Annotated in this window: 97 protein-coding genes, 2 tRNA genes and 6 pseudogenes (1 of these 105 only partly in view); 61 read left to right on the top strand and 44 right to left on the bottom strand. The window is 59.5% G+C overall.

Translation table 11 applies throughout. The features are described 5' to 3' along the window. The first annotated feature begins 19 nt into the window (after window positions 1–19). From ACFQ3C_RS03840 to ACFQ3C_RS03855, 4 genes are all read left to right on the top strand, one after another. Window positions 20–96, top strand: a tRNA-Met gene (locus tag ACFQ3C_RS03840). A gap of 397 nt (window positions 97–493) precedes the next feature. Further along, window positions 494–2,671 carry a hypothetical protein gene (locus ACFQ3C_RS03845; protein ID WP_380789120.1) on the top strand — a complete coding sequence of 726 codons (2,178 nt, stop codon included), beginning with the start codon at window positions 494–496 and terminating at the stop codon, window positions 2,669–2,671. Window positions 2,672–2,759: 88 nt separating this feature from the next. Further along, a complete protein-coding gene (locus ACFQ3C_RS03850; RefSeq protein ID WP_380789121.1) occupies window positions 2,760–4,214 on the top strand; it encodes a hypothetical protein in 1,455 nt (484 codons plus the stop codon). Beyond that, a complete protein-coding gene (locus ACFQ3C_RS03855; RefSeq protein WP_380789122.1) occupies window positions 4,207–9,597 on the top strand; it encodes an AAA family ATPase in 5,391 nt (1,796 codons plus the stop codon). Before ACFQ3C_RS03850 ends, ACFQ3C_RS03855 begins: the two co-directional genes overlap by 8 nt. Window positions 9,598–10,049: 452 nt before the next feature. On the opposite strand, the gene ACFQ3C_RS03860 is transcribed toward ACFQ3C_RS03855, so the two are convergent. Next, the gene (locus ACFQ3C_RS03860) at window positions 10,050–11,516 is read right to left on the bottom strand and encodes a DNA cytosine methyltransferase (RefSeq protein WP_380789123.1); all 1,467 of its coding nucleotides are present in this window, start codon (window positions 11,514–11,516) and stop codon (window positions 10,050–10,052) included. 414 nt (window positions 11,517–11,930) lie between these two features. Between ACFQ3C_RS03860 and ACFQ3C_RS03865 the strand changes: the two genes are divergently transcribed. Next, window positions 11,931–12,461, top strand: a complete 531-nt coding sequence (locus ACFQ3C_RS03865) for a hypothetical protein (RefSeq protein ID WP_380789124.1) — start codon at window positions 11,931–11,933, stop codon at window positions 12,459–12,461. An 81-nt stretch (window positions 12,462–12,542) separates the two neighbouring features. Here ACFQ3C_RS03865 and ACFQ3C_RS03870 read toward each other — a convergent pair whose 3' ends face one another. After that, the gene (locus ACFQ3C_RS03870; RefSeq protein ID WP_380789802.1) at window positions 12,543–13,382 is read right to left on the bottom strand and encodes a DUF3883 domain-containing protein; all 840 of its coding nucleotides are present in this window, start codon (window positions 13,380–13,382) and stop codon (window positions 12,543–12,545) included. A 19-nt stretch (window positions 13,383–13,401) separates the two neighbouring features. Then, window positions 13,402–13,899, bottom strand: a complete 498-nt coding sequence (locus ACFQ3C_RS03875; protein ID WP_380789125.1) for a hypothetical protein — start codon at window positions 13,897–13,899, stop codon at window positions 13,402–13,404. 162 nt (window positions 13,900–14,061) lie between these two features. Here ACFQ3C_RS03875 and ACFQ3C_RS03880 point away from each other — a divergent pair. Continuing rightward, window positions 14,062–14,184, top strand: a pseudogene (locus tag ACFQ3C_RS03880) (IS6 family transposase); the annotation flags it as partial. 20 nt (window positions 14,185–14,204) lie between these two features. Here the strand turns inward: ACFQ3C_RS03880 and ACFQ3C_RS03885 are convergent. The 10 genes from ACFQ3C_RS03885 to ACFQ3C_RS03930 all read right to left on the bottom strand — a co-directional run bounded on the left by ACFQ3C_RS03885 (window position 14,205) and on the right by ACFQ3C_RS03930 (window position 24,518). Then, window positions 14,205–14,720, bottom strand: coding sequence for a hypothetical protein (locus ACFQ3C_RS03885; protein WP_380789826.1), 516 nt, complete (start codon window positions 14,718–14,720; stop codon window positions 14,205–14,207). 186 nt (window positions 14,721–14,906) lie between these two features. Then, window positions 14,907–16,427 (bottom strand): AAA family ATPase, encoded by a 1,521-nt coding sequence (locus ACFQ3C_RS03890; RefSeq protein WP_380789126.1) that lies wholly within the window; start codon window positions 16,425–16,427, stop codon window positions 14,907–14,909. Next, a complete protein-coding gene (locus ACFQ3C_RS03895) occupies window positions 16,414–17,055 on the bottom strand; it encodes a hypothetical protein (protein WP_380789127.1) in 642 nt (213 codons plus the stop codon). The genes ACFQ3C_RS03890 and ACFQ3C_RS03895 overlap by 14 nt, the downstream gene beginning before the upstream one ends. 56 nt (window positions 17,056–17,111) lie before the next feature. Further along, entirely contained in the window at window positions 17,112–17,318 is a 207-nt protein-coding gene (locus ACFQ3C_RS03900) for a helix-turn-helix domain-containing protein (protein WP_380789128.1), read from the bottom strand. A 105-nt stretch (window positions 17,319–17,423) separates the two neighbouring features. Continuing rightward, window positions 17,424–18,572, bottom strand: coding sequence for a tyrosine-type recombinase/integrase (locus ACFQ3C_RS03905; RefSeq protein WP_380789129.1), 1,149 nt, complete (start codon window positions 18,570–18,572; stop codon window positions 17,424–17,426). A 142-nt stretch (window positions 18,573–18,714) separates the two neighbouring features. Then, window positions 18,715–20,355: a recombinase family protein gene (locus ACFQ3C_RS03910; RefSeq protein WP_380789130.1), complete on the bottom strand. Its 1,641-nt coding sequence runs from the start codon at window positions 20,353–20,355 to the stop codon at window positions 18,715–18,717. After that, window positions 20,352–21,395, bottom strand: a complete 1,044-nt coding sequence (locus tag ACFQ3C_RS03915; protein WP_380789132.1) for a tyrosine-type recombinase/integrase — start codon at window positions 21,393–21,395, stop codon at window positions 20,352–20,354. Before ACFQ3C_RS03915 ends, ACFQ3C_RS03910 begins: the two co-directional genes overlap by 4 nt. After that, complete coding sequence (locus ACFQ3C_RS03920; RefSeq protein WP_380789133.1) at window positions 21,392–23,098, bottom strand: site-specific integrase; 1,707 nt, start codon at window positions 23,096–23,098, stop codon at window positions 21,392–21,394. The genes ACFQ3C_RS03915 and ACFQ3C_RS03920 overlap by 4 nt, the downstream gene beginning before the upstream one ends. 165 nt (window positions 23,099–23,263) lie before the next feature. Beyond that, entirely contained in the window at window positions 23,264–23,473 is a 210-nt protein-coding gene (locus ACFQ3C_RS03925; RefSeq protein ID WP_380789134.1) for a helix-turn-helix domain-containing protein, read from the bottom strand. Between the two features lie 199 nt (window positions 23,474–23,672). Beyond that, window positions 23,673–24,518: a hypothetical protein gene (locus tag ACFQ3C_RS03930; RefSeq protein ID WP_380789135.1), complete on the bottom strand. Its 846-nt coding sequence runs from the start codon at window positions 24,516–24,518 to the stop codon at window positions 23,673–23,675. Between the two features lie 367 nt (window positions 24,519–24,885). On the opposite strand from ACFQ3C_RS03930, the gene ACFQ3C_RS03935 reads away from it, so the two are divergent. The 4 genes and pseudogenes from ACFQ3C_RS03935 to ACFQ3C_RS03950 form a co-directional block, all read left to right on the top strand. Then, entirely contained in the window at window positions 24,886–27,615 is a 2,730-nt protein-coding gene (locus ACFQ3C_RS03935; protein WP_380789136.1) for an MFS transporter, read from the top strand. Window positions 27,616–27,657: 42 nt separating this feature from the next. Then, window positions 27,658–28,659 (top strand): ABC transporter substrate-binding protein, encoded by a 1,002-nt coding sequence (locus tag ACFQ3C_RS03940; RefSeq protein ID WP_380789137.1) that lies wholly within the window; start codon window positions 27,658–27,660, stop codon window positions 28,657–28,659. A 312-nt stretch (window positions 28,660–28,971) separates the two neighbouring features. Next, window positions 28,972–30,147 carry an acyl-CoA dehydrogenase family protein gene (locus ACFQ3C_RS03945; RefSeq protein ID WP_380789138.1) on the top strand — a complete coding sequence of 392 codons (1,176 nt, stop codon included), beginning with the start codon at window positions 28,972–28,974 and terminating at the stop codon, window positions 30,145–30,147. A 117-nt stretch (window positions 30,148–30,264) separates the two neighbouring features. Continuing rightward, window positions 30,265–30,384: pseudogene (locus ACFQ3C_RS03950) on the top strand (IS6 family transposase); the annotation flags it as partial. 201 nt (window positions 30,385–30,585) lie between these two features. Here ACFQ3C_RS03950 and ACFQ3C_RS03955 read toward each other — a convergent pair. Both ACFQ3C_RS03955 and ACFQ3C_RS03960 read right to left on the bottom strand, forming a co-directional pair. Then, window positions 30,586–30,990, bottom strand: coding sequence for a response regulator (locus ACFQ3C_RS03955; protein WP_380789139.1), 405 nt, complete (start codon window positions 30,988–30,990; stop codon window positions 30,586–30,588). 61 nt (window positions 30,991–31,051) lie between these two features. Further along, entirely contained in the window at window positions 31,052–34,189 is a 3,138-nt protein-coding gene (locus ACFQ3C_RS03960; protein ID WP_380789140.1) for a PAS domain S-box protein, read from the bottom strand. A 287-nt stretch (window positions 34,190–34,476) separates the two neighbouring features. On the opposite strand from ACFQ3C_RS03960, the gene ACFQ3C_RS03965 reads away from it, so the two are divergent. Both ACFQ3C_RS03965 and ACFQ3C_RS03970 read left to right on the top strand, forming a co-directional pair. Then, entirely contained in the window at window positions 34,477–34,719 is a 243-nt protein-coding gene (locus ACFQ3C_RS03965; protein ID WP_380789141.1) for a hypothetical protein, read from the top strand. A 126-nt stretch (window positions 34,720–34,845) separates the two neighbouring features. Beyond that, a complete protein-coding gene (locus tag ACFQ3C_RS03970; protein ID WP_380789142.1) occupies window positions 34,846–35,316 on the top strand; it encodes a nucleoside deaminase in 471 nt (156 codons plus the stop codon). 149 nt (window positions 35,317–35,465) lie between these two features. On the opposite strand, the gene ACFQ3C_RS03975 is transcribed toward ACFQ3C_RS03970, so the two are convergent. Beyond that, window positions 35,466–36,392, bottom strand: a complete 927-nt coding sequence (locus tag ACFQ3C_RS03975; protein ID WP_380789143.1) for a LysR substrate-binding domain-containing protein — start codon at window positions 36,390–36,392, stop codon at window positions 35,466–35,468. Window positions 36,393–36,525: 133 nt separating this feature from the next. Between ACFQ3C_RS03975 and ACFQ3C_RS03980 the strand changes: the two genes are divergently transcribed. The 9 genes and pseudogenes from ACFQ3C_RS03980 to ACFQ3C_RS04020 all read left to right on the top strand — a co-directional run bounded on the left by ACFQ3C_RS03980 (window position 36,526) and on the right by ACFQ3C_RS04020 (window position 45,611). Further along, a complete protein-coding gene (locus ACFQ3C_RS03980) occupies window positions 36,526–37,293 on the top strand; it encodes an ABC transporter ATP-binding protein (protein WP_380789144.1) in 768 nt (255 codons plus the stop codon). Between the two features lies 1 nt (window position 37,294). Then, complete coding sequence (locus ACFQ3C_RS03985; RefSeq protein WP_380789145.1) at window positions 37,295–37,996, top strand: ABC transporter ATP-binding protein; 702 nt, start codon at window positions 37,295–37,297, stop codon at window positions 37,994–37,996. Between the two features lie 91 nt (window positions 37,997–38,087). Then, complete coding sequence (locus tag ACFQ3C_RS03990) at window positions 38,088–39,236, top strand: ABC transporter substrate-binding protein (RefSeq protein WP_380789146.1); 1,149 nt, start codon at window positions 38,088–38,090, stop codon at window positions 39,234–39,236. A gap of 94 nt (window positions 39,237–39,330) precedes the next feature. Further along, window positions 39,331–40,188, top strand: coding sequence for a branched-chain amino acid ABC transporter permease (locus tag ACFQ3C_RS03995; RefSeq protein ID WP_380789147.1), 858 nt, complete (start codon window positions 39,331–39,333; stop codon window positions 40,186–40,188). Further along, window positions 40,188–41,147 carry a branched-chain amino acid ABC transporter permease gene (locus tag ACFQ3C_RS04000; protein ID WP_380789148.1) on the top strand — a complete coding sequence of 320 codons (960 nt, stop codon included), beginning with the start codon at window positions 40,188–40,190 and terminating at the stop codon, window positions 41,145–41,147. The genes ACFQ3C_RS03995 and ACFQ3C_RS04000 overlap by 1 nt, the downstream gene beginning before the upstream one ends. Further along, the gene (locus tag ACFQ3C_RS04005) at window positions 41,144–42,283 is read left to right on the top strand and encodes an acyl-CoA dehydrogenase family protein (protein ID WP_380789149.1); all 1,140 of its coding nucleotides are present in this window, start codon (window positions 41,144–41,146) and stop codon (window positions 42,281–42,283) included. Before ACFQ3C_RS04000 ends, ACFQ3C_RS04005 begins: the two co-directional genes overlap by 4 nt. A 3-nt stretch (window positions 42,284–42,286) precedes the next feature. Then, window positions 42,287–43,303: a zinc-dependent alcohol dehydrogenase family protein gene (locus ACFQ3C_RS04010; RefSeq protein WP_380789150.1), complete on the top strand. Its 1,017-nt coding sequence runs from the start codon at window positions 42,287–42,289 to the stop codon at window positions 43,301–43,303. A 6-nt stretch (window positions 43,304–43,309) separates the two neighbouring features. Then, a complete protein-coding gene (locus ACFQ3C_RS04015; RefSeq protein ID WP_380789151.1) occupies window positions 43,310–44,848 on the top strand; it encodes an acyl-CoA synthetase in 1,539 nt (512 codons plus the stop codon). 58 nt (window positions 44,849–44,906) lie between these two features. Further along, window positions 44,907–45,611: pseudogene (locus tag ACFQ3C_RS04020) on the top strand (IS6 family transposase). Window positions 45,612–46,364: 753 nt separating this feature from the next. On the opposite strand, the gene ACFQ3C_RS04025 reads toward ACFQ3C_RS04020, so the two are convergent. Beyond that, window positions 46,365–48,041: an alpha/beta hydrolase gene (locus tag ACFQ3C_RS04025; RefSeq protein ID WP_380789152.1), complete on the bottom strand. Its 1,677-nt coding sequence runs from the start codon at window positions 48,039–48,041 to the stop codon at window positions 46,365–46,367. Between the two features lie 260 nt (window positions 48,042–48,301). Between ACFQ3C_RS04025 and ACFQ3C_RS04030 the strand changes: the two genes are divergently transcribed. After that, window positions 48,302–49,357 (top strand): alpha/beta hydrolase, encoded by a 1,056-nt coding sequence (locus ACFQ3C_RS04030; RefSeq protein ID WP_380789153.1) that lies wholly within the window; start codon window positions 48,302–48,304, stop codon window positions 49,355–49,357. A gap of 283 nt (window positions 49,358–49,640) precedes the next feature. On the opposite strand, the gene ACFQ3C_RS04035 is transcribed toward ACFQ3C_RS04030, so the two are convergent. Together ACFQ3C_RS04035 and ACFQ3C_RS04040 are read right to left on the bottom strand one after the other, a co-directional pair. Continuing rightward, complete coding sequence (locus tag ACFQ3C_RS04035) at window positions 49,641–50,612, bottom strand: helix-turn-helix domain-containing protein (RefSeq protein ID WP_380789155.1); 972 nt, start codon at window positions 50,610–50,612, stop codon at window positions 49,641–49,643. Window positions 50,613–50,887: 275 nt separating this feature from the next. Further along, a protein-coding gene (locus ACFQ3C_RS04040; protein WP_380789156.1) for an IS5 family transposase occupies window positions 50,888–51,645 on the bottom strand; the annotation gives its coding sequence in 2 pieces (ribosomal slippage) (window positions 50,888–51,327 and window positions 51,327–51,645; 759 coding nt in all). Between the two features lie 515 nt (window positions 51,646–52,160). Here ACFQ3C_RS04040 and bla point away from each other — a divergent pair. The 4 genes from bla (at window position 52,161) to ACFQ3C_RS04060 (ending at window position 55,575) form a co-directional block, all read left to right on the top strand. Next, on the top strand, window positions 52,161–53,156 hold the full coding sequence (bla, locus tag ACFQ3C_RS04045; RefSeq protein WP_380789157.1) for a class A beta-lactamase: 996 nt from the start codon (window positions 52,161–52,163) through the stop codon (window positions 53,154–53,156). A 130-nt stretch (window positions 53,157–53,286) separates the two neighbouring features. After that, window positions 53,287–54,774, top strand: coding sequence for a serine hydrolase domain-containing protein (locus ACFQ3C_RS04050; RefSeq protein WP_380789158.1), 1,488 nt, complete (start codon window positions 53,287–53,289; stop codon window positions 54,772–54,774). A 100-nt stretch (window positions 54,775–54,874) separates the two neighbouring features. Beyond that, on the top strand, window positions 54,875–55,102 hold the full coding sequence (locus ACFQ3C_RS04055) for a hypothetical protein (RefSeq protein WP_380789159.1): 228 nt from the start codon (window positions 54,875–54,877) through the stop codon (window positions 55,100–55,102). Continuing rightward, a complete protein-coding gene (locus ACFQ3C_RS04060; RefSeq protein ID WP_380789160.1) occupies window positions 55,099–55,575 on the top strand; it encodes a hypothetical protein in 477 nt (158 codons plus the stop codon). Before ACFQ3C_RS04055 ends, ACFQ3C_RS04060 begins: the two co-directional genes overlap by 4 nt. A gap of 156 nt (window positions 55,576–55,731) precedes the next feature. On the opposite strand, the gene ACFQ3C_RS04065 is transcribed toward ACFQ3C_RS04060, so the two are convergent. After that, on the bottom strand, window positions 55,732–56,769 hold the full coding sequence (locus ACFQ3C_RS04065) for an alpha/beta hydrolase (protein ID WP_380789161.1): 1,038 nt from the start codon (window positions 56,767–56,769) through the stop codon (window positions 55,732–55,734). A gap of 400 nt (window positions 56,770–57,169) precedes the next feature. Here ACFQ3C_RS04065 and ACFQ3C_RS04070 point away from each other — a divergent pair, with 400 nt between their 5' ends. From ACFQ3C_RS04070 to ACFQ3C_RS04080, 3 genes are all read left to right on the top strand, one after another. Continuing rightward, the gene (locus ACFQ3C_RS04070) at window positions 57,170–57,502 is read left to right on the top strand and encodes a hypothetical protein (protein WP_380789162.1); all 333 of its coding nucleotides are present in this window, start codon (window positions 57,170–57,172) and stop codon (window positions 57,500–57,502) included. A 32-nt stretch (window positions 57,503–57,534) separates the two neighbouring features. Beyond that, entirely contained in the window at window positions 57,535–57,846 is a 312-nt protein-coding gene (locus ACFQ3C_RS04075) for an HdeA/HdeB family chaperone (protein WP_380789163.1), read from the top strand. A 144-nt stretch (window positions 57,847–57,990) separates the two neighbouring features. Next, window positions 57,991–58,695, top strand: a complete 705-nt coding sequence (locus tag ACFQ3C_RS04080) for an IS6 family transposase (RefSeq protein ID WP_380789164.1) — start codon at window positions 57,991–57,993, stop codon at window positions 58,693–58,695. Window positions 58,696–58,928: 233 nt separating this feature from the next. Here ACFQ3C_RS04080 and ACFQ3C_RS04085 read toward each other — a convergent pair whose 3' ends face one another. Beyond that, window positions 58,929–59,303 (bottom strand): potassium channel family protein, encoded by a 375-nt coding sequence (locus ACFQ3C_RS04085; protein WP_380789165.1) that lies wholly within the window; start codon window positions 59,301–59,303, stop codon window positions 58,929–58,931. A gap of 141 nt (window positions 59,304–59,444) precedes the next feature. Here ACFQ3C_RS04085 and ACFQ3C_RS04090 point away from each other — a divergent pair. Continuing rightward, a pseudogene (locus ACFQ3C_RS04090) lies at window positions 59,445–60,147 on the top strand (IS6 family transposase). A 301-nt stretch (window positions 60,148–60,448) separates the two neighbouring features. Here ACFQ3C_RS04090 and ACFQ3C_RS04095 read toward each other — a convergent pair. Continuing rightward, complete coding sequence (locus tag ACFQ3C_RS04095) at window positions 60,449–60,877, bottom strand: phasin, PhaP (RefSeq protein ID WP_380789166.1); 429 nt, start codon at window positions 60,875–60,877, stop codon at window positions 60,449–60,451. Window positions 60,878–61,060: 183 nt separating this feature from the next. Here ACFQ3C_RS04095 and ACFQ3C_RS18895 point away from each other — a divergent pair. After that, window positions 61,061–61,200 (top strand): annotated as a pseudogene (locus tag ACFQ3C_RS18895) (IS6 family transposase); the annotation flags it as partial. A 160-nt stretch (window positions 61,201–61,360) separates the two neighbouring features. On the opposite strand, the gene ACFQ3C_RS04100 reads toward ACFQ3C_RS18895, so the two are convergent. Together ACFQ3C_RS04100 and ACFQ3C_RS04105 are read right to left on the bottom strand one after the other, a co-directional pair. Further along, window positions 61,361–62,833, bottom strand: coding sequence for a winged helix-turn-helix domain-containing tetratricopeptide repeat protein (locus ACFQ3C_RS04100; RefSeq protein WP_380789168.1), 1,473 nt, complete (start codon window positions 62,831–62,833; stop codon window positions 61,361–61,363). A gap of 194 nt (window positions 62,834–63,027) precedes the next feature. Next, window positions 63,028–63,384, bottom strand: coding sequence for a hypothetical protein (locus ACFQ3C_RS04105; RefSeq protein ID WP_380789169.1), 357 nt, complete (start codon window positions 63,382–63,384; stop codon window positions 63,028–63,030). A 163-nt stretch (window positions 63,385–63,547) separates the two neighbouring features. Between ACFQ3C_RS04105 and ACFQ3C_RS04110 the strand changes: the two are divergent. Both ACFQ3C_RS04110 and ACFQ3C_RS04115 read left to right on the top strand, forming a co-directional pair. After that, window positions 63,548–63,724, top strand: a pseudogene (locus tag ACFQ3C_RS04110) (IS6 family transposase); the annotation flags it as partial. A 235-nt stretch (window positions 63,725–63,959) separates the two neighbouring features. Next, window positions 63,960–65,156, top strand: a complete 1,197-nt coding sequence (locus tag ACFQ3C_RS04115; protein ID WP_380789170.1) for a M24 family metallopeptidase — start codon at window positions 63,960–63,962, stop codon at window positions 65,154–65,156. Window positions 65,157–65,860: 704 nt separating this feature from the next. Here the strand turns inward: ACFQ3C_RS04115 and ACFQ3C_RS04120 are convergent. The 4 genes from ACFQ3C_RS04120 to ACFQ3C_RS04135 all read right to left on the bottom strand — a co-directional run bounded on the left by ACFQ3C_RS04120 (window position 65,861) and on the right by ACFQ3C_RS04135 (window position 68,932). Further along, window positions 65,861–65,983, bottom strand: coding sequence for a transposase (locus ACFQ3C_RS04120; RefSeq protein WP_380789172.1), 123 nt, complete (start codon window positions 65,981–65,983; stop codon window positions 65,861–65,863). Window positions 65,984–66,072: 89 nt separating this feature from the next. Continuing rightward, on the bottom strand, window positions 66,073–66,822 hold the full coding sequence (locus ACFQ3C_RS04125; RefSeq protein ID WP_380789173.1) for an HpcH/HpaI aldolase family protein: 750 nt from the start codon (window positions 66,820–66,822) through the stop codon (window positions 66,073–66,075). A gap of 206 nt (window positions 66,823–67,028) precedes the next feature. After that, complete coding sequence (locus ACFQ3C_RS04130; RefSeq protein ID WP_380789174.1) at window positions 67,029–67,547, bottom strand: YybH family protein; 519 nt, start codon at window positions 67,545–67,547, stop codon at window positions 67,029–67,031. A gap of 29 nt (window positions 67,548–67,576) precedes the next feature. Then, window positions 67,577–68,932, bottom strand: a complete 1,356-nt coding sequence (locus ACFQ3C_RS04135) for a cyclic 2,3-diphosphoglycerate synthase (RefSeq protein WP_380789176.1) — start codon at window positions 68,930–68,932, stop codon at window positions 67,577–67,579. Window positions 68,933–69,237: 305 nt separating this feature from the next. Here ACFQ3C_RS04135 and ACFQ3C_RS04140 point away from each other — a divergent pair, with 305 nt between their 5' ends. From ACFQ3C_RS04140 to ACFQ3C_RS04150, 3 genes are all read left to right on the top strand, one after another. Next, entirely contained in the window at window positions 69,238–71,616 is a 2,379-nt protein-coding gene (locus tag ACFQ3C_RS04140) for an outer membrane beta-barrel protein (protein ID WP_380789178.1), read from the top strand. A 172-nt stretch (window positions 71,617–71,788) separates the two neighbouring features. Further along, window positions 71,789–72,979: a hypothetical protein gene (locus tag ACFQ3C_RS04145; protein WP_380789180.1), complete on the top strand. Its 1,191-nt coding sequence runs from the start codon at window positions 71,789–71,791 to the stop codon at window positions 72,977–72,979. 102 nt (window positions 72,980–73,081) lie between these two features. Then, window positions 73,082–73,447, top strand: coding sequence for a hypothetical protein (locus ACFQ3C_RS04150; protein WP_380789182.1), 366 nt, complete (start codon window positions 73,082–73,084; stop codon window positions 73,445–73,447). A 37-nt stretch (window positions 73,448–73,484) separates the two neighbouring features. Here ACFQ3C_RS04150 and ACFQ3C_RS04155 read toward each other — a convergent pair whose 3' ends face one another. Then, window positions 73,485–75,377, bottom strand: a complete 1,893-nt coding sequence (locus tag ACFQ3C_RS04155; RefSeq protein WP_380789185.1) for a BTAD domain-containing putative transcriptional regulator — start codon at window positions 75,375–75,377, stop codon at window positions 73,485–73,487. Between the two features lie 195 nt (window positions 75,378–75,572). Between ACFQ3C_RS04155 and ACFQ3C_RS04160 the strand changes: the two genes are divergently transcribed. Further along, entirely contained in the window at window positions 75,573–75,770 is a 198-nt protein-coding gene (locus ACFQ3C_RS04160) for a hypothetical protein (protein ID WP_380789187.1), read from the top strand. Between the two features lie 44 nt (window positions 75,771–75,814). Further along, window positions 75,815–76,534: a gamma-glutamylcyclotransferase gene (locus tag ACFQ3C_RS04165; RefSeq protein WP_380789189.1), complete on the top strand. Its 720-nt coding sequence runs from the start codon at window positions 75,815–75,817 to the stop codon at window positions 76,532–76,534. On the opposite strand, the gene ACFQ3C_RS04170 is transcribed toward ACFQ3C_RS04165, so the two are convergent. Further along, window positions 76,504–76,962 (bottom strand): hypothetical protein, encoded by a 459-nt coding sequence (locus ACFQ3C_RS04170; protein WP_380789191.1) that lies wholly within the window; start codon window positions 76,960–76,962, stop codon window positions 76,504–76,506. The genes ACFQ3C_RS04165 and ACFQ3C_RS04170 overlap by 31 nt on opposite strands. Before the next feature lie 3 nt (window positions 76,963–76,965). Between ACFQ3C_RS04170 and ACFQ3C_RS04175 the strand changes: the two genes are divergently transcribed. From ACFQ3C_RS04175 to ACFQ3C_RS04185, 3 genes are all read left to right on the top strand, one after another. After that, window positions 76,966–77,778 carry a class I SAM-dependent methyltransferase gene (locus ACFQ3C_RS04175; RefSeq protein ID WP_380789193.1) on the top strand — a complete coding sequence of 271 codons (813 nt, stop codon included), beginning with the start codon at window positions 76,966–76,968 and terminating at the stop codon, window positions 77,776–77,778. A gap of 215 nt (window positions 77,779–77,993) precedes the next feature. Next, window positions 77,994–78,578 carry a transglutaminase-like cysteine peptidase gene (locus ACFQ3C_RS04180; protein ID WP_380789195.1) on the top strand — a complete coding sequence of 195 codons (585 nt, stop codon included), beginning with the start codon at window positions 77,994–77,996 and terminating at the stop codon, window positions 78,576–78,578. 322 nt (window positions 78,579–78,900) lie between these two features. Continuing rightward, the gene (locus ACFQ3C_RS04185; RefSeq protein ID WP_380789197.1) at window positions 78,901–79,578 is read left to right on the top strand and encodes a nitroreductase; all 678 of its coding nucleotides are present in this window, start codon (window positions 78,901–78,903) and stop codon (window positions 79,576–79,578) included. A 144-nt stretch (window positions 79,579–79,722) separates the two neighbouring features. On the opposite strand, the gene ACFQ3C_RS04190 is transcribed toward ACFQ3C_RS04185, so the two are convergent. The 4 genes from ACFQ3C_RS04190 to ACFQ3C_RS04205 all read right to left on the bottom strand — a co-directional run bounded on the left by ACFQ3C_RS04190 (window position 79,723) and on the right by ACFQ3C_RS04205 (window position 83,337). Then, window positions 79,723–80,349, bottom strand: a complete 627-nt coding sequence (locus tag ACFQ3C_RS04190; protein WP_380789199.1) for a hypothetical protein — start codon at window positions 80,347–80,349, stop codon at window positions 79,723–79,725. A gap of 29 nt (window positions 80,350–80,378) precedes the next feature. After that, window positions 80,379–80,864 carry a hypothetical protein gene (locus ACFQ3C_RS04195; protein WP_380789202.1) on the bottom strand — a complete coding sequence of 162 codons (486 nt, stop codon included), beginning with the start codon at window positions 80,862–80,864 and terminating at the stop codon, window positions 80,379–80,381. A 60-nt stretch (window positions 80,865–80,924) separates the two neighbouring features. Further along, window positions 80,925–81,728 carry a class I SAM-dependent methyltransferase gene (locus tag ACFQ3C_RS04200; RefSeq protein WP_380789205.1) on the bottom strand — a complete coding sequence of 268 codons (804 nt, stop codon included), beginning with the start codon at window positions 81,726–81,728 and terminating at the stop codon, window positions 80,925–80,927. Window positions 81,729–81,861: 133 nt separating this feature from the next. Further along, complete coding sequence (locus ACFQ3C_RS04205) at window positions 81,862–83,337, bottom strand: winged helix-turn-helix domain-containing tetratricopeptide repeat protein (RefSeq protein ID WP_380789208.1); 1,476 nt, start codon at window positions 83,335–83,337, stop codon at window positions 81,862–81,864. 372 nt (window positions 83,338–83,709) lie between these two features. Here ACFQ3C_RS04205 and ACFQ3C_RS04210 point away from each other — a divergent pair, with 372 nt between their 5' ends. Beyond that, window positions 83,710–84,975: an MFS transporter gene (locus tag ACFQ3C_RS04210; RefSeq protein WP_380789209.1), complete on the top strand. Its 1,266-nt coding sequence runs from the start codon at window positions 83,710–83,712 to the stop codon at window positions 84,973–84,975. Window positions 84,976–85,053: 78 nt separating this feature from the next. Here ACFQ3C_RS04210 and ACFQ3C_RS04215 read toward each other — a convergent pair whose 3' ends face one another. Further along, on the bottom strand, window positions 85,054–85,299 hold the full coding sequence (locus ACFQ3C_RS04215) for a hypothetical protein (RefSeq protein WP_380789210.1): 246 nt from the start codon (window positions 85,297–85,299) through the stop codon (window positions 85,054–85,056). Window positions 85,300–85,521: 222 nt separating this feature from the next. After that, the gene (locus tag ACFQ3C_RS04220; protein WP_380789211.1) at window positions 85,522–85,728 is read right to left on the bottom strand and encodes a cold-shock protein; all 207 of its coding nucleotides are present in this window, start codon (window positions 85,726–85,728) and stop codon (window positions 85,522–85,524) included. Window positions 85,729–86,116: 388 nt separating this feature from the next. Between ACFQ3C_RS04220 and ACFQ3C_RS04225 the strand changes: the two genes are divergently transcribed. Further along, complete coding sequence (locus ACFQ3C_RS04225; protein WP_380789212.1) at window positions 86,117–88,024, top strand: heavy metal translocating P-type ATPase; 1,908 nt, start codon at window positions 86,117–86,119, stop codon at window positions 88,022–88,024. Continuing rightward, entirely contained in the window at window positions 88,021–88,722 is a 702-nt protein-coding gene (locus tag ACFQ3C_RS04230) for a VIT1/CCC1 transporter family protein (RefSeq protein ID WP_380789213.1), read from the top strand. The genes ACFQ3C_RS04225 and ACFQ3C_RS04230 overlap by 4 nt, the downstream gene beginning before the upstream one ends. Window positions 88,723–88,774: 52 nt before the next feature. On the opposite strand, the gene ACFQ3C_RS04235 is transcribed toward ACFQ3C_RS04230, so the two are convergent. After that, window positions 88,775–89,458 (bottom strand): GntR family transcriptional regulator, encoded by a 684-nt coding sequence (locus ACFQ3C_RS04235; RefSeq protein WP_380789214.1) that lies wholly within the window; start codon window positions 89,456–89,458, stop codon window positions 88,775–88,777. Window positions 89,459–89,471: 13 nt separating this feature from the next. Continuing rightward, complete coding sequence (locus ACFQ3C_RS04240; protein ID WP_380789215.1) at window positions 89,472–92,351, bottom strand: FAD-binding and (Fe-S)-binding domain-containing protein; 2,880 nt, start codon at window positions 92,349–92,351, stop codon at window positions 89,472–89,474. Window positions 92,352–92,526: 175 nt separating this feature from the next. Between ACFQ3C_RS04240 and ACFQ3C_RS04245 the strand changes: the two genes are divergently transcribed. The 12 genes from ACFQ3C_RS04245 to ACFQ3C_RS04300 all read left to right on the top strand — a co-directional run bounded on the left by ACFQ3C_RS04245 (window position 92,527) and on the right by ACFQ3C_RS04300 (window position 103,881). Continuing rightward, on the top strand, window positions 92,527–93,684 hold the full coding sequence (locus ACFQ3C_RS04245) for a pyridoxal-phosphate-dependent aminotransferase family protein (protein ID WP_380789216.1): 1,158 nt from the start codon (window positions 92,527–92,529) through the stop codon (window positions 93,682–93,684). A 62-nt stretch (window positions 93,685–93,746) separates the two neighbouring features. Further along, window positions 93,747–94,727, top strand: coding sequence for a TRAP transporter substrate-binding protein (locus ACFQ3C_RS04250; RefSeq protein ID WP_380789217.1), 981 nt, complete (start codon window positions 93,747–93,749; stop codon window positions 94,725–94,727). Between the two features lie 161 nt (window positions 94,728–94,888). Then, window positions 94,889–95,410 carry a TRAP transporter small permease gene (locus ACFQ3C_RS04255; RefSeq protein ID WP_380789218.1) on the top strand — a complete coding sequence of 174 codons (522 nt, stop codon included), beginning with the start codon at window positions 94,889–94,891 and terminating at the stop codon, window positions 95,408–95,410. Further along, entirely contained in the window at window positions 95,410–96,690 is a 1,281-nt protein-coding gene (locus ACFQ3C_RS04260) for a TRAP transporter large permease (RefSeq protein WP_380789219.1), read from the top strand. The genes ACFQ3C_RS04255 and ACFQ3C_RS04260 overlap by 1 nt, the downstream gene beginning before the upstream one ends. Further along, the gene (locus ACFQ3C_RS04265) at window positions 96,687–97,472 is read left to right on the top strand and encodes an enoyl-CoA hydratase/isomerase family protein (RefSeq protein WP_380789220.1); all 786 of its coding nucleotides are present in this window, start codon (window positions 96,687–96,689) and stop codon (window positions 97,470–97,472) included. Before ACFQ3C_RS04260 ends, ACFQ3C_RS04265 begins: the two co-directional genes overlap by 4 nt. Next, window positions 97,469–98,674, top strand: coding sequence for a CaiB/BaiF CoA transferase family protein (locus ACFQ3C_RS04270; protein ID WP_380789221.1), 1,206 nt, complete (start codon window positions 97,469–97,471; stop codon window positions 98,672–98,674). The genes ACFQ3C_RS04265 and ACFQ3C_RS04270 overlap by 4 nt, the downstream gene beginning before the upstream one ends. Before the next feature lie 189 nt (window positions 98,675–98,863). Continuing rightward, a tRNA-Gly gene (locus ACFQ3C_RS04275) sits at window positions 98,864–98,937 on the top strand. Between the two features lie 325 nt (window positions 98,938–99,262). Further along, window positions 99,263–100,318, top strand: a complete 1,056-nt coding sequence (locus ACFQ3C_RS04280; protein WP_380789222.1) for a C4-dicarboxylate TRAP transporter substrate-binding protein — start codon at window positions 99,263–99,265, stop codon at window positions 100,316–100,318. Window positions 100,319–100,325: 7 nt separating this feature from the next. Then, window positions 100,326–100,856 carry a TRAP transporter small permease subunit gene (locus ACFQ3C_RS04285; RefSeq protein ID WP_380789223.1) on the top strand — a complete coding sequence of 177 codons (531 nt, stop codon included), beginning with the start codon at window positions 100,326–100,328 and terminating at the stop codon, window positions 100,854–100,856. Continuing rightward, complete coding sequence (locus ACFQ3C_RS04290; protein WP_380789224.1) at window positions 100,853–102,163, top strand: TRAP transporter large permease; 1,311 nt, start codon at window positions 100,853–100,855, stop codon at window positions 102,161–102,163. Before ACFQ3C_RS04285 ends, ACFQ3C_RS04290 begins: the two co-directional genes overlap by 4 nt. Before the next feature lie 28 nt (window positions 102,164–102,191). Beyond that, the gene (locus tag ACFQ3C_RS04295) at window positions 102,192–102,968 is read left to right on the top strand and encodes a cyclase family protein (protein ID WP_380789225.1); all 777 of its coding nucleotides are present in this window, start codon (window positions 102,192–102,194) and stop codon (window positions 102,966–102,968) included. Window positions 102,969–102,975: 7 nt separating this feature from the next. Next, complete coding sequence (locus ACFQ3C_RS04300; protein ID WP_380789226.1) at window positions 102,976–103,881, top strand: fumarylacetoacetate hydrolase family protein; 906 nt, start codon at window positions 102,976–102,978, stop codon at window positions 103,879–103,881. 98 nt (window positions 103,882–103,979) lie between these two features. Here ACFQ3C_RS04300 and ACFQ3C_RS04305 read toward each other — a convergent pair whose 3' ends face one another. The 3 genes from ACFQ3C_RS04305 to ACFQ3C_RS04315 all read right to left on the bottom strand — a co-directional run bounded on the left by ACFQ3C_RS04305 (window position 103,980) and on the right by ACFQ3C_RS04315 (window position 106,650). After that, complete coding sequence (locus ACFQ3C_RS04305) at window positions 103,980–104,813, bottom strand: ABC transporter permease (protein WP_380789227.1); 834 nt, start codon at window positions 104,811–104,813, stop codon at window positions 103,980–103,982. Next, complete coding sequence (locus ACFQ3C_RS04310; protein WP_380789228.1) at window positions 104,806–105,573, bottom strand: ABC transporter ATP-binding protein; 768 nt, start codon at window positions 105,571–105,573, stop codon at window positions 104,806–104,808. The genes ACFQ3C_RS04305 and ACFQ3C_RS04310 overlap by 8 nt, the downstream gene beginning before the upstream one ends. Before the next feature lie 63 nt (window positions 105,574–105,636). After that, window positions 105,637–106,650, bottom strand: coding sequence for an ABC transporter substrate-binding protein (locus ACFQ3C_RS04315; protein WP_380789229.1), 1,014 nt, complete (start codon window positions 106,648–106,650; stop codon window positions 105,637–105,639). A gap of 217 nt (window positions 106,651–106,867) precedes the next feature. Between ACFQ3C_RS04315 and ACFQ3C_RS04320 the strand changes: the two genes are divergently transcribed. Both ACFQ3C_RS04320 and lysM read left to right on the top strand, forming a co-directional pair. Continuing rightward, a complete protein-coding gene (locus tag ACFQ3C_RS04320) occupies window positions 106,868–108,661 on the top strand; it encodes an ABC transporter transmembrane domain-containing protein (protein WP_380789230.1) in 1,794 nt (597 codons plus the stop codon). A gap of 96 nt (window positions 108,662–108,757) precedes the next feature. Beyond that, entirely contained in the window at window positions 108,758–109,186 is a 429-nt protein-coding gene (lysM, locus tag ACFQ3C_RS04325; protein ID WP_380789232.1) for a peptidoglycan-binding protein LysM, read from the top strand. 241 nt (window positions 109,187–109,427) lie between these two features. On the opposite strand, the gene ACFQ3C_RS04330 is transcribed toward lysM, so the two are convergent. Then, window positions 109,428–109,676 carry a TFIIB-type zinc ribbon-containing protein gene (locus tag ACFQ3C_RS04330; protein WP_380789233.1) on the bottom strand — a complete coding sequence of 83 codons (249 nt, stop codon included), beginning with the start codon at window positions 109,674–109,676 and terminating at the stop codon, window positions 109,428–109,430. A 275-nt stretch (window positions 109,677–109,951) separates the two neighbouring features. Here ACFQ3C_RS04330 and ACFQ3C_RS04335 point away from each other — a divergent pair, with 275 nt between their 5' ends. The 3 genes from ACFQ3C_RS04335 to yghU all read left to right on the top strand — a co-directional run bounded on the left by ACFQ3C_RS04335 (window position 109,952) and on the right by yghU (window position 113,298). After that, a complete protein-coding gene (locus ACFQ3C_RS04335; protein ID WP_380789234.1) occupies window positions 109,952–111,835 on the top strand; it encodes an acyl-CoA synthetase in 1,884 nt (627 codons plus the stop codon). Between the two features lie 40 nt (window positions 111,836–111,875). Further along, window positions 111,876–112,316 carry an ion channel gene (locus tag ACFQ3C_RS04340; RefSeq protein ID WP_380789235.1) on the top strand — a complete coding sequence of 147 codons (441 nt, stop codon included), beginning with the start codon at window positions 111,876–111,878 and terminating at the stop codon, window positions 112,314–112,316. A 115-nt stretch (window positions 112,317–112,431) separates the two neighbouring features. After that, window positions 112,432–113,298 carry a glutathione-dependent disulfide-bond oxidoreductase gene (gene yghU / locus ACFQ3C_RS04345; RefSeq protein WP_380789237.1) on the top strand — a complete coding sequence of 289 codons (867 nt, stop codon included), beginning with the start codon at window positions 112,432–112,434 and terminating at the stop codon, window positions 113,296–113,298. Between the two features lie 15 nt (window positions 113,299–113,313). Here yghU and ACFQ3C_RS04350 read toward each other — a convergent pair whose 3' ends face one another. Both ACFQ3C_RS04350 and ACFQ3C_RS04355 read right to left on the bottom strand, forming a co-directional pair. Beyond that, a complete protein-coding gene (locus ACFQ3C_RS04350; RefSeq protein ID WP_380789238.1) occupies window positions 113,314–113,928 on the bottom strand; it encodes a hypothetical protein in 615 nt (204 codons plus the stop codon). Between the two features lie 170 nt (window positions 113,929–114,098). Continuing rightward, window positions 114,099–114,645: the end of an ABC transporter substrate-binding protein gene (locus ACFQ3C_RS04355; protein WP_380789239.1), read on the bottom strand. 551 nt of this gene lie beyond the right edge of the window; the window shows 547 of its 1,098 coding nt (coding positions 552–1,098); the start codon falls outside the window, past its right edge — the gene reads right to left on this strand; it ends in the stop codon at window positions 114,099–114,101.

The raw sequence follows: 114,645 nt of genomic DNA on the forward strand, positions 1-114,645 counted from the left end.
AAACGATCACAATCAATACCGCGGGATGGAGCAGCCCGGTAGCTCGTCAGGCTCATAACCTGAAGGTCGTAGGTTCAAATCCTACTCCCGCAACCAATAAAATCAACGGCTTAGTGGCTTAACGCCCTATGCCGTTTTTTTTGTGTCCGACTGATGTCCGATATTCCCCTCAAATCCATACGCCCCCACCCACACTTTTTTGACCGCAAGAGCAACTCCCCAGCGGACACACTCAAAGATGCACCCAGGTCCGCGCGCAGAAAATCTAGGTGGTGCAAAATGGTGCATAGAAACATTCTCAAGGCGGCGAACCCAACCGCTCTTGAATGAAAAATAAGCGACATTGATAAATCCCTCCTAAAGGCAAAGGTACCCTAAAACCGTCACTCGGCACTGATCAGTTTTCGAGGGCAAGACCAATTTTAGGTTGAAAAGTTGAGTCGTGTTTCGGTAACTATGAAGAGCGAGAACGATTGCGGACGTGAAATCTGGCTTGGCCGTCTTGATTGAGGAAGTCAGCTGGTTTCGTACAAAACTTGTGAGGATCGTGTTGGCAGTACGGAACCCTTGGGTGCAGGCACTCCTAAAATGGCATGGCCATGACGTTGGAGGGGTCCGGGTCCCTTTTCAGGAAGATCAAGGCAACCCACTGAAGGGTCCTATCGAAACAAGCCTATTGGCTAAGTTGCGGAAAACGGCACAACAAATCGCGGTTGGCGAGGATGCCCCTCGCCTAATCTTCTTGGTGGGAGGCCCTGGTAATGGAAAATCTGAAGCGGTTCAGGTGTTCCTCGAAGAACTTGGGCAGGAACTGGACTGCAAACAGCAGCTGCTGTCCGAACTTACGAGAAAATTTCAACCCTGCCCTATTTCCCCGCCTTTAGTCGAACTTTCTCCAGACGATGAATATCCTGAATTGAATCGGTTTTTCTCCCGAGTGGGTAAATTGACGGTTATCCAAGATGCATCCGCGAGTGGACAACGTTCTGGCGACGCTTCAGTGGAACTTGTCGAAGCTTTAAAAGCGATTCTTTCTCACGATGCTCTTCAGGTAGCGCTTTGTTGCATTAACCGCGGCTTGCTCTACAGGGCTATCGAGGCGGCAGGTCAGGACGACGGAGCTAACAGCGTACGTGTTCTGCTCGAAGAAGTGGCGTCGAGAACAGGTCTTGGCCTGGATGCGCTTTCGGCATCTAGCAGGAAACCTTGCTGGCCGCTCGACGGCATGAGTGGGGTTGAGATCGCAGTCGGGGCTTGGCCGTTGGATCTCGAATCATTGCTCGAAGAGAACGGAAGCTCAAAGTCCCCGATCGAAGAAATCATCGTTCGCGCTAGCGCGAGCGACAAATGGATGGCGGGCTGTTCCCAATGCCCAGCCCAAGACAATTGTCCGTTTTACCAGAATGCAAGCTTGCTACGACAGTTTGAAAAACGCCAAGCGCTCCTAAAAATATTGCGACATGGGGAGTTAGCCACCGGTCAAAGGTGGAATTTCCGAGATGCTTTCTCGCTGGTTGCCGAGCTCATGGTTGGCGAACAGCAAGACTTTCAAAATGAACATGGACATGCGGTCCACCCATGCGATTGGGTAAATGAGCGCTCAGAGCAGATCGTAGAAGCCGCTGAAAATGAAGACACTGGCGCATGGGCTAAGCAGGTCCAGTCGGCACTAGAGTTGTCCACACGAATTTATCCACAAGCGCTGTTCCCCACGGGAATTCACACCGACGACATGAAAGAGCAGTCGTTTCTGAATAACGACAGCAACGGCAAGATAAAGACGTTGGCGCTTTGGGAAGCCGCGGAGCGCGTCGAGTCAGGAACTCACGGGTTTGCCCGTGACTACCTTCGGAACATGCTGGCACCCCTTCTAAAGCCAGAACTTAGGACTTCCGCGGGAAATGACGATAGCTTCCGAAACTTGGAAGATGCATTCTCGCAGGCCATCAAGATAGGTATCGACGCAGATTGGCGCAAAGAGATCGAGCTTTCGCGTGTGGAAGAGGTATTCTTGGACATGGTCATGCAGGCCGAGGCAGAGTGGGATCCGCTATCTCGCGAATCCGCCCAAGCCGATCAGGCGTGTCGGTACTTGCGACGGATCGCATCTGATTTTGCCAAGCGAGCACTGGGAACGCGGACGGGAAAGCATTCCAATGATAATGCGCTTGAAGAGTATCATGCATCATTGCGCAGCCAGAAAGCGTTAGGCGACATCGGCAATCTTCTAGAGAATTTGCTCGGCGGGCGTCGGTTCGAGGTGGATGCACTCGGCGGGATTGGGCAAATGGACCTTTCCCCTAGCGCCAGGATTCGGCTCGTGAGCCGAGATGTTCCCAGAGTAACAATCCATCCAGCTCCGAAATCCGATGATGGTGTACCGCCTCACGATATGCCATGCATCGTTATCGACCAAGCTCAACCGATACCCCTTACGTTCGAGCTATTCGAAGCTCTTCAACTGCACCGAAGAGGATGTAGGACGGGCAGTCTTCCGCCAGTATTGGCCACGTCGTTGGGTCGACTTCGCCAACTTCATGCCGCCCATTTGTGCCGGGACAAGGAGAGCTTCATGCGCCGAAGAGCGCACTACGAATTGGTCGGAATCGGGTCCGTGGTCCTAAGCGAAGAAGGCGAAGCGGTACCCGTGCTAGAAAGAAAAGATAGATGAATTGTCGTCACTAGCTGAATTCATAGCATCTGAACGGCCTTGGGCCCTCGAACAGCGAGGGTGGTATGGGTCATCCTTCCTGTCACCGGTGGCTCCTGAGCAGTCCACCGTTGAGGTGCTCATTGGCGGAGCTTACAGAAAGCTTGTGACCAGAAAGCAGGACTCGAAAGTTAACCTAGAAAATATACGCAATCTGCCAAGTGAGCTTGGTGAGACTAATGACGAAGAGGATGCTTGGCGTGCCCTCTTCAATTTCGGTGGGCTAGGTAGCCCATCCACCGAAAGCAGGGACCTTCCACAGGTTGTCCAGCTCGTACCGATGTTGGCAAACTATGGAGGCGTCCTAGGACGCGTGCGGAACCGCTGGAGTCCAGGTAACTTGCTGGTCAACGCGATCCAGTCAGGATCGAACCAACAGTCATGTTCGGACGAAATACTCGAGAACTTCGCTAGATCCTTGCTTGTAGACAAGGACGACGACTTCCTAGCGAAGTTCCTCGAAAACTCGTTGTACAAGCTTTCTGGCGATGAGTACCCGGAAATAGCGAAGGCATACGAACCCGTCTTCCCCGCATACCGCGAGCAGGTTTCGCGTTCTCGCTCTCCAGCGGAAAGGCTTGTTCTTGACCTTCCACATGTAATCCGCCTGAAGGCGCATCTTACTAGACGCCAATGGACCTTGCTCCTAGAAGCGCTCCTTCGCATCGGCCTATTCGCGCACTACGCCTGGCTGCTGTCTTTGAACGCGCAGACCTGGGAGGTATGCAGGGAAATTATCAACGGTGCTTCGCGACCGACACTGGATAAGATACGAGCCGATTTCTGGGAGCGGCATGCCAAGGACTACCCCATTCTTGAGTTGGGGCAGGACTCGGGGCCGGCAATAAAGAAATCCATTCGCAAGTACGCGCAGGCCCGGCTCGGTTTGAGTCTCGTATTGCGAGTTCTGCAGGAGGTTGGTTGCGAAGCAAACCCGCTTCAGCACAGGGGGGGCGTGGAGACGCCAGTTGTGCTTGAGGAGTTCTTTTCGCTCGTGGCTGAAAAGAGAGACGCCATCAAGACGGCATTTGAGCCCAATGAACATCTCGGATCATTCGAAGCAGCACTTGGCGCGGTTCTTGATCGGACGTCCGGGTTCCAATCAGCAACCACGGGACCGACAAGGAATCTACTTTTCTTCCTGCGGTATACGGCAGGGCGAATTAGCCCGCGGGTGGTCGAGCAGGTAAGCTACGATCAATCTTACCTACTCGAAAAAGCGGACAGGTCTCGAAGGAACTCACCCTGGCTTGTCGACTTTGGACCAGTTCTAATCGTTACGCTTGTGCATTGTTGTTGCCGACAAGAGCGGACAAGGTCAGTTAGCGTAAACAGGTTCGAGCGATACCTGGCTGATTGGGGGATAAGGGCGTCCCAAAGGGAGCTAACGACCGGGAAATTTGCTAAGCTTGTTGAGCAACTTGGAATTATGGTCGACAGTCCAGATGCCGGCGGAGGCCGGCTCCTGATGGATCCATTGATGCAGTCGTCAAAAGATGAATAAGTCAGCAACGCTAATTCGCCTCCTCGTCGAGCGATATATCTCGGAATATTGGGCTCAGGATGAAATATCCGTTGCTCGCCCGTTCATTCGTGGATTGCCTCTTGAGCTGGCACACGAACTGTTCAAGCAGTTGACCTGCGATGGAACGCGGGACTGGCGTGTAACGGCAGACCGGCAGCCCGTCCCCGTGGTCTTGATCACGGCGGGAGAATTGTCTGCGTTTGGGAACCCCGGCGTTCTTAGCGGCATTTCGAACTGGGACTACGCTATCACGATCCGCAATTCCGCGAGTTCCTACGTCTGTATAGTGACGCCAGACGCTGCGCTTACAGTTCAACACTCGATGTTGAATACTACAGACCCGCTGGATTTTGAACCTGACCCCGAGCGAGGTCCTCGCTTCGGATCAGAGCCATGGGCTGATATATTGGCCGACCTAGAGGACGACCTTGGCTTGATTGACGGTCAGCGTGGATTGCTGCGTTCCTTGCTAGAGAGAACATGGACATTGGCGACCGAGGAGGGTGTCGGAGATAGGCTTGCAGCAATCTGGCAGCTTATCGAGGAGTGGTCGAAAAGCGATCGCGGCGACCTAATGCAATTAATCAAGTTGGCCGGCTTTCCGTGCCCTGGAACTAAGGTATTTGGTATCCATGAGCTAGAACGATCTTTTTATATCTTGAACAATATAGGGGATGTGGCGACACGCAGGAAAAACTACGCTGCTTTCGAAGATGAACTCATCACCGGTCTCGGGAATTTCCCGGATGAAGAATCTGCGCCGATTGAACGCGCTATCCGTGAATTCGTTTCATCTTTAAAATCCAATATTTCCTCCGTTACTGTTGGTGCGTTCGTTGCGAACCTATGTCGATCGTATGCAGAGGGAGCAGGGAATAAAGGCTGGTGGCATGTCCTCTCGACGGACATTTGGGAGAGATTGCTTAAGCGAACTTCCAGCGGACCGTTAAGCGTGGCGATTAATGTTCGAAATTGTTTGAAAGACCCAATCGACGGTATTTCGCCGGCCATCGTGAGTGACGAAGTTGAGGTTTCTCTCGTGGTACGCGCGGACCAGCCCCACAACATCGTGCTGACCCGCTCTGAAGGGAGAAGAAATACGACGCCGCTGGAACTCTTTGACAATAAGTACACGGATGAGAACGTACCAGCGCATTCGGCTCCGCTGACCTATACCGCCAAGCTCCAGCATCCAGATGCAAGTAAACAGTCGAAAGTCGCGGTCATTTCTCTCGCCTCTTTTTCCCCGGGCATGTTTTGCTTGATACAAGGAGGGCAGGGTCACGAAGTCCGGAACGCGGGTAAAGAAACAACTACCGTGCTGGATGTGCAGCTACGGTCCCCGGGGTTAAAGGATGTCGAGGTTTTCGTTAGGGACGGCATTGTAGCAGTTGGTTTCGATACCATTGCCGCAGAGGAGTTTGAGCAACAAGGAAAGCATTGCTCCCCGGACCTCGAAGCGCTGAACTGGTTGCCTGTTACGGGGGGCAAGGCGCTTGTTCGCGGTCTCGACGTCGGTTCGGACGTCGTTTTGCGGTTAGTTGGCCGCCCAAGTGAGGGCTCTCCCGAAGTATTCCTCAATGCCGCTCTTTCGGTGTCACCGGAAGATATACCAACCAAAAGCTCCCCCTGTGTTACTTCCAGCCTCATCTCAATGCACCGGGGCGCCGCGTCACGGGAAGATGAATTTGAAATCGTTGCCCCGTCGCGCGCTCTTGAAGAGATCGAGGACGGCTACCTCAAAGGCTTGGTGCCGCTTCGCCCCATGCTCGCATGCTGGGGGAGCAAGAAAGAAGTTGGTGATCGGCAATCAATGGATCTCGAAGCAGGGCGCCTCGGACGTATCGCTCCCGGGCTTTTCAAGCCAGACGTCCAGCAAGCCCCAGAAGCATTCATCGACGCCAGATCAGCGCTTCTGAAAGCCTTGCAGGAGCAACGTCGGCCGTTGCGCGAGATTCACTTCGACGAGATTGCAGTAGTCGAGGCTTCTAAGAAATATCTCTTCGAGTACGTTAATTGGCTAGCAACCGATCTCGCGTCCGCGGCATGGGCTGAACTAGTAGCTTGTTACGGCGTGGTCCCAGGTCATGGTATGGATCGTCCGACTAGTAGTTCTGAGCCGCACATCGTGTTGATGGGGCCTCTTCATCCACTGAAGGTCGCATTTCACACAAACACGCACCTGCTGCTTCGAGATATACAGGGTACCGCAAGGTGCCCGCTGGCCGGCTTCCTCGATCCGCACTCCGCACCCTCGATAATGGAGCTCCGACTTTGCACTGACCAAGGAGACCAGACGACCTCCACTCAGTTTTTGAACGCGGGCTCGAGTGATCCGTTCTGGACCGTTTTCTGGGCAAGCCGTGCATTCGAGAAGCGCGAACAGGAAACAGTTTTGCTCCCTGCCCTAGGTGAGCTACGCCTCCTTCGCCCTGGCCTTAACGGCGGGTTTGACGCATCGCTCATTAGGCAGGCTCTTCAAGAGGTCGAGAGTCTTTCACCGACACGAACATCCTTTCAAATCGGGTTAAAGGGGGACCCGCAAGGTTCCAGTACTAGTGCCGAGGAGTTGCTGAACTGGTGCGCCAAGAGAGCAACGCCCGAGAGGAGATACCGCGTCTTTGACGAGAGAGAACTACCGGCTGTACCAAGCGACGAGAGCCTAGCGTACATCTCGATGGAGAAGCCTGATGCCGTTCAGTGGTTCCAGGTGGCTTCAAGCGAGAATGGTGGCCGTGACAAAGAGCCTTCTCTGGACGTCTTGGTGATAGATGATCTGGGAACACGCGAATGGTCAAAGATTGACCATCAATCCTTTGCATCAATCGCCGCGCCCAAAGGCTTGTTCAGGTCGCAAACGCGAGCAGATGTCACGGACGGCCAGATCGTACAAGTGGCTTTCGCGATCGATCCGAGCAAGAGCGCTTATAAGGCTAGTGATGAACTAAGAGCTACAGCGCTCCTCGAAGGTCCTTGCTTCACGGCAGGAAACTCCCATTACCGGTTCAGGCCTAACACCAGCTCGATCCTTCAACGTCTAGATAAAGCGGATTTCGTGGCTGTGACTTCTCAAGACGTGGATCCAGCGTGTTTTATTCACGGAGCTGGAGCGACTGGTGCGGTGCTTTGGGACTACGAACTTCCAAGCCTGTCAGGGCGTTCATCGAGTTCTTCGGGGTATTACTTGGTTGCCAAGCCGAGAAAATCGATGCGCACTGCGATCAAGTCCGCAGTGCAATTGCTCGAGCCAGAAGAGGCAGAAGCGGAGAGAATTACCAATAACCTCGAGAAAGAGGTGGCAATTCGAGGCATGCCAATTCTTCGGCGTTTGGGCCGAGGAGGCAGTACGGCGAGGGGGGAACTTGGCGTCCTGCTCGCACTGCGGGCTCTACAGGGCAAGATTGGTAATCACGATATTCCAAGTGTGCTTCCATTACATGATAACGGTCGTGTGAACCTATTGGTGGCTGTTGATCCCTACTGGGATGTATTCGAGGAGGTGCGAAAGAAAATTGAACTAGGCTCGACTTACGAGCGTCCTGACATCCTGGTTTTTTCTATCGATGTTAGAGGAGATCAGAGGCCAGCCAGCCTGCTGGTGACCCCCCTCGAAGTAAAGTTTCGATCGAGCCCGATGACTCCCGATGAGCTGGGGAAAGCGCTTGGGCAGGCGACCAACCTTGGAAGGCTACTTGCTAAGCTATGGGGCTTAGAAGCTCCGACTGAACTATGGAAGCTCGCTGGTTTGAACTTGCTCGCGAATTGCGTTGAGCACGGTTTCCGGGTCGGAGCTGCTCAAATGGCTCATGGCCTGCCGCCTGATCGCTGGGCCGCACTCCAAGAGCGGGTCATTCTGGACATACTCTCGGGCTCAGCCAAAGTGAGGGTTAATCAGGAGGGGCGATTGCTTGCGTTCGATAATCGGGAAAATACTAGATCGTGGAGACTTGGGCTGGGGGCAGAGCAGGACACGGTAACGGTCGGCCGCCAAGATGCGCTTTATCTACTGCATGACTCTGTCGACGGACGCGATGACCTTGTAACATGTATTAGGGAACTTCGCTTATCCTTAACTCCCGATGCTGGAATCGGGTATGGTTCGGACGAGCTTTGGAAAGAAGAGAAGGATCGCGGGGATACTGGCAAGAGCTCGGCGGAACTTTCGGCTAGTCTGGCGCTCCGCGACGAAGTCGCAGTTGATAGCAATAACGGACAATCGGAACCGGCTGGCGAAGATTACTCATTGTCACCTGAGCTGGAACAGTACGATCAGCCTTACTACGAGGATTCGGGCGAAGGTAGGGAAAACGAGCAAACCCATACCGCATCTATTGTTTCTCCCAAGGCGAGAAGAAAAGTCGATGCTGCTTTCGAAGGCTTCGTCGGGAATGAGGAAGCTGTCAAAACCCTCAAGCGTGGTTTGCTAGCGGCTAGCCTGCAGACTCCACCTCACTTAGCTAAGGCATACTTGCTTAGCGGTCCGCCCTCTACGGGGAAGACGGAGTTGTCACGTAGGGTCGCGAATGCGCTTGGACTTCCCTTTGTCGCGCTTGATGGAAAGGCCGTTGACTCGCGTGACAAGCTCTTTTCCTACATAAGAAGCAAGTTAGAAGAAGAGAACGCCGAGATCCGGGAAGTGAGGGTCGACGCAGGGCGATCGGTCCGCGAGTATCCACCGTTCGTTGTATTGATCGACGAAGTGCATCTAGTAAAGCGTGCCGTGCAAGAGGCAATGCTCACACTGCTCGAAGCAAGCGATCGACAGGTTTCACTAAAAGATGAAGTTGCCGTGGTTAGGAGTGCCACATTTATTTTTGCGACTACTCGTACGTCCGATCTAGACGCTGCGTTCAAAACGCGCTGCGCGGAAGTGAAATTGCAGCCATACAGTGTTGCAGAAGTTGCAGAAATGCTGACGCGCGTGGCCACGAAGAAGCCCATTTTCGAGTCTGCTCAAGCAGACATGGACACCTTTGTTCGAATTGCGAGCGTTGGACGCAGCGTACCAAGGGTTGCCCTCCAAGTTCTCGAAGAGCTGGAGCAAGAAATACTGGTTTCCAGCGACCCAGGGAAGCCTGTCCAGTACCATCTACAAGAAGTCATGAGGAGTCGCGGAGTCGACGAGCAAGGTATCGGCCGGATTGATCTCGACGTCTTGGAGGTGCTCGAGGCACAAACGGTGCCAATCGGTCAGGATTCACTGATTAGCTTGCTGCCAACAGTGGACAAGGAAGAAATTCGAACCGAGGTCGAGCCGTTTCTTCGGAAGCTAGGTTACATTGAACTGACGAAAAGCGGACGCATTATTACGGCCAAAGGGCGCAACTACATAATTGCGAGACGGATGGCTGAACAACAATAGCAGTCTGTTCAAGTTCGACAGAGCTTTAGGGGGGGAACAGCTTTCGTTTGTGCAAATTCAACGTTCCCAAGGTTGCTCTTTAAGTGGACGCGCCTGTGGACATCCGAGAGCTGATAAAGTGAAGTTTCCTTCCGTCTCTTAGTGTTTTTAGACACGAGGCTCTGACCGTAAACGGAGGCTCTGGCTCGACGCATTTTTTCTAAGCAGCTGCCGGACGATGCAGCCGTCGTCGTATTTAGATCGTTTGTGCCTTTTTCTTTTTTTGTTTTCTGATGATGTTTTCAACGCTGGCGAAGTCAGCTTAGCGGGTGTTAGGTTTCTGTTTCATCCTCAATCCTTGAGTGTTCCCATGCCCCGGGAATTCTCCGTTATTCAATCATCCCAGCCTGCCCCATGAGCGCCAACGCCAGACATGCTAAGCGTGTGGCGCTCTGACCTGCTAAGGAGGACTGTCAGGCGACGGCGGCATTGCTAGCCTTGCCATTCCCCTCGACGGAAGCAGCAGCGATTACGTCTGCCAAGTGCCTCCCTATCGCTTCCGCTACCTTCGGTGGAACCGCGTTCCCGACCTGCGTATACTGCGGTACCTCCGTGCGACGCTTCGTGCCGCCGGTTGTTTCCTTCGCCCTGAACTCGAAGGCGTCGGGGAAAGATTGGAAACGCGCCATTTCCCTGACGGTAAGGGTCCGCGGCACTGTCGGGTGCACGTAGTCGTCTGGTAAGCTCACGACCGTCGGCGATGGGCTGTTGAGCGAGAGCGCACGCTGGCTGTGCTTCTTCGTCGCGAGGCGGTTCACGAGGCGAACGAACTCTCTTTTGCTACCGGCCAAGATCGAGCCATTGTGCAATACCAAGGGGAACTCCAAACCGTCGATCGCACGGTGTATCAACTCCCGGCGTTCCTTGTCCGAGAGCCCATTTTTTTTCGGGATCGACAAAAGCTGAGTGTCGATCTTGAAATCGCGCAGGAACTGGTAGAACTCGAAGCGCCTCGTGACGAGGTCGGAATGCGACCGGAGTACGTGGTTGCGCGGTCTTGCCTCTTTGTCGAGACGACCATCAGCGCGCTTGAGAAGAGGCTCGAGGGAACGCATTTCCCTGGCGAATTCTGACAACGGCTGTTTGTCGAGGTAGCCGTCATCGCCGAGGTCGGAAATCGCCTCCCAAACCGAAAGGTGCTTTCGGGAACCGTCCCCGAAGTGGGTCCGTGCGGGTGCGAGCTCGGGTCGGCTTGGGACCTGAGGATCGTAAGGTGTGTCCCTGTCGGAGAACCAAGTGTCGGCCGTGACTTGCATCCCGACTGCATCTGCGAGGTCCCGACGGAGGCCGACGAGAAATACCCTCGGTCGATGCTGTGGAACCCCGAAATGCATCGCGTTCAGCGCCATCGGCTGTACGGCGTAGCCAGGGCCGGTACTCGAGAGTACAGCTCTCAGCTCGTCGAAAGGTGACTTCGCCCCGTACTTTCTGAAGTCCTGACGCATTCCCGCGACGTTCTCGATGATGACGGCCTTTGGCGCGATACGCTCCACGAAGTCGAGGAACTGCCAGGGCAAGGTGTTGCGCACGTCGTCCGGGTTGCGCCGTCCCGCGAGCGAGAAACCTTGGCAGGGCGGCCCTCCTGCAACGAGGTCGATGTCGGCCGCCTTTAGCCCCTCGAGAAGCTCGTCTGATGTCAGGACTTGCTCGAGTGTCGCTACGACTAGGCCTCGCCGTGCCTGTTCCACTGTCGAGCAGCGGAGGAAGTTCTCCCAATCCGCCTTGTTTCGGACTGGTTCGATGAAATTGTGGAAGTAGGTCTCTGCCGCCATCGGAGACTTTTCAACAGCAAGTTTGACCTCGAAGCCAGCCCTCTTGAGGCCAAGGGAAAGGCCACCGCACCCCGCGAATAGGTCTATGCATGCCAGAGACGAAGTCATGGTCCTATACTGCCTTCTCATTTACTCGATTGAAAGGTGCTCGAACGAGGTCGACCCGCTTTCATATTCGACCATGACGCCCCTCTCAACGCAAACGATTTCGCGAAGTTGTCCACAAGATAGAGTGGTTCATAGAAAAAAGGCTCCAATCTGTAGCGCGTTCCGTTTTATAAGCAGCCCACTCCGCATTCCGGTATTACAGGCTTTGTGAAGCAGCCCATTACAAGGTAAGGCCGTTAGGAATAGAGATTGTCCGGGATTACCATGTCACCAGACCGGCTAACGAGAGGCGAGAAGTCCAGAATCACAAGGCTGAGGCGTAGCCTCTTTAATTGGTACGCGCGTGAAGGCCGAAGTTTTCCCTGGAGGTCAGATAGCGCATCCAACTATGAGAGGATTTGTGTCGAGGTTCTCTTGCAGCGTACCCGCGCCGAGACGGTGGCCCGGATCTACCAGTCCTTCTTCGGGAAGTTTCCCAATTGGACGGCACTGGCCGAGGCAAGTACCGAGGAACTGGAGGACGTGCTTCGGCCCATCGGCCTGTGGCGGAGGCGCGCTGCCTCAATCAAGGCACTGGCGGCCTACGCCGCCGCGCATGACGACGTTTTCCCGGAAGACGAGGGGGAGCTTTCGGGTTTGCCAGCCGTGGGTCAGTACGTGGCAAACGCCATCCTTCTCTTTCAGCATGGCGAGGCAAGGCCGCTTGTGGACGTCAACATGGCGCGCCTCCTGGAGCGCTACCTTCGCCCGCGAATTCTGGCAGATATCCGCCATGACCCCTGGTTACAAGAAGCGTGCCACTGGCTCGTAGATTGCGATGATCCCGTCCGAGTGAACTGGGCTGCGTTGGATTACGCTGCAATGGTTTGTAGGGTGCGGCATCCAACTTGCGAAACCTGCGAGTTGCAGGGGCGCTGCAATTGGAGGGAAAAGCCGACTGGCTAGGAGTTTAGGTTCGCTCGTATGTCGACCTTGCGTCGCAGGCAATCGCGCTTGCTGCCGTCTCTTTGAGCTAGCGAGGCCGTGTTATCCGAAGCTTGCAAGATATGCTGTCGGGACCAATTGGACATGGTCTTCGAGGGGCGGCCGCAGCTCGAATGCCCTCGGCTCGCGGGAGAAATTCCAAACGCGGACCAAAACCCATGCGCTTGGGTTGTTCTGTGCGGTAGCCAGCTCGTTGCTAGATATGAAGAACGTCGTGCTCTTTCCCCCATTGGTCGTCTTGACCTCTAACAGCCTTTCCCGTCCATCAGGGTAGAAGCTCGCGATATCGTAGCCGGCGCCGTCCCCGTCCTCCGCCGATACATGCCGAACGCGTTCCGCGAGATCGGGTCGGCCAGCGTACGTTAGGCTATGCCTCTCAAACTCCAGCACCAGTTGCTCCCCTGCGAGGCCCAGATCGCGGTTCCGTTGGTCTTGTCCTGCGAAGTCGAATTTGCGAATGGTGTTCTTGATCCGCTCTTCCGCCTCGCGCGAAAGCTTGGCGTGCGCTTCGGGTGGGGACTCCAACCCGAAAAGTCGCCGCCTCTTGGTTTTTACGCCTGCATGGTCATGCCACAGCAGTTGCTCTTTCCAACCTGCATGTCGCCTTATCCATCTCTCGACCGCCTCGACCAGCGAGCCCTGAAAGTTGTGACGAGGCTTGTATCCCTTTAACCAAGGCAGCCCAAGACGGTGGAGCACGGCGCTAATGTTCTGATGCTTGAACTCGACGGAACCGTTGCTCTTGTTTTCGAGCTTCGGGAGCAAGGCGCGTCTGTGAGCGGCCTTGTTGTACGCCCGACCGGAGACCTCTTCGAGAAGCATCTCAAAGTAATCAGCCACGATCAGGTCGTTCTCCTGATCAGTCCATTCGGTGTTCCTAATCATTCGCCGACGAGCTCTCTCAGTTGTCTAGAACGATCTGCAGGCACACGTTCAAAGCATATTTTATTGCTGCCTCTGAACCATTTAGAGAGAAAACATGCAAATGATCACCATTTTCATCTGTCAACAACCCTACGGCGTCCCCGTCTATCAGATCACTCATCAAGACAAGTCGGTCCTGCATGGAAAGGGATTTGTGTGTTCCAATCCAAACAGATCCTCTGAACCCGTCTATTTCACCAAGCAAGCGCCAAGTCTTGTTGTTCACAAAGATCGGCACAAGAAAATCCCCTTCCGATGTATGGTTAGCTTCCAACTCAGTCGACAAAACAATGAGATTGAACCTGCCTTCCCCGAATACAATCTTCAGAGTATCCCCAGCTTCATTTCTGGTTTGGGCAATGCAGCTAACTCGTGTTCGTTCGACTTCGAAATTACCAAACTCGGCCATCCTCTCACCTGATTGAACGACAGCAGGAAATAAGGTCAAAATTGCTGCAAAGAGATAACGTCTCAAATCGTGGGATCCTTAAGTGGTTTTAGCATGTGCGCATTGGCAAACGGTTGCTATGCTCCAATGGCCATCCCTGCTACTTTAGGGTGTGGTTCGAAAAGATCCATAGGTCTTATCAGAGGAGCTTGGTTTGAGATCATCAGGGCGGTTAAGAGCCGTCCGCATATCACGAAACCCGACCCATTTCGGTATTTCAAAACCAGCCCTGAGATCATCCGCCTGGCGGTCATGCTGTACGTGCGGTTTCGCCTGCCACTTCGCAATGTCGAAGACCTACAGCATGAGCGCGACAACAACATCTGGGACTACTATAGACGCAAAGGAGCACAGCCTATTCGCTTCGGCTGCCGCTCGAAGAAAGCGTCGAGTGTGTGGATGTGTGCTGCCACGATGGAATTACCACCTGCGCCGCGCAGCACTCGCTCTCGGTCATCGAGATATTGTCGTTCGAACGTGCGAATGCGGCCTTCCAGCGAGCCTGAGCCTTGGTTCAGCACAGGAAAGACTTCGGTGAAAAAGTCGGTGCATTGGTCTTCGAAAGAATAGGCCATGCCGAGTGCGCTGGCGGCCCAGGAACGTAGTTCGCCGTATTGGTAGTATAGGGGCCGTCCTTGGGTTGGTTTCAGGTACATGGGCGGGTAGGAGTTGGGGCCATACCCTCGTATGCGCCAGCTGCTGAGCGTGGCTGGCTTGACATTGAGAAGGGCTGCGGCATCGGTGGAGGGCACGAGCCACCAGGGTGGGATGAGCGGCCATTCGGCGGGTTCCTTAAACAGCTTGGCGGCAGGAAGTAGGTTCATATTTTTCTCGGTTTTGTCATCCAAATAGTTGGCAAGCCGGCGTCAAAGCTGGCTGTTCACGATTTTGAGACTTTCAAAAGCAAAACCAAGTCTAGAATTTTCCGATTGTTTGCTTGGTTGAGCAGCAAGAAATCTCTCCGCCGCAGCCGCAAAACCCTATAGTAAACGACTGCGGCGGCGGCGCTTCGCGCCCGCCCGCCGCCCATCTGTTTACTTTGCGCTCTGCGGAAGTCTCCCCCACTCATGCTCGTCGTTTACTTGGTAGATTTCGACTTCCCGGGCATTTCTCGCGTCGTATATTTTCTCGCGCGTGATCGCTCCGCTACTTTCGAGCTCTGTCAGGATATTCCGCACTCTCAGTCGATCCAATTCCTGAGCGTGACTGCGATCATTCTTTTTGGCGCCCCCTATATCAAGGTTGAGTTTCCCCGCGATTGTGTAACCTGCCCAATCGTTTGAGGTTTCTTGGCGCCGCACGGGCTTTTCTAAGTCCTTGATTGCCGCGATTGCAGTTTCAAGCTCAATCACCGTAGCAGCTTTGATTGTCGGTGGGGTGAAAGCGTGTACGACACCGACGTACTCTCCGTTTTCCAAGCCATGACTTTTTACGATACGCCAGACTGAAGCTTCCGCTGGTGGTGACATGTTGGCTTTTCCGTTCTCTACTCGGAAAACCGATGGCGCAGTTTTCTCACAGATACCAAGTTTTGCTGCATCTTGTTGGGAAATTTTGTTGGCAACACGAGCCACACGAGCCGCGCCAATTAGTGAGCCAGCGCCGCGCACGCTATCGATACTTGAGTCTTGGCCATTGGCTTTTCGTGTGTGGTGAACAAGGCCTATGGCACAGTTTGTTGCATCGGCGACTTGGCGAAAAACATCCACGACGGCGTTAATCGCCATATTGTCGTTCTCATTCACCGCATGGCTGCCCACAAATGGGTCGATGAAAACTGCACCAATCTTGTGTGTTGTGATCCTTTCGATCATCGCTCTCTTGAGTTCTTCATTGATGCTGAAGCCATTTTGGCTCTGCGTGGCGACCTGAAGACGGAAATCGCGACCAGCATCCACAAAGAGTCGCCCCTCGATCTCGCCCTGCCGTACGTTGTGTGATTGCATTGCCGCTACAATACGAAGCTGCATTTCCTCCATCGGGTCTTCCAGATTCATCAACCAAACATTTGTCTGTTCGCAAACTTTCTCGCCCAGAAGGTCGCGACCGCTGGCAATTGCCAGCGCTTCAGCGACCTGAAGCGACGTCTTTCCAATGCCGCCCGCTGATGCAAGGACAGATACGTAGCCGCGGATATAATGGCGACCATAGATCCACTTTCGCTTCGGTAGAGCCTTACCGTCAAAGTTGATGTAAGGCGTTGGCCATTGATTGACAGGCATTGTGGCAAGCTGATCTGTTGGTCCGGGAGCAAAACCTTTCTTGCGGGCGCCATTGATTGCGGTTTGGACCTCTTTTAAAGTGTCATCGGCTGTGTAGCCATCGAGCGTCCAGGCTTGAGCCAAGCCCATGATCATAGTGTCGCTGTTTCCTTGCTGGACCATAGCTCCAACAACACGGACCATGTTGTCGTGCCAATTTGTGCCAGCCTGCATCTCTTTGATGGCCCGCTCGATGTTGAGCCTTTCCTTGTGCGGTTTTTTCAACAGGATGTTTGGTCTAGGCGCCTCTTGATTTGGAGTAAAAGCGTCAATCAGGTCATTAATGCTGTACACTTGGTAACTCCACCTTCTGAAAGCGGACAATTTCCGGCTGGTACCCTTTTTCAATCTTCTTAGTCGAAGGATAGGAAACGGTCCCAGCCATCCGCATGATGCGGCTTGGATTCACGATGGTGGGGTCTGTGCCCAGATTTGATGCAATGCTCTCCTGAGCATGCCGCCAGAGGTTTAGATCAATGCATGGTGAGTCCAGTTCCCAATATGCATGGCAACGGATCCAGGGAGTCGAACCAGTAACTATAACAAAGCTTGGCTGCGGGTCCGCCACGGCAATCGCCGCGCTGCCTTCTGGAGTATCAGCATCTGCAAAGCAGAGAAAGCTGGCTAGGATGTCAGCGTCCTTAGCGGCTCCAACTGTTCTTGAGGAAACTGGATTGATACAGGCGTAGAGGTTCCAACCAGCTTCGTTCAGACAGTGAGCATAAGCGGCAGAGCTCTTGATGTCCCGATAGTTGAAGCGTTGAACGTCTGTGGTATTACCCTCCTTGAGCGCGCGGATTTCTAATTGTGGCTGTGCCTCTAGCGCATCCCAGCGATTGGTAATCGTGGAGAGGAACTGTTCGATTGCATCGATTTCTGGCTTCGGCAAATTAAAGCCTTCTGAGTGTTTCTGTTTGCCCATTTTCTAGACGGTCCTTTGCAAGTGCGTTCCGGCGCCTTGCGTTGTTAATGTCGATTTCAGACGTTAGAGAACTTGCGGGTCGGATTGATTTCATTCTCACGCAACCAGTGTTCCACGGCTTCCTGCCGATAGAGAACGGTGCGGCCGACCTTGCAGCGCGGTGGTCCGAGGCGCTGGGCATGCCAGCGGCTGAGCGTGCGCGGAGAGACGCCCAAAAGGCGGCCGACGTCTACGGGTGTGAGGTGTTTGGTGTATGGTGCCATGCACAGTCTCCTATTTGTGTTGAATGGAGATGAGATAGCATTTTCCAGAGTCTCCGTCACCGTCGATTTCCGGAAATAGTATTAGTATCAGATGCTTAGTGACCTCTATTTCCGGAAATTGGACTGAGCAACAGCTTGAGAAAACGCGTCGGCAGCTCGCCGAAGAGGGTCGTCCATCAGGTGAGCATAGCGCAGCGTGGTCTGATGCTGCGAATGTCCGAGCAGCTTTCCGATAGTCTCTAGCGTCTCCCCGCCGGAGATCAGGACAGAGGCAAACGAGTGCCGCAGATCATGGATACGAAGTTCCCTCAAGGCCGTCTCCTTGCGGAGCCAAGCCCACGGCTTGTTGAGGTCTGGTAGGTGTGAGCCTGTCGACGTTGGGAAAAGGTATGCGCTGTCTGCCACCTCTTGCATACTGCGCAACAGAAGGAGCGCTTCGTTAGAGAGCGGTATTCGTTTCGCCTTCCGATCCTTGCTCTTGTGTGGCGGGCGATTCCATATTCCCCGCTCGAGATCGAGGTCAGTCCATTCGAGAGACAGCACCTCGCCCCTGCGAGCACCTGTCAGAATAAGCAGCCGAATGGCGTTGGCTGCACGCTGATTGGGCATGCGCTCGAGGGCGGAAAAAACGCGCTCGTATTCTTCAGCCGTCATGTAACGTTCGCGTTGATGCTCCGGATTCCTCCGGAAACCATCAGCGGGGTTCTTCTCAATCCAGCCCCATCGGATCGCAAGATTTAGTGCTTTTCTCAGTACCTCGAGAACCCGATTGGCGCGTGTTCCACCAACACCGCTTATCTTCGCATGTAGGCTGTCGACGTGTCGGCTGCTGATTTCTCTGACTTGGACCGATTTGAGATCGGGAAGGATATACTTCTGCCACATGCTGCGTTGGTCCATCCGACTGCGCTGGGAGAGTGTGGGAAGATGTATGCGCTCGTACTCCTCCCACAGATCTCTGACGGTGGGGGCGGACTTGCGCTGGTTTCTTTCTTCGAGCGGATCCTGGCCCTGATCGATCAAGCGCCTTATGCGTTTTGCTTCTTCGCGGGCAGCGGCCGCACTCCAAGCTGGATAGCCGCCAATTGTCATGCGGCGTTCGCGCCGATTGATCGTGTAATTGAGCACGAAGGCTTTGCTGCCCGCCTTTGTAACCCGAAGACCGAAGCCGGGCAGGCCTTCATCATAATGGATCTTGCTGCCCTGGTCTGGGGTCTCGGCTTTTCTGGCGAAGGTCTCAGAGATCTTTGGCATTGCGTATCCGTTTTGTGTCCGGCAAGTTGCGGATGCAAGTGGCTCGACAGGACTCTTTATGTCAACGCATGACCTTTTAATTTCCGGAAATTCAAAGGGAAATCCGGATTTCTTGAGGAAAATGAGCCGATGACATTCTGGCTCATAACCTGAAGGTCGTAGGTTCAAATCCTACTCCCGCAACCAGTTTTACCGAACCAACACGAAAAATGGCATCAGCCCCAGGCTGGGCCAGCCCCACAAGGGCCGTGATCGCACCCTCAAGGTCGATCCGAACGCCGTCTGCAGTCTCGTGCACTGTCACGGACTTGATCAGACCGCGCATGGTCTCCAGCGCCATCGGCCGGATCTCAGGATCGGCCAAAGTCTCGGACAATTCCCCCACCTTCCGACGGTAGATCTCGCTCAACTGCGGATGAAACCGCACCGATGACGGTGCAGGTGCCGCAAGCTTGGCGTCGATCTCCACTAGCCGTGCCTCCATCTCTTCCAGCTTGCTCTTCAGGCCCGCTGTACGCAGCCCGTCTGCAATGGCCTCGTAAAGCCCGTCCAGACGGCGGGTGACCTGTGCGCGTTCAGTCTCAAGACGGGCCCGTGCAGCGCTTTCCTCGGCCCGTCCGGCATTCATCTCCCGGCTGACAGATGTGATGAAGGCTGCAACCGCGTCGGGGCGCATCAGGCGTTCGCGCAGAAGGGTCAGCACCACCTCTTCCAGATCGCGGCGCTTGAACGAGCGCTTCTGGCCGCAGGTACCGAGCTTGCGGGCCGCAGAACAGGCCAGGTAGTCCTTGCCGACAGCAGCGAAGCCACCACCACAGCAGCCGCAGCGCAACAGGCCCGTCAGCAGATGGATCGCCCGTGTCTTCTCCCAAAACCGGTTCTCTCTGATCGCTTGTACGCGCGGCGTGGCGTCGATCTCCCCCTGGCGCTGTTTGACGCGGTCCCAGAGTGCATCATCGACGACCCGCATCTCGGGCACGTCGGTGATGATCCATTTGTCGGGGCTGTTGAGGCGGGACACGCGCTTCCCCGTCTCGGGATCCTTGATGTAGCGTAGCCGGTTCCAGACAAGCCGCCCGATATAGAGCTCGTTGTTCAGCAGTCCCGTGCCGCGGATGCGGTGCCCGCGAATAGCCGTGTCACGCCATGCCTTGCCGCTGGGGCCGGGAATATGTTCGGCATTCAGCTTCCGGGCGATGGCCTTGGGCGACAGCCCGTCGCTGAACTCAGTGAAGATACGGCGGATCAGGGCAGCCTCGTCTTCATTGATGGTACGTTCCCCAGTGACCGGCAGTCCATCCTCACCCAGTCGGCGCACCACGTCATAGCCATAGCTGTTGCCGCCACCGGAGCGCCCTTGCTCGACGCGCCCGCGCAGGCCACGATGGGTCTTGGCGGCAAGGTCCTTCAGGAAGAGTTGGTTCATTGTGCCCTTGAGGCCGACATGCAGCTCGCTGATCTCGCCCTCCGACAGGGTCACGATCCGCACCCCGTGAAAACTCAACCGCTTGAACAGCGTCGCCACATCCGCCTGGTCCCGGCTGAGCCGGTCCAGCGCTTCGGCGACGATGATGTCGAACTGGCCGCGGCTGGCCTCATCCATCAGGCGTTGGACACCGGGGCGCTGCATGCTGGCGCCCGAGATCGCCATGTCCGTGAAGATCTCCGTGACCGTCCAGCCCTCGCGTTCCGCCCGTTCGCGGCAGATGCGAAGCTGGTCGTCGATCGAGGCTTCGCTTTGCAACGCAGACGAAAACCGTGCGTAGATGGCAACTCTGGTCATGGTCGTCCTTTCTTGAGGCGCTGGACCACGGACGCGTAGTCGCGTCCGGCCTCGATCGTCTGGGCGTGGATGTAATGCCGTTCCGCAGTCCGGGATCCTGAATGTGCCAGAACCGGCCGGATCAGTCGCGCGCTTTCTGGAGAAAGACGCGACAAGGTCGTCGCAGCAGCGTCGCGGAAAAGGTGGGGCGGGATGCGTTTGCCGGTCAGCTTGAGGGTGACATCACCGATCCGGCTGCCGATGTAGTTCTGCCCCATGACCTCGCCGTGAGTGCCGGCCCAGAGAATATCATGCTGTCGGTTACCGCGTGCCAGCAAGGCCGGGCGCACCTCCGCGATATAGCGGCGCAGTGGCCCGGCGACTTGATTAGGCACAGCAGCTTCCCACGGCACGCCGGTCTTAGTCATCTCCTCCGACAAAGAGACCAGGATCTCCTCATCGGTCACATGCACAGACTGGCCGAGGGACAGCTCGCAAAACGCGCGGCGGCGGATCGGTAGAAGCGCCAGCAGGGCGATCATTATGCCGTCTCGCTGACGGGTCATGCGCTTAAGGGGACTGCGCACTGTGGAAGGGTCAGCTGCGGCATAGCTCAGTCCAGCCCGAAGCAGAATCGCGCTCGACAGAATACAGCCCTGCTTCCTTGCCGGATCGCCACGACCTGCGGATCGCTTCAAACCCAGAAGCAGGCGGCGATGCTGTAACCAGTCATGGTCGGGTTCTAGCGCGCGCAGGATACGCAGGACGCTGTCAACGAACATGTGGCGCGTTGTGTCCGAAGTGTTGGCCAGGCTATTCAACCAGCCCTGGATCATGGGCAGGCTGGCGCGTGAGACCGGCGCATCGTGCAAAGCATTGGGCGCGGCCGATGCAACCCAACCGAGCCAGCGCCCATAGTGCGTCGCCAGCATCGTTTGCGTGCTGACACGCAAGTGGGAGAGCGCCCCCTGGTCGTCCAGAGGACCGCCTTCAGTGATGAGAACTGACCACATGGTACGATCGGCTTCTGGCCATTGCTCGATGGGAAGGACGAGGCTCACGCGCGCCATCCCTTCTTCTTATCTCCAACCAGATCGGCATAGGCCTTGATGGCACTCTTCACTTCCAGGCCGGCATACATGTTGATGGTATGGCTGACGTCGGAATGCCCCAAGAGGCGGCGGGCAAGTTCGTAGCTGCCGGGGCGTGCATCCAGCAGATGCGCCACTGCGAAATGCCGGAAGAGGTGTGCATTCATCTCCAAGCCTGTTTCTTTGCGGATGCGCCGCTTGAGCCGCCGGGCCAGGTGGTTCGGGTCCATGGGGCCGCGCCCGTCGCGGCGGGGAAACAGCCATGGCGTACCGGCCGGGCACAGCTCAAGAGAACGGGTCTTGAGGTGGGCGTTGATCATCTTGATCACATCCTGCGTCAGTTCGAACTCCAGAGGTCGCGCATTCTTGACCTCCTCTTCGGTCAGTACCAGGAACACCCGCCCGTCACCTGGACGTTGCAAATGCTGTTCGAGATGGATCCCGGCCAGGTTCTTGATGCGCACCGGGCAATAGAGAAGGATCGCCATCGCGAGCGCGTCCTCCCGGGCGAGCGCTTGTGTGAACGCATTGGCCTTCCCTTGAGGCGGCCGCTGGAACAGGCGATCCGGCATGGTGAAGATTTTGAAGCTGTTCTCTTCGGTCAGCAGCACGCGTAGGCGATCGCGGTTCTTGCGGGTCATGCCCTGCTTCGACGGCAGCTTCAGCTTGCCGGCCAATCGCTCAAGCTGCGCCTGTGTCTTGGGATCTTGCTGCGTTGCCCTGCCAAGAAAGCGCAGCAGTTCCGCGGTCCGGCAGGTCAGATTGTTGGGTTTGTTGTTGGTGCGCGAAAGCATCTGGCGCAACCCGCGTTGCGCCATCTGTGGCTCAAGAATATTGCCGATGCTCAACAACTCTTCGGCAGGTACCCCGGAATGCACGATCTCGGAGGCAAAGCGCAGGATCTGGCGGCGATAGAGATAAATCGTGGCTGGCCGCCGTGCCTTTGAAATGGTGGCGTCGTCGAGAATGTCCGGAGTAGCAAGGCGCGCCATCAGGCTGTCGAGATCGGCGATGAAGCTCGGGGGCAGGGCGCTCTCCGGCAGTTTGATGACCGTGGTCAGTGCCGGTAAGTCCAACTTGGTGTCCGGCCACTCCGAGATCCGCTTCCCCGCCAGGTTCCAACCGAAAACCGCGCTGCGGTAGACGCGCAGTGGCGACTTGCTGATCTCGTTGCGGATCAAGGCGAGATGAAAGGCTTGCGCGTGATCGTCGCTGACCTCCTGTGGGGCAACACCGGCATCATTCAGAAAGTAGATGAAACGGCTGAGCGTCGGGCGCAGGGTGCGATCGTTGCTAGCCAAGATAAGATCCCAGAGTCGGCGCCAGTCCTCGTTCAGGTGAGTCTTCCGGTGCGGACGCTGATCGACGATCTGGGCATGTACCATCGCCGAGCGCGCATTGCTGATCGCATTCTGCCAGGTCTTGAGGCTGATCTTAAGCGCTCCTGGTGCAACCTTTGCCAATCGTGGCTGCAGCCAATGCGGGGAGCAGGGGATGTCCTGAAGCGGACGCCCGATCGCCATGGCGATCCGGGTCAGTCCCGAGATCATGTCACGGCGCCGGATGGGATTTACGCTCTGATCGTCTTCCAGGATCAGAACGAGGTCCGAGAACATGGGCGTGTCCTTTGGCAGCAGGGCCATGTCGAGGTCGATCTTGGTCGCATAGGTCATCGGGGAAAGCTCCTTGGGTCAGGTGTGGACTCGGGTAGACAAGGCAGGACAGGATGCCCGATTCGGGAAAACTCTAGCACATGAAGTGTCCCCTTTACGGTGACCCCCTCTTCCCGAGGAGTGCGTAAGATATTGACATAAATAGACATTGTTGGACTCTGGCGCCTACCAACGATGCGCCTGGCGGTACGCCGCATGCGCCGCCGGATCAATGCGCAGCAGGCGCCCGCCAGGCCCCACGCGGACCGCTTCCAGCAGACCCACCGCAATGGCACGGCGCACAGTCTTCTCAGAGCAATGGTCAAGTTCAGCCACCTCCTTCACCGTCAAAAGGTGGCGGGGCTGGTCAGTCTTCTTGGGGGTACTCTTCAGCATCGGACGTCTCCATCAGGTGAACGTCCGCAGCCAGTTCCCGCGCTACCTGCCGCGCAAACAGATCAACAAGCCGCAGAATAGCAGCGTCAATCTGCGCTTCGGCAGACTCAGAGGAAGAGGAAAGGGTGCGGACGCGGGGCATGAAGGAACCATGCGCACGGACCGTCAAATTTGAAAAAGTGTCCTAATTACTCTCTGGCTAGGAGCTATTAATACACTTATCAGGGGGCGTCGTTAGCTCGTCAGGTTTGGCCATCGACTTCTTGAAGCGATCAATGTCTTTCCTGATTGTCTCTACCCGAAGTTCCTTTGGTGGATCAGTCACTTTGGCGACAATCGCTTGTATGAAATCCACAAGTGGACCTTCTCGCTTCTTGCCCTTCGGAGCCGCGTCATTTGATGTATAGGTTATCGACCTTCTGACCTCAGACCATGTATGGCAGCAGGTCTTGATGACGTACTCACGCCGCTTGTCCCAAACATGGACCTTGTTGAAAGGTCTCATGACGGCTGCTGAGCCGGAGGTTCTGCGGATCGCATCGATGGCGTCGATCGTCGCGGTAATCGTTGAGCAAAGCTCTTGAGCCTTCGCTCTTGCTGCTGGCAAAATAGCTGCGTCTTCTTTGCTATTTGCGAACTGGGTGGACAAGGGCTCGAGGAGCGCCGCTAACTTCTTGGCAGCCGCCTCCATAGTCTCGGTCAGCTTGAGCGCCTTCTCAATATCTGAACCTGTGCGTTCTATTGCTTTTGAACGCTTAACCTCGACCAGATTTACCTCAGACTCCACATCGAGACAGAACCCAAGTTGCTGGGACAGAGTCCGTAAAAGGCCAGTAGGTAGGTCGAACTGTTTGGCGAGCTCCAACAGGTCAGAGTCCGAAAGCGCACCACCATTCCCATACGAGCCAAGCCGCCACGGCACTGAAGGAGCTATGCCGTCCATCGACAACCAAATCGAGTAATCGTCCGGCGGGTCAGGGGCACAACGCTTTGAAGTCTTCGAGAGGTTAGGCTCGAGCTTTGCTCTGGACTTCTGCTCCGTCATTACGCCCCTCGTTCCGCTCTATCCACTGAGATTTCTAGCTTAGCCTAGCTGCAACTCCTGCCGAACGACACTGGTTTGGGACCTTTTGCAGAAGCGCGGTCACTGAATAGATCAAACCGATCGCGAAGTTGTTGAATGCAAGGGCACGGAAAACAACCAACCCTCACCGGAGGTTCGAAGCCAGAGCAGCCCTACAAATTTGTTGCGACTTGAAGAGGCTTTGGCGCAAGTTGCATAGCTGTGGCTACCTGCGCAGCAGACCAAGCCAGATCCGTCATAGGGAAGAATGGCATCGATGCGACTTAGAAGCTGGATCGTAACGACAATAGTCATCGCGATTACGCAAGCTGTCCTCGCAATCCTAATGATGCTTCAGCATGACGCCATCTATTCACAGCTGCTTCGTCAACGGGTAGCCGTGATAGCGCAGACGACAGCAGAGACGTTTCGTCCAATCGTTGACCTCGGTCTGCCGGTTTCGATGCTGCGTGACGGCGACAAGATCCTGGCGCGCGGCATCGATATCGATCCGAGCATTTTGGCCATCCATGTGGTAAACCCCTCAGGCATCATCGTTCATACGACGGGCTCGAAACCTGCGGTCTTGGCTGAGGACGTTCTGGCGGCCATGCGGCTCGCGGACAGAGATGTCTGGGGACACGAAACCAGCAGCATGATCTATAGCGGGTTTTCGATCCGCAAGGCGGCAGGCGGTCCTTCCTCGGGCGCGGTGGTCGTGGAATATCCGCATGAACAGCTGGACACTGCGTCCCAAAATATCGCCTGGATCACGCTGCGTAGCGCTCTGTTTATTCTGTTGGCGACTTCTGCTTTGGCTTTCGGCCTGATCTACTTCGCTCTGGAACGTCCGCGCCGTAGGCTGGCTGAGCTCCGTAAGATCTTCGAAAACACCCGATCAAGGCGGGACCCGCCGGTCCGTGCCAGATCGGAAAAGACGGGCAGTCTCGATGACGAACTGTTCCGGCTCGGGCAGAGCTTGCAGGCTGCGGATACCGTTCATCGGCAAGCGCAGCAGGCCATCGCCGGGCCTGTCGAAGCCGGTTTGCCACCAGCGGACAGGTCGGCTGACGATGACACAGATGCGGCGGCTGCGAACGCGGGTAGGCTCAAGGCAGTGATCCTCGCGCGCCTGCTTCCCATCACTGTGGTGCTCATGGTCGTCTCAGCTATCGCACTGGGCAGCGTCGTCACCCGCGCCGTGACAAAATCGATCGAACCGGAGCTTGCCGCGCGCACCGATCTGATTGGCACTGTGGTTAGCGAGAACGTCCAGCGCGTCCTCGACAGTGGCGTTGCTCTGCACGAAATCGTCGGGGCCGACCAGTTCTTTGGAGACATGCTAAAGCGGCTGCCAGAAGTCGCATATATCGCAATCGCCACGGGCCGCATCGTGATCGAAGCTGGAACCAGGATCGACCCTTATCTTGCGCCTCCACGCGAACGGCGGGATGTGCGTAGCCATCCGATCCTTCATGACGGGCAGGAGGTGGCCTATGTGGTGATCGACATCGATCCACGTCTAATCGCTAAGCAGTTCCGCGGAGCCTTCCTCGATGCAGCTGTGATCCTGCTGGCAACCGTTCTATTGGCCAGCGAGGCAATGCTGCTGCTCACGGGACGCGCCCTAGCTGAGGGTCTGGAGCGCGTCCAGAGGCTGAGCGCCATGCAGGCAGCAGGAGACTTTTCGCGCCGTTCGATCGTTCGGGGTCAAAGTACCATAGAAGTCATTTTGGGGACGTTGTCCGGCCGAGCTGTCGAGCTGCATGCGGCTTACGTTGGCGCGCTCAGCGCCGCTTCCGAGTCCCGTCAGGCTGCGCTGCGGCGCATCGGCGAACGCTTGGGATTTGCCCCGGGCGCGCCGCGACCCCTCGAAACGTCGTCTTTTGCGGACATCCGGCTGGCCCTGTTTCTATTTGCGGCGGCGGATGAACTGCCGCTGGCCTTTCTGCCAATCTACACTCGTTCAGCCGACAACCTCTGGCCCTGGATCAACCAGTCGGTCCTGATCGCACTGCCGCTAGCCGGATATCTGCTCGCCATCGTGTTGATGTCGCCCTACGCGCGGGTGCTTGTCGAACGGTTTGGCGTAAGGTGCCTGTTTCTCGCGGCGTCGATTCCCACAGTGGTCGCCCATCTTGGTCTGTTTGCGGCGTCGACCGCTCAAGAGGTAATCTTGTGGCGAACCGTTACCGGATTCGGCTACGCTCTCGTGACACTTGCGGCGCAGGACTATGTTCTGAGCATCGCATCGAAGTCGAACCGTGACAGCATGCTCGGGATCTTTACACTTGTCCTGTTCGGTGGCGTGTTCACCGGCGTTGCCCTTGGCGGCGTGCTCGCCGACCGTCTGGGCCCGGCCAATGTTTTCCTCGTCAGTGCCGGTCTTATCGCGATGTCAGCCCTGCTCAGCACATGGCTGATTGCTCAGGATGTCGGCAAGCGCCATAACCCCGTCGCAACACAGAGGGGCAAGACAAGGTGGGCCGCGCTCCGGGACCCGCATTTGCTCACCTTGATCCTTGGGATTGCAATTCCTAATGCCGTAGTCCTGCAGGCTTTCGTTTCTTATGTGGCTGCCCTCACGCTTGACGCGCAGGGGGCGTCCGCCGCCGAAATTGGCCGGATACTGATGCTGTTCTTCCTCACCCTGATGGCGGTCGGCCCGCTGGCAGGACGGTTCTCGGAGCGCCTGAAGGGGTCTCACGCGATCCTTTGTTTTGGTGCCGCGGGTCTTTGCGGACTAGCGATGCTTCCGGCAGGGCTCCATCCGTCCCAAGCGACTATGGCACTCGCCATGATTGCCACGGGTGCCGGAGGCGCTGTGATACGCGGCGCGCAGGTGTCCATCGCGCTGACCCTGGCCGAGACCGACTTCGCCGGGATCGGACCCGCCGCGGTTCTGGGCGCTCTGCGCACCGGCGAACGACTGGGAAGCATCGTCGGTCTGGTCCTAATCGCGGCGCTTGCAGGTTCCGTAGGCTACAAGGCGGCGATCCTTGCAGCCGCTGCTTGGACGATTGCCGGTGGCGCAGTATTCGCAGCATTGAATTTCAGGCGCTCATTGACAAGTTCGTGATCCAGAAGGTTAGGTGTAATTATCACTGACAGGAGCAATTCCATGAAGCGCATCTGGTCATGCATTGCCTGCGTCACTCTATTCATGTCGGCAACGGTCCCGGCCAGTGCTGAAACCAAGACGATCCTTGGTGTTTGGTACGAACCCTGCGAATATCTTTGCGAAGGCTTGAAGGATGCGATCGTCGAAAGCGGCTTTGACGCGACGGTTGAGATTGTCAGCGTCAACCAAGACAAGAGCCTTTTCCCCGGGCTCGTGGAAGCCGCCCGGAAAGGCAAGGTTGATCTCGTCGTGACGCAGGGCACAAGCGCGACGCTCGGCATCATCGGCACGATGGACGATATCGGGAACCCCCGTTTTCTCGATGATATCCCTGTAGTCTTCACTGTCGTGGCCGATCCGTTCGGCACTCGTATTGCCGAAAGCTTCGAACGCAGCGGCCGGAATAATGTTGCCGGAACGTTCAACCGCGTTCCAGAGGCCGTGAACGTTCAGATCATTCGACAATACGATCCCAGTTTCGAAACGCTTGGTCTGCTCTATCACTCCAATGAGCGTAATTCCCTGATCAAGAAAGAGGAACTCGAGGCTTTGCTGCCTGAATTGGGCATCGAGTTTGTCGCACTGGAACTTGATCCCGGCAATCCCGGCGTCCCCGATCCTGCACTAATCCCGGTCCGTATGGCCGAATTCCGCGAGCGTGGGGTGCGCTGGATGTATCTTGGATCGAGTACGTTCTTGCGCGTTCACGGCGATCTCTACACCAGATCGGCCGTCGAAAACGGCATCGCGATTGTCAGCCCCTATGAGAGCCTTGTCCGCGACAACCGTGCCCTTCTGTCGATTGCGGCACGATATTACGACGTCGGCAAACTCGCCGCTGATCAGGCTCTTTCTATCCTGCGCGACGGTGCCACGCCGGGTGACCTGCCCATCTTGCAAGCATCCGATTTCGCTTACGTCGTGAACATGGATGTCGCGAGGGAGCTCGAAAAGATTCCTCCCTTCGCATTCTTGCAGGTCGCCGAAGCCGTTTCGAACTGACCAATCCAAGGTCGGGCAGTGACGTCAGCTTTGGACTGAGAGCGGCACTGTCAGATTCAACCGGCTTGAGCGGGGCAGGGCGGTTGGCTGGCCGTCGTCGGAAAAAAAACAAGGGGCGACGCTGGAGCAAGACGATTTCATGAACTTGAACCGTGCCGCGCGCTGGGCTGAAGTAAACGCGCAGCTGACCGGCCAAGACGCTTGTGTGAATCGAATGTGTCGCGCAAGCTAGCGTGATATGGATGCATGATCGAAAGCTGCTCGGCGCGCGCTCTGATCAAAGACCCGAAACGTCAGCCAGAGGAGCGTGTCATGACCCTTGCTCATAGCAACACGTTTAAGCAGCCCCGTTGCTTGCCTGTCGGGGACATTCGGGATGCACTTCAGCGGCTCTCCGGCACCGTGGCCGAACAGCGCGCCGGCTTTGACGCAGCCGGGCAATTGCCGGATGGGCTGTTCGACAGTCTCGCCGATCTGGGCCTCTTTCGTCTTTTGTTGCCCGCAAGACTCGGCGGACACGAGCTCTCTGCGCTCGATTTCATGGACGTCGTCGAGGACGCCGCCGCACTCGACGGCTCCATCGGCTGGTTGGTGGGCAATGGCGGGGGTATGGGGCGCGTCGGCGGTTTCCTGTCCGAGGCATCTGCCCGTGAAATTTTCGACGACCCTAAGGCTTTCATCGTGGCCGGCACAGGGGGGCTTGGCCAGGTCGTCGCCACGGATGGCGGCGTCCAGGTAAGCGGCCGGTGGGCCTTCGGTAGTGGGGCACCCCATGGGACGTGGTTCTCGCCCGTGTGCGAGGTCTACGAAAACGGTGTGGCATCGGGCCGCAAGGTCTTGGTTTACGCGCCGCGCAAGGACGTCTTTCTTCACGACAACTGGCGGGTCTCTGGCCTCTGCGCTACCGGCAGCGTCGATTTCGAGTTCCGCGACGTTCTGGTGCCGGATCGCTTTGTGCACGACTTCCAGCCCGAGCCCAACCATCCGGGCACCCTCTACCGGCTGCCGACCTTGTCGATCTTTCCCTGGACAGTTGCGACCGTGCCGTTGGGCCTTGCCCGCGGGGCACGTGACGCGTTCCTGCGCATCGCAAGCCAGAGAAAACGGCGCGGCGACAGCCTTGCGCTTGCCGAGCGCGAGTTGGTCCAGTCTGAGCTCGGCCGGATTGATGCTCAGCTCGCGGCTGCCCGGGTATATCTGCGCCAAGTGATGTTGGACCTGCTGGAGGGCGTCGAAGCCGGCGCCGATCTTCTGCCCCTGCGCGTGCGGTTTCGCATGGGCTGTACATTCGCTAGCGAGACGGCGCTCTGTGCCATTAATCGAATTACTGAGATCGCAGGTGCGGTCTCGATCCTTCAAAACTCCCCACTAGAGCGTTACGAGCGCGATGCCCGTGCGGCTGCCAAGCACATTGCAATGAGTTCAGTGGCTTACATCAACGGCGGCAAGCTGGCGCTGGGACAGGAACTGCTACCATCGGGTTATTGATCCGAAGGGCACTGTGAAAGAAACTGGCTTGAGACGGGCAGGGCGGTTTCGTAGCCTCCCCCGGGGCCAAAACGCTCCCATTTCCGCTACTTCAAAACTGGCCCAGTTATCATCCGCATGGCGATGATGATGTAAGTGCAGTTCCCGCTGCCATTTCGCAGTGTCGGGGATCTTCTGGATGAGCGGGGGATAGAGGTCAGCCATGAGACCCTGCGGTTCTGGTGGAGCAGATGCGATACTTGTAAAAAAATTCGCTGCCATCCACTCTTCGGTCCACAACCACTTAAACCAGCAACGCCACCTTTGCTCACGCAACGAATTCAAGCTGAACCGCGCCGCTGCTCTGGCCGAGTGGCCTAGCCTCTGTGCGGCATAAGGACAGTGTCACTGTCCAAGCAGAGACTGGTTCGAATTAGTCTGCCAGCTCCATCAAGACCTCTAGCCTTGGGGAGTAATACCTTGCAGATGTTGCGCCCAAGCCGCGAGTAGTTTGTCTGGTAAAGTCATTGGATCAAAGGGTTTCTCGATTACCGCAACCGCCCCTAGTGCAAAGAGTTGGTTTTTTTCTGCGGTACTGACCTTAGCGGTGAGGAAGACAATAGGCGTATTTGATAATCCATCCAACAACCGCAGCCGTTTGAAAGTGGTCGGTCCGTCCATTTCAGGCATCATGACGTCGAGCAAGACAAGCTGCGGATTTATTTCGCGGGCTTTTTCCAGGGCATCCGTGCCCTTCGTGAACCCATGAACGTCGTAGCCACCAACATTAGTTAGAGAAATATTCAGTAGCTGAACTACGTCAATGTCATCTTCGACAAACAGGATTCTCTTCAGTTCTTCCATAACGCTTTCAGTCTTCCACGGTAATTAGTTGAAGCGCATACCCTTTCCGTCGAGGCTGCTTTCAGTCACCGTTTTCCGGCGATGCTGTGATTATGGGAAACTCCACCCAGAATTCGGATCCATGGCCCGGCTCAGAGGCAAGTCCGACTTGCCCATGCATGCGAATGGCCAGTTCACGCGCAATGGCCAGCCCCAATCCCATTCCGCCATGCTTGCGAGAATCGCTGGTGTCAACTTGAGCAAATTTCTGAAAAATCAATTCTTGCTTATCCTCGGGAATACCTGGGCCATTGTCGATAACGCTGATCCGGGCCATTTTTCCATCGCTGTCTGTTCTTATCCGAACAGTATCGCCTTCCTTTGAAAACTTGATCGCATTCGAGATCAAATTGGTCAGTATCTGAATTGTACGCGCTGCATCCACCTTGACTGTGGCAGTCTGTGGTGCATGCGATTCCAATTCAAGCGATATGCGATATTTCTGGGCAAAACCCAGATTGAGTGAAGCGGCCGTTGCCGCCAGCTCATCAAGCTGCTCGCTACCCACCTGGATATCCATTTCCCCCTGAGTCAGCTTCTCAAGGTCAAGCATTTCCTCGATCATGGTGCCCAGACGCTCGGCGTTTTTCAGCGCTGCATCCAGGACAGATACCCCTTTGGGGTGAAGCTGCCCCAGAACACCGCCGCTGATCAGCGACAAGGTGCCACGGATCGATGTCAGCGGCGTCCGGAGTTCGTGGCTTACAGTCGCGAGGAACTCAGACTGCATACGTTCGATTTTCTTACGTTCACTGATGTCCCGTACGATTCCGATAAAGAAGCGCCCCTTGCTATCCTCGATCTCGGAAACAGCCAGTTCGATGGGAAATATTTCGCCGTTTGCACGGATGGCTTCGAATTCGCTGAGCCGGCCCATCACGCGCGGGAGCGCGCCCTCAAGGTAGCGCCGGATATAACGATCATGTTGGACGCCGTGGTGGTGGGGCATCAGGATGCTGACGTCACGACCTATTACTTGGGCTGCAGAATAACCAAAAATCTGTTCGGCAGCCCTATTGTAGGCAGTGATCAAACCTTCTGCATCAATCGCGATGATGGCATCGACGACATTTTCAAGAATCGTTTCGGTGTGCTTCGCGGCTTGCTCTAACATTTCTGCGGCGCGTCGCTCCTCAGTGACGTCAAGCGTCACTCCGATCACTTCAACCACGTTGGGACCATCTCTTTCAACACGGGCGACAGAAGACAGAATCCGTTCGCCACGTTCGGGATGGTTCAGACGAAATTCGAACTTGTGTCTGTTTTCGCTGACGTCGGCAAATGTCGCGAACAACGCTGTTATAGCCTCAACATCGTCTTGGTGAACCCGTTCGGTCCAGGCGCTGCTGAGCTTTTCGATCTTTTCCGGAACCAGCCCGTGCAGACGAAAGTTTTCAGCATTCCATTCAATCTCGCCGGTTTGAAGATTGAAGGCCCATACCCCCATTTCGGCAACTTCTGTCGCAAGGTTCAATCTATCCAGCGATCCTTTGAGAACACGCTGGATTTCCTTGCTCTCGGTTACGTCGTTTTCGATCGCGATAAAGCCCGTGTGTTCGCCTTCGGAATTCCACATCGGGTTGCAGCGGATCTCAACCCAGTAGGGTTCTCCCGATTTTGTATGATTCAGCAGATCGACATGAAAGTTTTGGCGCCTGGCGATGCTTGTGCGCATGTTGTCCAGCACATCGTCAGGCGGCCGGACCTTTTGTAGTATCGCTCCCGGTACTTTGCCCTGCAACTCTTCAAGATCATATCCTGTCAACCGGGTGAATGACTCATTCACCCATGTCACACGGCCTTCGGGGTCGGTGATGATGACACCGTTGGTCGTCTGCCGCGCCACTTGGGACATCAGTTCAAGTTGCGTGGTGCGCTCCGTAACGCGGCTTTCCAGAGATTGTGTCAGGTCTTCAAGAGAACGGAACGCCCGGCTCAGCTTGTCGGACATGGAGGTCATTGCCTTGGCCACCATGTCGTATTCAAGGATGGTGCTTTCGCCCAACCCTAGCTTCGGAGGACGGCCTGCGACGACCGAAGTTGGTAAATGTTGACTGAACCGGGCCAGCCAGGACACAGGCGCCACAAGCCAGCGTATCAATATGAACGAGACCGCTAACACGAAAGCCACCACGATGGAGAGAATGAGCAGATTCTGGCGGCCAGCCTGCTCAAGGATGTCGATCATCGGCGCTGCAGAAAACTCGATACGGATTTCTTGTAGGTCATCCATGCCGGAAACAGGCGTACGCATCAGGTATCGGCCTTCTCGGGCGCGCAGCATCTCGGCTAGATCCTGTGCCGGTTCCCATTGCTCCAACTCTGATTCATCCTTGAAAATGGTGCCGTTTGTCCCGAAGCTGCGTGTCGTACCGAAAAGATCCTGATGCGCACCGTCGGCATAAACTTTCGCTATTGCGATACTTTGCGAGTAAAGCGGCGCGTCACTGGAATCGGATTTGAAATCCTGCAATTGCCTGTCGAAGACGTCACTAAAACGCGCGATTGGTATCGTGTTTTCCAGGGCCATGACCGTGAAAAGTCCCGCTGTCGACATGGCTGATGCAAGGCGATCCACGGTTCTTTGATAGTCCGACCTGCTTTCCTGAACCACGAGCGCGGAAGACGACGTGATGGAGACAAAGGCTGCGATCTGAAACAGAAGGGTCTGCAACGAAATCTTGGGTAGCTTTGCTCTGACTGAGGTGAAGGCAACTGGCAATATTGCGATGATCAACCCTGCGAAAACCGCATTGAACACCCCGTTCACCGCTTGCTTCAGCCCGATAAATGCCGCCGATCCGAACGACATCTGCAGCGCTCCGCCATAAGCCAGAATGACAAGCGGGAAGCCGATGAAAAGCCAGTACGCCACATCTATGAGAACTATGTTTTCATATCGACGGGAAAACAATCCAACGATGAGTATCTCGAGCGTGAAGATAAGCATCGCGTAAGGGTGACCCCAGGCGAAAAAGGTATAGCTGGCTCCAACTGCCAAGACAGCCACGCCGCACCAAAGGCCGACAAGGCGCAGCGCCACAAGCGCGGCTATCGACCCAAAGACGAATGAGATAGAGTTAAAAAGCTGCAGGTTGAAAATGAAGCCAGCAAGTGACAACGCTGCGAAAATCCCGGCGATGGCATATTTTTCAAGCATGGTGTCCGCGTTGATATCTCGTGCACAACGCATACTGGCAAAAGATAAGCTTCAAGACGAAAAGATTGCTGATCCCCGTCAGGCATCTAAGAATGCTTCAAGTTGTGTTTATAAGATCACTACACGATGCATTTTTTTGCGTCCGGGCATGAGCTGAAGTTAAACCGGACAGAAAAAGTTGCAGGCAAGCCGGCAAAACTCCCAGGATGATACAAGGAGAGTAATGGATTGCCAAAGCTAGCTGCATTGTCAGATCAGACCAGCCTGAGCGGGACAAGGGGGGCTGAATGGCTTTCATATTGAAAGAACCTGACCCCTTCCACGGCTTCAAGACCTATTCGGAAATTATCTGCCCGGCTCTGAAGTGGTACGTGCGTTTCCCGCTGTCAGAGCTGAATGTCGAGGAACGTCTGCTTGAGCGGGATGGGCACAACGGTGCTGCATGCGTCGAGGTGGGCTGGAGCAGGAGGTCTGCCCCAATCGCCCTGGATAACATCGGGGCGGACTTTTCTGACCCACCGGGAGCCTGATCTTTCAAGTGACTGGATGATGTGTTTTATGTTATTCAATACCTCGAGTTTACGCGAATTTCGGTTAGAGTTTCGCGGTTCACAGGCTCGCTTTTGACAGACCCCCTTCATGGTTGGCTGCTCGACATGACCCGCGATCAAATGATCACCCACCTTCTGGAAGCGAATGCAGTTGCGCTGATCGCCGCTTTGCACGGTCATCATCCCTTCGGCGCGGTGTTGGTTGGCCCTGATGGCAAGATCCTCATGCGTCAAGGCAACATCGATACGGTACATCATGCCGAGACCGAACTTGCGCGCCGCGCCGCAGTCGCTTACGCGCCGGAATATCTCTGGACTTGCACGCTCGTCTCGACTGGAGAGCCATGCGCAATGTGCAGTGGCACGCTCTACTGGGCGAATATCGGCCGCTTGGTTTATGGTTTCGAGGAAGGGGCATTACTTGAAATGACTGCTGACCACCCCGAGAATCCGACCATGAGCCTATCGTCGCGCCAAGTGCTGCAGTCTGGGCAGAAGAAGATTGAAGTTCACGGCCCATTCCACGAAGTCGAGGACGAACTTCTTGCCCCGCACCGTGACTTCTGGCGGCGCTAGGATGAAGTGATGCCAAGGCATGGCCGGGGGCAGCTGCAGCCCGTTCACACTGGCTGATTTATCTGCACTGCCCCCATCAAGTATACTGAATTGATGGCTGGTGCATCATCGCGAGGTTATTGCCTATGGCCAGCGGACGCTGTACCTCTTCATGTCAGGCGAACTCTTTCTGCGCTCTGATCGCATATCCAGCCATTAAATCGCTGCATAGCGGCAGATAGCTCCACGGCCTTCGGAACCACGACATGATAGGCAAAGCTTGTGTCGAACACCCGACCGAACGGGTTGACCAGTGTCCCCTTCTCAAGCTCATCCTGAACCAACCATGACGCAAAAAGCGATACTCCAAGGCCGTTGATTGTCGAGCTTAGCTGGAAATGCCGGTCCTCCAGCATCATCTGCGGCTGCGCCGCGTCCAGGGCAAGCGCATTACCTGACAGCCATTCCTCCCACATGCGGGTATCGTCCACATGCAGCAAAGTGCAGCGCAACAGGTCTTTCGGTTGCCGGATGGAATGCGCCTTTAGATAATCAGGGCTGCACACCGGAGCCAGCGTTTCGGGCCAGAGTCGGGTGACATGGAAACCGTCCCAGTTGCCTCGCCCCCACTGAATGCCAAGATCGGCAAAACGTTCAGGATTGGGCATGCGGACAAAGCTGTTATTGTGGTTCTGGATCGACAGGTTCATCTCTGGGTGAGCCTCGAGAAGATGGCCCAGCCGTGAAGAAAGCCACCGGCTTGCGAACATCGGCAATAGCGCCACTCGCACCGTGCCCGGCCTCTGCGCGATCCGCTCAAGCCCCGTGCGGATGGCAGTCAATCCACGTGAGACATGCTGGGCCAGTAGGCTGCCCTGCTCGGTCGGCTGCAAACCGCTGGCTGTGCGCCGGAACAACAGAACGGACAGATCGTCTTCCAATTTTTTGATGTGATAGCTAACCGAGCTTTGGCTGATATTAAGCTCTTGAGCAGCTCGGGTCACGTTTCCGACCTCAAAGCAAACCATAAATACTTGAATAGAATTTATATTTCGAACAATTTCCACCATCGAAACCAGATCCTCCGCTGCGATCAACACTGCATCATACTATCGAATAATTCGATGTCCGCACAGAATCTTTGAATTTTTCCGCAGGGCGTCCTGTGGATAGCGTGAGTGCATCCGTTCGGTGTCTGCCGGAGACAGCGCCAGCGGAAGGGAGGATCTGATGACCGACACTGTTCTCGAGGTGGACAACCTCTGCAAGTCGTTTGGCGGCGTGCAGGCCATTCGCGATTTATCTTTCGCTGTGTCCCCAGGCGAAGTTCTAGGCCTGATAGGGCCGAACGGATCGGGCAAATCGACGACTGTCAACGCGCTGGCCGGGGTCTTTCCGGCAACGTCCGGCCGGATCATGCTGTGCGGCACGCAAGTGCAGGGCATGACTGAACATGCCCGCGTTGCGATGGGTCTGGCGCGCACATTCCAAACAGCCAGCATCTTTCCCGAATTCACTGTCCGCGAACAGATCACACTGGGTGGCACCGTCACGCTGACCTTGCATCCCCTGGCATCCGTTTTTGGCCTTGGCCGTCATGCCAGCGAGGACGAAGCTCTGCACGAACGGGTGCAGGAGATTCTTGACCTGACCGGGCTCGCTCCGGTTGCCGAACAGACAGTGGGAACGATTTCATCGGCCCAACAGCGTTTTCTGATGATTGCAACCGCACTGGCGGCTGAGCCCCGGATCATCCTGCTGGATGAACCGGCGGCGGGTCTTGTCTCGCATGAACGCAAAATGCTCTCGGAAACGATCAAGGCGATCCGCGACCGCGGCACAGCAGTGCTGGTGATCGAACATCACATGGCCCTGATCATGGAGGTCTGCGACCGTATCGTCGTTCTCAACTTTGGCTCCAAGATCGCCGAAGGCACGCCTGCCGAAATCCGCAACAACCGCGCTGTGATCGACGCCTATCTGGGCGAGGCGGTCTGACATGCTCCAGATCAACAATCTCAAGGTCGCCTACGGCTCTATCGAGGTGATCCACGGCATCAGCCTCGAGGTACGGCCCGGCGAATGCGTTGCGCTGATCGGCGCCAATGGCGCTGGTAAATCCTCAACCCTCAAGGCGATCTGCGGATTGGTCCCGGTGAAAAGCGGCAATGTCACCTTCGAGGGGCGCGACATCACCAACCTCAGCGGTCATGGGGTCGTGCAGGCGGGTATCACCATGTGCCCCGAAGGTCGGCAGGTGTTTCCGCAGATGAGTACGATAAAGAATCTGCGGATGGGCGCCTACATGCGCCGCGACGCGGAACAGGACTCCGATTTGGAACGCATGATGGACATGTTCCCCATCCTGCGTGACCGCGCCCATCAGGCGGCGGGCACCCTGTCGGGCGGCGAGCAGGAGATGCTGGCCATTGCCCGCGCGCTGATGGCGCGCCCGAAACTTTGCATATTCGACGAGCCCTCGCTGGGCCTTGCGCCCAAGATCGTGGCGGAAGTGGCCGCGACCATCGCGCGGATCAAGGCGATGGGAAAGACTATCCTGCTTGTCGAACAGAATTCGCTCATGGCGCTCAGACTGGCTGACCGGGCCTATCTGTTCGAGGCGGGCGAGATCGTGTTGAGCGGCACCGGGGAGGAGCTGCAATCACACCCGGAGGTGGTGAAAGCCTATCTGGGACACTGACCGGAACGACAAAATGGGAGGAATGACAATGACGAAACACCTGAAGTTCACAACACTCACGGCCATACTAGCTTTGACCGGCGGCGTAGTTATGGCAGAGGAAAAAACCCTCGACATCGGCGTTTCCGACGCGCTGACCGGCGGGGCGGCAGTCTACGGCCTGCCACAGGCGAATGCAGTTCAGATGGCGGCGGAAGAGATCAACGCCGCAGGCGGCATCAAGGTGGGCGAGGACACCTACATGCTCAATGTCATCGCCTATGACGACAAGGCCAACCCGACCGAGGCGACCAATGCGGTACGCAAGCTGATCGACCGGGACGGCGTCAAGTTCATTCTCGGCTTCTGCTGCTCGGGCGCGACCGGAGCCGTCGCCTCCTTCATAGCCGACGAGGATGCGGTAATGCTGGTGGGCAATGCTGCCGAACGCTCGATCACCACGCGCGAGATTTCCAATCTCGTCCGCACCCGCCCGCCTGCGGATTACACAGGCGCGGCTGCCGGCACTTTCGTCGCCCAGAAGGGCCACAAGAAAGTGGCCGTGCTCGGCGCGCTCGATGTGGGTTTCTACGCCAGCTATGTCGATGCCTTCGAGGCCGAACTGAACAAGGCGGGCGGCGAGATCATCACGCGCGAATCCTTTGGCCTCAAGGATCGGGACATGTCCCCGCAGTTGACCAAGATCCGCGAACTGCAACCCGACGCGATCCTAGTTGTCGGCTACGTGGAGCCTGCTGCCTTCATCTACCGTCAAGCCATCGAACTTGGCATCGACGTGCCGCGCTACGGCTTCACCAGTGGCAGCGAGGAACAGTTCCTGCGCGTCGCTTCCTCCGAGCAGATGGAAGGTGTCTGGGACCTGCGCCCGACCGAGCTGACGCTGCTGTCGGCCAGCGACAACGGCATCGCCTATCACGCCAACTACACCGAGAAATTCGGAATCGCGCCCTCGCCCAGCTCGCCCTATGCCTATGACCAGACCTATGCGCTCAAGCACGCGCTAGAAGCGGCTGGCACGGTCGAGGATACCGACGCCGTGGCCGCCGCCCTGCGCGAGATGCCGATCCCGGCAGAAGTGGTCATGCAGTACCTGCCGGTAGACGGGAAGATGTTCGATGTAAACGGTCAGGCATACACCTCGAACGGCGCGTTCCAGTGGCAGAGCGGCAACTGGGTCTTCGTGCAGGACCTGCCCTCGGATGCTGCGGCTTATTCCGCCTTCCTGAGCACAATCGACTGAGTTCCTCCCGGCGGCGCGGGGCTCTCGGGCTCTGCGCCGCCAAATTTCGCGATCACGCCGCAAGCCTGTGGCTCTGACCTTGAAAGACCGCAACATGATCGAGATCCTTCAACAGATCGTCAATGGCGTGGCGATTGGTGGCGTCTATGTGCTGATTGCGCTTGGCCTGACCACCGTTTTCGGCATCCTGGGAATTGCCCATTTCGCCCATGGATCCGTGTCCATGTTCGGCGGCTACTTGACCTTCTTCATGGTCACCACTTGGGGCTTTCCGCTGCTGCTGGCGATCCTTATCGCGCTGATCGTAGGTTTCGTGCTGGGGATGCTGATTGAGTTGCTGGCCTATCGTCCGGTCAGGAATGCCAACCATATCAACGCCTTCATCGTGGCGCTTGGCCTAACCATGATGGTCGAGGGACTGAACCTCCAATTCTTCGGCCATGAACAGGTGGTCATTCCCACCAACCTGACTCGCGTCTTCGACATCGGCGGGGTCACGATCCCCGAACTGCGGCTTTACGTGATCATCGCCGCGGCCCTGCTGATTATCGCCATGACCCTGTTCGTCGAAAAGACCAAGACTGGGCAGGCGATCCGCGCCGTGGCCGAAAACCGCGATGCCGCCATCCTGATGGGTGTCAACGTCAAGACGATACCGCTGGTGGTCTTTGCCATCTCGACCGCGCTGGGGGTTTGCGCGGGCGTCATGGTCGGCTCGCTCTTCGCCATCGCCCCCGGCATTGGGGAATGGCTGGTGGTCAAGGGCTTCGCCGTGCTGATCCTTGGCGGTCTGGGCTCGATCCCCGGCGCCATCGTCGGCGGGCTGGTCCTTGGCGTGACCGAGGCGCTGGCCGCGGGCTTCATATCATCCGCCTACAAGGACGTGATCGCCTTCGTCGTGATGATCGCCGTCCTGTTGCTGCGCCCGCAGGGCCTGATGGGGAAAGCATGATGAAATTCGGCGCGACACATCTCCTTTATGCGGCGGCGCTTGTGGGCTTTGTCCTGCTGCCGCAGCTAATCACCGTGAAATACTACCTGCACCTGAGCGTGCTGGCGCTGGTCTGGGTGATCGCGGCACAGGGCCAAAACCTGATCCAGGGGTATACTGGCTATGTCTCGATCGTGCAGGCAGGCTTCATGGGCATCGGCGCCTACAGCACCACGCTCATGGGTATCCATTTCGGTCTGCCGGTCTGGCTTACCATCCTGCTGGCACCGTTCGTCACCGCCTTGTTCGCGCTGGCGGCGGGCTATCCCAGCCTGCGGGTCAAGGGGCACTACTTTGCCATCGTCACGCTGGCCTTCAACCTTGTGATCTTCATCGTGCTGATGCATGCGACCGACCTCACGCAGGGCGAGGCCGGGATCAGCGGCATCCCAAAACCGGGACGCGAGGGTGGCTGGTTCGATTTCACCAACCGGCAGGTTTATTACTACTTCGTGCTGATCATCGCCGTCTCCATGACGGGTCTGGCCGCGCTGATCGTGCGCTCGCGCATCGGGCAGACCTTGATCGCGATCCGCCAGAACGAGACGTTGGTGGGCGCCATCGGCATCGCCGCCTGGAAATACAAGCTGTTCGCCTTCGTTGCCGCGGCCATGTACGCGGGGCTGGCAGGCGCGCTCTATGCCCATTACCAAAGCTTCATTAACCCCGAGATCTTTGGCCTGGCCCAATCACTCGATGCGATCCTCGCGGTGATCATCGGCGGCTCGGGCACGATCCTCGGTCCGGTGATCGGCGCCTTCGTGGTGGTGTTCCTACCCGAATACCTGCGCTTTGCGGACAGTTTCCGCCTGATCCTTTACGGTTTGCTGCTGGTGCTGGCGACGATCTTCATGCCGCGCGGCATCGTGGGCGTCGCGGGCCAACTCTGGGCGCGTATCACCGGAAAGGCTGCGTCATGACTCGGCAGGCCGATCATCTGGCACAGGTGCGGGCCTTTGCTGCGACCACGCTTGCCCCTGCGGCGGCGCGCTGGACGAAGGGTGACGCGCCCGATCCCGACCTCTTCCGCGCAGCCGCCGCTCTGGGACTTTTCGGGATCGAACTGCCGGTGGAGGCGGGCGGCCTGAGCTTCGATTTCGCGCATAAGGCCGCCGTCTGCGCGACCCTGGCGGCCGTTGATTTCGGCTTTGCCATGTCCGTCGTCAATACCCACAACGCAGCACTGCGCCTGCACCTGAGTGCACCTACCCTGGCCGCACGCCACCTGCCCGGCCTCCTGTCCGGGCAGGTCCTGGCCTGCACCGCCCTGACTGAACCGGGGGCGGGCACCGATGTTGCGGCCTTGCAGACCCGGGCGACGCAAACGGCGGACGGATGGATGATAAGCGGACATAAGGACTGGATCATCAACGCCCGTCACGCGGGCCTGTCCATTGTCTTTGCCAAATGCGGGGCGGGCGACGACGGCCCCGCCATCGGGGCCTTTCTGGTTGACCTGACTGCCCCCGGCGCAACACGCCACGCAACCGAGGCTGGTTTTGCCCAGGACAGCATGGGCACCGGCGGCTTCATCCTTGATGGGGTTGCTCTGCCGTCCGAAGCGTTGATCCTGCCCCCCGGCACCGCCTTTCGGGCCATTCTGTCCGAGATCAACGGCGCGCGCGCCTATGTTGCCGCGATGTGCTGCGCCATGCTGGGTGCGGCCATCGACACGGCTGCAAGGTATGGCCAGAGCCGCCACAGCTTTAGCATGCCGCTGATGGATCACCAGGCATGGCGGCTGGCCCTTGCGCAGGCGCAAACAGATCTGGCGGCCACCCACGCCCTGACCGATCGCGCCATCGCCGCCATCCCGGACGATCCCGCAGCACAACTGCTGGCCGCACAGGCCAAGGTTCATGCCGTGCAGACCTGCCAGCAACATTTGCCCGCCCTTTTGCACGCCATGGGCGCCGAAGGCCTGCGCCCCACCCATTGCCTGACCCGCCACCTTGCCGCGGTGCAAAGTGCTGCCCTGACCGACGGGGCCATCGCCCCGCTGCTGGAACGGGTGGCGCGCCTGTCATGGCCCGCCACGCCCCCAATGAAGGATTGATCCATGCGCGTATTCCAGATCGAGGGCGACTGGGGCATGGCCAACTTGCGCCTGTCTGACCGTCCCAAGCCCGTGCCCGGCCCAGGCCAGATCCTGATCAAGATGCATATGGCCGCCCTCAACGCCCGTGACCTGATCGTGCCCGAACGCGGCTATGGCCGTGCTACCGGAGAATTGCCCCTGATCCCCTTGTCGGACGGTGTGGGTGAGGTGGTCGAGACCGGTCCTGGCGTTACCTGCGTGGCCGTGGGCGACCGTGTCTGCCCCACCTATTTCCAGAACTGGATCGCGGGCGATCCAAGCCCCGCCGCCTTTGCTTCGGCGCTTGGCGGACCGCTGGACGGGGTGATGGCCGACTATGTCTGCCTGTCGCAGGAGGGCGTCGTGAAGGTTCCCGCCTATCTGACCGATGCCGAGGCCGCGACGCTTCCCTGCGCAGCGCTGACCGCATGGAGCGCGATTGTCACCCATGGCCAGACCCGCGCAGGGCACAGGATACTGGTGCAGGGCACCGGCAGCGTTGCCCTTTTCGCGCTGGCCTTCGCCAAGCTGCACGGCGCCCATGTCACGGTGATTTCATCCAGCGATGACAAGCTGGATCGCGCCCGCGCCATGGGGGCCGATGCTACGATCAACTATACCACCACCCCCGACTGGGCGCGCGCCAGCCGCGACATCACCGCCGCTAGGGGTGGCTATGATCTGATCATCGAACTGGGCGGGGCGCAGACCTTGCCGCTGTCGCTGCGCGCGGTGCGGCCCGGCGGCACACTGGCGATGATCGGCGTGCTTTCGGGCTTGACCATCGAGGCCTCGCTTGGCCCCATCGTCGCGCGCCAGGTCCGCCTGCAAGGGGTCACTGTCGGCCACCGTGCCGGGTTCGAGGCGATGTTGGCCGCGATGGAGCAGCACCAGATCCGCCCGGTCATCGGCACCACATTCGCCTTCGAGGACCTTCATAGCGCGCTGCAACAACAGCGCGACGGCGGTCATTTCGGCAAGACACTCATTCTGTTCTGAGGCCCGATGCACGACACACACCCCTACCAGCCCCGCACATATGCGCGGAAAGACCCTGATGCCATTGCCTATGTGATGTGCGCCACGGGCGAGCGTGTCAGCTTTGCCCAGCTTGAGGCGCGGGCCAATCAGGGGGCGCATCTGCTGCGCGGCGCGGGCCTGGGACGTGGCGATCACATCGCCATTCTGATGGAGAACTGCCGCGAATTCCTTGAAATCTGCTTCGCCGCGGACCGTTCGGGCGTCTATTACACGACCATCAGCACCCATCTTACGCCTGACGAAGTCGCCTATATCCTGCAGGATTGTGGTGCGCGTGTCCTGATCACCTCGGGCCGGATACTGGACAGCCTTGGGCACACCTTGCCACGCATAGACAGATCGGTGCAGGTCTACGTGGTGGGCGACACGCCCGAGGGCCTGCACGACTGGAAAGCCAAAACCGCCATGCAGCCCGAAACCCCGATCCCGGATGAGGCGCAGGGTCTGGACATGCTTTATTCATCGGGGACCACCGGACGGCCCAAGGGGATCAAGTGGCCGCTACCCGACGATCGCCCCGGCGGGCGCAGCATGCTGGTCGATCTGCTGTCCACGCTCTTCGGCTATGATGCCCAGACCCGCTATCTCAGCCCCGCGCCGCTTTATCACGCGGCACCCTTGCGCCATTCCATGGTCACGATCCGTATGGGCGGCACCGCCTTCATCATGGACCGGTTCGACCCTTTGCGAGCACTTGATCTGATCCAGCGTCACAGCATCACCCACAGCCAATGGGTGCCCACGATGTTCGTGCGCCTGCTGAAACTCCCGCCTGAGGATCGCGCGCGTTTCGATCTGTCCTCGATGAAAATGGCCGTCCACGCCGCCGCTCCGTGTCCGATGGACATTAAGCGCCAGATGATCGACTGGTGGGGCGAGATCATCCACGAATATTACGCGGGCACGGAAAACAACGGCTTCACCGCCATCACCACACCAGAATGGCAGGCGCATCCCGGATCGGTCGGGCGCGCGAAACTGGGCGTGATCCATATCTGCGACGAAGCGGGCCGCGAACTGCCAGTCGGCCAGGAGGGCGAGGTTTATTTCGAGAACGGCCACCAGTTTCTCTACCACAACGACCCGGACAAGACCGCCGCCTCGACCAATGCCAGCGGCTGGACCACCCTGGGCGACATCGGCAGGCTGGACGACGAAGGTTACCTCTACCTCACCGACCGGAAATCCTTCGTCATCATCTCGGGCGGTGTGAACATCTACCCTCAGGAGGCCGAGGATATCCTGCTGGGCCATCCCGCCGTGCTCGATGCCGCCGTGTTCGGCGTGCCCAATGAAGATTTCGGTGAAGAGGTGAAGGCCGTAGTTCAACTGCTGCCCGGAAAGGCGGCAAGTCCCGCATTGGCCGAGGAACTGATCGCCTGCTGCCGCGCGCGTCTCTCATCCATCAAATGCCCGCGCAGCGTGGACTTCCGCGCGACACTGCCAAGGTCTGCGACAGGCAAGCTCTACAAGCGCAGGCTCAAGGCCGAATATTGGCCCTGAAGGTCTTGTCAGAAAGATTTGCGTTCAGCCAAGCAGGGCTGTTTCGCCGCTTCCGTGAATGACAAAACGCTCCCCATTCCGCTACTTCAAAACGAGCCCAGAGGTCATCCGCCTTGCGGTGATGTTGTACATCCGTTTTCCGCTTTCATTGCGAAACGTCGAAGATCTGCTGCACGAACGGGGCATCGACGTGAGCCACGAGACCGTCCGGTGCTGGTGGCACCGGTTCGGCCCAATGTTCGCCGCAGAGATCAAAAAGAGGCGCATCGAGGGGTTGAAATCCAGCTGCTGGCGGTGGCATCTGGGCGAGGTTTTTTTGAAGATTAATGGTGAGCGGCACTACCTGTGCCGGGCCGTGGATCACGAAGGCGAGGTCCTAGAAAGCTTTGTGACGAAGACGCGTGATAAGACATCAGCGTTGAAATTCCTAAAGAAAGCAATGCGTAAAAACGGCCGGCCAGAGGTGGTTGTGACAGACCGACTTCGCTCCTATGGCGCAGCTTCGAAGCAAATCGGTGTTTCTGATCGGCAGGAAACAGGCCGCTGATCAAACAATAGAGCAGAGAACTCGCACCTTCCGTTCCGACGAAGGGAGCATGCGATGTTGCGGTTCCGGCGCATGCGAAGTTCGCAGAAATTCGCTGCCGTTCACGCTTCTGTCTGCAATCACTTTAATCAGGAACGCCGCCTCTCAACTCGCACGAATTTCAAACTCAACTGTGCCGCCGCTCTTGCTGGCTGGCGCGGTCTTTGCGCGGCATAAGGACAGTGTCACTGTCCAAGCAGAGACCGGTTTGAATTCGTCTGGCAGTCCCTGTCTGACGTCAGACAGAGGGACGGTCACGGTCTGCCCGGCTACCGGCCACCAATGACGGGAATAAGATCCGGGGACTACCCCCACCCCGCGCCGACGCGGCTCCTTCTGGCACGGCGCAGAAACATGACGATGATACCCACCGACCGGTGAAATCGAGCATGAGGCGCGATGTGACGGATCGGGGACAGCCGCTGCCACATCGGCCAAGGCGGGGCAGGTGAGAAGCCTGCGGGGAAGCGGCTGGCCTCCGATAAAAGGCATCGTGTGGATACGGATCTGAAAACGAAGGGCCTTTCCTTGCATGTCGGGGGAAGGAGCGGGGGCCGGGTAATTGCCTGCAATAGCTGCTTGGGCTGTCTCTCTTTCCAAACACGTCTGGCCCTCCTGAAACGGGATCATATTATCCCAGTTGGTTGACCACTTCAGTTGGGGCACTCCACGGCTGGTCTGCCCCGATCGCGTGGTCCGGTTTGACTGTTGGTGCGTGGTTGGGCCTTTCGCAACGCCCGCTAATGGAAAACCTCGGTTCCGCAATATACCTAAACTGTCCCATGGGCGCTGATTTCAGACATACGGTGCCGGGCTGTTCATGGCGGATGCGGACGGGCGCGCCGTGTTGCATTTCGTCGAAGCCCCAGAGTGACTGGGCCAGCCATTCAGATATGACTAAGCCAGCGCGGAGCACTGTTACAGGTTTAGTCAGCGCTGGCCGTTGGCGCAGCCCAATTGATAGCCCACGTCGCAATGCGCTTTTAGTCGATCTGTGTCCTCCGGCGACCACCCCGCGGGCGCTGTAACCTGCACCCACGGCGCTATATAGTCTTGTGAGTAGTAGGCATGCCCGTAGCCGGGCGGCGCACCGAAGGACATCGCTAAATCGAGCGCTAACTGGAATTGCGTCACGATCGGCATGAAGATGAGGTCGTCCGAGACGTCCCCGGCCGGCGGATCGTTCATCCACGGCGGTGCGCGCCAAAGGGAATAAGGGTCATAGAAGACGACCGGATCGCTGGAATACTGCAAAAACATAATCCGCATTTGACCCCAGTTTGCGGCCCCCTCCGAACCATCAGTCGTGTGGGAGGCATAGCGGATCAGCGACCCGTCCCCGATCGTTGGTAGAACCCAGGGCGTGCCTGGGTTGCGCTGGTTTTGAACGTAGTTCCAGAAGTTTGATGAGAAAGGCGGCCCGGCCCAGTACGCGCCGTCGATGGGATCGTCGAGCAATCTGAACATGTTCGTGGCGTGCATCGAAGACCAGGCCCCGAGGCTCAGCCCGTTGACGTAAAATCGCGGACGTGCATCCTTGGGCAGCGTTTTCCAGTAGCCATGAACCATGTCCTGAAGCGCGATCGCCTGTTCCAGCCCGGTACTGGTCTCAAGTATGAGGGCCAAGGGCGATTGTAGGTAGGAATATTGGGCCACGACCGTGGCAATGTCCCCGTCATGCATGTACTCGACTGGGTCCTGCAAGCCGGGATCGATCCAGCCTGTGCCCGTGGGGCTTGCCACTATCAGCACCTCGCGCTCGAACGCCCCCTGTCGGATCAGTTCAGCCAGTGCGAGTTCCGCCCGTTTCTGCGGCGTGTCTCCATTGGCGCGCCCGACATAGACGCGGATCGGATCCAGCGCGGGTCGGCCGGTGAAGGCGGAGATGTCCTCCCCATCGGGGACTGAGATAACAAATTCTCTACCGTATTTTCCCATGGCCGCCCAGTCGATCAGGGAAGCGGTGCTCCCGGTAATTCGGGGATCGGACGGAGGGGGCGGCGCGTCCTGAAACAACTCTTGCGCGGCCTCATAGCTTTCGTCGAGGCCAGCCACTACGCGGTCGAAGACGCCGTCGCGGGTAACGACAAGGAGGATCAGCACCACAGCGACGAAACCGAAAACATTTGCGCGTCGCGGGGGCATGATGCGATAGAACCATGCTCGGATAAGGCGGAACAGGGAGACGACAAGTCGGCCCAATGCAAAGGCAATGGCGAATGTCGAGGCGGCGAGTAGCAGGATCGTCGCGAGGTGGAGGGCGTCTGCGGGCTCCATGCCCATTTTCTGCCGGATGTCGTTCTGCCAGGTCAGGCTCGACCCGAAAACCCAGAGAAAGAACGCAACAAGCGGGGTCGATATAAGAGCGATCAGAATCTTTGCGGATCGCCCCGAAAGAAGCGGAAGATCTGCCGCCCGCCAGATCAGCGCGACGATCTGGCCGATCAGGTAGCCAATCGCCGTGACCAGCCCGCCCAGTATGCCTTGGACGGCTGGCCCGCGGGGGAGGAGCGATGGGGTCAGCGACGCCGCGAAGAACAACAGGCCCAGCAGAATGCACGGAACGGAGACCGGTCCTATGATTTTTTCCAAAAGCCGATTGCTCATTATCCCCCCAATTTGCTTAGTCACTCTGTCTCGGTCACGACCTCGTAACTATACTCATGGGTACGCCAGGGATTTCCATTGTGAGGCTTGAACCCCGTCCCGACCTGCACGCATCGCGGCACGTGAACCGCAGTTTTCGCCAGGTTCGCCCTAGGCGCAACAAATTTCACTACCCCCTTCGCAAGTACATGGTGCAAGCTTGATTGACGTATCTTGTCCAATCGCGCTTCGCGTAAAGGTCTGGGAAAGAAGCCCTGGTGATGAAAACTACCCCGTTTGCCTTTGCCCGTCCCATAGGCATGACCATTATCCTGTGCGCTTCAGTGTGCGTACTCCCCTTGCCGTCCGAAGCCCAGACGGAGATCCAGACCTTGGAGTTTCCTTATTTCACCCTGCGCAACAGAACGGAGTCGCCGGAACCCGGTGAAGCCTATGGCGATGAAAGAAGCGATCTGAAAGCCGGGCATTGCCGGGTCGGAGAGCTTGACCTCGGCGTTCTTTCGCCCTTTGCCAAGGCGGCACCGGCTTTCATGCGCGAAGAATTGTTGCGCGTGCAGGACATCCGGGAAATGGACCCCGCCGCGGTTCTCGACGGGCTCGAGACGACCACTGGCGCGCGTGGCCCGGCGATCTATGTTCACGGCTACTACATCAGCTTTGAGAAGGGCTGCCGCCGCGCGGCACTATTGCAGCAAAACGCTGGTCTGGAAGGGAGGTTCCTATGGTTTAGCTGGCCCTCGGACGGCTCGGTGGCTTACTATACCCATGACGAGGCCGACCTCTACTGGAGCGTGCCCGATCTTGCCGACACGATTATCGAACTGGAGCAGCGCTTCAGTGCCAAGACCGTTGATGTGATCGCGCACAGTCTTGGAGCGCGGGGCGTAGTTCTGGCACTTTACGAAGTGGCCAACAGGCAGCCTGACATCCGGTTGGGGCGTGTCGCGCTTTTGGCACCGGATATGGATTTCGAGATCTTCGCACGAATGCTTCCCCGTATCGAACCCATCGTGGACAGCATTACTGTCTATGCAGCGTCTGGCGATAAACCACTAGCCTTGTCCAAACAGTTTCATGGCTATCCCCGGCTTGGCGAGTCGGGCAACGACGTTTCCAAGATCGGAAGCGTAGAGGTGATCGACCTAAGCGACTTGCCCAGTGAAAGCCCAACTGGGCACCTTTACCATATCTATAGTCCTGCTGTTGGCGAAGATCTGCGGCAGCTTCTAAACGAACGAAAGCCGGCCTCCGAGCGCAGCGGGCTTGCATCTGAAGGCAACAATCTGTGGCAACTAAAGTCAGCAGAGGGGGATTGAGCTTCCGAAATGAGTGGATGAAGTAAATCACGACCGACAGGGGCAACCCGATCCCGCCAACGGTCTTGTCAGATTGACTTGGCTTGAGGCCGGCAGGAGGCTTTCAATCACTTCAATTCGGAGCGTGTTCTCACCAGCCGACAGAATTTGAAGTTTAATCGCGCTGCCACTCTTGTTGAGTGGCGCCAACTTGGCGCGGAATAAAGGACAGCTTCTCCGCACTTCTAGAGACCGATTTGAATCTGTCCGACAGCACCAGGCAAAAACTGGGCATCCGGAGAGTTCATCGCTTGTTGAGAGTCTCTGACGGGTACTCCCCGAAAAAGTTGCGATATCGTTCGGCAAAGCGACCGCTATGGGTGAAGCCAAGCGACAGGGCGACGTCTTTGACCGAACGTGGGACCCTTTCCGCTGACAGGATTAGAGAACGAGCTTGGGTAATCCTTTTTGCGTGCAAGTACGCTATTGGCGACGCGCCGTAGACTTCATTGAAGCACAAATGCAATGTGGTTGCTCCGACGTTAGCCGCCTTGCAAAGGTCAGCTATGCTTGGTGGATTGGTCGTGCGGTCTTCAAACAGTTCTTCCGCGCGCCTGACAACTCGAACGGGGTCAAGATTGAGATTTGAGAATGCATTCTCATCGATTGCCTGTGCCATGATAAGGCTGGCAATCTCGGAGAAAAGATCATTCTCGATGACAGCATCCAGTACGAACCTACCGGTTCCCACAGGCTTGTCCAGCGACGCTGCTATGGTCTCCAGAAGCCGCCTGTGAAATCTTGTGCCCAAGGCTGAACCAAGGGATATCCGCTGATCTTGGAGGTCGATATCCTCGACATGGCAACCACTCAATTTCGCGCATGCATCCCTCAGTTTAGATTTTCGCACACCCAATGCTAAGTTATGCCGCCTTTCGCCAGTGGCGGAATATCCGTCAGGACCGCCTGAAACAAAAACATCGAACGGTCTTGCTGTTTGACCGTTGAAAACATAGGCACCGACCCAATCGACCGGTGCCATCAAGACCATCCAATCCGGGTGCGGCACGATGGTACTGGCCATTTTTGGCGCGACCTTGCTTCGAAAGATAATCAGATCCCGTCCAGTGACTTGCAGCATTTTGTACTCAAGACGTCCCGGCCCGAGTTGCGCCGCTTCGGCTTGAAGGGTGGGCAAGCCGCGCCAAAACTCTTGATGCGTAAGGTCGGTCTTGGCGGGAAAGCGCGATAACTGCTTCGGTTCCTCAAGATTCATGAAACCTCTCCCTAACGGCGAACTTACTTTATGGTGCGCTTAAAAAACCTTAACGCTGTCAACGTCTAAATGAACTCGTAGCCGCCGAAAACGTAGGATTTAATCCTCGATTTCGGGCCCATCTTACCACCAACGTAGGATTTGACCCTCACTTTCAAGCTCGACTCGATCCCAGAATGCTACCCTTGTCAACGCTGTGTAGTAACGGAATGGGTGTTATCTTTGCGGTTTTCGCGTGTATCTCCTGCCGCTCTAGGCTCCAGACTCATTGATGGTCAAAGCCAGAACAAGACGGTTGCGGCGAGGGCGATGGCTGAGAGGAAGACCTTCGGGCATCTGTCGTAGCGAGTGGCAACCCGGCGCCAATCCTTCAGGCGACCAAACATAATTTCGATCCTGTTACGGCGTTTGTATCGACGCTTGTCGTATTTGACGGGCTTTGTTCGCGACTTCCGGCCAGGGATGCACGGCTTTATGCCCTTGCTTTGCAAGCCTTCACGGAACCAGTCGGCATCATAACCTCTGTCGGCCAGAAGCCATTGCGCAGGTGGAAGGCTGTTCAGCAATGCTGCTGCACCAGTATAATCGCTGGTCTCGCCTGCGCTCATGAAGAAGCTGATCGGGCGGCCGTTTTCATCTGTGACGGCATGCAATTTGGTGTTCATGCCGCCCTTGGTTCGGCCAATCAGACGACCGCGCCCCCCTTTTTCAACCCAAGGCTTGAAGCTGTGCGGTGTGCTTTGAGATAGGTCGCGTCGATCATCACAGTCTTTGGAACTGTCGCCTCAGCGGCCAACCCTTCCATCATCCTCGCGAAGACGCCCATGTCGCCCCACCGCTTCCAGCGGTTGTAGAGGGTCTTCGCCGGCCCGTATTCCTTCGGCGCGTCGGACCACCGCAAGCCATTGCGATTGATGAATATTATTCCACTCAGAACGCGCCTGTCATCCACGCGCGGCTTGCCATGGCTCTTTGGAAAGAACGGCCGAAGCCGCGCCATTTGTTCGTCCGTCAGCCAGTAAAGATTGCTCATAATGCCCCCAGAATTTGGGAGTTTGAATCATGCAAGCTTGACAGCCTCAAGCGGATTAATGGGTCTGGAGCCTAGCGGCGCCGCAACGGGTTGCGCTGCGTCAGCAGTACCGCGTTATCAGCCATGTTTTCCAGGCTGACTTCAGCAGGAATCTCCCAATGAATGAAGGTATCATATTTGATGATGCCGCCTAGCTCCCGCGTCACCCTGACCGCCAGACACTCCACGCTGAACGCGTGAGGTTACGTGTCAATGAGTCTCGAACTCAATTCGCATGGGCGGTGACAGGCGTAGGATTTGTACCTCGATTCCGCACCATAATTTTTCCCACCAAAGTAAGATGCTGTGAACTGGAGCTGCGCGGTCGACGGCTGGAAGCGGGACGTCTTTCTTGCGATTTTTTCTTCTAACACTTCCGCTTCTCAGCAGGTTTGCCGCGAATATTGCTTTTCGTCACGCTTGATCAGCATCGAGAGGGATATTTCCGTCGCTCTCTCATGGAAGGATAGATCAAAATGAAATATCGTAACGTCATCATGGCCCTAGCTGTTTCGGCGGCGGCCACCTTCGGTCCGACATACGCCCAGACAGAAGGACAGTCCGTTGGGGCGGCGATCGAGAAGGTCGCGACGAAGCTTGCCGGGCGCATCGGCTTCGCGGCGCAGGAAATCGGGGGCGGCGACGTCATCGCGTTCAATGGCGATGAGACCTTCGTCATGGCCAGCACCTACAAGGTTGCGATCGCTGCTGCCGTGCTGGACCGCGTGGACCGTGGGGAACTGCGGCTCGACCAGATGGTCGATGTCACACTCGACATGATGATGATCGGGGACGCTGCGCTGAACGGCACATTCGTTCACCCTGGGCTCCAGTTGTCGATCGCGAACGTGATCGAGGTGATGATCACGGAGAGCGATAACACGGCGACCGACATCTCGATGGGACTGGCTGGAGGACCCGCGGCGGTGACCCAATATCTGCGCAGGATCGGGATCAGCGATATCAGAGTCGATCGGCCCACCGGCGAGATCATCGGGGAGTTCTATGGTTTGCCGGGACCGGCCACGCATAAACTCGCCACAGAGGTCTTCAAGGCCCGGCCGGAACTCTTGAAGATCCAGGCTGACCGTAATCTCGACTTCGAGGCGGATCCCCGCGACCAAGCAACGCCGCTTGCGATGCTGCAACTCCTGCTTTCCATCGACAGTGGCGCGGCGACAAGCGCCGAGAGCCGCGACTTCCTGATTGACGTCATGTCACGCACGCGCACCGGCGCTGGCCGGCTCAAGGGGCTGATGCCCAGGGGAACGCCCGTGGCGAACAAGACCGGAACCATCGGCGGAGTTGCCAATGACGTCGGCTATATCACGCTTCCCGACGGTCGCCGGTTTGCCGTCGCCGTGTTCACGAGCAGCAGCGAGACATCCGAGGCGGACAGGGATCGGGCAATTGCCGAGGTCGCCCGGTCGCTGTTCGACTACTTCAATGTTGGGCAGATGGCGAAGCAGTAAACGGTGAAACTTCGCCTTGCAGGCTCTGCGAGTACGATCCTGCCCGGCGAAGACAGAACCCTCCGGGAAAAGCCATCGTTATCCCGCCAGGAAAAATCCAGTGAAGAATCTAATGAAAAGGAAAACTCGAGTGAAGACCCTGATGAAACCATTATTCACCCTTCTTGTTACGTCATCACTCGCCATTCAGCCGGCGATTGCACAGCAGGCCATGACACAGGAAGAGGGCCAGGCGACTTTTGATGCGGTCCTCGCCGAAACTGCTGAACTGATCAAGGAAATGAACATCCCGGGGCTTGGTGTCGGGGTCATCCATGGGCCCAACACCTACAGCGCCGGCCTCGGCATCACGAAGGTAGGCACCGACGAGGCCGTTACCCCTGATACGCAATTTCAAATTGGCTCTGTGACCAAAACCTTCCTGTCGACAGTGGCCCTGCAGCTGTCCGAACGGGGCGAGCTGGATTTGAACGCGCGTGTCGTCGACCTCCTGCCGTGGTGGAGGGTTGCGGATGCGGAAGCGACGTCGAAAGCCCGGGTCGTTGACCTGTTCCACCATCGCGCTGGCTGGTATGGCGACCATGGGTTCCTTCGTGTTCCCCCGGGCGGGTCGATCAGCGAGAAGGTCATGCTCCAGGCGGCTTACGTCGAGCAGCTCTATCCGTTCGATCAAACTTGGATGTACAACAACACCAGCATCACCTTTGCGACCCATGTGGTGTCGCATGCCGGCGGAAAGCCGATCGAGGACCTGATCGAAGAAAACCTGTTGACGCCGCTCGGCATGGAGTCGTCATCCTTCAACTACGACCCCACCCCGCCGGCTGAAGGCTACGCATGGGGTCATCCGCCGATCTACGGCGAAGGCGACATCAACGATCTCAAGCCGTACTACATTCCGTTGATCAGAGAGTCCGCAGCCTCCGGCGCGCTCCGGTCGACGATTAACGACATGCTGAAATACGCCCGCTTTCAGCTGGACGGCAAGGACGCCGCCGGGAACCAGATGCTGTCCGAAGAAGCGCTGGACTATGCCCACGCTCCGGCAGTCGAGGCCGAGGCCGGCGACTTTACCGGGTTGACATGGTTCATCCACGATTACGACGGAGTCACCAGCCCCAGCCACGGCGGGAATTGGCCCGGCACGCGGTCCTTCCTGCAGCTGATCCCGGATCGCGACTTTGCCGTAGTGGTTTTGGTCCACAGCGATCGCGGATCCGAGGCCTACAAGAAAGTTGCGAATGCAATGGTCAAAGCATTCACGGGAATCGAGGCGAACTCTCCGGTCGCAGCGGGTGTTGATCCGTCTATCCTCGACCCGTTCGTCGGCGTCTTCAAGGGGAATTCCCAAAACATCGAGATCCGCAAAGATGGCGACAAATATGTGTTTGTGCAGTTCTCCGCATTGACTAGCGGATCGGATCCCGCGCCGGCCAATGTGGCCAACACGGCTGATGGCTATTTCATCATCACAGAAGGCCCGAACGAGGGAGCCCTTGGCGAATTGCTCGAAGATCCGTCTGGCGAACTCAACTACGTGCGATTCAACCACCGGATCTTCATTCGGGGCGACGGGGCGGTCGATGAATTCGACCTCTCCGGGACTGTCTTCGAATAACCGGGGCGACAAGAGCTACGGATCAGGTGGAGGTTCGATCCTGCACAGCGCAGATCGAACTCTCCACCGAACTCGCTGAAGCGAAAGCAGGAGAAGCCCAATGAAGAAGCCCAACCTGAAGACCTTGACGGCGGCGCTGTCCGTTGCCGTCAGCGTTGCCCTTCCGGCGGCCGCTCAGGACAACTCCGGGCCGATCTTGTTTACAAACGTCAACGTCTTTGACGGCGTGAACGAAGCCCTGATCGAAAACGCCAATGTCGTGGTGACGGAGAACCTGATCACTGCCGTTTCGACCGGACCCTTAAATTTCAGGAGGATCCAGTCATGACACAACCGAAAGCCCTGATCCTGTGTATGGCGTTTCTATCGATGCTTGCCACGACTGCGTGCAACGCGCAGAACCAGTCGGATCAAGCCCAGAGCGAGCGGGAAATATCTTCTTCGACGCAAACCGATAATTGCCCTGTCATCGAAAGTAGCAACTGGGTCGCAAAACTCTCCCGGGCTTCGCCCGCTGGGGCATTCCCCCTCCTTTTTGTAAGTGGCGATCTCACGCTGCCCACCCCAGGATATTCTGTCGACCTGAAAATCGGAAAGGTAGATCGTTCTGCAGTGCCAACAGTCTTCGTGGTGATTTCCACGACACCACCGGACGGAATGGTTGCACAGGTGTTGGATACTCAGACAGTTTCAATGACGGCAGATGCACCAGCCTCCCGCTTGCGCTCCGTCATCGTGATCTGTGGCAACATGCGCTTGTTCGAAATCAGCTACGCCATGATGGTGAAAGATGGGGATTGAAATCGCTCTGTTATTTTGGTCGCATGATCCGTGATGATGTCCAATGGCTTGACCGGCGAGAGTTCAAACGCCTTCATTAGAACATTCTTTACCGCAACAATTGCATTGCGAGATTTAACGCGTAGTGCTCTCGTTCATACTCGGACGATGCAAAGGTCATTGGGACAATGTCGCTGCAGTGACTTTAATTGGAAGCATAAGTACCGACGAGAGTAATGAACCAGAATCGTTCTTGTTTCCCAAACCATCGACGCTCAGTCGCTTGCCAATCAACTGCACTACCTCGGGTGAGTCTGAAAACTTTGAGTGGTTCGAACCATTCACGTCGATCTCGGACAAATCTAAGATTGTCACGCCAAGCCCTGCCAGATCCTCAACGTCATCGTTGCCGACCCGCGGCACTCCTCGCGCGAGAAACCGGGAAAAACTCAAAGCATTGTCATCGCGCGAAATTAAAATGTAAAACTGCCGCTCATTATCGGCAAACGGTGCCAACTGCTGCCTGAACAGATCGGCATCGATGTCAGGTGCAGCCATTATGATATGGCGAAGTCGACCGGTGCGGTTGAAAGTGCCGTCAAGTTTTGCCTGTCGCATTGCTTCAACCGTGAGCAGATTTCCCATTGAATGCGATAAGAGATCAACGGCTTTTGCGTTGGTTTTGGAGATGAGATAGGCACCGCGCAAGAGGTTGTCCCGCGCGATCAGGACGCTGTTCATGTCATAGACATAGTCCAACAACCGGCCACTGGAGGCCCAGCTGAACAAAACTGGTACACCTTCATATCCGGAATCCTCAACGAACTGACCCATTCGAAGCACTGCTTCTGTCAAGGTTGTGTTGTAGCCATGCACAAAGACCAAAACGTTTCGGTTGTGGGCAGGGCGCTGGTTCAATTCTGCTTGTAGGGCGGAGATGAAATTACCTTCGGACCCGAAGACGGCTGGATCGGTTGCGGTGAAATGCTTCGCGGGACTAGGGATGCCTGACCGGGGAAACTCTATCTCACCCGGTTTGTGGTTCGGAGGCACACTGACCGATAGTTTTGCCAGCCCAATTTCAGACGATCGTTTTCCTGAGAACAAAATTGTTGGATCACTGTCTGGAGCACGCGAGGTTATCACGAAAATTTCGTGTTTTTTGAGAATGCTCTCCGCATCATCATTCTGAGGCTCGGCTGCCAGGCCGATCATCCCGCGTTCCGTCGGAGCGCAGCCCGCAATTGCAAGACTTGTGACAAGCAAGAGAACACAAGCCTTGAACCTCACATCACTCACGTCAAAAAACATCGGTAGAGTTCTCCCCAGCCTGTAAGTTGAGCGTTAACACGCTACACCGCAGCCAACTTTGAAATACGATATAACCAGATCATCGGCTCTAAAGCACGAAAGCACAGCAGCGAAGGATTTGGACCTCGTATTTCTTTGCCGCCTGTTTGCGGCGCTTCTATGATTCAGACAATCAGAGCGACCTTCATACGATGAGATCGATCGTTCTTCAGGCGAAGGACAATGGCAGAGCACATCGTTCGAAAGGCCCATGTAGGTCATCATGCATCCGATTGCTGAACTGCATCCCATTTGGAGAGTTTTCATGAAGATACCCGTGTGTGCATTCGCAGCATTGGCCTTGTCATTTTCATTCACCTTGATGCTTGGTGAGCCAGCCCATGCAGCAAGCCCTGCTTACTGCCAGAGCGTCGCTCATGAATACGCCAGACGAAACGCCTCCGGTGGCGCAATCAACGGTGCTGTACGCGGCAGTGTTCGCGGTGCCGTGACCGGACTGATCCTTGGCGGAAAAGATGGTGGCGAAAAGGGCCGTGATGTTGGCCGCACTCTTGGTGCACTAAATGGCGCTAGCCAGCGAGCGCGGAGCTATGACTACCTTTACCAGCAAGCATATGCCAATTGCATGCGCAACTGACCCCCCCAAACCTGTGTGAATGAGAGAGATCAATGATCGATACATCTAAAGGCAGAAGAGCCACGCTCTCCACTATCGCTGCTGTATTCCTTGCGGTGCCGGTCTGGGCGCAGGACGCTGATATTATCAACTTCGGTGAAATGACCTGTCGGACATACCTGATGCTTGGTGGCGATGAACGTGATATGACCACCCTTTTCATTCACGGCTATTTCGCTGGTCAAGCCGATGCGAAAAGCGTGATCATCTCCGATCTGGCGGCTGCATCAGAACAGGTGCTGGCAGATTGCATCGACGGCCCAGAACAAGTTCTTTTGGAGGCTTTTGCTAGGGTGCTGAAATAGCTGGTGTCAAACAGATTTGAACCAGTCCGATGGTGTGGATGGCTCCACCCCGACGGCATCGCATTGTGCCATGTAGTCTTGTCAGAGGGTACTGTAAGGTTAAACCAGCTTGAGGTGGGCATGGCTGTTTCGTCGCTTCCGTGAATGACAAAACGCTCCCCATTCCGCTACTTCAAAACGAGCCCAGAGGTCATCCGCCTTGCGGTGATGTTGTACATCTGTTTTCCGCTTTCATTGCGAAACGTCGAAGATCTGCTGCACGAACGGGTCATCGACGTGAGCCACGAGACCGTCCGGTGCTGGTGGCTCCGGTTCGGCCCAATGTTCGCCGCAGAGATCAAAAAGAGGCGTATCGAGGGGATGAAATCCAGCCGCTGGCGGTGGCATCTGGACGAGGTTTTTGTGAAGATCAACGGTGAGCGGTACTACCTGTGGCGGGCCGTGGATCACGAAGGCGAGGTCTTGGAAAGCTTCGTGACGAAGACTCGTGATGGGACAGCGGCGTTGAAATTCCTGAAGAAAGCAATGCGTAAGCATGGTCGCCCAGTGGTTATCGTCACGGACCGGTTGCGATCGTATGGCGCGGCGCTGAAGCAGATCGGTGCCGCAGATCGCCAGGAAACTGGCCGGTGGGCGAACAACAGGGCTGAAAACTCACACCTGCCATTCCGACCGGGGGAAAGGGCCATGCTTCGCTTCAGGCGCATGCGAAGTTTGCAGAAATTCGCCGCTGTTCACGCTTCCGTCTACAATCACTTCAACCAGGATCGCAGCCTCTCAACTCGATCCAAATTCAAACTCAACCGTGCCGCCGCTCTCGCCGAGTGGCATGGTCTTTGCGCGGCGTAAGGACAGCGTCACTGTCCAAGCTGAGACTGGTTCGAATTAGTCTGCCAGCTCCCTCAGAGACCCTCAACAAGCGATGAATTTGCCGGAATCTCAGATTTGCCTTCGTTAAGGCTTAACCTTAAAGAGGGCGAATTTGAACGCCACCGCCCTGGTGTATGCCGGCCGGTCGCATCAGCATCCTTCAGGAAGCAAGCGCCGGGGATATTCTTCGTTTCGGAAATGGTTTTGGATTTTCACGCATCATCAGACTTAGTCAGTTGCTTTTGGGAGGGAGGCTCTTTGTTATCATCATCCACCTTCAACAAAGCGCGCGCGAATTGAGCGAACAGCGCGACAAAAACGCCAACGCCAACGAAGATGTAGATGATCGTGAAGAGCTTGCCTAAATCGGTATGCGGCGACAAATCACCAAGACCAACAGTCGAAATTGTCGTTACGCTGAAATACATTGCGTCGATCCACGACCATCCTTCCACAGAGTGGTAGAACAGAGTTGCAGAAAGCAGGATAAGTACGGCCAGCGCGAAATTGGCCCGAAACATCGGAACACTCCAAGAGTGCACGATCGCTTTGAGAAGTCTTACGAAGGTGATGGCGAAAGACAGCATAGAAGACACTCCACAATAACGCGGCTTGGGTTGGCTGGCCTGCCCCTATCGGGGGGTCCGGTTTCAATCTTAGTGCAGTATGGGGGTCTTGTCAGAGGAAACCGGCTTGAGACGGGCATGGCGGTTGCATAGCCTCGCCGGATGACAAAACGCAGCCCATTTCGGTATTTCAAAACCAGCCCCGAGTATCCGCCTGGCGGTCATGCTGTACGTGCAGTTCCCGCTTTCGCTTCGGAACGTCGAAGACTTGCTCCATGAGCGTGGCGTCGACGTAAGCCACGAGACCGTCCGTTTCTGGTGGCACAGGTTCGGCCCAATGTTCGCCTCGGAGATCAAAAAGAGGCGGATTGAGGGGATGAAATCCAGCTGCTGGCGGTGGCATCTGGACGAGGTTTTTGTGAAGATCAACGGTGAGCGGCAATCCCTGTGGCGGGCCGTGGATCACGGAGGGGATGTCCTGGAAATCTTCGCCACCAAACGCCGGGATCGCCAGTCGGCATTGAAATTCCTCAAGAAAGCAATGCGTAAAAACAGCCGGCCAGAGGTGGGTGTGACGGACCGACTTCGCTCCTATGGCGCTGCTTCGAAGCAAATCGGTGTTTCTGATCGGCAGGAAACTGGCCGCTGATCAAACAATAGAGCAGAGAACTCGCACCTCCCGTTCCGACGAAGGGAGCATGCGATGTTGCGGTTCCGGCGCATGCGAAGTTTGCAGAAATTCGCTGCCGTTTACGCTTCTGTCTGCAATCACTTTAATCAGGAACGCAGCCTCTCAACTCGCACGAATTTCAAACTCAACCGTGCCGCCGCTCTTGCTGGGTGGCGCGGTCTTTGCGCGGCATAAGGACAGTGTCACTGTCCAAGCAGAGACCGGTTCGAATTCGTCTGGCAGTCCCAACAAGGGAGATGCTATTAGATGAGGGTCGGCCGCGAGGCTCGCGTCGCCAGCACTGCTGCGTCTCAAAAGAGATTAGTCGGGGCCGTTCATTGGCCGTCGGCGGGAAGTGGGATCGTGTGTCCGCACCTCAAACCCCGAGGGGCATTTTCCCTGTCAGAACAGAATATTGGATGGTTGAAACGATAACAGGCAGACCTTTCGGACTGCCTTTTATCGTCGTTTATGTGGCAAGATGCCGGCGGGCGGACTACTTGGTGGCCGCTTCGGCTTTCTTGGTGGCCGTGTTGACGGCGGCGGTGGCCTCGGCGGTGAAGCCTTTGCCCGCGTCGGTCATCAGGGCCATCGAGTCCGCTTGTGCGGTCTTTGCGATCTCGGTGAAGGCCGCCATATGGGCACTTGCGAGCTTCGAATAGCCAGCCGCGAAATCGCTCATGGCCTGCATGTAATCGGCGGGGCTCTCCTTGGCTTTGGACGCCTCGGTCATCAGCTTGACGGTGTCATGCGCCCAGGTGCTGGAGACATCGGCGGATTTGCCAAAGGCGTCCAAGGTTACGGTGCTGAGTTTTTCGTTCAGCGCAGCGGTGGATTTGAACGCACCTTCAGCGGCGGAGCCATCAATCGGGAAAGCGGCCATGGCGTCTTTGAACATGGCGGCGACATCGGGTTGGTTGGTCATGGTGAAATCCTCTTGATCGGGGGAGGCGGCATTGCCTCATCATCTCTGACTATCATGTGGATGCTGCGGTGCGGCATTTCAAGGGGGAATGCTGCATTGCAGCAAATGACTTTGATATGTGACGCCGGTCTTGTCAGACAAAACCATCTTGAGTCGTTTCGAGTGCGGACTTAGCCTAGGGCGATGCCAAAACGTTCGCCCCTCCGCTATTTCAAAAGGAGCCGCGAGCTTATCCACCTAGCAGTGATGTTTTATATCCGATTTCCTTGTGAAACGTCAAAGATGTGCTGCACGAACGGGGCATCGACGTGAGCCGGAAATCCTCCGTTCCGCAATATGCCTAAACTGTCCCATGGGCGCTGACGTCAGACAAACCGCGCCGTTGCTCTCGCCGAGTGGCGTGGCCTCTGTGCTACATAAGGGCAGTGTTGCTGTCTACTCGGAGACTGGTTCGAATTCGTCTGCCTGTACCACGCTATTTCGTTATTCTTTGACGCCTGCAGCACGGAGTCCGGCCTCCAGCGCTTCAACATCCTTCATTTCTGAAAAGGGCAATGATCTGAAGTGTCCGAAAGGCAACTCCAGTTGCTCAATCATATCCTGGAATTTTGCGGCTTTGGTGATAGCTGGATCACGGCAAGCCGAAACGGCATAGACCATCGCATGCCATGAGGAACTCGGCGATCTTTCATGCGCCTCTTGGGCAACCTCGGTTGCGGCACCGTCATTGCCGGCCAAAAACCAGGCCAAACCGATCAACGACTGAAAATACGGGTACTGCCGGTCAATCGTAGTCAGGCAAACATAAGAATTGATGCGCTCTATTCCAGCCATGTATGATCCCGTCAAAATATCACTTGTTGCCAGCGTCAAATGCGCCAGATAGAAATTTGGGTTGATTGCGAGGGCGCGAAGGCAATCGGCGCGGCAGCCTTTGTGATCCCCAAGCAGCCAGAGCCGCAAGTTAGCCCGCGTGCGAAACGCAAACGCGGAAGATTGGCCAACAGCAACCGCCTTATCTGCCAGTGCCATCGCCCAGTCAGTTTCGTTTTTACTGGTTTCGCTTGGGATGAGCGGATGCATCTGCGTTACCGAATGAGCAAGAAGAGCAAGCGCTTTGGGATCGGTGGGCGATATTTTCACGGCGGCTTGCATCGTATCGCGGCCCATCAACGTGTCCTGGACTGTGATACGGCTGTAGAAGTAATGCGACTTGGCCAATAATTGTTGGAAATCAAGCCGTTCATTCGGAATATCGACATATCTCTTGCCATCATAGCTAATAACATTGATGCGCAGGACGCTTGCAGTTTTTCGGGCGACATCCTCCGCCAGTTGATCAAAACCGGGCAATTTGCCACTGAAGGATTCTGCATAAAAGTGTCCGTGCGATCTTGCGTCCGATAATGAGATGAAGAGTTTGACTTGGTCGCCAACGATACTGACGCGGCCCTTTACGACATAATCTGCAGACAATGGGTCACCATAATTCGAAAAAACCCGAACGCCTGAGCGTGGGGCCATGACCAAAATCAATTTTTCGCGCAAGTCTTCAGCGAAATCTTGAGAGGCCTGCGAGTTGCCTGAGCAGTCGATTTTTTCGATCAGGATGCTTGGCTTCGGACTGGTGGCAGAGGCGGGTTGACCAACATGCAGGCTATAGCCAGTTCCCACGACAGTCTGCAAAACTTCGCGGTCGGTATCACGTATCGCTTTTCTGATGTCCTTGATGCATTGTACGAGGCTGTCGTCAGTAACCGCTTTGCCATGCCAGACCGCTTCGATCAACGCATCCCGCGAAACGACCTCTCCGCGCCTTCGCGCAAGCTCTGCGAGAACGCGCATCGATTGCGACCTCAGGAGAAGCGTCGCGCCTTTGGCATCGCGCAGCGTCATGCTTTGCGGATCAAAGGTGCAGATCCCCATAAGAAGCGGGTCTTGGTTCGCGTCTTCCATCTCGTCGCCTCGCAAGAGTACACGGGACCCGAAGCAGGTTCACGGCGGGCCCGGGCAGATGCTCTGCAACCTCAGATCGGTCGTTGCGCGGGGAATCCTTAAGCAGACAGGTTCCCGGCATCAGGTGGAGGCACTTTAACATAGATCCCATCCCACTGGCCGGTATTGTTGGAGCGCCTGGGTACGTCCTTGCTTCAGTGCGCGCAGAACTCGCAGTTGATGGGCGTGACGAACAACATGCGCCGGTCTAATGGCAGGCCGTCGAAGCCTGCTCCCTCCCAATCGGCGCCGATGGCAGAGACTGTTTTAGGTGTGTGGCCGTTTGCGTGGAAATAGGCCGCAAGATACCCTTCGGTAGGCGCTCCAATTACAATGTAGCTTTTGCCGTCATGGGTGAAGGTTTCGATTTCGTTGATCTTCAGGGTTTTCCGCAGGCCTTCGCTCGTCTCGGCGAAAGGACCGCCGAGCTGCACCACATACTGTTCGCCTATAGTTGCCTGACCTGCGAGTCCGGTGACAAGGGCGGTAACGGCGAGAAGTGGCTTGTACATGGTCATTCTCCTTATGATGACGTGGACGTATCAGACGGTCGTGCACACAACATCGCTCATGCTTGCCCCGCCGGCAGGAAAACCACATGAAAACCGAACGAAATCTGCCGAAATTTTCCCTGATGGTTCAGTTTCTTGAAAGGGATATGGTCACTCAAACGGCAATGCCGAAGACCTCCTGCATGAGCGCGGCAACGAGATTAGCCATGAAACGGTTCGGTTCTGATGGAACAGATTTGGTCCGATGTTCGCTGCTGAGACCCAGTTGAACCGTGTCAGTCACATGCGCGCCCACTCTAACTGGCAATGGCAGCTGGACGAGGTTGAGATTGGTTCGAACGAGTCTGCCAATACCTCGAAAACTGGAGAAAACACTACAACACCTTTCGGCGTTCAAAGCGCCATCGGATACCGGCCGCCCGCGCCGGAAAACATCGTTCAGATGGACCAGAGGCCGGTCATGCAATAACAATCAAGACGGAACACTCAATTGGGGCAGTCCAGGGTCGATACTGGCCGCTCTGGGGGGCAGGATGCACGTCTGCTCGCCGCTGCGCAGATGATGGAGGGCAACCTTGCCGCAGATTGACCTGCCTTTGCCGCTGCGTCAGAGGGCGCCTGACCTGCACGCCCGCCGCCGCGCCGCACTGCTGGCAGCAACGGGCGGGGCACGGCTAGTGATCTTTGGCATGGGCAGCGCGCTGGGGGCTGGGACGCGCTCGCACGGGCGCTTGCGGTTCCTGACCGGTTGGGACAGCCACGAGAGCGCTTCGCTTTTTCTGTTGGCACCGGACGGCTGCCGGCTGCTGCTGGCAAGCCCCTTCATGGCGCCCGCCGCCAGTGAGTTGGTGCCAGACCTCAACCCCGAACACCTGCCCACCGGCCTTTGGTCGCAGGCGGTGACGGCGTTCCTCGGCTCCGAGTCCTGTGCAGTGGTGGGGCTGGATGAAATGCCTTTGGGTATTTACCGCTCTTTGGCCGCGCTACTGGACCCGGCCACCGACGTGACCCCAGCGATCGACGCGCTGCGGCAGGTGAAAGAGCCTGCGGCAATGACCCTGCACCGGGACGGCGCAGCGATCTGCGACCGGGTGTTTGCTGCCTTGGCCGATGAAATCGCGCCCGGGCGTAGTGGCCGCGACAGCCAGAGAGTGCTAGAGGGGATCGCGCTGCAACACGGTGCCGAGTATTGCCGCAGCTGGCTTACGATCCGGCCCGCTGCCGATCATCCGCGCTATTGGCCTGAGGAGACCGCGCGAGAAGCGCAGACAGGTGATCAAATTCTGTTCGGTATAGCCCTGATGGTTGACGGCCATTGGGCTCATGGCCTGCGAATGGGTCATCTGGGGCCAGTACCGCATGCACTGCGCTCGCTGCATGCCGGTGTCAACCAAGCACTGAACGCGGGGCTGGCTGCGCTAGTCCCGGGTTGTCCAGTCACCGAGGCAAAGCAAGCGATGACTGCGCATATTGATGCCCTTGCCCTTGAGTTTCCCGACTACAATGCTCACACTTTCCGCAGCGGTCATGCACTGGGGCTGACTTATGAGGAACCAGGCCTAACCCAAGCCTTTCCCCAGACTTTTGGCCAGCACCCAGAGCCGCCGCTACCCGGACCTGGTCCTATCCTGAGGCCTGGAATGGTGTTGGAACTGCACCCGAACCTCTTTCTGTCGGGACTAGGCGGCGCTGCGCTTGGGCAGATGATTGAGATCACTGCGCAGGGCGCGGCTGTAATGCTGGACACGCCGTGTTCTCTGCTGGAGCTTTGAGTCCAGCTTGGAATCGCTTCTTGTCCGCCGTCCTCTGTGCGGCGACTGCGGGTCTGAGAGGGCCATAGAAGGCGCAGCCCGAGATGCCTGCTCAAATTCTTTCAGACTCCGATCCGTTCTTGTGATCCTGTTAGATGAGCTTGGACCCTTTATTCACTTCCGAGAGATTTATCGCGGTTCGGTCGAGGTCGATGCGTCCTCCCGCAACCAAAAATACAACAAATACAATGTATTACGCCCCGCTTTCCGCGGGGCTTTTTGCTATCAAAATTCCAGATCTGCAATAGGCCAATAAGACACTCCAAACTGCGTTCGACTTCAGTGCCTTGGTAGTCAAACCCGCAGTTGACGGTTCTGATATGGGCCTGTTCGGCCATGTTCTGCTGCTGACGGTTGCAGGCAGGCCGTTCCTGCGAGGCGAAGAAGCCGCTCTGGCTGACCCCGCGGACGAAGGCACATCCGGCTGATCGGAAAGCTGGCCTTCTCCGCTTTGATGAAGCCGGAGGTCATCGACGTCCCTCTTTCGCGAAGACGGCGTTGCAATTCCCTCTTGCACCAATGGCGCGAAAATGGCGGCCCATTTTCTGAATATCGCGCTCCTTGGTGAGGTGGGCCTGTTCCTTCGTCATCCGACGTAGCGCGATGGCCAAATCGGCCTCCGCCTCTCAACCCCTGGCATGCTTCGCAAACTGGGCCTTCCATGTCTACAGCGACTTGGTGCTCATCCCAAGCCGCTCGGCTACGTCGCTGACCGCATCGCCCAGATCAACAACCTGCGCCACAGCGTCCCTTGTGAGCGCGTCCGTAAATCGTCTTTGCGATGACATCTACGCTTCTGTTTGGTTCCGAAATCACCAGGCAATGCGTTTGACCAGATCGCCGCGTTCCTGGGTTTCCGTTCGACGGCGCTCACGCCTTATCCGCACCAACCCCGCAGAGTCGTCACGCCTGCTTTCAACATGAGCACATCAAACCCGCCCAGCAACCGATATCCGCGTGCAAACATCTTATCCGCCTGTTCCTGTGAAAACGCATTCCCGCCCATCGGAATACCCGCAGCCAGCGCTGCCGCTTCGATTTTTGCCAATGCTTCCAGAAATGTGGGCGCTTCGAACTGCCCCGGAATCCCAAGCGATGTGCTCAGGTCGAACGCGGCCGGGATGATGATATCAATGCCGGGCACCGCACAAATGTCTTGGATGTTTTCAACACCCTTCACGGTTTCAACCAACAAACAACACGTGAGCGTGTCATCGACATGATCGGCATAGGCCGCAAGCGGCACGCCTTCGTGCGAATGGGCAATAAACGGGCCAAAGGTGCGGCGGCCATGCGGTGGGTATCGCAGTGAACTGACGGCCCACGCAGCCTGTTCCGCAGTTTCAATCAAGGGAAATACTATACCTTCGGCACCCAAATCCAAGGCGCGCTTGACCTGCGCGTCTGTATTCTCTGCAATTCGCACAAGCGGCGCACATTCAAATCCGCGTGTCGCGGCAATCATGGAATGTGCACTGCCGTAATCCACAGCGCCGTGTTCAATATCAATAATCAAACTATCCGCGCCTGCCGAGGCAAGGGCCTGTGTCACAACTGCGCTGGGAATCGTGACAATGAAATTCGCCAGTTTGTCCTGTGTTTCGGACAGTCGTTTCTTCAATCTCATTTGTAATATCCCTTGACCGATATTCCCCAATCAGCAGAGTCTCATATCGTTGCTCCAACAACTTACGGCATAGTGTTCCTGTCTACACAGGATTCATTTTGACGGATCGCAGCGCCCGGGACGTTTCAGCGCATAGCGACGGGCGTATCTATCAGTTTCAGTGTCCGCCTTGGGCGGGACATGACATCTTTCACCAATCGCAGCCGTCAATCCTCGATCGTGAGGTTCAAACTGCAGTGCGTGATCAGCCATGCCCCATCCGGCTGACGCTCAAGGATATTCAGTGATGTGCCGCTTCCGGTAGAGCCTTCACTGAAGTGGGCGAGGCACCACGCCACATCCCCCGAGCCTCCTGCGTCCACTACACGGATTTCCTTGTTATCGGCGCCTTCTTCGACCCAGTCCCGATGTGTCGCCTCGATGGCATGGCGTCCGATCGCAGGTGGCCCGAATGGCGAGAAGAGTTTTCCGTCTGGCGCATAGACTGACGCGCAGGCGGCAGCGTCCTTTGCACGATAACTGCTGACATATGCATCTAGAAGTTCCTGGAAGACGATCTTGAACATCACGGCGCACCTCTTTTCTGGCGAGTGAACAGTATCGTGGTCATTGCCCGACAAAGCCAGCGCGGCTTCATCAGGAAGGTCCGTATCGGCTGGCTGCATTTCGGCAAAGGCCGTTGCGGAGGAGTTTGCAGATATGCTGAGCACCCGGGTGCCTGCCACGGCGCGCAGGGAAAAGGCGGGTTTTCTTGTCAGTCACGCAAATCAAGTCGAGGGTCGCCCTGCAGGAACTTTTCGATCAATGCGCGCAATCCAGGGCCATCAGCTTCCGCATATTCATAGCGCGCGCGAAGAATAGGTGTCCGCACATCAACCAGGCGGGCAAGATCGCAGGGCGTGCCTGAAATGATGATATCCACCTGGGCAGAGTTTATCGTGTCACGAAGCTGTTCAAGCTGTGCGGGGTGATACCCCAAAGCGGGAAGAACCGGCCCGATATGGGGATATTTGTCGAAAGTGTCGGCGATACTCCCACTGGCAAAAGCACGAGGATCGACCAATTCCGCCGCACCCGCTGCCTGTGCCGCGAGATATCCGGCCCCCCATGGCATGCCTCCATGGGTCACGGTCGGCCCGTCTTCTATGACAAGTACGCGCTTGCCTGCGACAAGTTCCGCAGTCTCAAGGTCGATCTGTGAAAACGCGCGAAGGACCGTCGCGCCGGGATTGGCTGCCTGGGCGTTTGCCGTGACCTGCCGGATATCGTCCTCTGCGGCGGTGTTTGCCTTGGCCACCAGGATGATATGCGCCATCCGCAGGGCCGTCTCTCCTGGATGATAGGTGGTTTCGTGCCCGACGCGAAAAGGATCGACCATCGTTATCATCAGATCGGGCCTTAGAAACGGAAAATCGTTGTTTCCACCGTCCCACAGGATGATGTCAGCCTCTGCTTCCGCCTGCTTGAGGATCTGGGCATAATCCACCCCGGCAAATACGACGTTGCCAAAGGTTATGTGCGGCTCGTATTCCTCTCGCTCCTCGATCGTGCAGTCGGCGCTATCCAGATCCTCGACTTTCGCGAAACGCTGAACACGCTGACGGATCAGATCGCCGTATGGCATCGGATGACGGATGACCGCCGCCTTCAATCCCGCCTCGGCAAGCAGCCTTGAAATCCAGCGCGCGGTCTGGGATTTTCCGCATCCTGTGCGAACGGCGCAAATGGCGATAACCGGACGGGCAGAGGTCAGCATGGTGCGTTCCGGGCCCAGCAGCACGAAATCCGCGCCCGTCGCCAGTGCGATCGAGGCGCGATGCATGACATCGTCGTGGCGCACGTCGCTATATGCAAAGACCACCTGGTTCACCGCCTCTGTCTTGCACAGCGTGACCAGTTCCGTCTCCTCGACGATGGGGATGCCATCGGGGTAGAGTGGACCGGCCAAGGGCGCAGGGTAGCGGCGCCCTGCGATCTGCGGGATTTGCGTGGCGGTGAATGCCACGACCTTGCTGTGCGGATCATCGCGATAGACCATGTTGAAATTGTGGAAATCGCGCCCTGCAGCGCCCATGATCACAACCCGTGTCCGTGCGTTGTCACCCGACATCTGCTGCTCCTTCCGGCTTTATGTGCGGCGCGCTGCCTGATTTGGCTGAATACGCGATGCGGTGAACCCTGCGTGCGATCATCGCCCGCGCCCTGTCGAACAACCTTTGGAATATCATTTTTACAACATGGAATTGATTTTGCACACATCTCAAAATCCGAAGGTTTCCAGAATTGGAATGTTATTCTAGGTTGGGAGCCGATTGATTTCTGCCCACGAGGGAGCCTGCGATGGCTATTTCAAAATCACATCTGTTTCTTGGCCTTGCGACTTCGATTGCAGCTTTTTCCTGGGCGCAGCCAGGGATGACACAGCAGGACAGCGCCGAAGGTGCTGCGCCAGACGCCTCGCCTTATACATTCGATGCTGGGATCGCGGTGACCGGACGTGTGACGGACAATGTCTTTCTGACCGCGAATGACCGCCGTTCCGATGTCGTGACGGTCCTGTCGCCGTGGATGACCCTGTCATACCGCGCCGAGGATTTCCGGCTGAACCTTGAGGCCAGCAGCGAGATCGGGCGCTTCGTTGATTATTCGCAGGAGAATTACGAAGATTACTTCCTTGGGGCCCAAGCACAGTACCGGATCAACGACAATCTCTTTGCCTTCGGTGGTCTGGATTACGAACTGGTGCATGAAGGGCGCGAGTCGCCTGACGATGTAAGCGGCCTGCGTCCCACCGAATTGCGCGAGGCAAGCGGATACCTGGGGATAGGCGGCACACTGGCTGAGCGGTCTTTCCGGTTGGGCCTCAATCTGCGCGACCTGGATTACGAAGACACGCCCGCCGCCCTGGGTACGGTGGTGGACAATGACGATCGTGATCGCCGTCAGGTCGAATTCGGCGGGCGCATGGGTGTCGCGGACCTTGGTGATGGCGAAGTGTTCCTGCAAGGCATCTACGACAAGCGCGAATATGATCAGCCCGTGGACAACCTTGGCCTTGGGGTCCAGCGGGGATCGGAAGGATACCAGGCCGCGATCGGCTATACCGGCAGCATCGGGCCGCTGCGTGGCGAAGTGCTGCTTGGCATGATCTCGCAGTCCTATGACGACCCGCGCTTCGGCACGACCGAGGCGCTTGATCTGGGCATGGATCTGACGATGGAACTGGATGGCGCCACATCGCTGGATGTCGTCGTCGACCGCACCCTGGAAGAGACAACGATCAGCGGGTCCTCTGGCTATATCTCGACATCGGCGGGTGTGCGCCTGCGGCACAGTGTGGCCCCTGACATGTCGCTTGCGGCCTATGCCTTTCTGACGCGGAACGATTATCAGTCCATCGCGCGGACGGATCATCTGGCGGAAGCGGGTGTTTCCTTGCGCTACTACCTCAATCCGCGGCTCTATCTTGATACCGAGTATGACTTCCGCCAGCGCCAATCCGACATCGCCGGCGCGGATTACGATGAGCACAGGGTATCGCTGACCTTCGGCGCATCGCTCGAACCGCGCGTGCAGGCAGATCTAGGCAGCCTGGCGCAGGCGGGCAATGGCGGCTTCTATGCCGGTCTTGCGGTCGGCGATACGGCGCTGCACAGCAAGGTTGACGGGGCGCGCGGGTCTGGCGGCAGCCTGACCGCCGATTTCGGAGAGCACGCAGCCGCCGCGAGCGTATTTGCCGGGTATCGTCTACACTACGGGGCGCTTGTCCTGGGGGCCGAGGCCGATTTCGAGGCCAGCAGCGCATCCTGGAGCCATGCCGGAAACCGCAATTTCGGGGTAGAGCGCGGAAATGCCTTTTCGGCCAGCGCAGTCACCGGCTTGCAGACACAGGACGGTCATCTTTTCTACGGCCGCTTCGGCGTCGTGTCCGCATCCTTTGACAGCACGTACCAACGCGGGGGCGGCGCGGCCGTGCGGGACTCAGCGCGTGAGACCGGCCTGCTGGTCGGTGTCGGGGCCGAGGTGCCGCTGGGCAAGGGCATGTCAGGCCGCATGGAATACCAACTGCGCGCCTATGATGACTACCCGCTTGGATCCCCCGCGGGCACGGCAAGCCCCGACAATTTCGCCAATGTGGAAAGTGCGATCCGGTTCGGTCTTGTCTATGATTTCGCGCCAGCAGCACAGGCGGCCGAACCTGCCGTGACCAGGGATTTCGCAGGTCTTTACGCCGGTGCACAACTTGGGCATGGCACGCTGCAAAGCACCAACACAGGGTTTCGGCCCGATGATGATGCGCCTGCCTTCACCCTTGTGGCGACGCGCGCCGGCCAGGGTTTCACAGGCGGCGCCTATGTCGGCTACGGGTTTACGGCCAACCGCTTCTACCTGGGCGGCGAGGCAGAGGCCGAACTGTCATCGGTCAATTGGAACGTCGAACGCAGCCCTGTCGGACGGATCTATTCCGCCGAAAAGACAGCGACGGCAGGGCTTGGCCTGCGGCTTGGCTATGTCGTGAATGACAATGTGCTGATCTACGCGCGCGCTGGTGTCGTGCGGTCCGATTTCGACTTCGACTACAGTTTCCGCGGGGCAGCAGTCAGCCAGAGCGAAAGCCTGGACGGTGTGCGGATCGGCGGCGGCATCGAGTTCGCGGTCGGTGAAAAAACGAATCTCCGCCTGGATTACACCCAGACCGAATACGACGCGAACACGGTAAACTACGGAGCAGGCGTAGATAGCTTCGACACGACCGAGCGGCTGTTTCGGATCGGCCTGACCCGTCAGTTCTAGGTGTGGCGGCCCACACGTAAGAGTTGTTGTTTCTGCCCGAGATACATTTTCCGAAACTTGACACATGTCAATTTCGGAATGTGGCAAATGTGTTCTGATGCCTGTGTGTTTGCAAATGAAGACGCAATTGCGTGTCCGTTGCGAACTTCGAATAAGCATAGGAGGGCATGAAATGCTGCAACGCGCTTTCAAAAAACAATCTGTAAAGGTTTGGCTGGCCGCCAGTTGTGCCGTTATGGCGCTGTCGACACTGTCTGTTGTACCGGACATGGGTTTTGCACAGCAGCAACGCGGCGCAACTGCCGGGCAGGGGCAGGGCGGACAATCCGGAAGCGGTGGACAGCGCGGCGCCGGAGGCGGGAGCAGCCAGGGACTCGGAGGAATATTCCGGGATCTCTCCGATGGCAGCACCAATATTGAGACCCGCATCACGCGTGGAAAAGGCGAGCGCGTGATTATCATCATCGAAGGGGATGACGACAGCGATCGCCCGGCCTGGGCAGGGGGATCCAAAGAGTTGAACCCCAACCGCGGCGAAGGGAATCCGAGCCCCGGCACGACCAAGGGCGATCTCTACGGTGACTTGGTTTACCTGCTCCGCAATCCGGTTACGGGGCTTCCAGTATTGGATGATGACGGAAACGAACAGGCCTGCACCAACATCGAATGCACGGAGTATGCGTCAATCATCGACGGCGAAGTCCCGGCAGGCGCGATCGAGGTGGACTTTGGTCGTACCAACATCATGCGGGCACCCGCGTCGGTCACGGAGCATTCGCTCGACGAAGTCGTGAGCAAGGTGTTCCCGGTCGATGCTGACGGCAACCCATTGCCCGTAGAAATCACGACAGATGAATCCGGGCGGCTTGTTGTTGACGGGGCGACCATCGACTCCCCGCTCGAAAACTATGCGCTCTATGTCGCCTTGCTGAGTGGGGACATCAGTATTCCCGGCTTTGACCCCGTACTTCTTGCCACCAGTGCCTTGGCGGGCGCTGCGGACAAGACCGGGGATATCACCCTGGATTTCGTGATCAACGTGAATGAGATTTCCGAGCTTAGCACCGGAGACCTGGACTATTACGATTATACCGGCTTCAGCTACAGTCGGGATTACGATGACGATGCCGACGGTGACGGCACAATCGATCCGTATACTTACTACTACTTCGATACGGACGGTACGACCGTTCTGAGCGCAGAGCTCTGGATTGATGACTACCTTGCCTTGACGAATGGCGATCTTCCAACCGCCACCGATTTCGCGGCGCTCTTTGCACAGGCTGCGGATGATGCACTGGAAGTCATCGAACTCGTTCACACGCAGATCCATGACGAGAAACTGCCGGGGACGATCGAATAGTAGGCACCGACAGGTGCAAGCGAAACATTGCCATGCGGGGGCGGTACAAGACCGCCCCCGAAACAGGCGATGCAAAGGATAAGGGATATGCCAAACGACACATTGGATCGACGTTTGTTTGTTGCGGGCGTTCTTGCCCTGGCCCTGACGCGGTCCGCGCAAGCGCAGCATACCGAGGGGACGGATACAGCCCATGCATCCGGAGAGGGCGGTCGTGGGGGCGGTGGCGGTCACTCCTCTGGCGGGCAGCGTGGGCGTCCGGAAAACCCGCACAGCGGCGAGGATGACCACACCGACGATCACACCGACGATCACACTGATGACCACGGCGACGACCACGGCGACGATCATGCCAGCGGCAAGAAGGGCAAGGGCCCGCGCTACAAGGGCGGACGCGAGACGGTTTCGGTCGGCGTCAGTCACGGCCGCTCGCTTGAGGACCGGGTCCTCAAGATAGAACCCTTCTGATCGACGGGGCGCCGCGCCGCGCCGTTGCACCCGCAGCCTATTCCGGCAATCCCGCCTGAATCATGGCGTCGCGCAAGCGTTCGAGGTCCCGATCGGACCAGCCGCCCTGACGTTGTCCCGAGATCCGAAAGCCGGGGTTCTGCTCCAGCACGCGTCTTGCGGTGTCGCGCGCCTCGTCCATGCGCCCGCCAAGCACATAACAGATGGCCATGCGCGTCAGCACCCAGACCTTGGGTCTGGTGCGCCGCTTGAAGGCTTCGATCGCATCGTCATAACGCCCTGCGGCCATGAACGTGTCCCCCAGCGCAAGCCAATACCATTCGGGATGAAACGGGTTCAGGGCCATGGCCTCGCGAACCGCGTTCAGACCTTCTTCGTGCTGACCAAAGCTGGCTATGGCCGATCCATAGGAGGCTTTCGCATTGGCGTCGTTGGGATTAAGCGCCAGTGCCCGCTCCAACTGGCGCTTTTCATCTTCGAATTCACGCAGATAGCTGTGAACCGAGGCAAGCAGCCAATGAATCCTGCCATCATGAGGATCGAGTGCCAGCGCCTGGTCGATACGCGTCTTGCAGTCCAGCAATAACGACCGAGGCGCCGCGTCATAGTCCTTCATCACGACTTCGGTAAAAGCAAGATAGGCCTGTGCCAGCGCATAATGGGGGTCAAGTTCCAGCGCTTGCCGGAACAGCGCCAGCGCCTTTTCATTGTCGTCGGCCGCGTAACCGCGCAGGTGTTTGATGCCCTGCATGGTGCAGCCATAGGCTGCCATGGTCGTTTTCGTCTGCCTGCCAGCAAGAACGCTGCTTTCCGCCCGGTTCTCGAGCGTGGCGATGATCGCCCTTGTGATCTGGTCCGGAATGCCGGGCGCGTCGCCGATGGCGCAGTCGAACACATCGCTCCAGGTCTGGGTGCGGCTGGTGCTGTCGACAAGGCGCAGACTGACGCGCAGCCGCGATGGCGTTGATTGCAGGCTGCCTTGCACCAGCAGCGTGGCCCCCAGGCGCCGCCCGATCTCCAGCGTGTCGGATGTGGTGGCGGCAACGGCCGCCGCAGAATAGCGGTCGATGACGATCAGCGATCGAAACCGGCCCAATCCGGTCGAGATGTCCTCGGCCAGCCCCTCGCACAGAAAACCGAAGCTGTCGTTGCCCGTCAGGTTCACCAGTGGAAGCACGGCAACCGATGGCTTGTCATGCGCCACCTCGACCGCCGTCGCCTTGTCCGGTGCGGGCGTCACGGCTCTGCCGGTCAGTATGTCGCGGTAAAGGCTTTCCGTTTCGGGGTCCGGGTCAGCGCCAAGGTCGTCGCGCAATGCCTCGCGGCAGGTGGCATAGACCTTGAGGGCTGTCACCCGCTCGCCCTTGCTGTGCAGAAGACGCATCACGGCCCGGCAGACAGGTTCAAGCAAAGGGTCCTCTCGCAGCAGCCGAAGGCCCAGCTGCAATGCCGCGTCGGTCTCTTCGGCGGATAGGGCGGCCTCTGGCGCGGCGCAGACCAGCTGTGTGGCCAACCCGTCAAGCCGGTGCCGTTCCTGCGCCACCCAATGTTCGAATTCCGGCGTCGATGTATCCATGTCCTGCAGGAAAGGCCCCCGATACAGCCGAGCCATGGCCGGCTTCACACCGCCTTGGGCAATTTGCACCACATCGATCCCCAGGTCCGAGCACGACAGGCCCGCGCTGCCCCTGTCGCCTTCTACCGGGTCAAGGCCCACGGACCGGAAGGCTTTGCGAATGGCGGCAAGGGATTGGCGCAGGCTGTCACGGGCCTGCGCGTCGGCGCGATCCGCCCAGAGCAGATTGGCCAGTCTCTCACGCGGATGGACCTGCCCGTGATGCGTCGCCAGGTAGGCCAGAAGCTGTTTGTCCTTGCGGGTCGGCAACGGCAGTTCCGTGCCCTTCCCGGCGGTCAGGGACCATCCACCCATCAGATCGAGTTGGCATCGCGGCACGGCGGTTTTTCCAACCTCGCGGCTGAACATGACGTTTTCACAGTCAATTCACGAAGCGGGCCTTTTGCAAAGACTTTATTTGCGTGCGGTTCATGTGGCACCGCCGCGTCATTTCACGGTGCAGTTCCATGATCAGAGGCAGAAACGTGACCCTCAGCCAGGAGCCAGGACATGAAAAACCTTCTCGATTGGATCGCCGCATCGCTCTTTCCTGCAAATCCGGCCTGCCCGACAGAGCAGGGCAGTGGCAACGGCGCTGATGACACCATCGACCGGGACGATCGGTATTGGGATGAAGCGCTGATATGTGCCATGTATGATGAGAACGCGCGCAGTTTCCTCGATTACATGGGGCCACGTGCGCGATGAGCCGGGTCATCGTTCCGGGCGCCTTCGGCCAACCTGCCGACGCCATGTCACTGACCGCGGACCTTGTCGCGCTTTGCCATCGCCAGATCGCCGAACCCGCAGATGAAACGGACGCCGCCCGCTTTGGGGATGCCGACTACGACATGGCGGCACGCGATGTTCTGGCACGCCTTGGTTCTGCTCCGATCTGGGTCTTCGCCTATGGGTCCCTGATCTGGAAGCCGGGTGGCGATGTTGTCGAAACGCGTCTGGGCAAGGCCATGGGCTGGCACCGCGCGTTCTGTCTTGAAATGCAAAGATGGCGCGGCACGCCGGAACAGCCCGGCTTGATGCTGGCGCTGCGCCGTGGCGCGGAATGCAGCGGTATCGTGCAACGTCTGGAGGACGGCGATCGCCACCGCACGATGGTCAGACTGCTGCGGCGCGAAATCGGCGGGCCGAAGGGATATGCGGCCTTGCGGCTGATCGACATCCACTCTGACAAAGGTCTGCTGACTGCCTTGTGCTTTTACGCCGATCCGCCGGAAATCACCGATATCCCGGATCTGCCGGTGCGCCATGTGGCAGCGGTGCTGGCGCGGGCCTGCGGTCACGCAGGATCAGGCGCTGAATATCTTTTCAAAACAGTATGCGCCCTGGACGCGGCGCATATTCGCGATGCGTACCTATGGCGGCTGCAACATCTGGTCGCGCAAGAGATAAGAAGGCTGCACCCAGGTGTCGCGGCCTTGCATCAGGCAGGCGTCGCGCGCAGGGCCACCTGATTTTGGCGCAAACTCCGGCATTCTGGGTTATACTGAACGCCGTACTGACCCAGGTGACCGCACCGCATGGGCGCCCGACCGTCATATCGCCCCTGTTGGTCCATGGCTGCGGCAAGGCGACATGATCGCATCAGCCTTGTCCGGGCATCTTCGCCTGCGTGGCGATACAACCGGATGAAAAAAGGAACGGCCATATCATGCAACCGCGCAAACCTGCTGGCTGTCTTTCTGCTCTGTGCTTGCAGAGCGATGCCTGCACCCTGGCAAGTGCCATCGAAGCCGACCAGAAAAAACGACGCATCAAGATCCGGACCGTTGAGTAGGCGTGAAATTCCAAACGCTGCGCGACAGGCATTCAGGTGTGAGCCGCACAGCAAGATGAAAAACCGGGCGATCCGTTCGTCGCCCGCTGCTGCCGCGAGGAACATGCGATGTCTGACACTGACAAAGTCTTCAATGGCTCAATTCCCCATTTCTACGACACTTTCATGGTGCCTTTGATCTTTCAGGTCTACGCGGAGGATCTTGCCGCGCGTATCGCGCAGCTTCAGCCCTTGTCCGTGCTCGAAACTGCGGCTGGCAGTGGCGTCGTGACGCGCGCCCTGGCCCCGCGCCTGACCGCGGGCGCCCGCTATGTCGTCACCGACCTCAATCAACCCATGCTTGACCATGCGGCCAGCAAACAGACCAACAAGGATGCAATTGAATGGCTGCGGGCCGATGCCTTGGATCTTCCCTTCGCTGACGGAGAATTCGACGTTGTCGCGTGCCAGTTCGGCGCCATGTTCTTTCCCGACCGGCCCAGGGGATACGGGCAAGCCCGCAGGGTTCTGAAGCCGGGAGGGCGCTTTTTGTTCAGTGTCTGGGACAGGATCGAAAACAATGAACTGGCCGATATCGTGACGCGGGAAGCCGGGGCTGTTTTCCCCGAAGACCCGCCGCGCTTTCTGGCCCGCACGCCGCACGGATATTTCGACCCGGACCTTATCCGGGATGACCTTGGGCAGGCCGGCTTTTCCGATATTGCGATCGAGGTTTCAGAAGGAAAAAGCATCGCACCTTCGGCCGGGATCGCAGCCAGGGCCTATTGCCATGGAACGCCGCTTCGCAACGAGATCGAAGCGCGCGACCCTGACTTGCTGGACCATGTGACAGATAGGGCCGCCGCCGCTATCGCGGCGCAGTTTGGTGCAGGCCAGATCGAATCCCGGATTTGTGCGCTTGTCGTGACGGCAACAAAGTGACTTGCCCGTCTGGAATGGTCGAACCTTCGGCTATCGTCAGGACTGCCGTTCTTCCGTCTGGATCCGGGATAGTGATGACCATTACACCGAGCAGCCTGGTGAAAGTGATCAGCGCCCATTCCGGCTGCGGGATGTGTCACCCCAACCGTGACTTGTGAAAAAGCGGCCATCCCGACGTGGCCGGGTGTCCCCCACCCGATGAGAGGGAGGTTCAATTGCAGCACGACCGCATCCTGCGATGTTCATATGCCGCGCTGACAGGTTTGCTGGCTCTGGCTTTGCCGGCGGTGGCGCGTCCGCACTGCGGACAACTTGACCTTGCCGTTCTGCGCGTCGAGGCGGCACCAACCCAATACAGGGATTTCTGCGCCCTGGACCCCGAAGCCTGCGCGATGGTGGGGGAACCGGTTCTTGACTGGACTGATGAGCTCAACGCGCTGTCGTCTCGCATCAATGCAGAGGTGAATGCCGAAATCGAGTTGGTCCCGGATGAGGACAACCTTGGCCGCGAGGAGGTCTGGAGCCTGCCGGTAAACTGTCGCGGTGATTGCGAGGATTTCGCACTGGAAAAGCGCCGCCGGCTGACGGATGCCGGGGTGCCGCGCGCCGCGCTGACCATGGCCATCGTCTTTCACAAATTGCAGTTCTACTCGCATGCCGTCCTGCTTCTTGAAACGACGCGCGGCACATGGGTTCTTGATAACCTTCATGACGATCTCATGTGCTGGGACGCGCTGCCATATCGCTACACCCATCGCGAACGCCCCGATGGTCACTGGACGCGGTTTGAGAACCGATAACCACGACGGCAGGATGCCACACCCATGCGCTGCGCGCCTGCCGCGCTGCCTGATCCTTGGAATAATCGCCCCCATGTCACTGAAACCATGTTCGGGGCGGACAGGCCTTTGTCCAAGGCTTGTCCGCCTTGTTCTGCGTTGCCCTGCAAGGGCGTTTCCTTCCATAGTGACCCAAGGGCCGTTTTGCCGAACCAAAAGATGGAAGGGGCGGCCACAGGCAATTGATCCGGCATTCCCACCTGACGCCACCGGCAGGGGGGGCATTTGCAACTATCCCCGTCAGGCATGGCGATGTCACAACACTCAACACTGAAGGCGACCAATGAACCTTGAACAAGCGATGCAAGAACGGCGATCCATCAGGGGCTTCAAGAACCAACCTGTATCCAGATCCCTGCTGGAGGAAGTCATCGCCCTGGCAAACCGCGCGCCATCCTCGATGAACACCCAGCCCTGGCACCTTCATGTGCTGACCGGAGAGCCGCTTGAGAGGGTTCGCAAAGGCAACACGGAACGCATGCTTGCCGGGGTGACCCCGAGCCGCGAAATCGAGGATTACGCGGCCTATGAAGGCGAGCATCGCAAGCGCCAGATCGAAATTGCCGTGCAATTGTTCGAAGCCATGGGGATCGAGCGTCACGATGCGGAAAGGCGGCAGGATTGGGTGATGCGCGGCTTTCGTCAGTTTGATGCACCCGTGTCCATCGTGGTGTGCTTCGATCGTGCGCTGCTGGACAATACCATCGCCCATTTCGATACGGGTGCGATGACCTATGGCCTGGTTCTTGCCGCATGGAGCAAGGGCCTGGGGGCTGTCATCAATGGCCAGGGCATCATGCAAAGCCCGGTGGTGCGCGAGGTGGCCAATATCCCCGACAACCAGGTTATTCTGACCTGTGTGGCCCTGGGTTGGCCGGATGAGGATTTCGTCGCGAATGCTGTCGTGTCACGCCGACGGCCTGTTGAAAACGTGGCCCGCTTTCTGGGGTTCGAGGCCTAGCGGCCGCACGGATGCGGCGGCGACGTCAGGCGGGAAACGGCGCGCCATCGGCGCGATTGCAATGCACAGGCGCCTGTGGCCCATGGCCCGCCGGGATGCGCGGCGGGTTGAAAGGGCTGGGCCGAAGCCGCTGGGGCATAGCCGTCACGCACCCAGGAAGATGACAGCCAGCGGCACCGGGGACACTGCCACGGCCAGTGTCAGAAGGGTGGGAACAGGCGCGAATATCCCGCTGATGCCTGCCAGCAGCATGATCCCGCCGCCACCGCCGATGACCGCGTTGCCCGGTGTGTTCACCAGCAGGGCCAGGGCCAGGTAGCGATGACGCACCGCAAGCGTCAGGATGCGCGGCGACGCCCCGTCAAGAAGCATCGACAGCCGATCTTCATGCGCCAGCGGCGCGGCCCGCGCCACCAGGTCAGCCGCCCGACGCATCCGCAGGAAGGCCAGCAGTCGCTGCAACATGGCGATCGGCAGCAACCGACCAAAGGCATAGGCCAGCATCATCGAGGCCAGTGTGGCGCCATAGACCAGCGGGGCAATCGCCGCCCCGAATGCGGCCAGCATCGCAAGCCCGATTTCCACCCCCGGCACGAAAGGCATGGCCAGCAGCAGGATATAGGCAAACGTGCCCATCATCAGCGCGCGATGAACCTGCTGTTCGTTGTCCGGCATGATCGTCAGATCCAGCGCATCACGGATCAGATGCGCCGCCCAGGTCGCGGCAAGCACGACAGCGACAAAACCGACAAACCGCAGTGCGACGGACAAGGGACCCGGGCCAGGCGGTGCCGCTCGGTTCATCCCCGGGTCGCCATTGACGCGGGATCCGCAGGTGTGCCGGTGCCGTCGAGTGTGATCTGCCGGGACCAGTACCAGCGCCGCGTCGTCCATGTTCCTGCCACCTGCATCTCGTCTCCGGTGACAGTGCCATACCACACGACGGTGTGTGGCGCGTCCGGGCATCGGGTCGTCGCGGTGAAATGGGTGATATCCCCCTCGCGCCAGGTCTGGTAGGCCTGCCATCCGAACGCGCAATAGACCTGGCAGCGCGAGGACTGGAACCGCCCTTCGGCAAAGGTCAGGATGGTCTCGGGCAAGGCCTCGCCGGATTCGACAACCCGGCCGGTCACGCTGAAGGCGCGATCATCCAGCAGCGATCCCGCCTCCCACGCGCCTGTGGGGACGGCGAAATCGGGCATATCGCTCTGCATGACGCTGACAGCGGATGCCCCGGCGCCAAGCGTCAGAAGGCCGACAGCTACGAATTGCAGGATCGGTGTCATGGTGTCCTTTCCAAAGACGGTATCAGTTCGGTGCGGCGGCGCTGTGCGCGCACAAGATCATCATGCAGGCGTGGCGACAAGATATCTGGCGCGGGCACCGAAGCTGATGCTGCCGTCTGCCATGCGGAAGGGGATCAGAAAGTCCGTCATTGCGGCGGTGAACGCCTCCTCGCCTGAATGCGCGATCGCCTTCACGGCCACACCCGACGATGCCAGACCCCGCAATGCGACGGCCATATCCGGATAGTGCCAGGGCGTATCCACGTCGACCACCTCGCCCGGGGTCAGGCCACCGGCTTCGGCAAAGGCGCGCAAGGCGGTTTCATCCGACAGCGCGAAGGGGCCGGGGGCCCCCGGTGGCGGCGCCGGCATCAGCGGTTTGATCGCAGCCACATGGCCTGCGGCATCCATGCCCTTGGGATCGCCCCAGGTCATGATAAACACCTTGCCGCCGGGACGGGTGACGCGGCCCGCCTCGCGCAGGGCCTGTGCCGCATCGCCCGCGAATTGGAACGCATTGAACCCCGTGACGATATCAAAGCTGTCATCCTCGAACGGCAAAGACTCAAGATCACCTTGCCTGAAATCACCCGATGGCGTGCGGGACCTTGCGATCTCAAGCAGCGCCTCGGATGCATCCAGGCCCGATACGGTGGCCCCCAGCGATGCCGACAGCGCGGTGGCCATGCCCGCACCACATCCGGCATCCAGATGCCGCGTGCCCGGGGACACAGCGGCATGGGCCAGCACGGCATGGTAGCCGGCTGCGAACTGGCCTTCCTGAATCTCGGCCCAGTCGCGGGCCTTGGCGCCCCAAAGTGGTCCGTTGATCGCTCCGGTTCCGGTGCTTTTGGGTGTCGTCATCGGTGCTGATCCTTCTTGCCAGTGGCCACCTGCCGCCGCGCGGGCATTTCCGGCAGGGCATATGCACCGACCTTGCCGTGCCGGGGCGTGGCCCATCTACATGTTTGGCTAAAAAGTTATAAATCGCGGCGCATCAGCGCAGCGCCACCGCGGCTTCGGGCGGCGCAAGCCCGGCGGCGATCCGAAAGAACATATCCGCCCTTGCCAGATAGTCCGCGTTCGAACTGAGCCAGCGCCCCGACAGCCGCGCCGCCACCAGTCCGGGGGCGATCCGTTCGACCTTGCGGAAGGTTTCCGTGGCCCTGTCCAGCTGCCCCGTGCCGACATAGGCAATCGTTCCAAGGATCAGCGGCGTGGCGCCCTGCGCGACCTCGGCCAGTGCCGCTTCGGCCGCAGCGGCGCTGGCGGCATAGTTGCGCGAGGCGAAATGTGCAAACCCCAACGCACACAGCATGGAGCCCCGCGCAGGGTCACGCGGGCTGCGGCGCAGCCCCGCCTCGGCAAGGGGCACGCCCCGTGCCGCATTCCCGTTGATGGCCTCGTAGAACCCCAGCCAGCACAGGGTCAGGGCGCAGTTCGGGTTGATCTCATGGGCAAGGCGCAGTTCCGGCAGGCTGGTCTCGGCGTCCTGCTTCATGAAGTTGAGTTGCGCGCGCAGCCGCCTTGCGTGGTGATCGTCGGGGTCTATGGCAATGGCGCGCGATGCGGCGTCGATCCCCTCGGCGAGGGTCGCGGCAACGCTGTCGGTGGTGCCATGATAGACGTTCCACCAGGCAACCCAGGCCAGCACCCGGAATGCCAGTCCGGACCTTGGATCGGCGGCAAGGGCCTGCCGCGCCAGCGCCGCGGCGCGATTGCGCGGGCCGGTATCATAGCTCATCTCCTCCGACGAGATTGCCGCCCAACCCTGCCGCGCCAGTCCGTGCGCGGTCAGATCATCGGGGGGCAGCACCCGGATCCGGTCAGCCTCGGCCCGCTCGATCTGCGGTGTCAGGCACGAGACGACCCTTTGGGCCACGATGGCTTGCGTCTCGAAGTGTTCGGCCATGTCGCGGTCGAAGGTTTCCGCCCAGACATGGCCACCGCTGGAGGCGTCGATCAGCTGCACGGTGACCCGGACCCGTGCGGCAGTTGCCCGCACGCTGCCTTCGACGACGTAGCGCACGCCAAGTTCGCCTGCGATCCGGCGCAGGTCCCGCGGCATCTGCCGATAGACAAAGGCCGAATTGCGCGCGACCACGAACAGGTCGTGAAACCGTGACAATTCGGTCGTGATATCCTCGACGAATCCGTCGGCAAACCAATCCAGATCGGGATCGCCACCGAAGGTCGAAAACGGCAGCACCACGACCGACGGGCGGTCCGGCAGGGGCAGGGGCGTCGAAGCCGGATCAATATCCAGCGCAAAGCGCAGACCACGGCGGGGCACTGTCATGATCGCCTTGGCCCCCAGAATACGGCGCAGATTGGCGATCTGGACGTTCAGGTTGTTGTCGCCCACGACACTGTCGGGCCAGACGGCCGCCATGATCTCGTCACGGGTGACGATACGCGCATGATGTATGACCAGAAATTCAAGAAGATCGAACCCGCGCGCCCCGATGGGCACGAGATCCGCACCGTGACGGAGCTGCCGTTTCCGCCGTTCGAGAGTGAAGTCCGCAAAGCAAATATCTTCCATACTGAAATCATATAGATCTTGCCGGTTCAGGCTACCGCAGAATAGGCCGACAGGACGATCAGATAGGCCGGCACTGGGCCGGCACTGGCACCCTTGGCAGCCCTGACTGTACACCCGCGGCGCGCAGGGTTTCATGAACCGTGATCCCTGGAATGCCACAGACCATGTTTTGCGGCCGTCAATCATGGGCCGCAGTCGCAAAAGGGGGCTTATGCGGCGTTGCAGCAAAGGCAGCGGGGCCTCGCATGTGGCAAGCCAAGGGGTATCCCGGGTGGTCCCCTCGGTGCGAAAGGGTTGAACATGCTGAAAGTTCTGTCAGGCGTCTGGGCGCTGTTGCTGGGCATCGTGCTGATCATGCTGGGCAACGGCATGCATTTCACGCTGATCGGCCTGCGCGGCGGGATCGAGGGGTTTTCCGCCGCCGAACTGGCTATCGTCACCTCGGGCTACTTCATGGGCTTTCTGTCCGGCGCGCGGGCCACGCCCTATCTGATAAGACGGGTGGGCCATGTGCGCGTCTTCGCGGCCCTTGGCAGTTTCATGTCTGCCGGTCTGATCGCCTTTCCGCTGTTTGCGGACCCCTGGTTCTGGACCGTGCTGCGGGTGATCGTCGGATTCTGCATGTCCGGCATCTATGTCGCGGCGGAAAGCTGGCTGAACAATGCCGCCACCAACAAGACCCGTGGCAAGGTGCTGTCCGCCTACATGATCGCGCAGACGCTGGGCATCATCGGGGCGCAGGGTTTGCTGACGCTGGGCGATGCAGGAACTTCGGCGCTGTTCATCGGGGCCTCGATCCTGGTGTCGGTGTCATTCGCGCCGATCCTGCTGTCCGCGACCCCCGTGCCGGCGGTCGAGGTGGCGCGCCCGATGCCCTTGCGCGATCTCTTCAGAGGCTCGCCGTTGGGCACCGTGGGCATATTCCTTCTGGGTGGGATCTACGCGGCACAATCGGGGATGGGCGCGGTCTTCGGTACGCAGATCGGGCTGACGGCAACGCAGATCGCCCTGTTCATCGCGATGTTGTTCGCGGGGGCGCTGGTGTTGCAGTATCCCATTGGCTGGCTCTCGGACCAGATGGACCGGCGAAAACTGATCTTCGGGGCAGCGGTTCTTGGCGCAGTGTCCTGCGCCCTGGGGTGGGTGGCACAGGATGGTCTGTGGCCCCTGATGATGGCCGCGTTCTTCGCAGGAGGGGTGACAACACCGCTTTATGCCCTTTTCCTGGCCTATACCAATGACGCTCTGGCTGCCGAAGACATGCCGGCCGCCTCTGGCGGGCTTGTCTTTACCTTCGGGCTGGGGGCCATTGTGGGGCCCCTGTTCATCGGTTGGGGGATGCAGATCCTTGGCCCCTTCGCCTTCTGGATGGTGCTTGGCGCGAATTTCTGCCTGATCGCGGTCTATGCCTTGTACCGCATGACCCAGCGCGCGGTTGTCCATGCGGACAGGACGGAAGGCTATCTCAATGTGTTGCCCACCAGTTCTTCCGTGGTCGTGGAGGCAGCGGGAGAGTGGGCCGCGGAAAACGCCGAGGCCGAGCGCGAGGCCGATCCGCAGCCTTGATCCCGTTCTGACCCGTGCCCGGCGCATCCGCGCCAGGACCGACCCCGCCTGTGCGGCGGCCCCGCCGAAGGGCGGGGTTCAGCTTTTGGGTTTGGCCTTCGCCGCGGTCTTCCGGCCAGCCTTGCCGGTAGGGGCCGGATCCGGATCGGCCGATGCCATCGCGTCTCTCTCAAGTCGTGCGGCGCGCAGACGCGCCATTTTCGTCTGGCGTTTCTCAAGCTCGCCTTGCGCGATGTCCCTGACAATGCGCGTTGTCTTGTCCAGTGCCGTTTCCTTGGCATCTGGCGATGATTTGAAGACCGTGTCTTTTGAAAGTCTGGCCATGTCGGCATCTCCCCTGCGAAGTTTCGATTGTTCATTGGCCCATGCAACGTCGGGCGGGTCGGCTCGGACGGGTTTGCTGTCATGCCGCTCAAGGATCGGGCTGACGCGCGAAGGCGCCGGGCCTTTGCGTCGGCAACTGATCGCCTAAAGAAAAACGGGCGCCTCGTTTCCGATACGCCCGTTCGCGATAGTCAGCCTTGGCCCTTGGACCGGGCCGGGTATTTACGCCAAAGCGATATTTGCTGCGCTTTCGCGGCCATCACGACCGGCTTCGATGTCGAACGTGACCTTCTGGTCATCCGCAAGGCTTGTCAGCCCCGCGCGTTCCACTGCCGAGATATGCACGAACACATCCCTGCTGCCACCCTCGGGGGCGATAAATCCGAAACCTTTTGTGGTGTTGAACCATTTGACGGTGCCATTGGCCATTGTCGTTCTCCTTTGGAATGCCCGCGATATGCGGCATGTCGGCTAAGTCAGTGCAAGATCGAAAAGACTGAGCCGTAAGGAGCAGCAAGGCCGATAGCGATAACGTCGCAGGATTCATATAGTTACCCAAGGTTGCGATTGCAAGGGCCGCGCTTGCGGCGGGGGCGCTTGAAGGGGCGATCGCAGGAGCGTCGCGGGAGGGGCCGTGCGCGATGGCCTGCATCGCGTCAGGCCGCCGGGCCGATCACGGCGCTGCATCTGCGGCAAAAGCGGGGGTCGACGGCCGGTTGCCGCTACGCAATGATAAGGCGAGTGCAGGGGCTTGGGACTCGCGTGTTTCGTCCGCCAAGCCGATTGCAACCGCCCAGGCCGAAGGGAACTGACCCGCATGGAAAGCAACGATAGCGCCCGCTTCAAGACGGCAATCCTGCTGCTGGCCGTGACCGGGCTTGTCCTGGGGCTTGCGCTTTGGTTCGCCGGACGGGACGAGATCGCGAACCTTGTCTGGTTTGCCGGGGTCGTTCCCGCACTTGTGGCGCTGGTCGTCGAAATCATTCGCAGCATCGGGCGCGGCGAGGTCGGGCTGGATATCGTGGCGGCACTGTCCATGACGGCCGCGTTGATCTTTGGCGAGACGCTTGCCGCAGCGGTGGTCGCGGTCATGTATGCGGGCGGCACCTTTCTTGAAAACTACGCCGAAGGCCGCGCCCGGCGCGAGATGCACGCGCTTTTGTCGCGCGTGCCCCGCGTGGCGACCCGCCATCGGAATGGCGGTCTTGAAGACATCCCGCTTGATGAGATTTCACCGGGCGACAGGCTGCTGATCCGTCAGGGCGACGTGGTGCCGGTGGATGGTATCGTGGCGTCGGGGACGGCCTTTCTGGACACCTCCGCCCTGACCGGCGAGTCGCTGCCCCTGCGGCTGTCAAATGGCAATGCGGCCATGAGCGGGTCGACAAATGCAGGGGAAGCCTTCGATCTGACCGCAACGCGCGAGGCCAAGGACAGCACCTATGCAGGGATCGTCCGCCTGGTCGAAGAGGCGCAGAGGTCCAAGGCCCCGATGTCGCGTCTGGCAGATCGCTGGTCATTGGGCTTTCTGGCAGTGACGGTCGCCATCGCCTGTGCCGCATGGTGGTTCACCGGCGATCCGATCCGGGCGGTCGCCGTGCTGGTCGTGGCCACACCCTGTCCGCTGATCCTTGCCGTGCCGGTGGCGCTGGTGGCGGGCCTTTCGCGCGCGGCGCATTTCGGTGTCCTGATCAAGGGCGCGGGACCGCTTGAGAGGATGGCGCATATCCGCACGCTGATCCTGGACAAGACCGGCACGCTGACGGATGGGCGCCCTCAGATCGTGTCGATCGACAGTCACGGGGACCTGAGCCAGAACGACATCCTGCGCTTCGCCGCAGCCCTTGATCAGGCCTCGAAGCATCCGGTCGCGCAGGCGGTGGTCATGGCGGCAAAGGCCGAGGGGCTGGATCTGCCAGTGCCTTCAGACGTGGCCGAGATCCCCGGCGAAGGGGTTGCGGGCCATGTCGCCGGACATAGCGTCATCGTTGGCGGTGAAGATTTCGTGGCGCGGCGCGTGGGGCGCAAGGACGAAAGCCACGCGGATCTCGCCGCCGGTTCAGTCCTTGTGGCCGTGGCTGTCGATGGCCGCATGGCCGGGCATCTGGTGATGGCTGATCCCCTGCGCGAGGGCACGGCGGCCATGCTGGCCGGATTGCGCCGTGGTGGGATCGCACGCATCCTGCTGGCCACGGGCGACCGGGCCGCAGTGGCCGAGCGCGTAACCGAGGGCCTGGGCCTGGACGGGCTGCGCGCCGGTCTGACGCCCGACCAGAAGGTGCTGCTGGTCCTGACCGAACGCAAGAACGGACCCGTGATGATGGTGGGCGACGGTGTGAACGACGCGCCCGCGCTTGCGGCGGCCGATGTCGGTGTGGCGATGGGCGCGCGCGGGGCGGCCGCCTCGGCCGAGGCGGCGGATGTCGTGCTGCTGGTCGATCGTGTCGATCGGCTGGGGCCAGGGATCGAGATCGCCCGCCGCGCGCGCCAGATCGCCGTTGAAAGCGTCGTGGCAGGGATCGGATTGTCGGTCATGGGCATGATCGCGGCCGCCTTGGGTTACCTGACGCCGGTGCAGGGCGCGCTGCTTCAGGAAGTGATCGACGTGGCGGTGATCCTGAACGCGCTCCGCGCGCTCAGGATCACACCCTTCGAGGCCGCACCGTCGCGTCAACAGGCCCTGTCCCTGGGGCAGGCTGAACATCTTGAAGGGAACATCTCATGAGCCGCCTTTCACATGCCGAAATTCACATGGTCCACCGCATCGGCTGGCTGCGCGCCGCCGTATTGGGCGCAAATGACGGCCTTGTCTCGACCGCCAGTCTTGTGGTCGGTGTCGCCGCCGCCGGGTCGGGACGCCCTGACATCCTGATCGCAGGGCTGGCCGGCCTTGTCGCGGGTGCGATGTCGATGGCGGCGGGGGAATATGTCTCCGTCAGTTCGCAGACCGATGCGGAACAGGCCGACATTGCCCGCGAGACGAAAGAGTTGCAGGACACGCCCGAGGTCGAGCTGGACGAGCTGACGAAGATCTACGTCATGCGCGGACTGGATGAGGATCTGGCCCGGCAGGTGGCAGTGCAACTGACCCAGAAGGACGCCCTTGGCGCCCATGCGCGTGATGAGCTGGGCATCTCGGAAACCGTGACCGCGCATCCGGTGCAGGCGGCGCTTGTGTCGGCTGCGACCTTTGCTGTCGGCGCTGTGGTGCCGCTGATCATCGCAGCACTTGCGCCGACATCGCAGATCACGCTTGCCGTCGCGCTGACGACGCTTGTTGCGCTGGCCGTGCTGGGCGGGCTTGGCGCCACGGCAGGCGGCGCGGGCATCCTGAAAGGGGCTGTTCGCGTGACCTTCTGGGGGGCACTGGCCATGGCGGCGACGGCCTTGGTTGGCATGATTTTCGGCGTGACCACGGGATAGCCGCCCTCAGATCCTGCCCGCGCCTTGACCCGGTTGCCCGGTGCGCCAGCCCTCAGACCTGCGCGCCCTGCGATATCAGCCATTTCGTCACCGAAGCCTGTTTGCCCCGCATATGTGCAAGCAGGGTCTGCGCCAGATGCTTGCCATCGCGCAGCGCCAGATATTCCATGATCTTTTCGTGCTCCTGCACGGCGGCGGCCCAGCGGTCATCGGACATGTTCGCCAGATAGCGGGCGCGCTGCATCCGCAATGACAGCGCCTGGCAAGAGGCTGTCAGCGTGTCGTTGCGTGCCGCCTTCAGGATGGCGCGGTGGATCTTCTGATTGATGCTGAAATACGCCTCGAGGTCGCGGGACTCGTAGCTTTTGATCATCTGGGCGTGCAGCGCGCGGACAGCCGCGATTTCCTCATCGGTGATGTTCTGGCAGGCCAGCTCACCCGACAGCGCCTCGAGCACGCCGAGAATGGGAAAAACCTCCTCGACCTCGCTGATCGTCAGGGGCGCGACCCAGGCGCCGCGGTTCTGTTCCAGCCTGACCAGCCCGTCCGAGGCAACCACCTTCAGGGCTTCGCGCATGGGGGTGCGCGAGACGCCGAACTGCGCGCAAAGCTCTTTTTCGGGCACTTTCGATCCCGGCTTCAGCTCCCCGGTGATGATCAGCATCTGCAGACGATCGACCAATTCCTCGTGCAGCGATTTGCGCGGGATTATCCGTATGGCGCTGTTCTCGGTCATGTTCTGTGACTCACTACTCTTTCAAGGCCAGTTCAAGCAGCCGGGCGATATGCATGGGCTTGCGGTCGGTGGTGTCGGAGATCTGATGCCGACATGAGGTGCCATCGGCCACGATGATCGTCTCGGCGCTGGCCTGTCTGACCGCCGGAAGCAAATCCGCCTCTGCCATCTTGCGTGAAATCTCGTGGGTATCTGCCCCGTATCCAAACGCGCCCGCCATGCCGCAGCAGCTTGTTTCGACAACCTCTATCGTGGTCTCGGGCAGCAAGGCGAGGGTTTTTTCGATGCTGGACATCACCCCCATCGCTTTCTGATGGCAATGCCCGTGCAGCAGCACTTTTGGCGCGGGCGAGGTCAGCTTGAGGCTGAAATCAGGGTTCCCGGCCTGAGCCGCGATATATTCCTCAAGCATCACGGCCTGGGCGGTCAGGCGCGCCGTATCCGCGCCTGGCAACAGGCTTGGGATCTCGTCGCGCAGGGTCAGAAGGCAGCTTGGTTCAAGCCCGACGATGGGCAATCCCTGCGCGGCCAGCGGCAGCAGCGCATCGACCAGCCGTTGCGCCTCGGCGCGGGCCTCTTCGACCAGACCGGCCGAAAGGAAGGTGCGCCCGCAGCACAGTGGCCGCTCGCCTGCCGGGGCTGCGGCCAGATGCACGGGCACCTCTGCCGCGTCCATCACGGCCAGGGTGGCGCGCAGGTTTTCAGGCTCGAAGTAGCGGTTGAAACAATCGGCGAACAGGACGACGCCGGGGGCTTCGGTTGGCGGAACCTCGGTATCCTTGAAGGGTGTCGCGCTCCATGTCGGCAGATCGCGGGTGGCGGTGAAACCCGTCAGCCGTTCGGTCAGCTTTGCCAGCCCCGGCACGGTGTTTCGCAGGTTCGCCAGGAACGACAGGCGCGAGGCCAAAGGCGCATAGCGGGGCAGATAGGCCACAAGGCGATCATGCAGGCTGATGCCATGCGCCTTGGCGCGCGCCGCCTGCACTTCGATCTTCATCTTCGCCATGTCCACGCCCGTGGGGCATTCACGCTTGCAGCCCTTGCAGGACACGCACAGTTTCATCGTCTCGGCCATCTCGTCCGAGGTCAGCGCGTCTGGTCCCAATTGCCCCGAAATCGCAAGACGCAGGGTATTGGCGCGCCCGCGGGTCAGATCCTGCTCCTTGCGGGTCACGCGGAACGAGGGGCACATGACCCCGCCCTTCAGTTTGCGGCAGGCGCCGTTGTTGTTGCACATCTCGACAGCGCCCTGAAACCCGCCGCCGCTGCCCGTCCAGGCGGACCAGTCCAGCTGCGTCCTGATCGGCGGCACCGCGTAATCAGGCCCATAGCGGAACAGGCGCCGGTCATCCATTTTCGGCGCGTTCACGATCTTGCCGGGGTTGAACAACCCCTTGGGATCAAAGCGCTGCTTGACCGCATTGAAGCTGTCGACCATGCGCGCACCGAACATCTTTTCGTGGAATTCCGACCGCACCAGCCCGTCGCCATGCTCGCCCGAATGCGAACCCTTGTAGTGCCGCACCAGATCAAAGCATTCCTCGGCGATGGCGCGCATCGTCTTGACGTCCTTGTCCAGCTTGAGGTTCAGCACCGGACGCACATGCAGGCACCCGACCGAAGCATGGGCATACCATGTGCCCTTGGTGCCGTATTTCTCGAAGATCTCGGTCAGGCCCGCCGTGTACTCGGCCAGATCGGGCAGTTCGACGGCGCAATCCTCGACGAAGGAGACGGGTTTGCCATCTTCCTTCATCGACATCATGATGTTCAGCCCGGCCTTGCGGAATTCGGCGATGCCGTTTTGCAGCCTGTTGTCGGTCACGGGCGTCATGCCGCCCCATGACTTGCCAGACCCCGACCACGCAAAGCCCAGATCGCCCATCATCTGGTCCAGCTGCTTGAGCTTGACGGCGTTCTGGCGCGGATCGTCCTCGGCGAATTCGACCAGCAGCAGCGCCTCGGGCTGTCCGGTCACAAAGGCCTCGATGGTCTGGCGGAACATCGGGATGTCGCGGCCAAGGCCGATCATCGTCGCATCCACCAGCTCCACGCCCTGCGGGGTCAGCGAGACCAGATGCTGTGCTGCATCCATGGCCTGATAGAAGGTGGGAAAATGGCAGACCCCCATCACTTTGCCTGCGACCAGGGGCCAGAGTTTCAGTTCGATCGCGGTGGAATAGGCCAGCGTGCCCTCGGACCCGACCAGAAGATGCGCCAGGTTCTGCGGCGCGCGGTCCGGTGTCAGCGCGTCGATATTGTAGCCACCGACCCGTCGCATCACCTTGGGGAACCGCGCGGCGATTTCCGCCGCCTCGCGCGCGCCCAGGGACAGCAGATCATCGCGCAGCGCGGACAGGGCAGGGGAATGATCTGCCCCGACGGGGCCGAAGCGATGCCGGCTGCCATCGGCCATGAATGCCTCGATCGACAGCACGTTGTCGCGCATCATCCCGTAGCGCAGCGATTTCCCCCCGCAGGAATTGTTGCCCGCCATGCCCCCGATCGTCGCGCGCGACGCCGTGGACACATCGACCGGAAACCACAGCCCATGCGGCTTGAGAATGCGGTTCAACGCGTCCAGCACGATGCCGGGCCGGACCACGCAGCGCCGGTTTTCGACATCCAGTTCAAGCACTTGGTTGAAGTATTGGGTGTTGTCCAGCACCAGCGCCTCGTTCACGGTCTGGCCGCATTGCGAGGTGCCGCCGCCGCGCGGCAGGATCGGAATGCCTTGCTCTGTCGCCATGTCCAGGGCCGCGCGAATGTCATCCTCGGACTTTGGCGACAAGACACCCAGCGGCATCATCTGGTAGAAGGATGCATCCGTCGCATAACGCCCCCGAGAGAAACGGTCGAACAGGACATCGCCTTCGACGCGATCAGCTAACATTTTGGAAATCTTTGATATTTCTTGCATGTTCAGCCCAATTCGTCAGCCGGGTTTCAGGGGAATTATGTGTTGACTAAATTATGAATTCAAAATTACAGTTCTTCAATGGAAAAAACAAATGGCGGTGGGCAGGTGCTCTCCGGGCTGTTTGTCGGAAGGTTTGGGAACAGAATTCATGAGAAAAGCCGGTCGTCACTTTCTTCAGATTCCGGGGCCGAGCGCTGTGCCTGATCGCATCCTGAGCGCGATCTCGCAGCAGACGATCGACCATCGCGGCCCGGATTTTGCCAAGGTCGGCCTGAAGGCGCTGAACGGGATGAAGTCGATCTTCAAGACGGACGCGCATGTGTTCATCTACCCCTCGTCCGGAACAGGCGCATGGGAGGCGGCGCTGGTCAACAGCCTGTCGCCCGGTGACCGTGTTCTGATGTTCGAAACCGGGCATTTCGCGACGCTCTGGAAGAAGCTGGCCGACAAGCTGGGGATCAAGGCGGAATTCATCGCCGGCGACTGGCGCGGCGGGGCCGATCCCGACCAGATCGAAGCCTATCTGGCCGAGGACAAGACCCATGAGATCAAGGCCGTCTGCGTTGTCCACAACGAAACCTCGACCGGTTCGGTGTCGCCCATCGCTGCGGTACGCAAGGCAATCGACAATGCCAATCATCCCGCGCTCTTGATGGTCGATACCATCTCGGGGCTGGCCTCGCTGGATTATCGCCATGACGAATGGGGCGTGGATGTCACCGTCTCGGGGTCCCAAAAGGGGCTGATGCTGCCGCCGGGCCTGTCGTTCAACGCGGTCAGCGCCAAGGCCATGGCTGCCAACAAGGCGGCGGCCTGCAAGCGGTCCTATTGGGACTGGGGCGAGATGGTCGGTCCGAACGAGAAAGGGTATTTCCCCTACACGCCGGGGACCAACCTGCTTTACGGCCTGAACGAGGCCATCGACATGCTGCACGAGGAAGGGCTGGACAATGTCTTTGCCCGTCACGCCCGCCATGGTGCCGCGGCCCGCGCGGCGGTGCGCGCCTGGGGGTTGGAGGTTCTCTGCGCCACGCAGGGGCAGGAAAGCGGCGTTCTGACCGCCGTTCTGATGCCCGAGGGCCATAGCGCCGATGCCTTCCGCGCCACGACGCTGGAGCATTTTGACATCTCGCTGGGCAACGGCCTGTCCAAGGTGGCCGACAAGGTGTTCCGCATCGGACATCTGGGCGATTTCAATGACCTGATGCTGGTGGCGACATTGGCCGGTGTCGAAATGGGCCTGAAGAAGGCCGATGTACCCCACAAGGAGGGTGGGGTGCAGGTCGCGATGCAAATGCTCGCGTAGAAGGCCCCCTCGCCCTGGCGCGAGGGGCAAGACGAACAACAAAGCTCTGGGAGGAGAACAAGATGAAGACGCTCGTGAAACTGTCAGCCGCAACAGCGCTGATCGGGATGGCAACCACCGTGTCGGCGGCGGACATGACCCTGAAATTCGGCCATGTCGGCGCGCCGGGGTCGCTGTTCGAGGACTCCGTGAACTATTTCGCGGAATGTTCCAACACCGCCCTGGCGGGCAAGGTCGAGGTGCAGACCTTCGGCTCGTCGCAGCTGGGCAATGACAAGGAACTGTTGCAGAAGCTGAAACTGGGTCAGGTCGATTTTGCGTTGCCGTCGTCGATCATGTCGTCGGTCGATGCCGTGTTCGGTATTTTCGAAATGCCCTACATCATCTCGGATCGCGACCACATGCGCCGCGTTCAGGGCGAAATGATGGATACGTTCGAGGGTGCCGCGCAGGACAACGGCTATCACATCGTGGGTCTGGCCGAGAACGGGTTCCGCAACATCACCAACAACGTGCGCCCGATCAATGTGCCCGCCGACCTGCAAGGGATCAAGCTGCGTACGCCCAACGGGGTGTGGCGTCTGAAGATGTTCCAGGAATATGGCGCGAACCCCACGCCGATGGCCTTTTCCGACGTGTTCACCGCGCTGCAGACCGGCGTGATCGACGGGCAGGAAAACCCCTATGCACAAATCGCTTCGGCCAAGTTCCAGGAGGTGCAGAAATACCTGTCGGTCACGGAACATGTCTATACGCCGGCCTATATCCTGGCCTCCAAGAAGCATTTCGACAAGATGCCCGCCGATGTGCAGGCGGCCCTGACGGATTGCGCGAACAAGACGCAGGATTTCACCTACACCCGCGCCGCCGAGCTGGAAGCAAGCCTGCTGCAGGTGATCAAGGATGCGGGTGTCGAGGTGAACGATGCCGACAAGGCCGCATTCATCGAAGCCTCCAAGCCGATCTACAAGCAGTTCGCGGATGAGGTCGAAGGCGGTCAGGACATGATCGACCTGGTCCTCAGCCTCGGCAAATCCGGCTGATCGGTCCCAGGGGGGCGTGGCGCAGGCCCGCCCCCTTTCTTCTGCATCTTCACGCATCTCTGCCGGATCCCCGGCGGCTGCTGGACGTTTGAACCCTTTCCAAAGTCAGGTCCGACATGGAGCATTCCGCCTACCCGACCCTGTCACGTCTGAACCGCCTCATGAGCAAGATCCTTGAATGGATGACGATCGGGCTGATGGTGCTGCTGACAGTTACCGTCACCGTGGCCGTGATCGCCCGCCTGATGGGGCAGAGCTTTTCCTGGTATGACGAGGTGGCCGCGATCATGCTGGCCTGGATCACCTATTACGGTTCCGCGCTGGCGGCCTTGCACCGCCGGCACATCGGTTTTGACACCGTGCTGCTGGCGATGCCGCTGCGGCTGCGCCTCTGGGCCCTGCTGGCGGGCGAAGCCATCGTGCTGCTGTTCTTCATCCTGATGGCGCGCGCCGGGCTTCAGGTGCTCGAGGTGCTGGAAGGCGATGTTCTGGTGTCGCTGACCTGGGTGCCCGTGCAGTTCACCCAGTCCGTCATCCCCATCGGGGCCGCGCTGTTCATCATCTGCCAGCTCCTCAGTCTGCCGGCTTACCTCAAGCTGACGGCAGCGGGCATCTCTCTGGAACATGCCGATATCGAAGAAGAAGTCGAAGCCGAGCTTGAAAAGAACAAGGACCGCGCCTGATGCTGATCGCTGCCATCTTCATTGCACTGCTGTTGATGATCTGCATCAACGTTCCGATTGCCGTGGCGCTGGCCATGTGCGGTGTCATCGGCCTGTTCCTGACCGAAGGGGCCGACAGCCTGGTCACCATCGCGCTGGACATGTACGGCGGATCGACCAAATTCTCGCTGATCGCGATCCCGATGTTCGTGTTGGCAGGGGCCATCATGAACGCCGGCGGGATCACCGACAGGCTGATCAACTTTGTCACTGCGATCATCGGCTTCATCCGGGGCGGTCTGGCGATGGTGAACATCGGCGTGTCGCTGTTCTTCGCCGAAATCTCGGGCTCTGCCGTGGCCGATGTGGCGGCGATGGGGTCGATCCTGATCCCGCAGATGAAAAAGCGCGGCTACAGCAAGGAATTCTCGGCCGCCGTCACATCGTCATCGGCATCGCTTGCGATCATCATCCCCCCGTCGATTCCGATGATCCTTTACGCGGCCTCGGCCAATACATCCGTCGAACAGCTGTTCGTGGCGGGTGTGGTGCCGGGCCTTCTGGGCGCGGCGGGCCTGATGCTGGTCGCCTACATCTTTGCCAAGCGATACAATTTCCCGACCGAAGCGGCCTTCAACATCCCGCGTCTCAAGGAGACGTTCATTGATGCGCTACCCGCCTTCATCCTGCCCGTGGTCATCCTGGGCGGTATCTTCGGCGGTTTCGTCACCGCGACCGAGGCGGCGGGCCTTGCCGTGCTGGCGGCCATCGTCGTGTCGGCCTGGTATCGCAACATCAACTTCGCCCATCTGCGCCGCGCCATGCTGGACGGTGGCATCCAGACGGCTGTGGTGATGCTGCTGGTGGCGGCGTCGGTGCTGATGGGCGGCTTCCTGACACGCGCGCAGATCCCGCAGCAGCTGGCCGAAGGCATCCTGTCAATCACCACGCAGCAATGGGCGATCCTGCTGATCCTGAACGTCTTTTTCCTGATCATCGGGTTCTTCCTGCATTCGGCCGCGGCGATCATCCTGGTCATTCCGATCGTGATCCCGCTGATCACGGCGGCGGGGATCGACCCCGTCCATTTCGGCCTGGTCGTGACGCTGAACCTGGCGATCGGGCAGCAGACGCCGCCTGTGGCCTCGGTGCTGATCACCGCCTGTTCGGTGGCCCGCGCCAATATCTGGGAGGTGTCCAAGGTCAATATCTGGTTCGTCGGCGTGCTGCTGGCGGTGCTGATGCTGTGCACCTATGTGCCGTCCGTCCCGATGTTCCTGGTGGAGTATTTCTACAGATGAGCAATCAGACCCCCGAACTGATCGAAGACCTGCGCGACGGCATCCTGTGGGTCACGTTCAACCGCCCCGAGGCGCGCAATGCGCTGACCTTTGCCATGTATGAACGGCTTGCCGCGATCTGCGCGACCATGCCGACGGACGGATCGGTGCGGGCCATGGTGATGTCCGGCGCAGGCGGCAAGGCCTTTGCCGCCGGCACCGACATGACCCAGTTCCGCGCCTTCGAGACGGCGCAGGATGCGCTGGATTATGAAGGCCGGATCGACGCGGTGCTGGAGGCGGTCGAACGCTGCCCGATACCCACGATTGCCGCGATCAACGGCGCCTGCACCGGGGGCGGCGGGTCCATCGCGGCGGCCTGTGACATCCGCATCGCATCGGCCAGCCTGAAATTCGGCTTTCCCATCGGGCGCACCCTGGGCAACTGTCTGGCGGCTGGAAACCTGGCGCGCTTGACCGAACTGATCGGCGCGGGCCGGGTGCGCGAGCTGATCTTCACCGCCCGCCTGATCCAGGCCGATGAGGCCCTGGCCTGTGGCCTCGTGAGCGAGGTCTTGGCCGATGAGGTCGCCCTGATGGACCGCGCCGCGGAACTGGCGACACTGGTCGGTTCCATGGCGCCCCTGACCCTGCGCGCCACCAAGGAAGCGATGCGCCGCAACCGGGCCGCCAGCAAGGTGCAGGACGACGATCTGATCACACTATGCTACATGAGCGAGGATTTCCGGATCGGCATGGAAGCATTCCTGAACAAGAGAAAGCCGGAATGGACAGGACGGTGAAACCCCTCACTGGCCCGCTCAAGGGGATGCGGGTGATCGAGCTGGCCCATATCATGGCCGGGCCGGTCTGCGGCCTGATGCTGGCCGATATGGGCGCCGATGTGATCAAGGTGGAAAAGCCCGCAGGCGACGACAGCCGCCGTTTCGTTCCGCCCGAGATCAATGGCGAAGCTGCGGCCTACATGATGATGAACCGCAACAAGCGCGGCATCGCCCTGAACCTCAAGGATGCCGAGGCTGTCGAGATCCTGCGCAAGCTGCTGACCGAGGCCGATGTGGTGATCGAGAATTACCGCACCGGCACGATGGAACGGCTGGGCCTGGGCTATGACGATCTGGTCAAGATCAACCCGCGCCTGATCTATTGCGAGATTTCGGGCTTTGGCCGCACCGGCCCCTATGCGGACCGCGGCGGTTTCGACCTGATCGCGCAGGGCATGGCGGGGCTTATGTCGATCACGGGCGAAGGGCCGGGACGCCCGCCGGTCAAGGTCGCAGCACCGATTTCCGATATCAATTCGGGCATTCTTGCCGCGATGGGTGTCTGTGCGGCCTATGCCAACATGCTGCAGACGGGGCAGGGGCAGAAGGTCGACACATCCCTGTTCGAAGCCGCGATCGTGCAGACCTACTGGCAGTCTGCCATTGCCTTTGCGACCGGCGAAAAGCCCGAACCGCTGGGCTCGGCGCATCCGCTCAACGCACCCTACCAGGCCTTCCAGACCAAGGATGGCTGGCTGAATGTCGGGGCCGCAAACCAGAGCAACTGGCTGCGTTTCCTCGAGGTGATCGGCGCGCCGGAACTGAACGATGATCCCAAATTCGCCTCGAACGAGGCGCGCAAAAGGAACCTGCCCGAACTGGTCGAGATTCTGAACGGCTATCTGCGCCAGGACACGACCGAGGCCTGGCTCGCCCGGATGGAAACCGCCAAGCTGCCGGCAGGGCCGATCAACGACATCCTGCAGATGCATGACGATCCCCAGACCCGCGCCCGCGAGATGGTGCTGAGCGTCGATCATCCCCGCGCGGGCAAGGTCGACACGATCGGGCATCCGGTCAAGTTCAGCCGGACGCCGGCGAATATCACGCGTGCGGCACCGCTTCTGGGGCAGCACAGTCGCGACATCCTGTCCGAACTCGGTCTGGATGATGCGCGCATCGACGCGCTGATCGCCTCGCGCGCCGTCATCGCAGCCTGAGGCGGCAACAGAACCCGGCCGCCCGATTCGCGGCCGCAGCGCCACAGGCCGCGCCGTGGCGGGTACATGACCCCGTATGCCGCGTGGCAGTGGCCTGTTGCGCGTCCTTTCGGCGTGAATGGATTTGCCGCAGGATGCAGGTTCGGCTTGCCTCTGATCCGTGGGCGCGCTAAGACGACGCGGCCTGATGCGGGCGTTGTGTAATGGTAAGACCCTTGCCTTCCAAGCAAGAGACGCGGGTTCGATTCCCGCCGCCCGCTCCAGACCTTCCTCCACCTCCCCGTTCTGTCCACAGTCCCGTCTGGCCTGACGCCGGGTCACCTTGGCTCTTGACCTTCGCGTGGCGCAGGTTACGGTTCCTCAACCCGTGCGGTACCCGTGGCCCGTCCGTCAGGACAGGCGCCCGGACCGCTCCGGACGCTGTGGCGGAAGGAGGAGCCGCCACAGCGATTTTTCAAAGACTTGCACAAGCAAGGCCAGTCCGGACCGGACGGCCTTGGAGAACGCCGGATATGGCAGCTGCACCGTCGGCCGCCGCAATCACGTCACGCCGCTGGTTGCGGCCTTGTCTTTGGGAGGAGATGACACATGACACTGAAACATCTGGGACTGGTTGCCGCCCTTGCCCTGGCGCCTGCCGCCAGCTTTGCCGAATCCTATAACGTCACCGTGGTTGCAGGTCACCCGCCGGTGTTCCGCTGGGTGCGGATGATCAGCGAAAGCTTCATCCCGGCTGCCCAGGCCGCACTTGAGGCCGAAGGGCACAGCATCACCTTCTCGGAACAATACGGTGGCGCATTGGCCGGCGTCGGCGAGGAGCTGGAAGCGGTCGAGGCCGGTCTGGCCGAGATGGGCACCTGCCAGGCGCTGTTCGATCCCGCCAAGCTGGCCGTGCAGAACGTGACCTATTACACCCCCTTCGTCAGCGATGACGTGCGCCTGATCGCCGAGACGGTGAACGACCTGCACCGCAACCATACCGAGATGAACCTGGCCTATGCGGAAAACGGCGTGTTCTATCTGGGCGCGCCGATCGGGATAGACGACTATGCGCTGATGACGAATTTCCCCGTCACGTCGCTGGACGATCTGAAAGGCCGCAAGATCGCGGCGCCGGGGGCTGCCATCAACTGGCTGTCGGGCACCGGGGCGGTCGGTGTTTCGGGCAACCTGACTACCTATTACAACGAACTGAAAGCAGGCGTGTACGACGGCGTTCTGGTCTTTGCCAGCGCCGCCCTGCCGGGCAAGCTGTTCGAGGTTGCGCCCTATGTCACCAAGATGGGTCTGGGCGCGCAATATGCAGGTTCCATCTGCGTCAATGCCGAATGGTTCGTGGGCCTGCCCGCCGAGGTGCAGACCGCCCTGGTGGCCGCGGCGGATGCAGCGCAGGTCTGGTATCACGACGATCTTGAGGCCTTTGTCCAGATCGCCCTGACCAAGATGGCCGAGGCCGGCGCCACCATCACCGAGGCCAGCCCCGAGATGCGTGCGGCCTGGGCGCAGGGCATGGATAACGCGGCCAAGACATGGGCCACCGAACTGGACGCGCAGGGCAAACCCGCCAGCCTGATCCTGGGGCTCTACATGGATGCGATGCGCGCCGCGGGTGCGACCCCGCTGCGCGACTGGGACAAGGAATAGGCGCAGCATGCGCCCATTCCTGGCCCTGGTGTTGCGCTGTCTGGATGGCGCGACCCAGGCGTTGAACGTGATCGGTTCGGGCTTGATCCTGCTGCTGATGATCCTTGTGGGGGTCGATGTGGCGGGGCGCAATCTGGCGGGCGCGCCCGTGGCAGGCGTGCCCGAACTGGTCACGCTGTCGATCGTCGCCATTGTCTTTCTGCAGATACCCCAGGCCCTGCGGGCAGGGCGGCTGACCCGCTCCGATGCCCTGCAAGGCTGGCTGGAGCCGCGCCACCCTGGCTTGGCCAAATGGATCGAGACCGTCTTTGACCTCGTGTCCATGGCGGTGATCTGGGTGATCGTCAGCACGACCTGGCCGATCTTCACCCGCGCCTGGGAACGGGGCGAATTCATCGGCGCGCTGGGGGATTTCATCGCGCCGACCTGGCCCGTGAAACTGACGATCCTGATCGGGGGCAGCATGCTGATCCTGCAATTCGCCGCCCGCATCCTGCGCCGCTGGATCCCTTTGTCCCCGGCCGAGGCCAGACCATGACCCCTTTCGAGATCGGATTGATCGCGCTTGCCGCGATGTTCCTGTCGGTTCTTGCGGGTCTGTTCGTACCCATCGCGCTGATGCTGTGTTCCTTTCTGGGTGTCTGGGCGATCAAGGGCACGCCGCTGCTGGCCTCCAAGCTGATGGCGCTGGCGGCGAATGACGCGATATCCAGCTATTTCTTCGGCGTCGTGCCGCTTTTCGTGCTGATGGGGTTCATCGTGGCCGAAGCGGGGTTGGGCCGCGATGCTTTCGATGTGGCCAATGCGATGTTCCGCCGCCTGCGTGGCGGGCTGGGCGTGGGCACCGTGGGGGCCAATGCGATCTTTGCCGCGATCACCGGCATCTCCATCGCGTCGGCGGCGGTGTTCACCAAGATCGCGGTGCCGCAGATGATCCGCCATGGCTATGCGCCGCGCTTTGCCGTGGGGGTGGTGGCCGGGTCCAGCGTGCTGGGCATGATGATCCCGCCCTCGCTTCTGCTGATCCTCTACGGCATCCTGACGGAACAAAGCATCGGGGATCTGTTCATCGCAGGGATCGGGCCGGGGCTGCTGCTGGCGGTGTTCTTTGCGGGCGGGATCATCCTGATGGCGATCTTCACGCCTGGTTTCGTGGGCCGCCCCGAAGGCGCCCCCGCGGCCCTGCCACCGCGCGCGTTGCTGGCCAAGGGCCTGCCCATCGCGACACTGATCGCGCTTGTGCTGGGCGGCATCTACGGCGGGATTTTCACGCCGGTCGAGGCGGGGGCGGTCGGGTCCATCGGGGCGCTGCTGATCGGCCTTGCCCTGCGCCGCCTGACATGGGCGGGGCTGTGGCGGGTGCTGGTGGAAACCGGGCTGGTCACGGCGACCGTCTGCTTCCTGATCATCGCGGCGCAGATGTATTCGCGCATGCTGGCGCTGTCGGGCGTCCCGGCGGGCCTTGGGGCCTGGGCGGCAGGGGCCGATCTGGGCTTCTGGGGGCTGATGATCCTTTACGTCCTGATCGTGATTGCGCTGGGCATGATCCTGGACAGCTCCTCGATCATGCTGATCCTTGTCCCGCTGATGCTGCCCGTGGTGGTGCCGATGGGCGTGGACCTGGTCTGGTTCGGCATCGTCACCGTTCTGGCGGTCGAGATCGGGCTGCTGACGCCACCCTTCGGCATATCCGTCTATGTGATCAAGGCCACGCTGGATGACCCCGCGATCACGCTTGCCGACATCTTCAAGGGGGCCGCCCCTTTCGCGCTGATCATGCTGGCGGTGCTGGCGCTGGTCATCGTCTTTCCCATGATCGCCATCGGCCTTGTGCCGGGGCGCTGAGTTTCACAGACCGAAGGAGGGTTTCATCATGGCACGCAGGTTCGTCGACATCTCCATCCCGCTCGAGGCGGGTGTCGCCAGCGATCCGCCGATCATGCTGCCGCAGATCGACTATCTGGATCACAAGATGACCGCAGGTCAGATCGCAGGCTTCTTTCCGGGTCTGACGGTCGATGACCTTCCTGGCGGCGATGGCTGGGCGGTCGAGTTTCTGCGCGTCAGCAGCCACAACGGCACCCATCTGGACGCGCCCTATCACCACCATTCGACGATGGACGGCGGCAAGCGCGCCATCACCATCGACGAAGTCCCGCTGGAATGGTGCATGAACCCCGGTGTCAAGCTGGATTTCCGCCACCTGCCCGACGGTCACCTTGTCAGCGCCGCCGAGGTCGAGGCGGAACTGGCCCGGATCGGTCATGACCTGCAACCGCTGGAAATCGTGGTCATCAACACCTCGGCCGGGGCGAAATACGGGCAGGCCGACTATGTCGATTCAGGCTGCGGCATGGGGCGCGAGGCGACGATGTATCTTCTGGAACGCGGTGTGCGCGTGACGGGCACCGATGCCTGGTCCTGGGACGCGCCATTCTCGCATACCGCCAGGAAATGGGCCGCGACCCACGATCCCGGCATCATCTGGGAAGGGCACCGCGCCTCGATCGATATCGGCTATTGCCACATGGAAAAGCTCAGCAACCTCGAAAGCCTGCCCGCAACCGGCTTTACCATCAGCTGCTTTCCGGTGAAGCTGAAGGGCGGATCGGCGGGCTTCACCCGCGCCGTCGCGATATTCGAGGATTAGGGGCGCCATGAAACTGGGAACCGTCTTGCATGCCGATGTGGAAAAACCCGTGGCCGTCATCGACGCGCAGCGCCTGCTGGACCTGCGCGCCGCCGGGCTGATGCTGCGCGACATGGTCGAACTGGTCGAGGCCGGGGATGCAGGGCTTGAGGCCGTGCGCGCCGCGCTGGCCGACCCAAAGGGCCGGGCACTGATCGCGCTGGACGATGTCGAGATGCGCTGCCCGATCCGGCCGGTGCAATACCGCGATTGCCTGGTGTTCGAGGAACATCTGATCAATTCCTTCGCCCAGGCCGAAAAGATGACCGGGCGTCCCTTTGCCATTCCTCCCGTCTGGTACGAGCAGCCGATCTATTACAAGGGAAACCGCATGTCCTTCATCGGCGACGGGCAGGACGTGATCTGGCCGTCTTACGCCGCACACCTGGATGTCGAGCTGGAAATGGCCATCGTCATCGGCAAGGGTGGCCGTGACATCAGCGCCGCAGACGCGCCCGCCCATATCTGGGGCTATACGATCCTGAACGATGTCAGCGCCCGCGATGCCCAGATGCGCGAGATGCCGGGACAGCTGGGGCCGGCCAAGGGCAAGGATTTCGATACCGGCAACATCCTGGGGCCCTGGATCGTGACGGCGGACGAGATCGCGCATCCCGTGGCACTGGACATGGAACTGCGCGTGAATGGTGAACGCTGGGGCGGCGGCAATTCGCGGGCCATGCATCACACATTCGCGCGGATCATCGAACATGTCTCGGCCTCGGAGACGCTCTATCCCGGCGAGGTGATCGGGTCCGGCACCGTGGGCACCGGATGCGGTCTGGAAACCGGCCGCCGCCTTGCGCCCGGCGATCTGTTCGAGCTTGAGATCGACGGCATCGGCGTCTTGCGCAACAGGATCGTTCGGCCCTGACGCCGGCGTCGGGACAGTGAGTATTTGGGGAACGATGAAGAGGCGCGCGCGGCCTCCCTTCATCGTTCAAAAAAATACTCATTGAACAACGATCGCCATCAGACACGCCAGCTCAGCAGGCGCCGTTCGGCCCAGCTGATCGCCGCCGATGTCAGCACCCCCAGCGCCGACAGGATCACCACCCCGGCAAAGAGCCGTTCCAGATCGTAGAGCGAGCCGGCCTCGAGGATATAGGCCCCGATACCGTAGCGCGCGCCCAGCATTTCGGCCGCGACCAGAAGGATGATCCCGATCGACAGGCTGATCCGCAGACCTGACAGGATCCCGGGCATGGCGCCCGGCAACACGATCTTGCGGACGATCGACCACCAGCTGAGGCCAAAGCTCTGGCCCATGCGGATCAGCGTGCGGTCGACATTGTCCACGGCGCCATAGGTCGACACGACCGTGGGCGTGAAGGTGCCAAAGGCGATCAGCGCGTATTTCGATCCCTCGTCGATACCGAACCAGATCACGAAAAGCGGCAGAAGCGCGATCTTGGGGATCGGAAATATCGCGGCGACCAGCGGCACAAGCCCCGCGCGGGCGATGCTGAACAGCCCGATCATCACACCCACGGCAATGCCCGTGCTGACACCCAGCGCCGACCCCACGGCCAGCCGCGACAGCGATGGCAGCAGATGCTCCCATAACAGCCCCGTCACCCAAAGGTCGCGGAAAGTGCCCAGCACATCCGAGGGCCGCGGCAGCGTCAGGTTCGAGATCGCGCCCGTGCGCGTCCCCCATTCGATCAGCGCGATCAGCGCCACGATCACCAGCGCCCCCAGATAGCGGACAGGCACGGGCTTGAAGCCGCCACCCCGGAACGGTACTGGGCGCGAGGGCGCGGGCGCGGGCGTTGCGGCCTGGCCGGTCAGCGGCATGTCAGACATTGCTCAGCTCCTTGTCGGCGGCCTCGGCCTCGTCCCGCATCAGTTGCCACAGCCGCGCCTGATGCGCCTCGAGCGCGGGATCGCCGGTGCGGCGCGCGTCCAAAGGCGTGTCTATGCTGACCACCTCGCGGATGCGGCCGGGGCGGCGCGACAGCACGACGATGCGATGACCCAGGCGCACCGCCTCGGCCAAGTTATGCGTCACATAGACGGCGGTGAAGGGCGCGCGCGTCCACAGCGCGATCAGGTCATCCATCAGCAATTCGCGCGTCTGCGCGTCCAGTGCCGACAGCGGCTCATCCATCAGCATCACGGCCGGGTTCACCGCCAGCGCGCGGGCGATCGCCACGCGCTGCTTCATGCCGCCCGACAGCTGCTTGGGCAAGGCATCGCGGAAATCGGAAAGCTTGGTGCGCGCCAGCACATCCGCCACGATCCGGGCGCGCCGGTCGCGGGGCAGGGCGTGATCTTCCAGCACCAGTTCGATATTGCCCGCGACCGTGCGCCAGGGCAGCAGGGCAAAATCCTGAAACACGAAGGTCAGCGGGTTCAGGCAATCCGCGGATGGCGCGCCCTGTTGCAGCACAGCCCCCGCATCGGGGCGTTCCAGCCCGCCGATCATCCGCAAAAGCGTGGACTTGCCGCAGCCCGACGGCCCGACGATGCAGACGATGCGCCCCTGGGGGATCGTCAGGCTGATATCGGACAGGACCTCGACTGCGCCATAGCGGTGCGAGAGGCTGTCGAGGCATAGATCCATGTTGCGTCTTCCCGAAGGGCGGCGCGCCGGAACGCACCGCCCGGTTGGCGTGATCGCGCGACCTTACATCGTCTGCACGTAGGAGGCGTCGACCAGCGTGTCCATCGTGATGCTGTCCTTGACCAGGCCTTCGGCAATGAACCAGTCCAGCTGATCCTTGACCGAGGTCGTGTTCAGCGCGGCCCCCGCATTCAGGCGCATCGCGCCGTTGATGATCGACCCGCGCGCCGCTTCATAGGGTTTGTCGGCGTTGACGTATTTGTGGATCAGCTTGACCATCTCCTCCATCTCGGCCTCGGATGTGGTCTTGTCGACCAGTGCGGCGTTGAAATCGGCTGCCCCTTTGGACAGGGCGCGCAGCACCGCTTCGGTCTTGGCGCGTTCGGCGCCGGCATTGGTGGCCGAGGTGAAGATGGTCGTGACCTGGTAGTCGGGCAGGTAGTCGGCCACGTCCCCGATGATATGCACCTCTGGCCCCGCAGCCAGCGGCTTGGCGATATGCGGCACGATGGTCCAGGCGTCGATCTGCCCGGTCTTGAGCGCGCCGATGACGGCCCCCACCTTTTGCAGCGGCACGAACTCCACCTCGACGCCTTCGGCGGCGGCAATCTTGGATCCCATGTAGTGGAAGGACGACCCGGCCTGCGTCACGCCGAACTTCTTGCCGCCCAGCATCGCCGGGCTGGTCAGACCCGCCTGATAGGCCGCGTCCGAGGCGAGGATCTTCTGACCGTCGATGCCCTTTTCTTCCGAAAGCGAGCCGCCGATCACCTTGACCGCGCCCTTCTCGGCCAGCGAGATCAGGCCACCCGAAATGGCCGTCACCGCGTAGTCGGCATCACCGGACGCGATGGCCACCGCCATCGGCTGCGCCGCCTGGAAGAACTTGAACTCGACGTCAAAGCCTTCTTCGGCGAAATAGCCACGCTCATAGGCGACGAAGCTTGCGGCATGGCTGGTGAAATTCAGCGCGCCGATATTGAGTTTCGTATTGGCCAGGGCCGGGCGGCCCAGCATCGGCAGGGCGGCTGCCCCGCCCAGCAGGCCCATGGCGCCGCGGCGTGAGAATGTGGTCATCGGGTCTCCTCCCCATCTGAGTGTCCTTCGGCAGGGCGAAGGCGCCAAAGACGCGCCGGACAGGCCATGCCGGGGATGCCATAGTGCGGCATCGGTCCTGGAAATCAACCCGCTAAAGTCCACAGGTGCCATACAACAGCCCCGCGACAGGACAGCCGCTTGCCCAGCGCGGCCCCAGGGCTTAAACCGCTGTCGCAGGACAAGAAGGAAAAGACGTATGGCCGGACCGGGCATCACAGCCGAACAGGAACGCGCGAAATCGAAACACATCGGCGCGCTGGCGGCCCTATGGCCTTTCTTGCGACCCTACAGGCCGCTTCTGGCCGCGGCCGTTCTGGCGCTGGTGCTGACCGCCTGCGTCTCGCTGGTGCTGCCGCTGGCGGTGCGACGTGTGGTGGACAATTTCAACGCCGAGGACGGCGCGCTGCTGGATCTCTATTTCACGGCGGCGCTGGGCATCGCGGCCCTGTTGGCCCTGGGCACGGGCCTGCGCTACCTGCTGGTCACGCGCCTGGGCGAACGTGTCGTGGCGGATATCCGCAAGGCGGTGTTCGACAGGGTGCTGGGCATGTCCCCGGCCTTTTACGAAAACATCATGACGGGCGAGGTTCTCAGCCGGATCACGACGGATACAACGTTGATCCAGTCGGTCATCGGCTCGTCCATCTCGATCGCGCTGCGTAACCTGTTGCTGTTCATGGGTGGCCTGGTGCTGATGCTTTTCACCTCGTCCAAGCTGACGGGGTTGGTCCTGCTGATCGTGCCGGCCGTGATCGTGCCGATCCTGGTGCTGGGGCGGCGCCTTCGCGTGCTCAGCCGCGAAAACCAGGACTGGATCGCGGCCAGTTCCGGCAATGCCTCCGAGGCGCTGTCGAGCGTGCAGACCGTGCAGGCCTTCACCCATGAAGAGGCGACGCGCCGCGCCTTCGGCGATGTGACCGAGTTGAGCTATGACGCGGCGCGCAAACGGGTGAACACCCGCGCCCTCATGACAGTGATCGTGATCTTTCTGGTCTTCACGGGGATCGTGGGCGTGCTGTGGATGGGCGCGCGCGACGTGCGCGCCGGCGCCATGTCGGCGGGCGCGCTGATCCAGTTCGTGATCTATGCGGTGATGGTGGCGGGCGCCGTTGGCGCGCTGTCGGAAATCTGGGGCGAGTTGCAGCGCGCGGCCGGTGCGACCGAGCGTCTGGCCGAACTGCTGAATGCCGATGATCCCGTCAAGGACCCGGCGGCACCGCTGCCTGTTCCGGCACCCGTCCGCGGGCGCATCACCTACGAGAACGTCAGTTTCCACTACCCGGCCCGCCCCGAAATCCCGGCCCTGGATCATGTCGATCTGGTCATCGAACCGGGCGAGACCGTGGCCCTGGTCGGCCCGTCCGGCGCAGGCAAGACAACGATCATCCAGACGCTTCTGCGCTTTTACGATCCCAGCGCGGGGCGCATCCTGCTGGATGGCGTCGCACTGGACCAGATGCGCCGCGAAGCGTTCCGCCATCACATGGCGCTGGTGCCGCAGGATCCGGTGATCTTTGCCACCACCGCGCGCGAGAATATCCGCTTCGGCCGGCCCGAGGCGACTGACGCCGAGGTCGAGGCGGCGGCGCAGGCTGCCGCGGCGCATGATTTCATCATGGCATTGCCCGATGGGTATGACGCGCAGGTCGGCGAACGCGGCGTGATGCTGTCGGGCGGGCAAAAGCAGCGAATCGCCATTGCCCGCGCCATCCTGCGCGACGCGCCGGTGCTGCTGCTGGACGAGGCGACATCCGCGCTGGATGCGGAAAGCGAACGCGCGGTCCAGATGGCCGTTGACGCCCTGTCGCAAGGGCGCACCACGATCATCGTGGCGCATCGTCTTGCCACGGTGAAAAAGGCCGATCGCATCATCGTGCTGGATGGGGGGCGCATCGTGGCGCAGGGAACCCATGACGCGCTGGTGGCCGAAGGCGGGCTTTACGCCCGTCTGGCGCGGCTTCAGTTCACCGACGGGGCACATGCGGCGTGAATTAGTGCTTGCCAGCGGTCTCACTCTGTCCAAAGGTTCACCGCGTTATGAGTGCCCTCCTGCACGGGAGGGTACGGTGAGTGAAAGGACAGACAGATGGGACTATTCAATTTCTGGAAGAAATCCGGCAAGAAAGTCGCGGGCGGCGGTGACGCAGCCCCCAGCGCCGAGGCGCTGAAAAAGGAAGTGGCCGACCTGGGCCTCGATACCAAGGGCGCCGAAATCACCGTGGATGGTGACAAGGTCACCGTGTCGGGCGGTACGCTGTCGGCCGAGGAGCGCGAGAAGGTGATCCTGGCCGTCGGCAACGTCGAAGGCGTGGCCGAGGTTGAAGCGGCCGAGGCCGATGACGCCGTGTTCCACACGGTCGAGAAGGGTGACACCCTGTCGGCCATTGCGAAAAAGACGCTGGGCAGCGCGAACCGCTACCCCGAGATTTTCGAGGCGAACAAGCCGATGCTGACCCACCCGGACAAGATCTATCCCGGCCAGGTCCTGCGGATCCCCGGCGGCAAGTCCGCCTGATCGGCAGGCATGACGGGAAGGGGCCGCCTTTGGGGCGGCCCTTTTGTTTTGCGGCTGTCCTGCGATGATACTGGGGCAGGGGCAGGGGCCTTGCATTTCACAGGCGTGACGGATCGGCCCCGAGTTTATCGGCGGTTGCCGCTGATCGCGCCGGTTTTTCATCCGTTTTGTGCAGAGCGTCCCGCGCGCGGGCATCCCTTTCCGGTCCCCGGCAGCTTAGACGTGCTTGCCTCTTGCCGCCTTAGAAGTCGAAAAGGTTGCTGAGGAAGGATTCGCGCTTTTTCTCATGCGGGCGGCCGCCATGGTGGTCGCGATCATAACCGCCACGCGGTGGCTGCGGGGGCTGTGCTGCGACCTGAGCCGCCGCGCCGATGATCTTGTCCAGCTCGCCGCGATCCAGCCAGACGCCGCGACACTTGGGGCAGTAATCTATCTCGACTCCGCTGCGTTCGGTAATGACGAGCACCTGTCCATCCACGGGGCATTGCATGGCGATTATCCTTTTCAAACAAATCCAATGGTTACAGGTTGGGACCTAATCACCGAACGGCCATATTCAACGGCTGCCCGAACGAAAGCCGGTGCGCGACGGGGGACGATATGTGGCTGGGCGATATGCCGCCGTGCGGTGCAACCCCTTGGAGCGCCTCTTTTACGTTGCGCCACCTTGTGCTCTGCACCCTTGTAACCTTTCGCAAACCCTTCCACATTACTGCCCGAGGATGAGGTGAGGGTCGCCATCGCGGCCCCAGTGGGAGGACCGAGATGGGTTTTGCATCTGTTGCAGATACGATTGCGCTTGAGACCGAGATGCCATGGGCCGAGCGTGACGTGCCAAAGACGCTATACCAGATGCTGTCGCAGACGCGCGACAAGGTGCCATTGGGCAAGGCCGTCACCTTCCAGCTGCTCAGCGGACCGACCGACAAGGCCGAAACCCTGAACTGGACCCAGTTGCACGAAAAAACCTGCCAGGCGGCGAACCTGTTCCGCAGCCTGGGGATCGGTGAGGGTGATGTGGTCGCCTGCATCCTGCCCAATTGCAACGAGACGGTTCTGACCGTCCTTGGCGGGGCCATTGCCGGGATCATCAACCCGATCAACCCGCTGCTGGAGCCTGAACAGATCGGCGCGATCCTGCGCGAGACCAAGGCCAAGGTCGTCGTGACCCTCAAGGCGTTCCCCAAGACCGATGTGGCGCAAAAGACCGCCGAGGCCGTGCGCCATGCCCCCGGCGTGCATACCGTGCTTGAGGTCGATCTGAACCGCTACCTGACGCCGCCGAAATCCTGGATCGTGCCGCTGGTGCGCCCCAAGAACCCCGGCAACCACCATGCCGATGTCAAGAATTTCAACGCCGAACTGGCGCGCCAGCCCAAGACACTGGCCTTTGCCGACAGCGCGGGTGACCGGGTCGCCGCCTATTTCCACACCGGCGGCACCACCGGCATGCCCAAGGTCGCGCAGCATCGCTATTCCGGGATCATCTATAACGGCTGGCTTGGCGGCACGCTGCTTTACACACCCGAAGACAACGTGATCTGCCCGCTGCCGCTGTTCCATGTCTTCGCCTGCCATGTGATCCTGATGGCGGTGATCTATTCGGGCGCGCATGTCGTGTTCCCGACGCCTGCGGGGTATCGCGGCGAGGGGGTGTTCGACAATTTCTGGAAGCTGATCGAACGCTGGAAGATCACCTTCATCATCACCGTTCCTACGGCCATTTCGGCGCTGATGCAGCGCCCGGTCGATGCGGATGTCTCGACGGTGAAGACGTCATTCTCGGGGTCGGCGCCGCTGCCGCTGGAATTGTTCAAGCGGTTCGAGGCGGCAACCGGCGTGACCATCGTGGAAGGCTACGGTCTGACCGAAGCCACCTGCCTTGTCTCGGTCAACCCGGTGGACGGCGAAAAGAAGGTGGGATCGGTCGGCATCCGCTTTCCCTATACGGACGTCAAGATCCTCAAGACCGTGGGGGGCGCGCCCGTCGAATGTGCCGCCGACGAGGTGGGCGAGATCTGCATCGCGAACCCCGGTGTCTGGGCGGGCCACACCTATACCGAGGACGACAAGAACCGCGATCTCTACCATTATGGAACGCATCTGCGGACCGGTGATCTGGGCCGCATCGACACTGATGGTTACATGTGGATCACGGGGCGTGCCAAGGACCTGATCATTCGCGGCGGGCACAACATCGACCCCGCCGAGATCGAAGAGGCGCTGCTGGCGCACAAGGACGTGGCCTTTGCCGGTGCCATCGGCCAGCCCGACGCCCATGCGGGCGAGTTGCCCTGCGCCTATGTCGAACTGGTCGCGGGCGGCACCGTGACGGGGGCCGAACTGGTCGAGCATTGCAAGATCCATGTGCATGAACGCGCGGCCCTGCCGAAATTCGTCGAGGTGCTGCCGGAGCTGCCCAAGACCGCCGTCGGCAAGGTGTTCAAGCCCGACCTGCGCAAGCGCGCCATCACCCGCGTCTACAATGCCGCACTGCACGAGGCCAAGCTGAACGCCAACGTGGTCGAGGTTGTCGATGACAAGAAACGCGGCCTTGTCGCCCGTGTTCGTCGCACCGGCGTCGTGCATGATGACGAGGTGGGGCATGTGCTGGGCGCCTTCACCCGCCCCTGGGAATGGGCCGAGTGACAGCGCAGGGCGCCGCATCCCGGTCTGACGGAAGGCACCCGTGATCCTTCTGACGATCATACTTGCGGCGCTTGTCCTGCTGGGCGCGACGGTACTGATCCATTACGAGGTGCTGCGCGTCACCGGCAAGCTGCTGCCCGATCTGCCGATCCGCGCGCGCCAGCGGGTTCTGGTCGTGATCATCGCCTGCATGATCGGTCATATCCTCGAGATCGGCCTTTACGCGGTGGCCTATGCCCTGTTGCTGCAATTCGACGGGTTCGGCGGCATCGGCGGCGTGTTCGAGGGGACGGCGCTGGATTATTTCTATTTCTCGCTGACCAGCTACACCACATTGGGTATCGGCGAAATCCATCCCTACGGCCCGATCCGCATGATCGTCGGGCTTGAGGCTCTGAACGGGTTCTTGCTGATCACCTGGTCGGCCTCGTTCACCTATCTGATGATGCAACGCTACTGGCACCCCGAACGGGACCGCTGAGCAGGCGGCGCGGTTCTGTTTCAGCCGATCACGAAACTCTGTCCCGCAAAGGGGGTGCACCCGCCTGTTCCATGCCCTAGGTTGCGCGGGACATCTAGCAGAGCGAGAGTGACCCATGAGCTATACCCCTCCCAAAGTCTGGACCTGGACACCCGGAAACGGCGGACGTTTCGCCAATATCAACCGCCCCGTTGCCGGCGCCACCCATGACAAGGAGCTGCCGGTCGGCAAGCACCCTTTCCAGCTTTATTCGCTGGCCACGCCCAATGGCGTGAAAGTGACCGTGATGTTCGAGGAACTGCTGGCCGCCGGGCATGAAGGCGCGGAATATGACGCATGGCTGATCCGCATCAACGAGGGTGACCAGTTCGGCAGCGGTTTCGTAGCGGCCAACCCCAACTCGAAGATCCCCGCGCTGATGGATCACAGTGGCGACACACCGCAGCGCGTGTTCGAATCCGGTGCGATCCTGCTGTATCTGGCCGAAAGGTTCGGCGCCTTCCTGCCCACCGATCATGCGGCGCGGACCGAATGCCTGTCCTGGCTTTTCTGGCAGATGGGCAGCGCGCCCTATCTGGGTGGGGGCTTTGGCCATTTCTATGCCTATGCGCCCGAGAAATTCGAATATTGCATCGACCGTTTCGCGATGGAGACGAAGCGCCAGCTGGACGTGCTGGACCGGCATCTGGCCGAGCATGCCTATATGGCGGGGGATGAGTATACGATTGCCGATATGGCGATCTGGGCCTGGTACGGCCAGCTGGTTCTGGGGCGGCTTTACGAGGCGGCGGAATTCCTGGATGTGACATCCTACAGGCATGTGATGGCCTGGGCCGAAAAGATCGACGCACGGCCTGCGGTCAAGCGGGGGCGCATGGTCAACCGCGCCTTCGGTGATCCGGCACTGCAACTGCACGAGCGTCACGACGCCAGCGATTTCGACCTGCGGACCCAGGACAAGATCGCGCCCGAACAGGGCTGAAACAGGGCTGACGCCTCAGGTGGCCGGGCGGAAATAGGCGGCGCTGTCCAGTACGCCCGCCAACCGCGCAGCCGTGCACAGGCTTGCGCAAAGGCTGTTTTCGCCCGGCAGCGCGCCAACCAGGGCGATGGCGTTGCCCGGCAGGCGCAGCGGGTCAAGCACCCGTCGCAGGGCTTGCGCCATGCCCTGCCAGGATGGTTGCGGTGCGGGCATCGGGGCGGCGGATGCGAAGTTCAGCGCCGACACCTCGCGCAGTTCGGCCAGAAACGCCTCTGGCGCCTCTCCTTCGGGGGCGAGGGCCAGAAGCTGGCAGTTCTTCAACCCTGCCAGGTGGGCGCGCACCGGATCGGGCAAGACCAGACGGCGTGCCAATCGCAGGTTCAGCGCGGCGGGGGTGAACAACAGCCCCGCCGGATCGCGCCCCGCCGTGCGATAAAGGCTGGCGTAATCCGCATAGCGCATGCCCAGTTCCGTGGCGCGTGCCATCTGCATGCGGATCACGGCCATGGGCGGGCGCTTGGCCGCCTGTTCTGCGCGGGCGCGTTCCCACATGTGCTTGTGCCACAGGCTGACCGGTTCGGGGGGCGCGTTATGCCCGATCCCCTTGGCGTGCGTGGGCCCGTCCGTCATCGTCGATCATCCGTGGTCGGTGTGGTCTGCATAGACCTGCTGCCATCCGGGGAATTACGCAAGGGCAAACCGGGTTCATGCGGGCTTGCACAACGCCTGAGGTGCTGCAGCATGGACCGCCTGCCTGAAAGACAGGCGCGGCTGCTTGGGGTGCATCATGCCCCCGGCCTTCAGATCTGCAGAAACCGGGCGCGCGCGGCGTGATAGGTTGCATCGGCGCCATCAGCCTTCTGCCGCAGGATAGCAAGCGCGGCGAGATAGCTTTCGGCGGTGCGCCGGGCCAGGGGATCGCTGCTGTCGCGCAGGGCGGTGAAGACCTCGGCCGCGGCCTTGCCGCCCGCTTGCAGGATGCTGTCGGGGAAGGTGGGGTAGACGGTCACGCCATGCGTCGTCATGAGGCTGTGCAGCGCGGCGGCATCCTGTGCGGCAGCGGCGGCAAGGCTGTCGCGATGCGCGGCGGCGCAAGCGACGCGCAGCACCTCCCGAAGGTCCTGGGGCAGAGCAAGATATCTGTCCTTGTCCACGATCAGTTCGAAGGCCATCGCGGGCTTGGTGAAGGACACGGCATGGTAATGCTTGCATTCCTGCTGATAGCCCATCGCGAGATCCCGCGCGGGGCCGCCGAATTCGATCCCGTCAAGGGCGCCTGCCTGCAAGGCGGCAAGGGTTTCATCCGCCGCCATGGCAACGGGGGACAGGCCCATCTTGCGCCAGACC

The organism is Seohaeicola saemankumensis (genome assembly GCF_042678485.1).
Lineage (GTDB): Bacteria > Pseudomonadota > Alphaproteobacteria > Rhodobacterales > Rhodobacteraceae > Seohaeicola > Seohaeicola saemankumensis.

What these genes read in the sequence shown, in the direction of transcription:
- ACFQ3C_RS03855 (WP_380789122.1), top strand. Translation starts at nt 4,207, where the DNA reads ATGAATAAGTCAGCAACGCTAATTCGCCTCCTCGTCGAGCGATATATC.
- ACFQ3C_RS03860 (WP_380789123.1), bottom strand. Translation starts at nt 11,516, where the DNA reads ATGACTTCGTCTCTGGCATGCATAGACCTATTCGCGGGGTGCGGTGGC.
- ACFQ3C_RS03895 (WP_380789127.1), bottom strand. Translation starts at nt 17,055, where the DNA reads ATGGGCAAACAGAAACACTCAGAAGGCTTTAATTTGCCGAAGCCAGAA.
- ACFQ3C_RS03900 (WP_380789128.1), bottom strand. Translation starts at nt 17,318, where the DNA reads ATGGCACCATACACCAAACACCTCACACCCGTAGACGTCGGCCGCCTT.
- ACFQ3C_RS03905 (WP_380789129.1), bottom strand. Translation starts at nt 18,572, where the DNA reads ATGCCAAAGATCTCTGAGACCTTCGCCAGAAAAGCCGAGACCCCAGAC.
- ACFQ3C_RS03910 (WP_380789130.1), bottom strand. Translation starts at nt 20,355, where the DNA reads ATGACCAGAGTTGCCATCTACGCACGGTTTTCGTCTGCGTTGCAAAGC.
- ACFQ3C_RS03920 (WP_380789133.1), bottom strand. Translation starts at nt 23,098, where the DNA reads ATGACCTATGCGACCAAGATCGACCTCGACATGGCCCTGCTGCCAAAG.
- ACFQ3C_RS03925 (WP_380789134.1), bottom strand. Translation starts at nt 23,473, where the DNA reads ATGCTGAAGAGTACCCCCAAGAAGACTGACCAGCCCCGCCACCTTTTG.
- ACFQ3C_RS03930 (WP_380789135.1), bottom strand. Translation starts at nt 24,518, where the DNA reads ATGACGGAGCAGAAGTCCAGAGCAAAGCTCGAGCCTAACCTCTCGAAG.
- ACFQ3C_RS03935 (WP_380789136.1), top strand. Translation starts at nt 24,886, where the DNA reads ATGCTTCAGCATGACGCCATCTATTCACAGCTGCTTCGTCAACGGGTA.
- ACFQ3C_RS03940 (WP_380789137.1), top strand. Translation starts at nt 27,658, where the DNA reads ATGAAGCGCATCTGGTCATGCATTGCCTGCGTCACTCTATTCATGTCG.
- ACFQ3C_RS03945 (WP_380789138.1), top strand. Translation starts at nt 28,972, where the DNA reads ATGACCCTTGCTCATAGCAACACGTTTAAGCAGCCCCGTTGCTTGCCT.
- ACFQ3C_RS03955 (WP_380789139.1), bottom strand. Translation starts at nt 30,990, where the DNA reads ATGGAAGAACTGAAGAGAATCCTGTTTGTCGAAGATGACATTGACGTA.
- ACFQ3C_RS03960 (WP_380789140.1), bottom strand. Translation starts at nt 34,189, where the DNA reads ATGCTTGAAAAATATGCCATCGCCGGGATTTTCGCAGCGTTGTCACTT.
- ACFQ3C_RS03965 (WP_380789141.1), top strand. Translation starts at nt 34,477, where the DNA reads ATGGCTTTCATATTGAAAGAACCTGACCCCTTCCACGGCTTCAAGACC.
- ACFQ3C_RS03970 (WP_380789142.1), top strand. Translation starts at nt 34,846, where the DNA reads ATGACCCGCGATCAAATGATCACCCACCTTCTGGAAGCGAATGCAGTT.
- ACFQ3C_RS03980 (WP_380789144.1), top strand. Translation starts at nt 36,526, where the DNA reads ATGACCGACACTGTTCTCGAGGTGGACAACCTCTGCAAGTCGTTTGGC.
- ACFQ3C_RS03985 (WP_380789145.1), top strand. Translation starts at nt 37,295, where the DNA reads ATGCTCCAGATCAACAATCTCAAGGTCGCCTACGGCTCTATCGAGGTG.
- ACFQ3C_RS03990 (WP_380789146.1), top strand. Translation starts at nt 38,088, where the DNA reads ATGGCAGAGGAAAAAACCCTCGACATCGGCGTTTCCGACGCGCTGACC.
- ACFQ3C_RS03995 (WP_380789147.1), top strand. Translation starts at nt 39,331, where the DNA reads ATGATCGAGATCCTTCAACAGATCGTCAATGGCGTGGCGATTGGTGGC.
- ACFQ3C_RS04000 (WP_380789148.1), top strand. Translation starts at nt 40,188, where the DNA reads ATGAAATTCGGCGCGACACATCTCCTTTATGCGGCGGCGCTTGTGGGC.
- ACFQ3C_RS04005 (WP_380789149.1), top strand. Translation starts at nt 41,144, where the DNA reads ATGACTCGGCAGGCCGATCATCTGGCACAGGTGCGGGCCTTTGCTGCG.
- ACFQ3C_RS04010 (WP_380789150.1), top strand. Translation starts at nt 42,287, where the DNA reads ATGCGCGTATTCCAGATCGAGGGCGACTGGGGCATGGCCAACTTGCGC.
- ACFQ3C_RS04015 (WP_380789151.1), top strand. Translation starts at nt 43,310, where the DNA reads ATGCACGACACACACCCCTACCAGCCCCGCACATATGCGCGGAAAGAC.
- ACFQ3C_RS04025 (WP_380789152.1), bottom strand. Translation starts at nt 48,041, where the DNA reads ATGAGCAATCGGCTTTTGGAAAAAATCATAGGACCGGTCTCCGTTCCG.
- ACFQ3C_RS04030 (WP_380789153.1), top strand. Translation starts at nt 48,302, where the DNA reads ATGAAAACTACCCCGTTTGCCTTTGCCCGTCCCATAGGCATGACCATT.
- ACFQ3C_RS04035 (WP_380789155.1), bottom strand. Translation starts at nt 50,612, where the DNA reads ATGAATCTTGAGGAACCGAAGCAGTTATCGCGCTTTCCCGCCAAGACC.
- bla (WP_380789157.1), top strand. Translation starts at nt 52,161, where the DNA reads ATGAAATATCGTAACGTCATCATGGCCCTAGCTGTTTCGGCGGCGGCC.
- ACFQ3C_RS04055 (WP_380789159.1), top strand. Translation starts at nt 54,875, where the DNA reads ATGAAGAAGCCCAACCTGAAGACCTTGACGGCGGCGCTGTCCGTTGCC.
- ACFQ3C_RS04060 (WP_380789160.1), top strand. Translation starts at nt 55,099, where the DNA reads ATGACACAACCGAAAGCCCTGATCCTGTGTATGGCGTTTCTATCGATG.
- ACFQ3C_RS04065 (WP_380789161.1), bottom strand. Translation starts at nt 56,769, where the DNA reads ATGATCGGCCTGGCAGCCGAGCCTCAGAATGATGATGCGGAGAGCATT.
- ACFQ3C_RS04070 (WP_380789162.1), top strand. Translation starts at nt 57,170, where the DNA reads ATGAAGATACCCGTGTGTGCATTCGCAGCATTGGCCTTGTCATTTTCA.
- ACFQ3C_RS04075 (WP_380789163.1), top strand. Translation starts at nt 57,535, where the DNA reads ATGATCGATACATCTAAAGGCAGAAGAGCCACGCTCTCCACTATCGCT.
- ACFQ3C_RS04080 (WP_380789164.1), top strand. Translation starts at nt 57,991, where the DNA reads ATGACAAAACGCTCCCCATTCCGCTACTTCAAAACGAGCCCAGAGGTC.
- ACFQ3C_RS04085 (WP_380789165.1), bottom strand. Translation starts at nt 59,303, where the DNA reads ATGCTGTCTTTCGCCATCACCTTCGTAAGACTTCTCAAAGCGATCGTG.
- ACFQ3C_RS04095 (WP_380789166.1), bottom strand. Translation starts at nt 60,877, where the DNA reads ATGACCAACCAACCCGATGTCGCCGCCATGTTCAAAGACGCCATGGCC.
- ACFQ3C_RS04100 (WP_380789168.1), bottom strand. Translation starts at nt 62,833, where the DNA reads ATGGAAGACGCGAACCAAGACCCGCTTCTTATGGGGATCTGCACCTTT.
- ACFQ3C_RS04105 (WP_380789169.1), bottom strand. Translation starts at nt 63,384, where the DNA reads ATGTACAAGCCACTTCTCGCCGTTACCGCCCTTGTCACCGGACTCGCA.
- ACFQ3C_RS04120 (WP_380789172.1), bottom strand. Translation starts at nt 65,983, where the DNA reads ATGTCATCGCAAAGACGATTTACGGACGCGCTCACAAGGGACGCTGTG.
- ACFQ3C_RS04125 (WP_380789173.1), bottom strand. Translation starts at nt 66,822, where the DNA reads ATGAGATTGAAGAAACGACTGTCCGAAACACAGGACAAACTGGCGAAT.
- ACFQ3C_RS04135 (WP_380789176.1), bottom strand. Translation starts at nt 68,932, where the DNA reads ATGTCGGGTGACAACGCACGGACACGGGTTGTGATCATGGGCGCTGCA.
- ACFQ3C_RS04140 (WP_380789178.1), top strand. Translation starts at nt 69,238, where the DNA reads ATGACACAGCAGGACAGCGCCGAAGGTGCTGCGCCAGACGCCTCGCCT.
- ACFQ3C_RS04145 (WP_380789180.1), top strand. Translation starts at nt 71,789, where the DNA reads ATGCTGCAACGCGCTTTCAAAAAACAATCTGTAAAGGTTTGGCTGGCC.
- ACFQ3C_RS04155 (WP_380789185.1), bottom strand. Translation starts at nt 75,377, where the DNA reads ATGGGTGGATGGTCCCTGACCGCCGGGAAGGGCACGGAACTGCCGTTG.
- ACFQ3C_RS04160 (WP_380789187.1), top strand. Translation starts at nt 75,573, where the DNA reads ATGAAAAACCTTCTCGATTGGATCGCCGCATCGCTCTTTCCTGCAAAT.
- ACFQ3C_RS04165 (WP_380789189.1), top strand. Translation starts at nt 75,815, where the DNA reads ATGTCACTGACCGCGGACCTTGTCGCGCTTTGCCATCGCCAGATCGCC.
- ACFQ3C_RS04170 (WP_380789191.1), bottom strand. Translation starts at nt 76,962, where the DNA reads ATGTTCCTCGCGGCAGCAGCGGGCGACGAACGGATCGCCCGGTTTTTC.
- ACFQ3C_RS04175 (WP_380789193.1), top strand. Translation starts at nt 76,966, where the DNA reads ATGTCTGACACTGACAAAGTCTTCAATGGCTCAATTCCCCATTTCTAC.
- ACFQ3C_RS04185 (WP_380789197.1), top strand. Translation starts at nt 78,901, where the DNA reads ATGAACCTTGAACAAGCGATGCAAGAACGGCGATCCATCAGGGGCTTC.
- ACFQ3C_RS04195 (WP_380789202.1), bottom strand. Translation starts at nt 80,864, where the DNA reads ATGACACCGATCCTGCAATTCGTAGCTGTCGGCCTTCTGACGCTTGGC.
- ACFQ3C_RS04200 (WP_380789205.1), bottom strand. Translation starts at nt 81,728, where the DNA reads ATGACGACACCCAAAAGCACCGGAACCGGAGCGATCAACGGACCACTT.
- ACFQ3C_RS04210 (WP_380789209.1), top strand. Translation starts at nt 83,710, where the DNA reads ATGCTGAAAGTTCTGTCAGGCGTCTGGGCGCTGTTGCTGGGCATCGTG.
- ACFQ3C_RS04215 (WP_380789210.1), bottom strand. Translation starts at nt 85,299, where the DNA reads ATGGCCAGACTTTCAAAAGACACGGTCTTCAAATCATCGCCAGATGCC.
- ACFQ3C_RS04220 (WP_380789211.1), bottom strand. Translation starts at nt 85,728, where the DNA reads ATGGCCAATGGCACCGTCAAATGGTTCAACACCACAAAAGGTTTCGGA.
- ACFQ3C_RS04225 (WP_380789212.1), top strand. Translation starts at nt 86,117, where the DNA reads ATGGAAAGCAACGATAGCGCCCGCTTCAAGACGGCAATCCTGCTGCTG.
- ACFQ3C_RS04230 (WP_380789213.1), top strand. Translation starts at nt 88,021, where the DNA reads ATGAGCCGCCTTTCACATGCCGAAATTCACATGGTCCACCGCATCGGC.
- ACFQ3C_RS04235 (WP_380789214.1), bottom strand. Translation starts at nt 89,458, where the DNA reads ATGACCGAGAACAGCGCCATACGGATAATCCCGCGCAAATCGCTGCAC.
- ACFQ3C_RS04240 (WP_380789215.1), bottom strand. Translation starts at nt 92,351, where the DNA reads ATGTTAGCTGATCGCGTCGAAGGCGATGTCCTGTTCGACCGTTTCTCT.
- ACFQ3C_RS04245 (WP_380789216.1), top strand. Translation starts at nt 92,527, where the DNA reads ATGAGAAAAGCCGGTCGTCACTTTCTTCAGATTCCGGGGCCGAGCGCT.
- ACFQ3C_RS04250 (WP_380789217.1), top strand. Translation starts at nt 93,747, where the DNA reads ATGAAGACGCTCGTGAAACTGTCAGCCGCAACAGCGCTGATCGGGATG.
- ACFQ3C_RS04255 (WP_380789218.1), top strand. Translation starts at nt 94,889, where the DNA reads ATGAGCAAGATCCTTGAATGGATGACGATCGGGCTGATGGTGCTGCTG.
- ACFQ3C_RS04260 (WP_380789219.1), top strand. Translation starts at nt 95,410, where the DNA reads ATGCTGATCGCTGCCATCTTCATTGCACTGCTGTTGATGATCTGCATC.
- ACFQ3C_RS04265 (WP_380789220.1), top strand. Translation starts at nt 96,687, where the DNA reads ATGAGCAATCAGACCCCCGAACTGATCGAAGACCTGCGCGACGGCATC.
- ACFQ3C_RS04280 (WP_380789222.1), top strand. Translation starts at nt 99,263, where the DNA reads ATGACACTGAAACATCTGGGACTGGTTGCCGCCCTTGCCCTGGCGCCT.
- ACFQ3C_RS04285 (WP_380789223.1), top strand. Translation starts at nt 100,326, where the DNA reads ATGCGCCCATTCCTGGCCCTGGTGTTGCGCTGTCTGGATGGCGCGACC.
- ACFQ3C_RS04290 (WP_380789224.1), top strand. Translation starts at nt 100,853, where the DNA reads ATGACCCCTTTCGAGATCGGATTGATCGCGCTTGCCGCGATGTTCCTG.
- ACFQ3C_RS04295 (WP_380789225.1), top strand. Translation starts at nt 102,192, where the DNA reads ATGGCACGCAGGTTCGTCGACATCTCCATCCCGCTCGAGGCGGGTGTC.
- ACFQ3C_RS04300 (WP_380789226.1), top strand. Translation starts at nt 102,976, where the DNA reads ATGAAACTGGGAACCGTCTTGCATGCCGATGTGGAAAAACCCGTGGCC.
- ACFQ3C_RS04305 (WP_380789227.1), bottom strand. Translation starts at nt 104,813, where the DNA reads ATGTCTGACATGCCGCTGACCGGCCAGGCCGCAACGCCCGCGCCCGCG.
- ACFQ3C_RS04310 (WP_380789228.1), bottom strand. Translation starts at nt 105,573, where the DNA reads ATGGATCTATGCCTCGACAGCCTCTCGCACCGCTATGGCGCAGTCGAG.
- ACFQ3C_RS04315 (WP_380789229.1), bottom strand. Translation starts at nt 106,650, where the DNA reads ATGACCACATTCTCACGCCGCGGCGCCATGGGCCTGCTGGGCGGGGCA.
- ACFQ3C_RS04320 (WP_380789230.1), top strand. Translation starts at nt 106,868, where the DNA reads ATGGCCGGACCGGGCATCACAGCCGAACAGGAACGCGCGAAATCGAAA.
- lysM (WP_380789232.1), top strand. Translation starts at nt 108,758, where the DNA reads ATGGGACTATTCAATTTCTGGAAGAAATCCGGCAAGAAAGTCGCGGGC.
- ACFQ3C_RS04330 (WP_380789233.1), bottom strand. Translation starts at nt 109,676, where the DNA reads ATGCAATGCCCCGTGGATGGACAGGTGCTCGTCATTACCGAACGCAGC.
- ACFQ3C_RS04335 (WP_380789234.1), top strand. Translation starts at nt 109,952, where the DNA reads ATGGGTTTTGCATCTGTTGCAGATACGATTGCGCTTGAGACCGAGATG.
- yghU (WP_380789237.1), top strand. Translation starts at nt 112,432, where the DNA reads ATGAGCTATACCCCTCCCAAAGTCTGGACCTGGACACCCGGAAACGGC.
- ACFQ3C_RS04350 (WP_380789238.1), bottom strand. Translation starts at nt 113,928, where the DNA reads ATGACGGACGGGCCCACGCACGCCAAGGGGATCGGGCATAACGCGCCC.